Source organism: Nostoc sp. ChiSLP03a, assembly GCF_034531215.2.
Classification (GTDB): domain Bacteria; phylum Cyanobacteriota; class Cyanobacteriia; order Cyanobacteriales; family Nostocaceae; genus Nostoc.
The window spans coordinates 1-113114 of sequence record NZ_JAVRBQ020000155.1; the positions used below are offsets into that span (position 1 = coordinate 1).

A 113114-nucleotide genomic window follows, 5' to 3' on the forward strand; every position below is an offset into this window, starting at 1 on the left:
TCAATAGGTCATCAGTGATAGCATAAATTGTAATTATTTCGTTTAACATTACCCCTCCTAATTTTTCCTCTGGAGGGGATTTTATTGCTTATGCAATGCCACCTGAACACCTGCAAGCATAACTAGCAACTTGGGTTACTATAAAAATTCAAAATAATCTAGAAATTTTACTTAACTTCTGGGAGCAAACATGATAATTAAAACACTTACTAAAGCTAAACATACTCCGATTAAGTCGTAGCGGTCTGGAGTTACCCCGTCTACCTTCCAACCCCAAAGCATTGCCATTGCGATAAACACGCCGCCATAAGCCGCATAGACTCTGCCAAAATTTGTTGGTTGGAGAGTTGCAATAACTCCATAGAAAGCTAAAGCAATTCCTCCCAATATCCCCAACCAGGACGGCTTACCTTCGCGCAACCACAACCAGATTAAGTAGCCGCCCCCAATTTCCAATAAGCCAGCCCACAAAAAATACAGCAGAGACTTAAGCATTTGATCGAGTATTTAACAACATATAAGTCAGTAAAATTACGCTAACGCTTTTAAGTAAACTATTGTCATTAATTAAGGTAAGTTTATTGACCAAATTGGGTATGGGGCATTGGGCATGGAGCATGGAGAAGAGACAAGGTAGACAAGGAAGAGCAGGGAGACTTGGGAGAGACTTGTTCAATAATTCCCCCTTGTCTCCTTGTCCCCTTGTCTCCCTTGTCTTCCCGATCCCACTTGTCCCCTCATTTCCACACTCCCCAGAATGTAGATAAGGCTCAAGGATGAAAGCACCATTACCTGATAACGAAGCCCAGAGAATCGATGCAGTTTTGCAGTATAAGATTCTCGATACGCCATCGGAAGCCACCTTTGACGATCTGACTCGTTTAGCCTCGTATATTTGTCAGACTCCTATTGCCTTAATTAGCTTAATTGATACAAATCGCCAATGGTTCAAGTCAAAAATCGGTTTGGATGTCTCAGAAACGCACCGAGATTTCGCATTCTGTGCCCATGCCATTCTCCAGTCTGATGTTTTGATAGTGCCTGATACAAAAAATGACGAACGGTTTGCAACAAATCCACTGGTGACATCTGACCCAAATATTCGGTTTTATGCTGGTGTACCTTTAACTAACCCTGAAGGATACGCCCTCGGAACGCTGTGTGTAATTGACTACGTACCACGAGAACTTCATCCAAAACAAATAGAGGCATTACAAACTTTAGGTCGTCAAGTCATAAAGCAACTGGAATTGCGCCGAAATTTAGCAAGTTTGGTACTTGCTTCCAAGAAAAGCAACCAGGTACAGAGGGTACGCAAGCAATTTTTCAAAAAGATTGCAGCAAGCTTTGGTTTGTCGTCAATAATTTTAGTTCTGATTGGGGTGGTTTCCGATCAAAATACAAGAGTATTTAGTAATTTTAATCGCAGTATAGTAACAAATACTTATAAAAAACTTAACAGCCAAGAAGAAATACTGTCCCAGGTAAAGGATGCTGAAATTGGGCAACGTAGTTACATCTTCACTGGAGACAAACTTTATCTAAAATCGTATCAAACAGCACTTAGTAACGTCGATCGAGAAATTGCCAAGCTGAAGAATTTCACAACAGCTCAACCGAATCAACAAAAGCAGATGGCAACGCTGGAATTTCTGATAACGGCTAAACTTACTGAACTAAAACAGACTATCGATTTGCGCCAGAATAAGGGATTAGAGGCAGCGTTGCAAGTACTGCTGAAAAACGATCGACAAAATCTCATGGATGATATCCGCAAAGCGCTCGATGAGATAGAAAACGAGGACAGGGGACGAATTAGACAGCAGTCACAAGCAGCAAAGACTTGGACTCGAAACACAATTTTCACATTGGCGATCGCTATTTGTCTAAGTTTTATCGTTCTTGCTGTAGTCTACTACTCGATCTATCGTGAGGTTCTTGAGCGGAAGAAAACAGAAGAAACCTTAAATCAAGAACGCAACTTTATCTCAGCAGTCCTTGATACAGTCGGTGCGTTGGTAATAGTTCTCGATTCTCAAGGGCAAATCGTTCGTTTCAATCAAGCCTGTGAGCAAATAACTGGTTACTCTTTTGATGAGGTGAGGGGTAGGTATAGCTGGAACTTGTTACTACTTCCTGAAGAAGTGGAGCCAGTTAAAGCAGTTTTTGATCGGTTACGATCTGGTCAACTTTCCCATAATTATGAGAATTATTGGGTAATGAAAGATGGTAGTCGGCGACTGATTGCCTGGTCGAATACCATCTTAAAAGACTATCAGGGCTGTGTTGAATACATAGTTGCTACTGGCATTGACATTACCGATGCTAAACGAACACAACAGCATTTGACTGCACAATATGCTGCAACCCGCGTTCTAGCAGAGTCCGCCACAATTAGCGAAGCTACTCACCAAATATTGCAAGGAATCTGTGAGAGTTTGGCATGGGATTTGGGTGAAATTTGGATGGTAGATGAGCAAGCAAATGTGCTGCATTTTGTCGATATCTGGCATAAAGCATCCATTGAAATGCAAGAGTTTGAAATACTGAAGCGGCAAACCACCTTTGCACCCGGAATTGGACTACCTGGAAGGGTTTGGGCTAGTTCTGAATCGGTTTGGATCGCTGATATCGCTAAAGATATTAATTTGCCTAACTTCAAAATAGCTGCTCAAGTAAGACTACATGCAGCTTTTGGTTTTCCGATCCGCAGTGATAACAAAATCCTTGGTGTGATTACCTGCTTTAATCGTGAAATCCAGCCCCTTGACGAAGATTTAGTAAAAACGATGAATTCTATCGGCGAGCAAGTAGGGCAATTTATCCAGCGTAAACAGGCTGAAGAAGAAATACAACGCCAAAATTTGCGATCGCAACTATTTACTGAAATCACCCTGAAGATTCGTCAATCTTTGGACATCGAAGAAATTCTCCAAATCACTGTCGAAGAGGTACAAAAGATTCTCCAGACTGACCGAGTTTTAATCTATCAGCTGATGCCAGAAACTACTGCAAACACCGTTGTTGAAGCAGTAGTTTCTGGCTTACCAGCAATCAAAGAGCAAAATAACGCCGCCCCCTACTTTGAAGCAGAATATCTCCAACAGTACTATCTACAGCAGTACCGTCAAGGCAAGGTTTTCGGACTGGATAACTTGGATCTTTTGGAAGTTGAACAAAGCCATCTGGAATTAATGCAACAGTTTGGGGTCAAAGTTAATTTGGTTGTACCTATTCTTGTTAAAGAAGAACTTAGCGGTTTGTTCATAGTTCATCAGTGTGACGATTCCCACCACTGGTCTAGCTTTGAAACCGATCTTTTGCGGCAAATAGCCGACCAAGTAGGTATTGCTTTGACCCAAGCCCAACTATTAGCAGCCGAAACTCGTCAGCGACAAGAACTTGAAATTGCCCGTCGCCAAGCCGAATTAGCTTCTCAGACGAAAAGTGCCTTTTTGGCAAATATCAGTCATGAAATTCGCACTCCGATGAACGCTGTATTGGGGATGACTAGTTTGGTGTTAGATACTCCTTTAGACGAAGAACAGCGAGATTTTATTGAAATAATTCGCAGTAGTGGAGACGCTCTTTTAAGTTTAATCAACGAGATTTTGGATCTTTCCAAACTTGAGGCTGGAGAGATGGCTCTTGAAACTCTCGATTTTGACCTATCCACTTGTGTAGAAGACGTGGTGGAATTATTGGCTCCTTCAGCCCATAACAAAGGATTAGAAATTGCTGCAATAATTGATCGCAACGTTCCCACTCAACTCAAGGGAGATACTGGTAGGCTGCGGCAAATTTTGATGAACTTAATCAGCAACGCCATCAAATTTACCAGCGCTGGCGAAGTATTAGTGCAAGCCGAATTGCGTACGCTTTCTTTGACTACAGCCACCATCCATTTTGCGATTACAGATACAGGGCTTGGCATTAGCCCTGAAGACCAACGCAAACTCTTTACGCCATTTACACAAGTGGATGCTTCGACCACTCGCAAATATGGTGGTACTGGTTTGGGATTAGCTATCTGTAAACAACTTGTAACTTTGATGGGAGGAGCGATCGGGGTAGAAAGTCAGATGGACAAAGGATCTAAGTTTTGGTTTGAGTTGCTTTTTAACAAACAAGTTGAGCCTGTTGAGCCAAAATGCGAACGCGGACTTTTGCAAAATCGCCGCTTATTGGTAGTGGATAACCACACTACTAATTATAAAATTATCTCCCATCAAGCTACTCATTGGGGAATGGAGGTAGATCGAACTGACAGTATTGCTGCGGCCGTTAAAGTTATTCAGCAAGCTAGCGAGCAGGGGAAATCATATCATGTTGCCTTGGTTGATATGCAAATAGCCCAAACTAATGGTATGACAATCAAAGAACAAATTGCAGCCAATTCTGCAATTGCTAAAATCCCTTTGATTATGCTCGCCTCTACTAATCAACGGGATGAAGTACAACAGGCGCTCAAAATCGGATTTGCTACTTATTTATTCAAACCCATTAAGCCATCACGACTCCTTGATGTCATCATAAATATTTTAGAAACTCAGCCGGAATCAGAACAAGAGTGTAGAGGCAGAAAGCTAGAGGCTACAGAAGAAATTCCCAGTACAGAAACTTCAAGTATTCTTACTTCCTGTCCTCCTAATCCTTCTACTAAATCCAAGTTAAGAATTCTCTTAGCCGAAGATAATTTGGTGAATCAAAAAGTAGCACTAAAGCAACTCCAGAGTTTGGGCTACAAAGCCGATGTCGTTGCTAATGGAAAAGAAGTTTTACAACTCTTAGAAAAAATTCCTTACGATTTGATTTTAATGGATTGCCAAATGCCAATTCTCGATGGTTTGGAAACCACAAAAGAAATTCATCGTTGGCAAGAGGATGCTTTTGCATTGGGTCATCGTCCTGTAGTGATTGCGATGACAGCTAATGTGATGAAAGAAGACGAAGAAACTTGTCTAAATGCCGGAATGGACGACTATTTGAGTAAGCCAGTATTTAAAGAAAAATTGGCACAGACTTTAGAATATTGGACAGGTGCGATCGTTTCCCAGCAAGAGGCAGGTGTGTATGAACAGACACTTTCCACTGACTTAGCAATTGATTGGGAACACTTGCATCAGATATCAGGAAACGATCGAGAATTTGAATTAAATTTATTGCAAATATGCGTTGAAGATATTAAACCCCGTTTAGAGATAATTAAAGCAGCGATCGCAGCTGATGACTTTGGGCAAATAGCACGAGAAACTCATCACCTTAAAGGTGCTAGTGTCAACATTGGAGCCACTGCTATGTACTTAGCAACTGACAAACTAGAACAACTAGCTAGCGATCGAGACCTTAAAGGTACTACTAATTTAATTTTAGAATTAGAAGAATTTGTCAACTGCATTCAATACTTTTTAATTAAAAACAAAGTCGTGAAGGAGGCAGAAGGCAGGAGGCAGGGAGCAGGTGGTCACTAAGCGACTTACCTTGACTCTGCCACTATGCCCAAGCGATCGATAATCTTGTACTTTGATTTGTAATCTGAAATACTCATACTTCAAAAATACAACACGAAAGCGATCGCACCTGCAAAATGTGGGTTTAAAGGCGTTCCCTACCAACACGCACCCAACGGTAGCCGTAGCCTTCAAGTTGTATGCCGCTTTCTGGATGTTCGATCGGCTCATAGGGTTTATCTCCAAGCAAATCAATCCAATGGGATTCGCGATCGCCGCTAAACTTGAGAGTTACTGTACAACCATCTTTTGCCAGATTATGAAGGGCTACAACCGTTCCATCGCGCCACTGATAGTGTAGAGCTAACACTCCTGAGTTATCTGTCTCAATCAGTTCCCAACTTCCCCAACCGAACTCTGGACATTCTTTAAGCATCCGAATTGCTCGTTCCATCCAGTTTAAAAGTGAGTTGGAATCTCTTCTTTGAGCAATGACATTCAGGTGTGGGTAGCCATATTCCCCTTCTTTGATGACGGGGAGAATAAGTCGATCGCTAGGAGCGGTCGAGAACCCTCCATTAGACTCGGCTGACCATTGCATTGGGGTGCGGCTGGCGTCGCGTTGTTTCAAGGATAAGTCGTCTCCCATGCCAATTTCTTCACCCGCCTTCAAGACTGGTGTTCCTGGCATAGTAAACATCAGGCTGTAAGCCAAACGAATCCGACGCTCGTCTCCTTGAACCAAAGGTGGAAAGCGACGCCGAATACCGCGATCGTAAATCCACACCTGCTCTTTATTCTGATGAAATTTGGTCAATATTTCTTCTTGTTCTGATTTTGAGAGCTTGTCTAACGACAATTCATCATGATTGCGGATAAAGTGCGCCCACTGACAAATGTCTGGAATTTCTGGCGGTGCTTTCAACCCTTCTATAAGAGGAGCCGCTGCTTCGCGAGCCAAGGCAAGCATGAGATACTGATTAACGATAAAGCTAAACAACATCTGCAATTTATCGCCATCGTCGAAATATTTCGGTACATCCTCCATTGAGACATTTGCTTCTGCCAGAACGATCGCATCTCCTCGTCGCCAGGAAAGAAAGTTCCGCATCTGTTGCAGATAACGGTAAGGGTCTTTAATATCTGCCTGTTTTTCAATACCCTTTAGCTCAATTAAAAACGGAGCCGCATCAACTCTAAAGCCAGAAATCCCCAGTTGCAGCCAAAATCCCATGATTTTGTCGAATTCTTCGCGGACTTGAGGATTACCAATATTCAAATCTGCTTGATGCTCAAAGAAGCGATGAAAGTAATAGGCTCCGGCTTCCTGATTATATGTCCAAGTACTCTGTTGATAGCCAGGGAAAATAATTCCTGACTCGGCATCAGCCGGTTTTTCCTCTGACCATACATAATAATTCCGGTATTTAGAATGCGGATCTTTGCAAGCAGCTTGAAACCAAGGATGGTCAGTCGAGGTGTGATTAATTACTAAGTCAACAATAACGCGCATACCGCGATCGTTTGCCTGACGGAGAAATTCTACAAAGTCTCCTAATGTTCCCAAACGCGGATCTACACTGTAATAATCCGTAACATCATAGCCGTTATCTCGGTTTGGTGTGGGATAAAATGGCATCAGCCAAATACAGTTAATACCTAAGCCTGCAATATAATCTAGGCGATCGATCAGTCCCTCAAAGTCTCCTATGCCATCGCCGTTACCATCCATAAACGTTTCAACATCGATGCAATAGATGACAGCACTTTTATACCAGAGGTTTAGCATAATACTTACAGCGATCGTTTTCGCCATCGTATCTTTTTTTGGTTTTTCTTAAATATCTGTCGATAGAGTTAGATTTGCTGGCGTTGCTGAATCAAAAGATGATTCTTGTGGGGGAGCCAACAGATCCATCGCGACACTTGACATTATGTAAATTAAGTACTACATTTGTAGTATCAAAGAACAGCCTCCTCAAAAGCATTGCAATAATGCTTTCTTGGGTCTGTAGCTCTAACGGTAGAGTTCCCAGATGTCACTTGTGCCCTAACAGAAAAAGCTTACATACTAGCTCAATAGTAGAGCTATCGTCTCTAAAACGATAAGTTGCAGGTGCGATTCCTGCGGTGTAACCACAGCTTTTTCAACTTGCATGAGGTGTGAGTGTAACTCTCACAGGGAGGGTATCGGTTCAATCCCGATCAGATCCACTAATATCAATTCGTAATTAAAACAAGAGGTGATTGTAATGGTTCATATTCGATTTGAAGGACGTTCTGTTGATGTGCCAAAAACACAATTGGGAATTGCAGCAGGGATGAATGATGTGGCAGTGAAGGAGCGCGTTGCTCGACATTTAGATGTAAATAGCGATCGCCTTTCTGCCTATGTAATCGATCGCCGTCCTAGTGGCGATTTGATCGTCCGCCCGGAAGCTGTCTATGGTTAGATAGAAGTTAAGAGTTAGGAGTTAGAAATTAGGAGTTAGGAGTTAGGAGTTTTGAATAAATTAGTTTCTTTGATCGAACGCTTTTAATTTTTAGCTCTGAACTTATGACCTAGCACTTTTAAAGCAGAAGGTAAGAAATTATAAAACATAAACCTTTGCTTCATTTCTAATTACATAGTTTTATTCTGCGCCCTAACTTGTAAAGCCTACACACACTCCGGCAACGGAATGCAGGTTCAAATCCTGTCGCTCCCTTTGATGGGAGCGTAGCCAAATTGGTATAGGCAATTGTGAAAACTGCTTTGCTAACTTGTGCGGAATTTCAATTATTTGAATTGTATTTATCTATAACATACTACTCAATACGGAGGTGAGTTCAATGATGTTAGCCAACTCATGTTTAATAACAACTCAATTAGTACAACTGCATTTAAACAACGTGAGATATGAGCGAACATCGTTTGAGCGAGATTGTAATTGAGCGTCCTCGGAGTGGGAGGAGAATTAGCCTCAAAAAAGTGACTGGCTTTAAGAAGCAATTATACAAAATCACCCAGGATGCAATTCAGGATGGATTGTTGAATCCCTACTTGATTAAACCAACAAATAAATCTAAGTATCTTTCAGACCATCTCGGCCCTCTGCGTCGGTTTTTGCGATCGCAAGTCGGACAGCCTTGGAATGAAGTTTACAGTCAACTGTGTCAACGACTAGATCCCAGCACAATGGCAGGACAGCATGTTATCGATCATGTGTGGGACTACGTTGAACGGCATGTGGAAATAATTGATGGTGGTTTTTATCGCAAGCCTTACCAAGGGTATCGAACTAAGTTAGATGCAAACCATCGCGATCGCTTCTATATCCATCCTGAAACTGGAATTCTTTGTGCAGCCGAGAAAATACCTCGAAAGCAAAAGCAAAAGCAGGAACAAACTGATATTGTCATCATTGATAATTATCATCAATACCAAAAGCTAAACGAAATTTGGTATTTCATTACCTTTGAAGATTTGCCATCGCCACCCATTCATTATGTGAGGGATGCTGTCAAAGGTATAATTCATCATTCTGTGGCATATACAGATCGAATGATTTACGCTGTTAGTAAAAAGCAGTGTAACAAGAAAGAAATTCGATTTATTTTAAATCAACTTTCTAAAACCTAAAATTTTCACTTCGTGCCCTAACTGAAAAAGCTTACATACTAGCCGAATGGTAAGGCACTTGACTTTTAAGCAAGCAACTACGGGTTCAAATCCCGTGTGTGAATCAACAGCTTTTTCGACTTGCACGAAGCGATTTTATTTCATTTAAATATGGAGGTGAGAACGATGAAAAAGATTAATTCTTTCAACATCGAGCCTGAAGATTTCGATGAATTTGACGATTTCTGCTTTTGAACCATTGAGCAAACGTCGTCGTGGCTACCCATCTGAAAAAGCTGTTAAACGTGGCAATCGCCTTGTTCATGGCGACAAGGAACTAGAAGAAAAGCTTGGTAACAATGACCTTTGTCTTTGTGGTTCTGGTCGCTGCTTTCAAAAAGTGCTGTCGCAATAGCGGCAGATATGATGGCAGCTTACGCAGCTACTACTTTTAGGGAGTAAGAGCAAATTCGATAATTTTCCGCTCATTACCCAGTCCCCAATCCCTAATCCCCAGTCCCTTTTACTTGGCAGTTGTTGCCGCGCCCCGATCGCAGAAGCTTACATAACTCTGCACAAGTTATACACAATGCTTCCACAACTTGCGCGGTGACTTTATCGCCCCGCGTGCAACATCTGCCTCCTGCAATTTCGGATTTTGGGTTGCAATCTAAAATCCAAAATCCAAAATCCAAAATTCTTAGAGGAGGTTCCCATGAATACCGCAGAACGTGACCTGCGTTTGGAAATGCTCAACAGTTTGCTCACAACTCCTCACCGCAAGCTTGAGCAAGTCGCAGAAATTCATCAGTTAATTGTTGAACTCGATCCCATATTCTACGGACACCTGGCAGTTTGGTATCAGCGTCATGGAGATGTCCGCGACCACAAGGAGGTGTTTGTTGCTCATTTGTTAACTAGCAATCTGACTGAACACCGAGATGCTGGATTTATGATGCTACAAGAGTTTCCACCCTATCAAGTGGCTCGTGTGGTGGATTTCATGAAACAGCAGCAGAATAAACTGCCTCGTTCGGCTCGGACTGCGGTACGGCGTTATCTAAAGGTGCGAGAAAGCAATCCGGCTCTGTTCGACCGCGCCGCTTTGCGAGGTCGTAAGGCAATGAAGCACTTATATGCTTCACTGCACATTAAGCCAAATGAACGGGCAAATGCGATTCTATTTGGCGATACTCCTCCAGAGGGTTCCTTGGCAAATGTGCTGAAGCAGCTTGCTAAGGCAGAAAGTGCGGCAGAACAGGCACGGCTGATTGTGGAATTCAAAATTCCCTACACGATCGCAATTGGTGCGATTAAGCAACTCACACCAGTTGTCTTGGTGGCGTTAATCAATAGTATGTCTCCACAGGAAGCGATCAACAACCTCAAGTCTCTCCAGACTAGAGGTGCAATGGATCACCCACAAGTGAAGAAGCTGATTGATTCCAAGCTGGAATCAGCCTCTAAGAGTGGGCGTGTTTCAGCATTCAAAGCACAGATTGCCACAGACGCAGGAGATTTTGACGCAGACACCGTTGCCCAACTGGAAAAGGTGACAAACGAACAAGTGAAACGGCGTGGTGCGATCGCTCGTCCAACTGCTTTATTAGTAGATAAGTCTGGTTCAATGGAAAATGCGATCGCCATCGGTAAGCAACTCGCTGCCTTAATCTCTGGTATCACTAAGGCAGAACTGTTTGTCTACGCCTTTGACACCATTCCTTACGCTGTTACAGCAAAGGGCAAGGAGTTGAGCGACTGGGAACGTGCCTTCCAGCACATCAAAGCAGGCGGTGGTACTAGTATCGGTTGTGCATTGGAAGCAATGCGGAAGAAGAAGCAGGTAGTTGACCAGATAATTTTGGTAACGGATGAGGGCGAAAATGCTGCTCCTTACTTCGGTGAAGTCTACAAGAACTACTGCCGGGAGTTGGCGATAATGCCCAATGTGGTGATTGTCCGTGTGGGTACTCATTACAACTGGGTGGAGAGCCAACTGAAGCAGCAGCAAGCACCTGTAGATACGTTTACTTTTGCGGGTGACTACTACAGTTTGCCGAATATCGTCCCACTCCTAACGCGCCCCTCTCGTCTGGATTTGCTGATGGAGATTTTGGATATGCCGTTGCCTATAAGAGAAGATAAGTAGGGCTAGAATTAAGGTACTGCTCATATATCTTACGAGCAGTATCATTCTAAGGTTGGACAATATGCATGGTAATCAATTAAATAAACAAATTGAGTTTTCTTTTATTCGTGAAATTTCTGATTCATGGGAGCAGGCATTAATTGAGAATAATCTTAAGCAACTTGTTTCTTTATTTAAGAAAGATTTTCAAAATTATTTTCCTACAAAAATTGAATCTAGAATGACCTTTGACTGGATGATGAATCTTAGTGAATCATTCTTAAAGCTCAAAGCGTGTGAAGGTTTTGATAAACATTTAAAAGAATACAAAAATAATGTCACATCTACTAGTTTTGTTACTTTTTTTGCTAGTTTTTTACAAGAAAAAGCTAGTAAGTTAGTTCTTGAACCCAATATTTTAAGTCAAGCTACGTCTCCAGACATATTAATTTCTCTAGGCAACGAAGAGATATATTTTGAATGTAAATTTTTATTTGATAATTCTGAATTTTATCGTTTAAAAGAACATGAAAAAATATGTGAGATAATATCACACTATTTAAGTGAACCTCATCAAGTATCAATAACTTATAAAGAACCTTTATCTGAAATTAATTTACATAAACTAGGTGAATCTTTGAGGGAGTTAGTTCCGTGGGTAACTCAGGATGGAGATATTATTGATAATGATAAACTGAAAGTTAATGTAATAAGACAAGAGCAATTTGGTGATACAAGCTTTTCAATGGTTATGAGATTGATTCAGAAGGATAACTATACAAATGAATTTCATCCTGGTCATGCCTTCTATAAAAATGGATTTACAATAGCTGTTATTGGACCAAAAATAGAAGATTACGGCAAGATACTTATTAACAGAATTAAGAAGAGCAGTTCACAAGCACCGAAAGATACAGCATTTATCTTAGTTATATCTTCAAAGAGTATGTTAGGTGAAAAGAATAAAAATCTGAGATCAATTAAGAAAGAACTTCAACCTAATCAAAATACACGTTTCAGTGGTATTCTGCTAGCAAACTATCATACTAATGGTAAGCAAGTTGATTGGGAATTTGATTATCTGACTAATCCTTATGCAAAACACCCAGTCAAGCATAATATTGCTAGATTGTTCAGCTAGAGCCATTCCTCTACTCCAAAATCCCTATTTTCATCTCTTCCAATTTTATGTAGTATATTGTATTATATTAATATCCTGCGTGCCCCAACTCTTGGAGCCTACATACTAGTACGAGAGGAAAAGTAACACTGTCAAATACAGTGGGCGTGTGTGAACGGGGAGTGCGAAGAACCTGGGAGGTAGGCTTAAAAGTAGCCATCCTTAAAAGAGTGTGTAACAACTCACCAGCGGAGTCCCTCTAGTAGCTGAGAACACGCAATGCTCCACCAACTTGCACGCAGGAATTTTACTACTTTCTAAGTAGGAGGATATTGATTAACAAAATTAAAATTAACTTCAAGTTTTTGACTTTAATATTTCTATAGCTTTAAATCCTCCTATAGTCTGACCTAAAAATATCATGGGAACAATCAAGCTAAACGGTTTACCAGTTTGAATCATATTGAAAATGCCTGTTAACACATTTAGCGACATCAATCCTACTGCAATACCTAGTGCAATTTTTGATTTACGTTGTACAAAAAAACCTAGAACTAAATAGAGTAAGCCAATAAATAAAGAACAAAAAACCAATATTAGATGATCGGGTAATCGACTACCAGCAACAAAGAATATTATGCTTAAAAAAATACTCAAAACTCCAATTGCGTAAACTGCACGGTAAGCAGATGCTAACTTTTTTCGGGACTCTGATATTTGTTGTATTTGGGTAGTCATTATTTTTCTATTTTTTGGGTTTACTGTCCGACAGTTATGTTTTTTTATATACTTTTAGACTGAGAATATCTTGGGTAATTATGCGTAAATAGAGATAATGATGACTGACATCCGTAAGCTAATCAACCAAATTGCGATCGCAGAAGCACAATTGTCTACAACCCAATTCCTTGCGCCCTGTGTCAAAGGTGGACGAGTTCGCACACGGGTAGCCGGGATGATCTACACCTTCAGCCCAAAGCCCAGTAAATTTGAAGGTTGGGGCATTTTTCAGCCTGTAGATGAGAAAACAGCAACAATTGTAGAAGAAGCAGACTTACCCCAAATTGCAGAATACCTGCAACACTTTCCCCAAATACGGCTGCGGTTAGCACATCAACTACAAAAACAAACTTGGTTAGCATACCCCGTGAATGAAGTAGATATGCGTCAACGGTTGAAGGTAGTTAAACCGATCGCAATCCATTTAGTTACCGAGGGTATCGCCTTTGAGCAAATCATTGCCCGATGGAATGGGCATTCATGCTGGTTCGAGGAAGTAGATCGCCGTACCGATCCGGTAATTGTTGAAACTCTGCAATCTGCTGTTAAACAACTCATTCCTGCTGAAGAATTACAGTTTAAAGGTATTACTCCAGAAATCCGTACAGTGTATGAATTAGCAACGCGGCGGATTGAGGGATTTAGTCAACCCCAACAGGATGAAAAGCTATTGAGAAAGGCATTGCAAATGGGTGGCGGTACCTTAAATCAATTCCACGATCGCGGCGACTATTGGACAGTCGATTGGACAACAGCTGATGGTGTTCGCCACAGTAGTGCGATCGCTAAAAATGACTTGACTGTTGTCAGTTCTGGCATTTGCCTAAGTGGACGCGATCGCGATTTTGACTTGCAATCCTTAGTAGGTGTAATGGAACAACAAGAGTAGTCATACCAATAGATTGAACGTCTAAAAACTCACACACTAACTTCTTTCGCAATCCAAAATCTAAAATCTAAAATCTAAAATGGTATGAGTATCTTTTTTCACGAACAGCTTTACCGCAGCAATGCTGTGATGACAAAGCTAAAAAATTATCCTGTTACTATTTGTGGCGCTGGAGCATTAGGAGCTAACATAGCTGAAAACTTAGCTCGGTCTGGTTTTGATAAACTGACAGTGATAGATCGCGATCGCATTGAGGAGCGTAATCTTTCAACTCAGCCTTATTACCGTTCTGATGTGGGAGCGTTCAAGGCGAAAATCTTGGCGAACAATTTATATCGAGCAATTGGTACTAAAGTTGATGCTAAAACAAAAGAGTTGACATCAGCAAATACAAATCAATTACTCCAAGACAGCCAGCTAATTATCGATGTCTTTGACAATAGCGTGGCACGTCAAGCAGTGAAAGATTATGCTGAAAAATTAAGCGTACCCTGCCTTCATGTTGGACTAGCAGCAGATTATGCAGAAGTGATTTGGAATGACGTTTATCGCGTTCCTTCTTTTGTTAATGATGATGTCTGTGATTATCCGTTGGCACGAAACCTGGTGATGTTAACTGTTGCTGTGGCGTGTGAAGCGATCGTTTCATTCGTTGCCACAGCAGAACAGCGTAACTTCAGTATCACTCAGAAGGATCTGACTATTCAATCTCTGTTTTTGTAGATTGCATAGACGTTTGTGATTTTAAGCGTGTTCGCTGTGGGTGTGCCAGATCGTTTAGTAAACTTGCGTTATACCAATTTGAAAAAAGAATGCGACAGATACATACTCCCAAACCTTTATTCTGTCTAGCTTCCCTAATTTTGAATTTTGAATTTTGAATTGGTATTATCTCCCTATTCCCCTATATTCAGCAATTTCGCCATCGCCAACCGTTGCAGTTTACCGGTAGCACCACGAGGTAGCTGCTCTAAAATATGAATTTGCCTGGGAACTTTGAAGTCTGCCAGCATAGTTGCACAGTGAGCTAAAAGTTCTTTTTCGCTAGCTTCTGCTTTCAGAACCACAGCTGCGTGGATATCTTCTCCTAAAGATTTGTGGGGGACGGCAAAAGCTAAGGCTTCAGCGACGGCGGGATGGCGTAGCAAGACATCATCCACTTCTAAAGGAGAAATTTTTTCCCCACCCCGGTTAATCAATTCTTTAATCCGTCCAGTCAAGCGGAGGTAGCCGTCTGCATCAACTGTACCTTGATCCCCTGTACGGAACCAACCGTTCACAAAAGCAGTGGCGTTAGCTTCTGGGTTGTTTTCATAGCCATCTATAACATTGGGTGCTTTGATTACCACCTCGCCCAAGCTTCCCTTAGATAACAAGTTGCCTTCAAAGTCCATAATGCCCACTTCTACGCCAAAGCCATAACCTACAGTACCTGGTTTTCTGACTTTTGGCGGTAGGGGATTGGTGGTCATTAAGTGAGATGCTTCAGTCATGCTGTAAGATTCCACCACAGGAGCATTCAGAGTTGCCTCTAGCTGTTCAATGATAATCGGCGGCAAAGAAGCGCTACTAGAACGAATGAAACGAAAGCGGTTAGCTTTGACAATTTCTGTATTACGGCTAGCGCGCGCCAAAATTGTCTGGTGCATAGTTGGCGCTGCGGAGTACCAGGTGGGTTTGTAGGTATCTACTAGTTTCCAAAACTCCAAGGCATTAAAACCATTGGGACAAATTAATGTACCACCCGAAGCCAGAGTTGCTAGCAAACAGCCCACCAATCCGTGAACATGGAATAGGGGCATTAGGCATATTGTAGTATCAGCTGCTGTGAGTGAGTAAGCACTAATCAGGTTGCCGGCTGAAGCAATTAAGTTGCGATGACGAATCGGCACACGCTTGGGACGACTGGTAGTGCCGCTAGTATGGAGAATCATCGCTATATCATCAGCGTTGGGGGCTGTGGGATTTGCAGATTCTGCTGGTTCTGAACCTGTTTTGACTGATTCAAAGCTTAATGTGCCGTCAGTATTTATCTTGGCATTAATCACCATCATATCGGGTGTGACACTAGCAATGGCTGCTTCTGACCCTTCAGACAACGTAATCAGTGCTTTTGCTTGGGTATCTTGGTAGTAAAAGGCAAATTCTTCTTGTTTGTATTTGGGATTTAAGGGTGCAGCAGTGCCACATAAGGCAGCAGCCAAAAAGGTAATTGCCATTGGTGAACCGTTAGTCATGGCTATGGCAATGCGTTCTCCCCGTTTCAATCCAAAGCTGTTGAGTTGAGATACCAGTGCAATAACATTCTCGCGCAATTGCTTATAGGTTAGCGATCGCCCATCAGGCGTAACTAGGGCTGGATGATCGTCTTCCCCTACTAAAAGCTCAAATAAATTCATTAGTTTTTCTTACTTGTAAATATATGATTTAGCTTAAACAAAAAATTGTTACTTAGCTTTGAGTTATGAGAGAATGCTAGAATGCTGTTATTAACAACAAACTTTTAAATATCCTCATAACAATTTCTCTGACAGAATTTTGTTATGGAGATCATCCTGTAAAATCATAAAAGTGTACATTAAATAAATTTATGGGTCTGCGCTCAAGTAGATAGAGTTATTAGCATTAATTCTCAAGATGCCTTTGGAGTAGTCCTTTGGATCTAACTAGAATAAATTAGTTCAATAGTTTATATAAATAGCCGTGTACTCCATTTTAAAAACATATTAATAGCAATTATGAGTTTCATAAAAATTACTATGTTGGGCGAAAGCTTGGAGCGCCAAGGTGGAATAGTTTCTGTGGAAAAGCTCATTCTTGAAGAAACTACCTCTGATATTCAAATTAAACACATTACAACTTTACCAAATGGTTCTACTGTCTATAAAGTGTTAGTGTTTTTGCAGGCAATAGGTAAGTTATTTTGCAACTTATTAAACCAAAAAACTGACATAATTCACATCCATGTTTCAGATAGAGGTAGCGCTTTTCGTCATTCAATTACTACTCTGATTGGTTGGCTATTTAAAAAGCCAATAATTATTCATACTCATAGTGCTGATTTTCATTTGTTTTACTCTAAACTACCCCAATGGCTTAAGCAGTGGCTAAGTTGGTCGTTTTGTAAATGTACGCGTTTCATCGTTTTATCAGATAGCTGGAAAAAATTCTACATTGAGAATCTTGGCTTGAAATCAGAACAAGTTATTGTTCTGCCTAACCCGGTAAAAATTCCCGCACAAATACCACAGCGAATAGATTCCAAACAGATATTTTTCTTATTTTTAGGGCGTATTGGTGAGCGCAAAGGCACTTTTGATTTAATTAAAGCATTTGCTTCTATGCCTGTTGCTCAACAAAGCCAAGCCAAGTTAGTTATAGCCGGGGATGGAGATGTAGAACAAGCTCGTAGTTTGCTCCCAACTCTAAATCTTATTGACTACATCACTATTCTTGATTGGGTAGATCGAGAAAAACGCGACGATCTTTTCACTAAAGCTGATGTCTTTGTGTTACCTTCCTACAACGAAGGTCTGCCTATGGCACTATTAGAAGCAATGAGTTGGGGTTTGGCAGTTATCACTACCGCAGTAGGAGGAATACCCGAAATAGTTACTCAAAATCAGAATGGTTTATTAGTTAATCCGGGGGATATTCAACAATTGTCAGAGGCAATGCAATCTTTAATTGCAGACGAAAATCTGAGAATATGTTTGGGAAATAATGCACGAGCCAGAGTTCAACACTTGGACATCAACAAATATCTTACATCTTTAAGAGGTATTTATACAGCAGTTATCAATTAATAAGCATCTTGATGAAAGTAGGTTTAACTTACTTACTCTATGTATTAAACACCAAATTCAAAAACGACGTAATTTATTCTGTATCAAGGATAATACGCGTTACCAAGGTAGGAATTTCATTTAAAATTAGGAAAATTTAAGGCAGCGATAAAGGTATTATTATTTTGTTGTTTTGATTCTTCTAAACTTGGTATACTGGCTAATAAGTGAGGGAGAGCAGAAATGAAAAGTTTTCCGGAAGTTCAATTGTTTGATACAAGATTTCATAAAGTTGAAGTACAAGAATTAGTTGATTATTTAATAGAAGCAGCCAAAAATAAAAAAAAGACAGTTGTAGGACATGTGAATATTAGAGCAATGAATTTCGCTTATGAAAAGTCTTGGTATCGAGATTTTTTGAATAAGGCTGATTTAGTATTTTGTGACGGATTTGGTGTAATGGTAGGAGCGAGATTCAATGGTTATTCAATGCAATCTGCACATCGAATGACAGCACCAGATTACATAGAAGATTTAGTATTAAAGTGCGAGCGAGAAAACCTTTCTTTATTTTTGTTAGCTGGAAAACCTGGCGTAGTAGATAAGGCAATTACTAAGTTAGGATCGATTGCGCCTAATTTACGCGTACAGGGACATCATGGTTATTTTGATAAATCAGGAAAAGAGAATGATTTGGTAATAGAAAAAATTAATAAATTTCAACCAGATATTTTATATATTGGTTTTGGTATGCCATTACAGGAACGCTGGATTTTAGATAACTTCAATAAAATTGAAACTACTGTATTTTTACCTTTAGGTGCTTGTCTAGATTTTTATACTGACTCTATATATCGCGGCCCGCGTTGGCTGACTGATAATGGTCTAGAGTGGTTAACACGCTTAATTACTGAACCTACTCGTCTAGCAGACCGTTATATTATAGGCATTCCATTATTTTTCTATCGCGTAGTTAAAAAGCGAATCGCTCAAGGAATGATAACAAATCGCTAAATAAATTTTTCTAAATTTTGCATTTGTTATAACCATGACTGCCCAAAAGAAGCAAATTGTTTCCCCTACCTCTGCTGCCAAGACTAGAATTAGAATTGATGTGACATTCTTCTAGTAGCCAAAGTGCCAGACTCTCTGCCATTAAGCGATCGCTATCTTGCCTTAATCGATGAAATTGTCGAAACCACCCTCAAGGGCAAAATTAGCTCTGTAGAACAGGTGTATCAAATGCTGCTTAAAGGAATTACTTCCGGTACAGGGGAAGTCTTTGAGCTAGCTTTGAGCGATCGCCTGAATTCCCTGCAAAGTCAAGTAGATAACGAAAAAGACGAACTAAAGAAAGCCAAAGCGACTCGCTCTTTAAGAGCCATTAAGACGATTCAAAGCCAATGGCAACGCTGGCAAGAGCAAAACAAAGCAACAGTTGCGATCGCCTCCGCAGTTACAGAAATCACCAGAGCCACCGCCGCCGAGCGTCTAGCGACATTTATCCGAGTTACTGACCCGAATCAGAAGTATCCGCTAAATTTACAACAGTTACAGCAGTTGTCCAAGGCATTGCTGCAATTTGCCCAGGCAGATGCTGATTTACAACAATTTTCCGAAGGGATTACCCGTGGTTTAGCTTCTTGGCAGCGATTGCAAGACAACTTGCTCAGTTGGATGTACGAGCAAAAAGAATCTCTGGGGTTTGGCGGTGTACCGGGAGAACGCGGCCCTTGGGCAAGTTGGGCGAAACAACTCAATAGTGAGTTACCCCAAGCACTGCTTCGCACTTTAGCTAGGGAAGAATCCGCAATTGAGTTTGCCGAACGACAGCGTGGTATTACCCTCAGAGATTGGGTGGAAATGGCATTAATTTTACAGTTCTTGCAACGGGGACTAATTAGCTGGTTTGACCAACAAGCTTACGATATTAAGGCTGGGCCAAAGTTGTCCATTTCCACTTTTTTGACCTTTGCGGTGATTTGGAGTCAATTAGCAAGTGGTTTTAGGAGCATTGGGACAATATACAGCGATGCCTGTTCTCAAATCATGCTCCAGATTTTACGAACCTTTGCCCAGCGTCCGTATTTTCCTTTTTACGGCGGGATTTTTGCCTCTTTTACTGGCACTTATTTACGAGATGCCCTAGATTATTTAGATGAACCGCTGCGACGAGGCGAGGGAACCCAGGAAAAAGCGCGGATTTTGACACTTTTAGGTTATTCTCAGCGTGCTTTAGGACAATACCAGCGCTCAATTGATTTTCATCAGCAAGCGCTAGAGATAGCCAGGAATGCAGGCGATCGCACCTGTGAAATTGCCAATCTCAACCACCTCAGCCGTACTTACGTGCAACAGCAAAATTATGCTGAGGCAATTAATTACAGTCAACGAGCATTAATACTGAGTCGACAAGCAGGCGATCGCACAGGAGAAGCAAACGCGCTGGTAAATTTGGGTTACAGCGAAGTTATGCAAGCTCAGGAATTGGAAAACCTAGAACCCGAAACCTATGAGGCCGCAATTAATTATTTGGAACAAGGTTTAAAATTATCAGAAAAATTAGGCGATCTTCAAAGTAAAGCCTTATGTGTCAGCAGCTTAGGAATTGCCTATCTAGTAATAGGAGAACACCAAACCGCAATTAAATATCTTGAAGATGGCTTTAAAACAGCGCAAGTTTCTGGTGATTTATATCTCCAAGGGCGGAACTTAGCTTATTTAGCAGAAGCTTATTATCATCTGCAAAATTCCGAAAAAACTGTTTATACAGGTTGCTTGGGAATGTATCTTTTAGAGCAAATTGCTTCTAATGAGTGGCGTCAAGCAGCAGGATTACTGACAATTTTACAAGGACAAATCGGGGCAGAAGCTTTCCAAAAGTTCTTACAGCAACATCGCCCGAAAATTATTGCGGTTATCGGTGTAGATGGTTACGATCACATCCCGCAATTGTTAGAAGAATATCAGGGAGATATGTAAGAACCGAAAAAACCAAGCGATCGCTCCACAGCTTAACAAATCGCAACGACCCCAGGCGTTAGGGTAACAACGTCTGTTAGATTTTGCCGCCAAAAACGAGATTTAAGCTGAACATTAATATTTACTCTTACTTTTGTGGTAGCACGATGAATTTGCCTTAACTGCTTTCGTAAGATTTCATGAAGCTTGAGTCTTTTGAGCAGGAACAATATCTTTTGTCGCTAGTTTCAAGGTTGTAGGGATCGTGACGAATGTCTTGCAAGTGTCCTAAAAAAGAAACACTAACCATTCCAGACAACGGCACTATTAAATTGGAGAGCATATTTGCGATCGCTAATCTGAAATAGAGAGGAATCCATCAGTCTTGCAAGTCCTTATTGTCTAACATTTAGAATTAGTTAGCTGATGCGATTGGATATTTAGCTAATTCGTAATTTGTTATTTTCGGCGAAACACCACACCAAATTGTAAAATTAGTGATTTTGAATTAGTTTTAAATAAATTCCCTACTACTTTCATCACGAATTACATTTGGGACGTAGGAACTTGATTACAAATTACGAATTATTTTAAACCCTGTCAAACCCGTTCTTCTATTTGCGTATAATCATAATACCCAAAGATTGCTTCTGGATGACGATAATGTTTAAATTCTATCAAGTTATAGAAGGGATCTTCTAAAAAAAAGGTGTCATGCTCTATAAAAGAATCAGCAAAACGGAGTTCAGGTTTTTGTCTAAAAGAGAGCTTTTGTTGCTCTGCCCTTGAAAGTACTTCTTCCCAATCACTTTTTAAGCTAAAGACAATTCCGCAATGCCTGGGGTATATAGGTTGAGGTACAAGAGTTTCTTTTGTCAAGAAAGCAACAAACTGATGTCCGTGGAGATTAAGAATTAAAAGTTGACGGTTTTCTCGACCAGGAATACAACCCAAACCCTCAACATAGTACGTTTTTGCCAGAGCAAGATCTGTCACAGGAAAGGTAAGATGAAATAAAGTGTTGTTCATTGCTAAAGACTACTTTCAAAAATTAAAGGTAAGGTAATTAATCGCTTGTTTTAAATTCCTAATATTATGCTGAAGTAGCCAACAATATTAGAGGTTGAAATGTACCACTGATATTAATCCCACAGGCAATAATTCAGCTATAACATGAACTATTTTATGATTATCTTATGCAGAGTGCATATTAATTAGTATTTTTCCATCTTTTCTGGAACGCGAAGACTCGAAAGCATTTAAGATGTCTCGAAAGGGGAACGATGAAGTTACAAGTTTTTCAACTCCACAAAGTTTTCCTTTGTGAATCATGGCGATCGTGTTATTAAATATGCCATATCCAGAATGTCCGCGAGAACCTACTATTGTATGTGCCCCACTTACAAGACTATTCAAATCTATAAATGCTTCTGACCCTGCCCTACCTAAATAAATAATTTTTCCTCTTTTAGCAATATTTCTTTCCATCATTGGGATAGTATATTTAGCTGCTCCTGCGGCTTCAACTTGGATATCGGCTCCCCAACCTCCTGTAATTTCTTGAACCATCTCCGAAAAATCATTTGTGGAGGCTATATTGTAAGCGTAATCAGCTCCCATTGATTTAGCAATATTGAGTCTTTATTCAATAGAATCAACTGCTATTACTATTGCTGCGCCAGCTGCTTTAAGTAACATCACAGCACCTAGTCCAATTGCTCCTACACCATAGACTATGGCAAATGCACCGGGTAAGAAACCATTTCCCGATATAAAGATACCGTTATAAGCACAACCGATAGGTTCTATTAAAGTACCTATTTTACAAACCTCTTCAAAGGAATATCTTTCCTGTAAATGATTAAGTTTCCAACAATATTTGGCTTTGAGAGTTATATATTCGGCAAAGCCACCATCTACTGTTAATCCCAACAGTCCTACATTTTCACACTGATTCGGCATTCCTGTGCGGCAAGCTGTACAGTGCCCACACCATAATATGCTTTCTGTAGTTATAATATCACCCTGGCAAAATCCTTTAACTTCATTACCAACTTCAACGATTTCACCTGAAAGTTCATGTCCTAAAACAACGGGTAACTTGGTAGGGCCAGAAAATAGAATATATCCTTGTTTATCTGTCTCATAAACGTGAATATCTGACCCACAGACACCGCAATATTTAACCCTTACTAAAACCTCATCATGCCTAAGAACAGGAAAGCTTTTATCAACAATTTTAAATTGTGGATCTTTCCAAGCAAGGCTCCCCACAACACCTAAGTTTTTGTTAAGGTTTTGTTTCTTTGGTGTCCATGTAGCTTCAGCCAGTAATGCTTTCATTAAATAATTTCCAATTACTTGTAATAAATGATTATCACAAAGGGATTTCTCACCCCCCGCGATGTCTGCAAGCGGATTGTCTTGTTAAAACACTGGAGCAGAATACTATGACAGTAGTTTGCGAACGTACAGAAATATATGTGTTGATTATGACAAGTGCTATGAGAAATTATTGAAGTATGATTTGAATATCATTTTTAGCCCCACCTTCAAGGGCGTTTATAACTGCCTTACGAAGAGCTACAGAACTTTCTGCAATGTTTATGCTGCTTTTTACATCCAAAATAGTCACTTTATTGACAGTTCTTTTTTCTACCGATATATTTATGTCCTTCTTTTGCTCAATGAAAAAATATTAAAAATTAATTCAACGAAAAGCAAGGACAGTTAAGACAATTAAGGAATTTAATAAAAATTTTATAATTCCCCTAATGGGATGTATGAGTGTTGTGAAAGTACGATCGCCTTTTAGTAGGCAGAATAGCAAAAAAAATTGCAATGTTAAGATACTCAAAACCCACATTCCGGCTAAAGCAGATCGTATTTGGGATGGCGTTCCGACCACCATAGGCGATCGCACTGTGCAAAACTGAGTAATATTACCTTTCCTGACTCAAAGAAGTCCTGCTGATTCATATAATCGTTTAAGCATTGCTGAAATCTTTGTACCATAATCTAAATCTGCTGACCATCGCCCTGATAGCTGATCGATTAATGGCGCAATCCCGCGTGTGACAAAACGAAATCTGGGATCTACTACTTCCTGTACCAAAGGTTCTAAACTAGCGTAAGCTTTCAAATGTTGAACGTGCGCCCTAACTCCAATTCTCGCACTTGGGAAAGACGCAGCCTCCGAACCGCCACCGATCGCACCTAAGCCTGCAAAGTTATTTTGCTCAGGTTTAATATCACCACCAAACCGTAAAAATCCCGTTTCTACACACATTTGGCAAAAGGCAATATCATAGTTCACTCCCTCTATACCTGCTTCTTCCCGATAAAGTTTGGGGATATCAGGAAACTTTGTTATAGCATTTTCATTATTATTTCTCAAAAATAATTGTAACTGGACTTCGGAAGTATTACCGTTCGACATTACCCGCGAAAATTGACCGGGGCAAACCATCAAATTCGAGCGCAAGCTAACAGTACGCGTCGCCGCATCCCAATTAACTGCAACATTAAAATCTCGCAGTTCGATTGCTTTGACATAAACTACTTTGTGATAGGTAATGCGATTGACATTAGCCGCTTTTGAAAGGTCAATTCGGAGAAGGTCTACTAAATCAATGGGGATGTAAGCATTCCCATTAACTAAAATTCCTTGCTCAGTGTAACTTTGTCCATTAATATTAATATTAATAGGTGGATAATTTGCTTCAGCTGGAATTCCGGGAGTGGGGTCAATTACACGACTCCAAGTCACCAATCCATCGACAATTCCCAAAGCAAAATCGCGGCGACGAGTTTGCAGCAAAGCCCGATCCTCTGGATTGCTGAGAAACCCCACTTGCATCACCAAAGCTGGCAGCGTTGTCTGACGACAGAATGCTAAACTACCCAATCCACTATCTGTATCTGGCTTGACTCCCCGATTGGGTAATTGGGGTACGCGGCGCAATAACCCCACCAGCAACTGTTCGGCATTACTCCTGCGATCGCTATTATTAGTAATGTAGAAAACGCTAGCCCCACGCACAGAAGGACTGTTAGCCGCATTAGCTGCAATTTCAAGGGCGACATCACCCTGGCGGCCGCGGGAATTGATCCAGGTGATAGTTTGGGCGGCGCTCAAGTCATCAGGAACCGCTAAAATTTCCAAACTACGCGCTCTCAGTTCCGTGACAATCAAATCCCGCAGCAAAATCATTTCTTTTGCTTCACTTGTACCACCTGCGATCGCACCTAGATCTATTCCTCCCGCTTCTTTGCCTCCATGAGCCGCTGATATAAAAATACGCCCCATTTTCAGTATTTCCTCTGATAAAATTAAGTCTAAGCAATTTTATACATCATTCTTGGTCTAGCAACAAGAATATAATAGCTATCAGAAGTCTAAAGTCATTTATCCTTTGTTATTTCTCCAAAGTTAATGGCGAGGGACTGGGGACTAGGGACTAGATGCTGGGTAATAGGTATGGGTAAACATTTCGATCCCCAATGCCCAATTCCCAATTCCCAATTCCCAATCCCCAATCCCCAATCCCCAATAAATTATGCAAATCCCCCGCTTGCACCCAGACACAATTGAGGAAGTTAAACTACGGGCTGATATTGTAGATGTCGTCTCGGAATACGTAGTTTTACGCAAACGAGGAAAGGATTTTGTCGGTTTGTGCCCTTTCCATGATGAGAAATCTCCCAGTTTCACCGTCAGCCAGACCAAGCAAATGTACTATTGCTTCGGCTGTCAAGCTGGGGGAAATGCGATTAAGTTTGTCATGGAGTTGGGAAAGCGTTCTTTTGCTGATGTGGTGCTAGATTTAGCACGGCGTTACCAAGTACCTATACAAACTCTCGAACCCGAACAACGCCAAGAATTACAGCGTCAACTATCTTTGCGCGAGCAGTTATATGAAGTTCTGGCTTCTTCAGCACAGTTTTATCAACACGCCTTGAGACAATCCCAAGGGCAAAAGGCACTTCAATATTTGCAATCTAACCGCCAACTCAAAGAAGAAACTATACAGCAATTTGGTTTAGGTTATGCTCCTGCAGGATGGGAAACTCTCTATCGTTATTTAGTGGATGATAAACATTACCCAGTGCAAATACTGGAAAAAGCGGGATTGATTAAGCCACGCCGGGAAGGTGGTGGGTATTATGATGTATTTCGCGATCGCTTGATGATTCCCATCCGTGATGTCCAAGGGCGCGTTATTGCCTTTGGTGGAAGAACTCTAACTGATGAACAGCCTAAATATTTGAATTCACCCGAAACCGAACTTTTTAGTAAAGGTAAAACCTTATTCGCCCTCGATCGAGCCAAAGATGGTATTTCTAAACTCGATCGAGCCGTGGTGGTGGAGGGATATTTTGATGCGATCGCTCTTCACGCCGCTGGTATTAATAACGCCGTCGCCTCACTCGGTACAGCTTTAAGCTTAGAACAAGTCCGGTTAATATTACGCTACACCGAATCAAAACAATTAGTACTTAACTTTGATGCTGATAAAGCTGGAATCAATGCCGCAGAACGGGCGATTGGTGAAATTGCCGAACTAGCATACAAAGGCGAAGTTCAGCTAAAAATTCTCAATTTACCCGATGGCAAAGATGCTGATGAATATTTGCATAGTCACACTCCAGAAGATTATGGAGAACTGCTAAAAAATGCGCCACTTTGGCTAGACTGGCAGATTCAGCAAATTATTCAAGACCGAGACTTAAAACAGGCTACTGATTTTCAGCAAGTAACTCAGCAAATAGTCAAATTACTTAAAAATATCGCTAACAGCGATACACGCAACTATTACGTTTCTTACTGTGCAGAAATACTCAGTTTAGGAGATACCAGACTTATACCCCTAAGAGTCGAAAATCTGTTAACTCAAATTGCTCCGGCTGCGGCTACATATTCTAAGCCTGTGTCAGCGAAGAAAGCATGGGGAGGTGGCAAATCCCCACTCTCCATTCCCAACTCCTCACTCCCTACAGAACGCAGCCTTTTAGAACACGCAGAGGCATTATTATTGCGAATTTACTTGCATTGTCCCGAACAGCGTCAAATGATTGTTGACGAACTAGAGGAGCGAGATTTGCAATTTAGTCTTTCCCACCACCGATTTTTATGGCAACAGATTTTAGAAGTTTCATCGGGTGATGGAGAGACGGAAAACCTTGCGTCTCTACCAAATTTAATTTCCCGCCTCCAAGATCGGTTCTTAGAATTTGACAGCGAGATCGGGTTAATTTCCCATTTATTTCATGTGGATGAAAAAAACCAAAAAGAAATACTGCGGACTGGGCAAGTAGTTCAAGCTGCGATCGCTTGTATGGATTTAGTGATGCTTGAAAAACGCTATCGTCACTTTTTGGAACTATGGCAACAAACCGATCCAGAAGCGGAACCAGAGCGCTATGAATATTATTATCAGGCTTTCTACACTGAAAAAATCAAGCTTCAACAAATAGACCGACAACGCTTATTTTCCATCACCGAGCTTTTGTAGGCTTGCACTCACGCTCAACCTAAATCTTGATTAGTAGGGGTGCAAGGCCTTTTGCCCCTACTGCTAAAGTGGTTGCATCCCCAGCAAACCTGGTAAATCCAGAGAGGCGAGGTGTTGATAAGCTCGATCTATAACTCGCTTACCTCTAAGAAATCCTGTATTAGCTCCAGGACAAATATACTGGAGAGTGTCTGGTGTAAAACGTTCTAACAATAATCGAAGACTCTGAATTTGCCTTGGCCAGTGAAAGGTTTTAGCTGTCCGTAATGGTACTGCTTGACCGTGCTGGTTAGGGAGTAAATGGCGGCCAGAAAATAATATACCCCCAAGTTCGCTGTAGTAGAGACAAGATGAGCCGGGAGAATGCCCTGGTGTCCAAATTACTTGCATAGCTGCATCAAGAGTAAATTCTTGTCTAAAGGTAGTTACGGTTAAGCCTGGTAATAAATATGCTTCTTGCTCTTGAATCAGCACCTCGCAGCCAAAAGCTTGCTGAAATTCAGCAGTCTTGCCAATAGCACCGCGATGGGTGAGAAATAACCAACGCACGCCTCCATGCGCTGCTAAAAAATCTTGATTTGTTTTTTCTAATGCAGGGCAATCTATGAGGATATTGCATTCATTTCTTACAATAAAATAAGAGGTTCCCCCTAATGTGTCCCGATTGGGTGGAAAGGCAAAAATGCTCTCTTGTGCGAAGTCCGATTGCAGAGAACCTCCGCTGAAAACTTCGTCCGGGAAGACAGCCCGTGGTGGCTTAGTTGTATGACTTGGCTGTTGAGGTAAAGGGCACATAATCAAAGAACCGAAACTGAGGAGTTGTGGACAATCTGGTTACAGTGTGGAAATTCTTAAGATTGAACTGGGAATTGGTAGACTTGTACTAAGCGAACGCGAGTGCGTCTCCAAGAGTTGCCGTTGGCGCAGCCTCTCCAAGAGTTGTATTGGGAACTAGGGACTGGGGAAGATTTGAATGGAGATTGGTACGCCAACCAAATTTTAAAAGAATTTCTTCCCCAGTACCCAGTCCCCAGTACCCAATACCCAATACCCAATACCCAATACCCAATACCCAATACCCAATACCCAATACCCAATACCCAGTCTCCTGTTAACCGTTGTGAAAAAAAATTGAGATTTGAGGTCTGCCTTGTAGTTAATGCTATGGTGCTGAAGCTACTGGTGGGGCGTTTTGTCAAAATTACTGAAGAGAACATGGCATTTTGGTTTCTGTTTATCCTCCTGCTGGGGCTTGCTACTTATCTAATGGTGCAGCGCAGCGTTGCTCTCATTACCCGCACACCAGTATGGTTATTGTGGCTGGTTTTAATGACACCAGCATTTCTGTTGAGTGGATGGACGCTAATCTACGGAGCGAAACAACCTCCACCGCCAGAGCTGATCCTCTGGTCGGTATTTTTCTGCACAGTATTGTACTGGGTGTTGTTTCAATGGGGGCGTCAAGTACCAAGAGATACACAGACCGACGAAGCCCAAACCCCAGCCTCAGAATCACAACCGACTATCCAGCCTACCCCAGAACCAATAGTGCGTCCCATTGAACCAACGGAAGAAACCCAACTACGAAATTGTTTTCCTTGGTCTGTATACTACATTCAAAATATTGAGTATCGACCCCAATCTGTGATTTGCCGGGGTCAGTTGCGAACTAAAGCTAGCAACGCTTACCAGCAGATTAAAACTAATATTGAAGCACAATTTGGCGATCGCTTCTTACTGATCTTTCAAGAAGGCTTCAATGGCAAACCTTTCTTTGTCCTAGTTCCCAATACTCAAGCTGCTGCTAAACAGACAGATACACCACGACGCAACCAGGAACGATTAACTCGGCCAGGATTAGCGCTGATGCTACTAGTAGCTACTTTGATCACTACTACCTTGGTGGGACTGCAAAATGCTGGTGTTACTGTGCCGCCTATCTGGCAAATCGGATCTTTGTTCAAACTTCTATCTAACCCAGATGTCCTATTCAAGGGATTGCCTTATGCTTTAGGACTGATGGCTATTTTGGGCACTCACGAACTTGGGCATTATTTAACAGCTAAATTTTACAAGATTCGCTCGACGTTGCCTTACTTTATTCCCGTACCTTTCTTTTTGGGAACTTTTGGCGCATTTATTCAGATGCGTAGTCCTATTCCCAACCGCAAAGCTTTATTTGATATTAGTATCGCTGGGCCAATTGCAGGTTTTGTTGTCACCTTGCCATTACTAATATGGGGTTTGGCCCATTCTGATATAGTTTCCCTGACTGAAAAAACCCGACTTTTAAATCCCGATGCGCTCAACCCCAAGTATTCAATTTTACTGGCTATACTCTCGAAGTTAGCTTTGGGAAGTCAGTTAACGGCAAAATCAGCCCTCGATCTGCATCCAGTTGCAGTAGCAGGTTTTTTAGGACTAGTTGTCACAGCCTTAAATTTAATGCCTGTGGGACAATTAGATGGAGGTCACATTGTCCATGCGATGTTTGGACAACGAACGGCGATCGTAATTGGTCAAATTGCTCGCGTGTTGTTGCTATTACTTTCTTTAGTTCGGGAAGAATTTTTGGTGTGGGCGATTATCTTATTATTTATGCCGTTGATTGATGAACCTGCGCTGAATGATGTCACTGAATTGGATAACAAACGTGACGTTTGGGGGTTACTGGCAATGGCTTTGTTGATTGTAATTATTCTGCCATTGCCGCAGGCGATCGCTAACTTTTTGCAAATTTAAAAAAGCAGAATCAGGAGTCAGAATTCAGGAGTAAAACAGTCTTTTTACCTGGCTTTGAGGCGAATCGTTGTGTACTTCACTTTCCTTGAAATTGGCTGTATCAGCGATCGCGATCGTTATCTCTCAGCAGTTCATAGATTTATCTATGAGGTTTTCCTCTTGTCCCCTTGTCCTCTTCCATGCTAATTCTGGAGTCCGCCCCTTTAAGCCAATCATCAATTTCAGCATAAATACTTTTAATACAGGTACTCGCTGCAAGAACCATAAACCTAAGCGACGAACCACCACCACAGGGAAGAAATTATTAGAAAACATCCGATCTAACAAATCGGTGAAACCTAAAATTGTCAGATTCTCTAGCTTGCGCCAGCGTTCATAGTCTTTGAGAATCTGAATGTCACCAATATCTTTACCCGCTTTGTGCGCTGCTTGAATTACTTGTGCCAAAGCTGCTGCATCCCGAATACCTAAATTTAAACCTTGTCCGCCGACGGGATGGCAATTGTGCGCCGCATCACCAATTAATGCCAGTCGGGGGAGAACGTAACGATCGCTTTGCATGAGTTGCACTTGAAAAACAAAGCGATCGCCTAGTAATTCCAATTTTCCCATTTGATCGCCATAGCGGCGGCTTAGTTCTGCCAAAAATTGCTCGTCATTTAAAGCACACAAAGCTTTTGCTTCTTCATGGGGCGCTGTCCAGACAATGCGGCAACGGTTCCCCGGTAAAGGTAATATCGCAAAGGGGCCGCTAGACCAAAATCTTTCGTAAGCGGTGTTATTGTGGGGCTTTTCTGGTTTGACAAATGCCACAATGCAAGATTGCCAATATTTCCAACCCGAAGTTTTGATTCCAGCCGCTTGGCGAATTGGCGATCGCGATCCATCTGCGGCGACAACTAATTTGCTCTTGACTGTCTTTAGTCGATCGGCAATTTTAATCTCGATGGTGACTATATTCTGCTGGTATTGCGTATTTACCACTTCCGCCGGACACAAATAAGTCACGTTGGGGCAATTTTGGACGAAATCTTGCAACGGCTGCAACAAAGCTTGGTGTTCCGCCACATAACCCAACTCTGCGGTATTTATATCATCTGTAGTAAATTCCACTACATCGGGATAATCGGCATCCGAAAGACGAACTCGGCAATATTTAGCGATTTGCGGCAGCATTTTGTCCCAAACGCCAATACCTTGATAAATTAGCGACGAAAGCTGATGAACTGCATAAGCTTGTCCCTTGGCTACCGCCACTGATGCTACTTTCGCCTCAATCAGCAAAATACTCAAATCAGAATCTTTTAAAGCAGAGGCTAGAGTTAACCCAATAATCCCACCGCCGACAATTACCAAATCATATTCATATCCTTGCTCATTTGGCGGTGTTAATTGAGGGGAAATTTGCTCAAGCTGCGTTATGGTCATTGTTAAGTTAGATTACAGCATCTTAACTCTTATTTTGACGCGATCGCGCCTTCTTGAGCAAGTTAACAATTCAAAATTAAATAGGACTTACGCACCCAAAAACCTGAAAACTCGATCCCCCCTAACCCCCCGATAAATTGGGGGAAATATAAAAAGCCCCCTTTTTAAGGGGGTTGGGGGATCTCTTATTCATCTGAATTATTTGCTGACTTGATAGACTGGTCTAACCTGACGATAAGTATTAAGTAAGCTGAGAAATTTATGACCATCAAAATTTATCGGGTCAACTTTTTTACCAGAACGGTCTACTAAATGGTGCGTAGTGATGCGATCGTCTGGAACTTGACTTTGAGCAATTAACCAAGCAAGAGAATGATATTGAGCTTCCGTGTAGCCGCTATGGGTTTGTTGGCTGCTACTGTCATAACTATCTGGCGGTGTTTCCAAAGAGACGTGATAAGCAAAATTATTCACCGATGCGGGTAAAGTCGGATTAGTCTGTACAGTTTCCACTCCCTGCGAACCATCAAATACTGAGTTAGCTGCACCAAAAGCCCGCTTGTCTGGCGGTACTAGATAAACCACCGTTCCGTCTAACTTGATTAAGGCGTGGTAACTTGCTTGCACACCTTCATCAGTATGGGCTACTTGAAAGAAATTGATGGCGCTAGAAGCTGAATAACCAGTTTCATGAATAACGATAATTGGTTGGTTGTTGAGAGGAACGCCGTTAACATCTTGGGTATAACGTTCACCATAGTTACTTGGATCGACCGAAGCAACTTGATAATTAGGTCTGTACTGTGCAAAAGCTTGAGTGGTTATGTATCTTGCGACAGGCTGGTTAGTCTTGACTGGGGACTTGATAACATTTTGAAATTTCTTCTCTGGCTCTTTTGCTGATTGGAATTGCGCCTGGGGATATTGACTCAAAGCTGTAACCTGTGGATTGGATGCACGGGAGGTTGTCGGATTGTTGTGTAATTTTGTTGCTCGTCCAATTAGCAGCACTACAATTAAAGTGGCGAACATCAGCCAGATTAGTAGCACCCTAGTCACCCAGTCTGTAAACTTCATTTTTCTTATACCCGTAAAACCGTAGATATTAATTTATAGCTAAACTGGCGTATCCTTTGAAGAGGCGCACTTCCGTAAACCCCTACCGCTTATAGTATCCAAATAATAATCGCTATCATACCTTAATTCTAGTCAAATATACCTTGATAATCCCTGCAATGATGCTGTAAAAAGCTATTTAATTTCAATGCCGTGGGTAGTAAATTCGTGGGTGTGAAAATCTTCATCGTGTAGCGCTCTTGACGATCGCGTAGGCGTAGTTCCAGTACGGTTCGGTTAAAGTTTTCATATTTTGAAGATCCCCCCAACCCCCTTTCAAAAGTTACCGTGTATACACAAGTCCATAAGTCGCAAGTTTCCAGCCGAAAAAGAGAGATTCAAATTGCCTGAAACCGCGAACAAGGGTAGGCATTCCCGGAGGTTTTTGAGAGAGATATCCAGACCATCCACCTAACCGAGCGACGATCCAAGTAGCCCAAGGTAAACAACCTTGTGAATAAGGATTTTGCAGTTTTTGGGAATTTCCTTCCACAGAAGATTGAATCTGGGATAAGCATTGTTGTTGCTGTTGACAAAAGGTAAGCGCGGCAGAGAGCTGAGTATTTTCGCGCCCTTCAACCATTTGTAAGGTTCGCACGGCTACGGACAAAGCCAGGATTGTCAGGCGTTGAATAGCGATCGCAGACTCTAACTAAACGTGAGTTCGATGAACCTCTCCCCAACCTCTCCGAGGCACAGAGGGGCAGAAATATTTTTAGTTGACAACGAAAAAATTAGAGTTTCAAAGCCTCTCTCCCTGTGGGGGAGAGGAATGGAAGTGGGGTTTTTAAAGCCGTCGAACTCACGTTAACTAAGTGGCTTCTAAACCAAGATGGCAGTTTGGAGGTCAAAAAATTTTTAGTGTTGTATTTGAGACTTGTAGATCCCCCTAAATCCCCCTTAAAAAGGGGGACTTTGAGATAAATTCCCCCCTTTTTAAGGGGGGCTAGGGGGGATCGGGCGTAATGTTTAATACTTTTCAGACATCCTCTTAGAAAGCAGAGCTATTTCATTCTATATCTTAGGGATTTTGTCAAGAGTATGAGTCAGAAATTTGCTTGAGTGGAAAAACAAAAACTATCACCTCAACCAGTAAATTTAAGTGCAATCGTCATTTTCCTACCCAATCAGATTTTTTAGTCGCCTGATTTTTTTACTTGAAACGCTTGTAAATCAGCGCCTTTTCGGGAACGAAACAGCCCTGCCTTGGAAAGGGGGGTATTAGATACTTTGGGTAACAAATATAGCTTTCCAAACATCCTCTTAGTAAAAATGGAAACAATTATTATTAGCACTAAATTATTTATTGGAAAAATAACAAAGCGGATTCAACAATAATAGTCAGAAATTAAGGTTGAGATGTAGGGTTTTCCGAGTGTAGTATCTGCTCTTTGCTAGTCAAAAATTAGTATAATCTTAGATAGCAGATTTGGTACTCGTATTTAGTTGAGGTTACAGAATTTTACCATCAAGGGTAAAAGTAATACTTAGCAAAAGTCCGTAAAATTATTGGTAAATAAATATCTCAGTGGATGCTTTGTAATTTGTAGATTCAATTTACTTTGAGATTTAGGTTGAATGCTATATGTGTCATTTAAAAACTGGCTCATCTGTAGCAACTATAGGATATAAATTGTCCAAAACCCAAAATAAATCTAACTTTATTACTTCAATTACATGAAAATTGCAATTTATAACCTGTTAAATTTATAACTCAATAAAGTTAAGGATACTGCAATTTTTTCAAGATTTATTTAGTAGTTTTTTTACTTAACTTCTGCAATCAAAGCCGGGAATTTAAGGTGAACATAGAAAAATTTGTCCAACGTACAGAAATATTGCACAAGCGTTTAGCAGATTTACACCAAACTGCTAGTTTATTACCTTGGATTTCCCCTGATTTGTTGCCGGAAGCTTTTAAGGAACTCCATAACACTTCAAAGGTAGTACAGGTAGCGGCAGAGGAACTTTATCAGCAAAACGAGGAACTAGTAAAAACACGGAATTGGTTAGAAGCAGAGCGCCATTACTACCAAGACTTATTCGAGTTAGCGCCAGACGGCTATTTAGTGACTAATACAGAAGGAATCATCCAAGAAGCTAACCTCACTGTAGCTAAGTTATTGAATGTTTCCAAGCATTTTTTACTGGGCAAACCAATAGTTAACTTTGTCCTTCTAGAAGAACGTCAGCAAGTTCGTAACGAACTAACACAACTATCGCAATCAGACAAAGTTAAAGAGTTATTGGTACGTTTGCAACAACGTTATGGCGAGTTATTTTATGCAGCTTTGACAGTAACAGTTGTCCGCAATCAGCAGGGTAAGGCAATTTCTCTGCGCTGGATGGTGCGTAATATAACCCAGCGTCTGCAATTAGAATCAGCAAAAGTTAAAGACAAGAATGACATTTTCAACAATCGCCCCATACATAAATATGATAAAGGCGAAACTATTCCCCTCAATCCATTAGTAATTTGGTATGTTTCTCAGGGATTGGTGAAACTCAGTACCTACTGTGAAACGGGTGAAGAAGTGCTAATCGGATTGGCAACAGCAGGAATGGTTTTTGGTTCTAGTTTGACATCTTTAAATATTTACCAAGCAACAGCGCTTGCTGATGTTAGCTTAGTGTCAATTTATGCAACAGAAGTATCAGCTTCCACAACACTGAGCCATACACTTCTACCAAAAATTAAGCAGCGGTTACAGCAAACAGAATCTTTTTTAGCAATTTCTGGTAGACGGCGAGTACAAGATCGCCTACAGCATCTATTACAATTTTTGAAACGAGAAATGGGTGAAACTGTACCAGAGGGAACTCGCCTAAATGTTCGCTTTACTCACGAAGATATTGCTAGCGCCTGCTGTACCACTAGAGTCACAATTACACGATTGATGGGGAAATTGCAAGAAGAAGGTATAATCAGTTTCGACTTAAAAAAACATATTATCTTGAGAGATGTTGATTGATTACATTAGACCTGCCTTATTTTCAAGGCAGGTCTATTTTTCTTAAGTAAAGATCAGTTGCCAGCCAATCAGGAAAATTGCTATATCTGCAAAAATATGGCTGATGTATCCAGGCCAAATCGAGCAATAATTTAAGTAGCACCATGACCAAACCGCCCCTGCTAGAAACACTCCCAATGAGCATAATGTTGTCGCACGCCAGTCAAAGTAAGCTGCTAAACCAACAACATGATGAATCGTAAAAAATAGTGCAGACAGTACTACAGCTAAAGGACTTGATACCAAAATTTCACATTCACGATAAACAAACCAACGCCAGACAAATTCCTCAAGTAAAGAGTTAACAAATATCCAATATACTGCACCTACTAAGTAAATTACAAAACTGTTCAATCTAACTTGTGTTGCTCGATCGCGAACATATTCAACATCTATCCATTTTGCGCCCAGCAGCCAATAAACAATCAAAATGATGCCTAACATTAATAGCCCTAATCCGACTCCAGCGAATAAATCGCGTTTTTTAGGATATTCAAATTTGAAATTGTCTTTATCAACAAATAACAACCAAATAATGGGTACTAGCAATAACCAGATTTTAGCTAATAAAGCTACTAAATGTCCTTGGAAGCCAGGGAGTATATATAGCTGAGTTGCAATACCAATGCTCGGAACTGGCACAAGTAACAACAGAGCTAGTAGTGCATTTTGATTTTGATTAGCTTTTAACATGGGATGGTTTTAACTTTTAGACCACATCTATTTTGAAATCCATAGTTTTTATATCAAGTTAGGATGATTACTTGTAATAAAATCTATATTAATCAGGTTGACTATTAATACTGTTGGTTAAGGCAAGAGACGCGATGAATCGCCGTCTCTACAATTGGATAAACGGCGATTTGTGTCTTGATGATGATTTTTCACATCTTTGTGAACCGGATTGAGTTACTATAATTAATTTTTATATGCAAACTATAAAACATGAGTATCATCATCAAATTTGAATAAAGTGACACTTTGTATATTGCCACATAAATTTAACCCTAAAACTTCTATAAATTTGTGTGTAATATTCCTTTGAACGCAGCATTTTGATAATTATTACTGTACCGATATACTTACTTACACATAATTCCAATGCACAGGGTCTTGCAATACTGTCAAGGTTTGGGATTTGAGGCGGACATCATTACCCATTGTACTAAATACAACTTTGCGTAAAATTGTAGCGTTTTTAAACTTACAGAGACGTAATATCAATTCAAAATTCAAAATTCAAAACTTGTATTGAGCGTAGTCGAAGTATTCAAAATTAAGAAAGCCAGACATAACAAAGGTATATCCGTATGTATCTGTCGCATTTTTTTCAAATTGGTGTAACGCTATTCAAACAGGAAATTCAAAATGTACCAAAAATAATGTATATGTGATTGAAGGCGTATTGCTAAAATCGCGATGTCTAGGTTGGGCTACGCCTACGCAACATTAAAAGCGGCTATGCACACACTTGGCAAAAAAACTCTATCATTGGGCTACATCTTAGCACTGGATTTAGGTACAACAGGCAACCGCGCCTTTGTATTTAACGCAGACGGCAAGCTTGTTGGACAGGCATATAAAGAATTAACTCAGTATTATCCTCAGCCAGGATGGTTAGAACATGACCCTCAACAAATCTGGCAGGATACCTGTTGGGTAATGCAAACCGCAATTGCAAATGCCCAGATTGTACCATCAGCGATCGCAGCTTTGGGACTAACTGTACAGCGCGAAACCTGTTTGATTTGGGACAAAACTACTGGTAAACCACTCCATAAAGCGATCGTCTGGCAAGATCGCCGCACTGCTCCCCTTTGCCACCAGTTACAAGAGCAAGGCTACGCTGATGAAATTTACGAGCGCACCGGATTAATCATTGATGCTTACTTTTCTGCTACCAAGCTCAGATGGCTATTAGATAATTGTACTGATATCGATATAAACAATGTCTTAGCAGGTACTATTGATAGCTGGGTGTTGTGGAATCTCACAGGTGGAAAAGTCCATGCTACTGACCACAGCAACGCCAGTCGTACAATGTTGATGAATCTCAAAACCTGTACGTGGGATGAGATTTTACTGGATCTGTTTCAGATTCCGGCTCATATTTTGCCCCAGATTCAGCCGAGTTTGGGAGTATTTGGAGTTACCGATGCGACTTTGTTGGGTGCGAAAATTCCGATCGCGGCCATTTTGGGAGATCAGCAAGCGGCTCTATTTGGTCATGGCTGCGATCGCCCCGGTTTGGTAAAATGCACTTATGGTACTGGTAGCTTTTTAGTAGCTCACACAGACGCTCAAATTGTGCGATCGCACCATCAACTCATTTCGACAGTGGCTTGGACACAAGCAAATACCAGCGATACTTTAAATGTTGGCTATGCCTTAGAAGGCAGTATGTTTACCAGTGGTGCTTGTATTCAATGGTTGCGCGATCGCCTGAAGCTGATTAAAACTGCTGCTGAAACTGAAGCAATGGCCAATCAGGTAAAAGATAATGGCGGAGTCTATTTTGTGCCAGCATTTAGTGGACTGGGCGCACCTTATTGGGATATGAGCGCCAGGGGAGCTTTTTTCGGCATTACCGCCAGTGTACAACCAGAGCATCTAGTTCGCGCCGTGTTGGAAGCGATCGCTTATCAAGTTCTGGAGGTGGTGCAAGCAATTAACGCATCTAGCAGTACTCCAGTTGGGCGATTAACTGTAGATGGTGGTGCTTGCGAGAACAATTTTCTGATGCAGTTCCAGGCTGATGTGCTAGGTATTCCAGTTGAACGTCCAATAATGCGCGATACCACTGTTCAGGGTGCAGCATTTGCGGCAGGTTTAGCTGTAGGATTTTGGGAGAGCTATGAAGCACTGGTGGAACAACGGCAAATTGAGCGGGTGTTTGAGCCGAAGAACAATTTTCCCTTATCCAACTTTGGTACTTGGCAAAAAGCAGTGAAACGTACTCTAGCTTGGGAGGAGTAGCCGAGCCAAAAACGAGTTAAAGCGAAAATTAAGATCGTAAAAGGGAGAAGGCGAAGCAACAAATACTATTACAATCAAGCAAATTGATGGAGTATTGATTTATCATGCCCTACAGTCAATTCACCATTGACCGAGTAAAACAAGATTTTCATCTAAACACAGTGGAAGGAGTTCGCTTTTTCCCAGACTCGATTGAACCCATTACTCCAAGCTTTAGACTGCAAGGTATTTTAGAGGATCTACCGTGGGCGATCGCAGTAGATACAGAAAAAGCTCGTTCAGAGGCGATAATTAATCCTATCTTACTGGAAGTGCGACGCATCTTCAATTCCACAATTAGCGTATTTTCAGGGGAAGAGTTTAACGTCGATCCGAGTATTGGACTCAACGGTGTATGTGACTTCTTACTTTGCCGTTCGCCCGAACAATTAACGGTAGAAGCACCTGCAATTGTCATTGTTGAAGCAAAAAAATCAGATTTAAAATCTGGGTTGGGACAATGCATTGCAGAAATGGTAGCTGCACAGCGATTCAATCAAGCCAGAGAACAAGCCTTAACAGCAGTTTACGGTACTGTAAGCAGTGGAACCCAATGGCGATTTCTGAAACTAGAGGGACAAACAGTCACAATTGATTTAATGGATTATTCTCTTCCTCCTATCGAACCAATTCTGAGCTTTTTGGTGTGGATGGTGAAAGCAGGCTAATTTTATTCAAAAATTGATTGTTAAAATAACTCTTACTTTTATAATTCATTAGACATCTACTGAAAAAATTGAAACCTAGCAGTGCTAAATCTCTACAAAGATTCTGGATAACAGATATTTAATTTCTGGAAATATCTATTTAACAGAAGTCAAGTAAGTATTAATCAGTCAAAATATCACTCACAGATAAAAAACGCATGACTACTAAACCGAAGATTTTCATTGATGGAGAATCGGGAACCACAGGCTTACAAATTTACTCACGCCTCAACCAACGCGATGACATCGAGTTAGTTAGCATTGAAGTATCTAAACGTAAGGATGCAACTGAGCGAACCAAACTAATCAATGCCGTTGATGTTGTCATTCTCTGCTTACCTGATGATGCAGCCCGTGAAGCTGTTAGCTTAGTCAGTAGTAATACAGTTAAGATCCTTGATGCTAGTACTGCCCATCGCACAGCTAAAGACTGGGTATATGGCTTTCCTGAACTAAATCCCGGACAACGAGAGAAAATTGCCAGCGCCCAGTTTGTCAGTAATCCGGGCTGTTATCCCACAGGATTTTTAGCTTGTATCCGTCCGTTGATTGCCAAAGGACTCCTGAACAGTAACTTTCCCATCACCGTTAATGCAGTGTCAGGTTACTCTGGTGGCGGAAAGAATCTGATTAAACAGTATCATAGCTTCCACGAGCAGCAAGCCGGAGCAGAATCACTCTACCCTTATGGCATCTATGGTTTGCAGTTTGGGCATAAGCACGTCAAAGAAATGCATCAGTATTCAGGATTAGCATCACCGCCACTGTTTGTACCCGCAGTGGGAGATTTTGAGCAGGGGATGTTAGTACAAGTACCTTTACCAATGGGAACTTTGGATAATCCACCATCAGGTAAAGTTATCTATGAAGCGATCGCTGACTACTACCAAAGTGAAAAGTTCGTGCAAGTTGCTGCATTCCAAGATTCTACACTGCTCAGAGACGGAACATTTCTGGATGCGATTGCACTGAATAATACCAATATTGTTCAGGTTTTTGTATTCGCCAATGACATCACTAAAGAAGTCTTGCTAGTTGCTCGTCTTGACAATCTGGGTAAAGGCGCATCAGGAGCCGCAGTTCAAAACCTAAACATCATGCTCGGTTTTCCAGAAGAGTTGGGATTGTCATGAAAAAGGGTTAAGGGTGGGGAGCAGGGGAGAAATCAATTCAAAATTCAAAATTCAAAATTCAAACATTGTAGAACTTCTGCCTCCTGCCTCGTCTTTCCCAATGCCCAATGCCCAATGCCCAATGCCCCATGCCCCATGCCCAATCCCCATTATCTTGATTTTTCTTTCAGTTCTTCAAGCAATTGAATTACATTATGCTCAAATGCTTTGTTTCGCTCTTGAACTGATTCAATTGACGGTTTATCAAAAAGATTAACGACATACTTAGCTAGCTGAATACCTAAAGGTCTTAAATGTCCACCTGCTAAAGTTTTCCGAAAATCTTGCGGTGGCTTTTGCAGAATATTAGTAAACCATTCACAGGTTGATTTAGCAATATTGTCTGATTTAAAACAGACTAAACCCATAATATTAAATAGCCCACTATCCTTGATTAAATAATGAGTTTCTTCAACAGTTGGTTTCACACCCCAACCAAGATTATCGATGATATCCGCTAAAAATTGAGGACGAATTGCGCTTCCTGTGTCAGCAATGGCAGGTGCTAAGAGGATAGAAACCTGTCCTTTAATGAAAACACTATTAATTTTGATTTTCCGACCTACATAAGTACAAATTAATTTTTCAACTTCATCCCTTTTTCGCGTTAGTTCATCAAAGAGAATGTTAATGTCTGCAATCACACTTTCTATCTCTGACTCATCGGAAGTATTAGATAACAGGTTCCGAATAAACTGTTCTCTATTTTGAGGTTCTGGAGGTAGAGCAGTAAATCCTTCTAACAGCGAGATATATTTACAGCCAAGGCTATGTCCAATCCAAGAAAAGTTTTTATCATCTAGATAGGCTTCATAATCATATCCTGCAACACTTGCCATTTTCACAAGCTCTGGCAAAATTTCATACTGTTCTCTCATGAGAAAACCAGCTTCTAGATAATGATTAAAAGTAAAATTAAATGGCAAAAGAATAATTGTATATCCCTGCTCAAATAGAGATTGAAGCAGATAACGATAAAAAAGCATAGGGCCAAATGTACCAAAGAAAGCCCCAGCAATAAATTGAATTACCCCTTTAGGCTTTGGATGTAGAGCAACCCAACTGTGAGAAACTGGTTTAAATCTCAGTTTTAGATTCATATTTCCTATGACTTATTTGTAGGTATATGCTGAATCTCCAAACTGAAGTTACTGCTTTTCGGATTATTCAAAAGATATTTTTACAAAACTGCGATCGCCTCTTACCGTACAGCCGGAACTCTCCTAATGTCCTTAATTACACTAGTTATCGATGGTTAAAACTATTTCACCTTGGCACGGAAGCGAACAAAACCATAAGAATTAGCTGGTGTACCAGATCCAGTGGCTGCGGGTAGATTGGGTAAACTTGGGACTGTAGTAATATTGACCACTACTGCTCCATTAGTGTTAGTACCGCAGTATGATGGTGTGGCTGATTCGTTAGCTGTATAAAAACGTCCGCGATCGCTATCTGCTACATTACTCAAATAAACCGTTGGTGTAGTAGAACCAACAGCTAAGGCAATACCTCGATCTGCTGTTGACAAGCCACCATCATTAGGAGTCATGCCATTAAAAGCAGTAGGAATCAAACTAACATTAGTCGGAACTAAGTCACAGAATTTTACATTAGTTGCATTACCAATACCATTGGAAAGAAAATAGATAGTGTATTCCAATTCATCTCCCGGTTTGACAGTGCCAGCATTAATCAATCCTCGCAAGTAACCAACGGGCCATTTAGGATCGCTATCATCAGTCGCATAAGGTTCTGGTACATAGTTACTGGCATTAGTAGCAACGTCACTGCGACCATCAACAATATCAGTTAAATCTTGGTTGTTGAGACGAGTAATGCGTTTAATTAACAGCAATTTAGGATTAGAACTAACAGTATTTACTACTGTAAATAAAGTGGGGTCATCATCTGCCGTACTAGCAGGGTTATTACCGATATTTACACCATTATCAGTAATTTGTAAGAACGAATTACCAAGAGTCGGTGGATTATTAGTAGCGCCAGCAGAGTCTGCATCTGTGAACACTGTACCAACAGTTCCTGTAGGATTATCAGGTGTGTTAAAAGTAGCATTTGCTTGGTTACTAATTGGATTACCGCCATTGGCATTGTTAATTGTGGCAGTGATTTTAATGGTAATCGTATCACCTATACGGAGAATCCCAGAATTTGTCACAGCAACAACACTAGTACCGTTGTAACTGGGATTGAGTGCAATATTATTCCCTGAAGTTGCAGCAGTAATTGCTGCACTCACAAAGGTTAATTGTGAGGGTAATAAGTCGTTAATGACAAAGTTAATTGCATTGCTATTACCTGGATTTAGGTTGGAATAAGTAATGGTATATTCGATGCGATCGCCTACAGTCACAGTTCCACTACTATCATTGTCTGCCAGGAAGCGAACAGATTTAGTTCCGATGATATTTGCTTGAGTGCTAGTAGTAATTACTAAGGGAGTAAGGATTGCTTGACTGGGGAAATATGTCCAAGTATCGATTCCCTTAAAGTCACCATAATTACTACTAAATTCATGCTCTCCCGTCGCACTATTGATCCCTCTAGCAGCATTACGCGGGCTAGTAGCTCCCGTACCATTTAAGTTAATCGCCGTGCCGTTAGCGGTAGTATAATTGTTATCATTGTAATAAATGGTAGTCGCTCCAATCTGCTGGCCATTTTGATCTACAAGGTTAGGAAAAGCAGCGGGAGGGTTTTCCATCGTGATTTTAAACCCCAGCGGATTATTTTCAGCATCCAACATGGGAAAGTGATATTCACCCGATCGTGTTGTGATTATGGCATTGTATGCTGCATTTCCTGGTAGAGGTTGGAGATTTACCCCACTTGCATTCTTCCCATCCCAAAATACCACATTTGATCCGACAGACAGCACATTTTGTATTACTCTATCGCTACTAGGATCAAAAATGCCATCATTGTTGGTATCAATAATTATTTGATAGCTACCAGTTGAGGCAGCATTGAAACTAAAATTGCCTCCCACACCCACAGAAGTTTGGTTCCCACTACCTCCATTACCCCCAGTGAATTTGAATGAAGTCGGTACTGTCGGGATCGTTGCTGCAATAGGAATACTCAAAGAATTGAGAGTTGCCGTGTCGGGTCGATTGAAGAAAACTAGGTGGGTAATGTCTGTTGTAGTATCAGAAACATTTGGATTTTGAACTTGCACATTGCCGGGAAAGATCAAACTATTATTACTAGCACCGCCAGCAGAATGGTAAAGAGTGCTGCTATTTGTTGTGTCAATATATCCCCGGTTATTAGCAAAAAAGATGAAGCCAAAAGGATCGACTCCATTCATGTCAGTTTCGTAACGATACCCATCTTTGGTTTGAATATAAAGCTTGGAGCTGAGTGCTACGGGAGTACCACTACTGGCATTTGCCCCCATATTCATAGCAATATAGTTAGTAAATACTCGCCCTTTTTTGGCAACGCCGTTACTATCTCGAATTGTGATATCCCAAGCAGCTACCCCTGAAAGTTGAGTGTTACCTGTAGGAAATGCCGCCGTTGCAGCTGTTGGCGGCGGATTGCCTGCACCAGCCGTATTCGGAGAATGAAACTCAACTTCGTAAATACCTGTTTCTGTCGCGACGAAAGTACAAGGGGTATAGCCACCAGCATTAGGTAAAGGGCCGGCTGTTTCTTTGGCAACGGTGTCAATAAAACCAAAACCACTCGCTAGAACATCACAAGAGCCATTTTGAGTACCAAAGGGACTGCGGTAAACAATATCTTGTGGATTCGAGAAACTAGCAGTCACACTAGAGCCAAGATTAACTGTTTCTCCTTGCTGAACATAAACTTTGAGTATGGTTTTCCGAACAATACCTGCCAGTAGTAAATCTGACCATTCCAGGTAAGGTCTGTATCCGCCATCAGAAACTAACTCTTTGCTGCCTTCAGCCCAGCTAGGTTGAATACTATTCCCTAAAATATATAAAAAAAAGCCCAGGCTACTGAGCCATAGTTTTTGACGGTTAATTGTTAATCGCTTTTCCATATTTTTTTTTACTGGATTGTCCACAATCAGAGAAAATTTATCATTTTCATCAATATTTATTGTGGCGATCGCTCTTAATTTCTTAAATAAAGATTTCATTATTTAGTTCCAAGAAAAATACATAATATGTAAATAATGATATTGAGTTTATAAATATACAAATACCAGCATGAAAATCGAAACGTTTTTGCACTAAATTCAAAACGGATAAAAATCGTTACGACAATAGTATTCCCACAAGAAAGGGTTAAATTCGTAACAGAGGTTCATTCAACGTCTTTACATCAAATAACCCTTTTATATTTCACGCCTTTGCATCCCCCTGATTGCAGCCTTGAGTTTACCGACCAAAGTTTTCATCGCCGATTCCTGTGGCTGGCGCGCTACAGGTTTTTGTTGTCCAAAGCCGTCAAACAATTCGTTGAGCTTAACCGTAAAGCCTAAATACGCGCCTCCCGCAGAACGTGTGCCAGAAAAATCTCGGTCATCAACTTTCCCAAAGACGTAACCAGCCGAAACGCGCAGGTTAGGCGTGAGGTAGTAGCCTGTTTCCAGAACAAAGCCTGTCTCACTGTAGCTAGACTGACTAATTACACGAGCCTCACCCACCAAATCCCAGCTATATCCCAAACGATAGGTAGCACGTACTTGAGCCAGATTTACTGTGCTAGTACCGGCTAAATCGTTAGCTATGTAAGAGGTACTGTTACGTAACGCATACTTCCCGTAGAATTCCCATTGCCAGTTAGGAGCATAAATCGCCTCTAAAGCAAAAGTATGGTCTTGAGAACCCGTACCACTTCCTAAGAGGATGGTATCAGGGATGGTTGATGGATTTTGGCGATATTCATAACGCAATAAAGCATTAAATTTATCGCTATTGGGGTCGCGGTAGGCTAAACCCAACTTGAGGTTAGCAGTATCTCCCAATCCTGAAAGCTTTTGATTGGAAGAACCGGCTTGTTGATAACGTACCAAAGCTGTGAGAGCCGGAGAAATTTTACCCGCAGCACCTGCGGTAATTACTGTATTACTACCACCAGAAGAGGAACGATGTTCGTAACGGACGCTAGCTTGAAATTGCGGATTATCACTGTATTCCAGCCCTACACTGTAGCTATCGCCACCATCAAATCTGATCGCAGATGCAGCTTGACCAAAGGCGTAGGGTTGGGCATATTGTTGACCTGCCAAAGTGCGTCCGAAGAAGTTGCCAAATACGTGTTCGTAAGCGACGTTCAGCCGCAATCCCGAAGCAATAGTCCAACGGTTATTTATCCCAATTGCGCCTTGGGTAGTCATTTCGTTAGCACCACCCAAAATTGAGTAACGACCAGTCAAGGTAGTATCCGATCCGAGTTTGTGTTCGCCGTTGACACTCAAGCTCGTGATGGAATTACCCGAATATTGACCGCTACTGTAATACTGTTGGGCCAAACTGACGTTGACACCAGGAATTACTGCCCAATTCAACCCCAAAATGGTACGGTCTGGGTAAACAGCATTTTTTTGGGAAGATAAGCTGAGTTCATTTTGGGCTTGGAATGTCAGGTTTTTAGCTAGAGGAACTGAAAAACGCGATCGCAGTTGATCGGAATTACTACTTAGGGTACTGTCGGGGATACGGTCTTCCAGACGACGGTGAATCCAATCGAGATCGATAGTGGCACTACCCAAGCGTTGTTGAATCCCAGCAGAAATCGTCGTCAGTGAATTATCAACCTTACTACCAGGTATCGCCTCAGAACGCGGTGCAAACAGTTCTTCAAAGGTGTCTAGGGGTTGGGGAGCAATCCCAAAATTGTCTTCGTGGTCGTATTGCGCTCTGACGTTGGTAGTTGAGGTGAGTTTAGCTGTAACCTGCGCTCCATAACGGGTTTGTCCTGGGACAAAGCTGATAGTGGCATTATTGGCAAAACCCGTATCAGCAAAGCGATAATAGGCTCGACCTTGAATTCCATTAGCAATCTTTCCTTCAGCTTCTAAACGGTAAGCATCACCTCTGACTTTTCCCACAACATCAGAATCATTCGTGGAATGAGCATATTCTGCAATTAACTTACCGTTGTCACCCAAAGCAATCAGTGCATCTGCGCCGTAGAGTTGAAAGTCGCGCACCCCGTGATTTTCTTGAATGTAAGTTGCTCCTATCCAACTTTCGGAGTTAAGTTTGCGGGAAAGATTATATTGCAAACGACCAGCATAGATGTTCCCATCAGAGTCTTCGCTGTCATATTGATAGCTAACAACAATCCGACGCACCAACACTTGTCCGGTTCGATCGATATCGGTGCGAAGAATCGGTTCGCGGAATAATAAAGTACCGCGATCGTAGTCGATTTCGTAGTCTGGGCCTCGGTTAAGCTGTTTGCGTTCTAATACAGTCCCAGGACGATTGAGTTCTTCTAACTCGATAAAGACATTTTCACTACCTGCTTGTAATAGTCTGCGAGAGAGGAAGTAATAGCCACTAGTACCATCAGGAGCAATAGTATCCCGTTGAAATCCTTCTAAGTGGTCGCCATAGAAACCTGTAATTTGGAGGTTTCCTAAATTGTAATTAGCTTTAAAACCGTGGAGTTGACGAGTGATAGAAGTAAATTGCTGCGATCGCCGCGCAAATTCTTCTGTGTTATAGTCACCCCACATCGCATAATCAGGATCGGAGCCAGGGGTACGGGCTGAACGCTCAAAACGCAAAAATACACTGTCAATGGAAGGAGCGACCACATCAACTTTCGAGCTATCGCCGTAGACAGGATAGTTTTGCTCGCTAAATTGATAAGTTCTAAACAGACGATTATCGCAATTGCAATCTTCATTGAGGTTACGAGAACTGTTGTATGCGCCTGTAAATAACCATTCTCCGATCGCACCAGTGGCAAATATCGCTGAATGAAAATCTAATTGGGTTCCGTTGTTTTTGTCAGGAGGGAGGAAATCACGGAAACTGCCGTAATAATTTGTACCTCTAGCACCCAAACGTAAATCTATGACTCCAGTAACTAAACTCGGACGCAGTGACGTTTCAAATTGTAGTTGGGTGAAGGCTTCTAAATCATTAGCGATCGCGCGAATTGTGACAGTTTCCGCCTTCAGTTGCGATCGCAAAGTCGCTGTAAATTGCCCCGCTTTCGCCTCCACTTGAAATCCCGGTTCATTAGGCTTGAAGTCTTTCCCGACCAACTCCCCAGCAGAGGGTATGAGGGTGACAACAGCATCACGATTCGAGCGATTGCCACTTGCATCGATGAGTTGACCCCGAATTGTCGCCGTAGAACGCCCATCCGCCGGGATACGAGACTCAACTGTTTCTAAAGTTAATTGCTTCGGCGTTCCTCGTACTGCAACTTGCACTGTTACAGGGGGTTCTATTCCTCCAACAACCTGTGCAGAAATGGTGTTTGCACCTTCTTTTAACGATACACCATACCATGTCTGCGTTACCAACTTGGTGGTAGCATCGGTTTCCGTCCGTCCTACTAAAGAAGGGTCTACCAACGCGCCATTGACCCGCAATTCTACTTGACTACCAGCAGGAAACTGCACAATCACCGTGCTAGCTTGGACATCTACAACACTGTCAGCCGTCGGAGTCAGGATTTTGATTGCTGTAGAGATAGGGACAGTGGGGGACACAGGAAGATTTTCATTTACTTCTTGTCCCTTTGTCCCCGCGTTCTCTACTCCAGCAATTTTGCGTAAGCCTCTAGGCAAATCTACAGAAGTTGCTGGTTGAAATGGTTGTATTTCCGTTGGAGAAGCATAAAATAGTGTCTCAGTATCTTTACTTCCGTCGTTCTTGATTCCTACTATTTTGCGTGAGTCACTGGACAAATCAATAGAAGTTTCTGGTTGAAATGGGTATATTTCTGTTTCACTTGGCTGGATATCTGGAATTTCAGGAGCCGATGCTTTATAAGTTGAGGCCAATTCAAGAGGTGGAGAATCTTGCTCGGAACTTCTTAAGAGAGCGGGAGAATTTGAATCTATACTTTTTTCAGCAACTTTATTCCCATCCGTTCGATCTTCAACACCTTTATCGGCTTGCAAATGGGAATCAGGGAAAAGGGGTTTTTCACTAGTAGTCTGCCAAGCCAACAATGATTGGTGAGGACTGGGGAAAGGGGAAGGGGTAAAGGGTAAGGGATTTAAAACCTTTCCCCATTCCCCTTTCCCCTTTACCCCACCAAGTTCACTTGGCGAACTACTAGCGATTTCTGCTTTGACTATTGCAGGGTATAAAACAAGGCAGAGAGCTACTGGCATCGCCCCCATCAATCTCAGGTTAAATGTAGTTAAACAGTGCAGTCTGGGTTTCATTTCTTGACTGACTCCTGAAATGTTGGGGTTACAGCGAAGTTCATGCGTACTAAGCCACCAGGCTCTAAATGCACCAAGCGAGATTGGCTATTTCGTTCGCGGAATTTTTCGTTATGAGCTAGGGTATAACCCGCTACACTGCTAAGGTCTAGTACACCTGTGTGATATCCAGGTAAGACATTAGCTAAAGAGAACAAACCATTAGGATCTGTAGTGATGCGGTTTCCGTCCTCCAGAAAAATCACCGCATTGGCTACTCCAGGTTCACCACGCTGTTGTTCCCCGTCAAAGTTTTTATCAACAAACACGCGACCAATAATCGTGCCACAGTCAGAAACGATTCCTGGACGAATTTTCAATTGGTGGGTTGCTGGACCATCCTTAGTACTAAAACGGTTATCAGCTCGTTGACCATTAACGATCGCAGTGTTACGACCAGTACCACGCAGCGCATCAGCTGTTAGTTGAGCAGCGTAGGCAATATTCAAGACTTTCTCTGGGGGAATTGTTACATCTGTGCGGAATGTCACTGTGTTACCATTGCGTTCTGAAGCGATCGCGACTGGTTGACCATCTAGCTCTCCTTGTACAGATTTCGGTAAAAACTGGAATCCTAAAGGTAGGTTGTCGGTGACAAATATATTATTCAAACCAGCATCAGCAAGATTTTTTACTGACAGGCGATAGATTACCGTATCTCCAGGTTCAGCAGTAGCGCGATCGCCTGTTTTGATAATCTGTAACTGATTGGCTTGACACAAATTTGTAGTGAATTCAAAGGCTAATAAATCCAGTCCTACCGTTTCTGCATTGGGAACTAAAACAACTGTTTGTTCTACTCTGGTTTCACCCGTAATACTGATTGGTTGACCATCTAGAGAACTGGCCACATATCGCACGACATTATTACCTTGTGTACCAGTACTCTCAAGGATTTCAATCTTGACCCGTCGCTGTTTATAGATAGAATTTGGTGGTGGATTAACTACAAAAATGTAGGTTCTACCTGGAGCGGTTTGACCTTTATTCGGATCGAGTAGGAAATTGTAGACACCCGCAGGGTTATTCGTAACGAAGTAGGGATTACTATTTTCAGTATTCGGCGATTTTCCACCAGGAACATTGTTATTAGGAATATCTGGCAACTCTGTTCGAGTCAAAGCAACCAAACTGCCCAATTCTGTCCCCGTTGGATCGCTAGAGTTAGGTTCGTATACCCCAACTGAAAAACCTGTATAGTCAGGTAAAATTGTCCCAGCGCAACCTAAAATCCGTCCTAATGGATCGAGTAAGGGGATAGGACTAAAATTGATTTGCTCAGAAGTTCCTTGATATTGAGAATTGCTAGCAGAATCTGTATAAGTATAAGTAGCTTGATTTATTAATGGCAAAGACGCAACCAGATTGTTAGTCTGTTGCGCGATCGCTGGCATAGATATAGTAGTATGCAAAAAACTTCCCAGAAGAACAGTAGCTGTTAACCGTCGCCACCAGCTACCGCTAGAACTAATTTGCTTTTGGTTTTGAGGATGGCTCACTTAACACATCTCCTATTAAATGTCAAGGTTGTTGTTAATAAAAGCACTTATTTATTTGGGGAAATCCAGTTAAGCTCAAACTCTTTTAAAATTTTGTTTCCAGATGGAATCTAAAAATATTCTTGATTGCGGCTCTTTTCCGAGTTAGCAAGGCGGCGTGTCTTTGCGTCTTAAATCAGCGGACTTGGGTTTGATAAGTTGCCTTGACTGTTGTCTTCGCAGCAAGTGACGGAATCTGCAAACGGATATGAGTGTAAGCAATGGCTGGGGCTGGTTTGGTTTCCACTTTGCCGCCAGGAAGAGTAACTTTAACAGTGGGATTTTCAACAAAGCTACGCCCACCATCAATACTGCAAGTAATTTTAGTATTTTTAGCGACATTAATAGAATTCAGCACGTAGGCCATTCCTTTAGGAATAGGTTGATTAAAAATCAAATTTTTCACTGGGCGTTCGCTCTGATTTTCGCCAATCAAGGTATATCGCAATACATCTCCTGGTCGCACCACAACTTGACCTTTTAAAGGTTCCCATTTCTGGCTTTGCTTACCTTGTCGATCCTGTGCCACTACTTGCTTTTCTGCTTCTAAACGCAATTGAATTTGCCCTTGAGTTCTGATATTCTGAGCAACAGCACTTTCTGAATGCCATACATTTGCGATTCCCGGAATTTGACCGACAAATGGAACTGTGGCAATGAGAGCGAATGCTCCTAAACCTGCAAAAGAAACACGCTTCATATAAATAACCTCAAAAAACTTCCAGAATGTAAATTGTTGACTTATCTTTCCCAGCTTTTGCTAAGAAAAAGTCACTCTCCTATTTGCTTGCTGTTTGGGGTTGAGGATAAGATCAAATACTTCGCAGACTCTTCTGTACCAGAGTCTGCAAACTTCAAAGTCCCCAATCCCAACGAATTAGTTCACCTTGCGTTGGAAGGTAAATGTTCTTTGAATACCCGGTGCGATCGTGCCAGTTACAGTATCTATGTACTTAGCAACATCAGTGTTTGCCGTAGTTCCAGTTTGGTCAATGCCAGAGCTAGTAGCTGGATTACCACTAAAGAATTGGATGGTTGCACTCCCGGAATCCTTAGCTGAACCAACAATGTTGCTAGTATCAATTTGACCGCTAGCATCGTTGTCTAATGCCCAGTTATTGGGGCTTTTCGTACCATCTTCAGTAATCACAACTTTGTTAGCATTCAAAATCACATTCCCAGTTCCAGATTGAGGATCGGAAATATTTGTGTATTGAATTTGGTACTCAATAATGTTTCCTGGTGCAGGCTTTTTCGGATCGATACTGAATGTGCCATCATTCCCCTGGACTACAGGCCCAGTTCCTTGTAAAACTCGTGACATTTTCAGCAGTTTCAGGAAGCCAGTGTACACGCGATCTATGGTAATATTGGATGAATCAAAGGTATTATCATTGCCAGTATCTTTAATTCCATCACCGTTGGTATCTGTCGTATAGTTGTCAATCGAAGCAGTGATAGGTACTGGGAAGCCTTTACTAATATCAGTAGATAACTGCGTGCCTGGAGGTAAATCAACTTCCACACCATAGTTAATACTTGCACCAGGAGCAACATTGGGGATTGTAATTGCTGTACCAGCAGTTAATGCAAACGCTCCATTATTATAGGTATAGACAGCAGACTGACTACCGTAGGTAATAGTCACCTTCGTATTATTCGGTAAATCTCCTGGAATTGCTGGTGGCGTAGGCTCTATCTTCAAAACACCTGAGTCAGTACCACTGTTCTTAACTGTATTGGTGAAGCCAACTGATTGTGGGTCAAGTGTACTACCTGGTGCTGTACCAGCAGGAACGAGAGAAGATTTGTTAGTGAAATCATCGTTGGTTCCACCTGATGGCCCAGTAGCATCCGGCGCATTCTGCGGCCCGTTGAGTAACGCTGAAGCAATAGGCGCTTGCACTGTGAAGACGTTCGCCTCACCACCTGTACCAGTACCAGTGTTGTTATTACCTGTGTCAGTTCCAGTTTCTGGAGATGCTGGAGTGTTAATATAGCCATCATCAACGTTGGCAGGTGGTAGAGTATCGGGAATACCATCACCATTGGTATCTGTACCCGTAGGAGGTGTCATACTACCTGAAGAACCATCATAGTTGCTGGGGTTTTGGTCGCCAGATTCGTCGTATACTGGTAAAGTGCTACTGGGTGTTTGACCAAACAATTGAGCGATATTAGCGACGATTAAGGGTGAAGTTGCTGTTGATTCAACAGCTAGCTGAATCGAGAAGCCATTCACTGTTGTACCAGGAGCAATGGAAGTAATAGTCGCTGGATTATTTATAAAACCAACGCGAGTGACTGAGGCCAAGGGTGGTGCTGTCGTAGTCCAACTAGCAGCATTAGCATTAGTTGTAACTGCGGTAGTTGTATAAACTGTTTGCCAACCAGGAGGTGCAGTTGGTGCTACCGCCAAATCTGTACCTGCAGGAATCGCATCAGAAACCAAGATATAAGTGCCAGCAACACCATTAACATTGATGCTTGTACCCGTCAAAGCTGCTGGTGTAATTCCCTGTCCTGTGGGATCGTTGGACTCAACTCGCAAACTCAAATCGTAGGTCAATTTATCATCTGTAATCGCAGTTGTGCCAGCATTGTTATAGCCACTGCGAATCTTGAGAATGGTGGCTAAAGCATAGGTCTTCACCGTTAAACCAACCTTAATTTGCTCGGTGGCGCTAGCTTCCCGTGTACCATTAACTGGTGTGCCAGATACCTCACCAGCACTACCATCGGGGTTATCTACGGTGAATACGTCACCACCATCAGGACTCCGCAGTTGGTTTTGAGCATCACCAGGAGTATTACCAAGAGTAACGGTAATGACATCATTGGTTTGAGCGCCAGCTTGTACAGTTACTGGCACACGTACTAACACAGTACCGTTAACCGGAACAGAAGGTGTGTCTACACCACCTTGAGGGACGTTTATCCAAGTTTGACCACCATCAGTGCTATATTGCAGGCTATTAGCTGTACCACCATTTGGTAATGTGCCAGAAACTGTACCCGGCCCAGTTGTTGTCGCTTGGTTGGGAATGTGGAATTTGGTGGGGTCATTACCTACATTGGTCAAGGTGTAGGTGTAGATTAGTAAGTCGCCAACTGCAACATTACCGCCATTGTTATCTGTGACTCCAGACCCTGTAACGGTAATTCCAGCAACTTCTGCTACAGTGACAACCACAGTGTTAGAAGTGGCATTTATAGTTGTCCCTGGACTGTTGGGATCTTCGTAGGTTGCTGTTGCAGTGTTACTGATAGATGTACCCGCAGTCGTTCCGTCAGCTAATACGGGTGCAAGAAATTGGAAAAGGCTACCAGTTAATAATGCTGTTGCTACTAGAAATTGATAAAGTTTACGCTGTTTATTTACGGATTGAGTTCGATTTACCATATAAGTAGTTTGTTTGCTGAACTTGTATCTCGGATTTTGAGACAGGATAAAGTTTGGCAATTCCCTTTAAGGAATTACCGATTATGGCTGCCCAAAACGTTGAAGTTTTGGGAATGCATATTTAAGGAGTTAAATTATTGACACTCCTGGGAAATTATATTGAGACAATAACCAGAAATAACTTGTCTAATGGTTTTACGCTTACCCTTGAGAATCAAAGCTGGCAATCGCAAATATGTGTAATTTATTACTGTATTTTGCTTGGTTAGAGATGTAAATAGCAATGTAGCTTTTAAAGCAAAAAAAATCTTCCGTATAAATAAGTAACTTCTTGAGCTATGAGTGAGTGCATCAAAGCTGAAAAACTAACTTTATTTTGGCAACACACATAGCAATTTTAGTGGCTTGATTCAGATGCTAAAAACACTAAAACTTATATATAAAAATGTTTTTGAGTCTTTATTATCAGAAATATATACTGCCCCAGAGAGTCATTTAGATAAAAAAAATTGAAAATTAACTAAGCATTCTAGATCGCTTAAATAGGATAGCAATTTCATAAAATGCAACTTTGTCATAAAAAAATGCAATTTAATCATCACGTTTTTCAGTGTTAATACTGAATAACGGAAGCTATTTTATTTTTTCATAACATGAACAGTATACGTGTAGTTACTAAAAATAGAGATTACTAGTATTAAAGTTTTACAAGAATCCTTACTATTAATACCAAGTATATCCGACATTTTTAGTCGGGTATGTTTGACTGGTATTTTTGCTCGTGTTAGTATCAGGCGACAAGTGACAGCCAAACAGGGAAAGCTAGTTTATGACTCAGGCAATCAAAACCCAAACCCAAACCAGCATTGCTTACTTTCAAGCCTTGAAGTGTAAGGAATGTGGTGCAGAATATGAACTCAAAGCCAGTAATGTTTGTGAGTTATGTTTTGGCCCTTTAGAAGTCAAATATGACTACAACGCCCTACGTCTGACTGTCACTCGTGAAACAATTCAAGCTGGGCCTAATTCAATTTGGCGCTACCGCCCCTTTTTGCCTGTCGCAACTGACAATGTTATAGATGTGGGAACGGGGATGACTCCCCTAGTTCGTTCTCATCGTCTTGCCCGTCGCCTGGGTCTAAATAAGCTTTATATAAAAAATGATGCCGTGAATATGCCCACCCTGAGCTTTAAGGATCGGGTGGTATCAGTCGCTCTATCCAGGGCGCGAGAGTTAGGTTTCACTACTGTTTCTTGCGCTAGCACTGGTAATTTGGCAAATTCTACAGCTGCGATCGCAGCTCATGCCGGTTTAGACTGCTGTGTGTTCATCCCCGCAGATTTAGAAGCTGGTAAAATTCTTGGTAGCTTAATCTACAGTCCCACCCTCATGGCCGTCAAAGGCAACTACGATCAAGTCAATCGTCTCTGTTCGGAAGTTGCTAATACACATGGCTGGGGTTTTGTCAATATTAATCTGCGTCCTTATTACTCTGAAGGTTCTAAGACGCTAGGTTTTGAAGTTGCAGAACAACTAGGTTGGGAATTACCAGATCATGTAGTTGCTCCTTTGGCATCTGGTTCGCTCTTTACAAAAATTTATAAAGGGTTCCAAGAATTTGTTGAAGTTGGTTTAGTAGAAAACAAGAGCGTTCGTTTCAGTGGCGCTCAAGCTGAAGGTTGTTCGCCAATCGCTCAAGCCTTCAAAGAAGGACGCGACTTTATTAAGCCAGTAAAACCGAATACAATTGCGAAATCGTTAGCAATAGGCAATCCAGCAGACGGTATTTATGCTGTGGAGCTAGCTCAGAAAACTGGTGGTAACATTGAATCAGTCAATGATGCCGAAATTATTGATGGCATCAAATTGCTGGCAGAAACCGAAGGCATCTTCACAGAAACGGCTGGTGGTACAACCGTGGCCGTGCTGAAAAAACTGGTAGAAGCTGGCAAAATCGATCCAGATGAAACTACCGTGGTTTACATCACAGGAAATGGTTTGAAAACCCAAGAAGCAGTCCAAGGCTACGTTGGTGAACCCTTGACTATTGATGCGAAACTCGATAGTTTTGAACGTGCGCTAGAGCGATCGCGTACTCTAGATCGCTTGGAATGGCAACAAGTCCTCGTTTAGTTAGGAGTTATGAGTTATGAATTTTTTATTCATGACTCCTAACTCTTAAATTATACTCCTCACTTTTAACTATTCACTTTGTACTTCTATGGCTGTAACAGTTTTAGTTCCTACAACTCTTCAGAATTTGACTAATAATCAAGCTAGTCTAGAATCCAACGGTAGCACCATTGCTGAATTGTTGGACTCCTTAGAACAAAGCTTTCCTGGTATTAAATCTCGGTTGTGCGATGAAGAAGGCAAACTACGTCGATTTGTAAATTTTTACGTTGATAGCGAAGACATTCGCCATTTAGATGGTATTAATACAACTCTTAAAGATGGCGATGAAGTAAGTATTGTCCCAGCTGTCGCTGGTGGTTAATACACAAAACACCAAATAAGGTAGAAGCTTAATTAGACAAAGCTTTGCAAGATTGACTTGTTCCCAGTTCCGGACTGGGAATGCTCGTTAAAAGGGCTGCCGCCTCTCTTACTTGCAGTACAGACAATGCAGCCAGCATTTCCAGGCGATTGTTAGGTGAAAACAAGAATTTCGCCCATATTTTGGCTTATGTTGACACTAATAAGCAATACCGCACAACTTATTTTGTGGGACTGATTTTACTTGACTAACTATACAGCAATGATCTGAAGAAGTCTTTGTTGCCAAGACTCGTTGTTATCAATAGTTAAGATAATCCGTTTGTAGGATTCATCTTGCAATTCAATGGTTAAATAATTTGTTTCTCGATTCACATACCAAAACTCTTTACCTCGGTTAGTGTAATAAGTTCCAGCTTTAATCACTCCAGGAATAAAACTACCAGGGGCACGCAATTCTCGCCAATTACTTTGGGGTTCGGCTGTTGTGACTTGTTCAATATTAGCTAGTGATATTTGCCAAAGCTTATTCAAACGAACGGCTAGCAGTTGCTCTTTAAATGTAAATTCTATCTGCAATTTATCATCAACTATACTTAGGTTCATGATGAACTTTTTCGTCATTAATTTTTGTCTAGTATTACTCACAAAAGTCCAATTATAAACAGTATTTGCTAGGGATTAGCAAGTGCAAAAATTATTCATTATAGTTGTAAAAATACTGATAAAAAATTAGAACTTATGGCAGATTAATTTTCTATTTTAGATATTTGGCGATATCGAAGCGAAATAATATCAAGTTTCAGCATATTTGCAAACATCCTATAGGAAGATGCTCTATGAATATAATCATGAGTCTATTAATTTGGGATGTTGTTATACACTGGATTGATATCGAGATTCGGCGGTGAATCAAACCTTTTTTTATATCTATTGAAAATCAGGTACATAGCATTAAAAAAGATATATTTAAGAGTTGATTAAGACCAATTTATTTAATTTAAGTGCTATCAAAATTTAAGTTCTATAATATTTATCTGCAAGCAGGATTAAAAACTAAAAGTACTTCGCAGAATGCCGATAGTAACTGAGTCACTATCTGGTGTGTTACCAGGCTGGATAAGATGAATTATTCCTGGTGTAATGCTAATATTATCTGTTAATTGAAAACGATAAAATGCCTCAATTTGAGTGGTCGTGCCTGGTTGTCCACCTGCTCGTCCTAAACCTGTATTGATAAAATCAGGGACATTATTTCCTACAGGTAAATCACTACTAGTGATCTTAGGAGGTTGACCGACATAAATTCCTCCTAAATTTCCTTTCTTCAATAAATCAGGGAAATTCATAAACACCATATAATTTGTTGTTTCTACACTTCCCGATTGCCCAGGAATATAAGATTTAGTATAACCACCCCACGCACCTGCGCTAATGCGGGGAGAAATTTGCCAAGTAAGAGTTGCACCTACGGCGTTAGTTTGTAGCGGTGCTGATTTTCCGGTAGTGGTATTAACTGTAGTTAAGCATTCATCACCAACAAAGGTTAGCAAACAACCATCGGAAGCGTAATTGTTAACGTAATATAAACTTAAATCTAGAGTATCGGTTGGTGTCAGCAGTAATTGCACACCTGTTGTAGTGGTTCCATCAAATAAACCACTACCTTTACCGGGATTTCCTGGTTGATAACTAGTATAAATTGCCTGCAAACTAGCGCGTTTAGCAAATTGCCAATCAATAGCTATACCGCCGTGACCATATCCCATATTTAAAATTGGGTTTCTTTGGGCAAAATAAGATAATGGCCCTGTTGCAGCGCTTTCTACCCGATTGGGGCCTCGGAAAGCAGCTGGCATACTTACACCTTCTGTTCCTACCATTACTGCTAATTTATTTGTCACCAGCCAATGAAAATTTAAGTCACTTACTATCAAGCTATTTGTAGGAAATTCGTAACCAAGTAAAACATCATTCCGGGAAACACTATTAGTAAATCTAGGCGCAGTTGTTCCGTTACCATCTAAAAGACCTGTAAACAAATAACTACTGGGAGTAATTTGACTAGTTAAATACAGCTGTGCCAGGGATATAAGATTAATATTTGTCCCGGCATCATCTGTATCCTTTTGTCTATCTCTAGGATTCACATCACCACGATTGTTAGTTCGTCCTTGAATGCCAACTATCAGTAGTCCACTGAGTTTAGTTGTTGTTGAGAATTGGTTGGTTTCAATTTCAGCAGTTTTGGCTTCTAAATTATCGACACGACCCCGCAAAGTTGCTAATTCAGGAGCAAATTCTGACTGTAATTTTTGTAATATTGCTAAATCTTCGCGAGTGACTAAATCGCTGGTGGCTGTAGTGATTAATTCGTTAACTCTATCTAAACAAGCGTTTACACCCGCAGCAAATTCATACCGAGTTAAGGCGCGATTACCGCGATAGCTGCTATCTGGATAGCCGGCTATACAACCATAGCGTTCTACCAAAGATTGCAAGGCTTGGAATGCCCAATCGTTGGGTTGTACGTCCTTGAGTTGAGATACCGATGTAACTTGAGCCATCGGTTCTTCTGGGAGGAGGGGAGATGAGGGAATAATATTATTGTCCTTAACTCCTATCTCCTGAGTAGTTTCTGGATTGATGTACTCTTGTGCTAATGCTTTTTGTGCAACTCCATTTACTCCCGCAATTAGTAACGATGCGAGCATCCAGGTTTTGCGATAACTGCGGCTAATAAGTCTACCTTTCAATTTTTTACACTCTGCTCACATACTTAAGTGAAGAGTGTATTCGCGATCATCTAGGGTTCACATGGGGACATTTACGGATTTTGTCCCAAATTAGACTTAATGCTTCTGGGCAACTTTTGCAAGGGCGAGTATAACAGGGTATTGGGTATTGGGGACTGGTTACTGGGGACTGGGTACTGGGTACTGGGGACTAGGTACTGGGGATTAGGAAAGAGTTTTCTTAATACCCAATCCCTAATCCCCAATCCCCAATCCCTAATCCCCAATCTATGGCAAATCGTTCACGCAAGCTGAAGCCAAAAGCCTCTAAACCGAATCAACCTCGTGCTGGTGCGATGAAACGCGTCGCTAAAAAACCCCAGAAAAAGCTAAAACGAGGAAGTTGGTTGTCATCAATATTAGCGATGCCTACGGCGGCAAGCTACGCAATTATCTTAAGTAGTGCTAGTCTAATTGTGGCTTTTGCCTGGATTAGTGTTCTCTTCATCTTCAATCCAGACGAAGTAAGCTGGCTAAATAAAATTTTACCTGCATGGGCACAAATTCCCCTTGGTAAACACGAACGCCCCCAAACTCTCAAACAAATTCAACTGGATTTGAGTAAAAAAAACCAAATATTTGGGAAAACTCTGCCTTTAAATCAAGATGTGAAAACCTCATTTTTACTACCAGTTTTTCAACAACGTGCTAATTGTCAATCTGATTGTGAAGAACTAGTGGAACTTAGGGTTTACGAGCGATCAGTTGAGTTAGAGTTTAAATCTCAGTCAGAAAATTACTACTATTTAGTGACTCAATTATCTGTAACTGGCCCAGATGAATCCTTTGTGATTTCTTCTTTGCTTGATGGAACTTCAGAACCCCAGGATATCAGTATTCCCCTACCTTTAACTGAAGTGCAACGCTTTGAAGGTAAGACACCATCATCAGGGGTTTGGTTTGATTTGCGGGGTAAACGCCAACAAGCAACTGATACGATCCGCTACGGTTACGTCGTATACTACAATCCAGAACGCACAAACTTACTACAAATGTTGTCTTGGACTAGTCCTAACGGACAATTGCCGAAATGGCAGCAGGTAACTGGTGATGGTACAAAAGAGTTAGTTATCGATCAAACAGTAGGTTTAGAACCGCATTTACAAGTTTACCAAGTCAAACCTCTGAAGTTATTCCTCAAACCAATTCAATTGGAGGCGATTAGCCTCCAATCATCGACCTTCAAGAATTCTGGATACCAAAGTGCCTTGTCAATTGCCCGTAGTGGATTGTGGACACCAGCTTTTGAATGGTTGAAATTCATCAAGAAACAGCGCAAAGGAGTTTTACCAGAAGCGGCGCAAGCACAAATGGATTTGATTCGCTTGCATTCTCAACTTACTAAAATTCAAGCCCAGAAAATTTGGGCAAGTCCTAGTCAAGAAGTGCTGGCAGATTTGATTGATGGTCGCTGGGAGAAAGCTTTACAGGTGTTTGAAGCCTCGCCACATAATGCCCAAGAAATTGCCACTCTACTCAATGCTGATGAAAAACGGTTGTGGAATCGCACAGTGGCAGCGTTGCAGGTGAACCCAAATAGACGAGAGGTGCAAGCTTGGTTCGCGTTGATTTTAGCAGTTCAACGGGGAGAAGGACATGCTAATTCTTGGTTAAAGGCGCAACCAAAAATTACAAAAGAGAATCTTGCTTATATTCAAGGTCTGTTGGCAAAACTCAATGGTAAGGGTACATCACAAATATCCTCGATTCACCCTAGTCAGATTGTTGGTACGGTGCAACCAATCACTCAAGTTACTAACGCCGAATGGCTGCAACCAAATTCCCCAGGAGATTTGAAACTTACGGATAACCAAGTTTGGTATCAGGTGGAGGTAAGTGCATTTAATGATGGGAAACGCTGGCTAAATTTCCCCTTTGAGAATTTTAACCCCCCGAAAACTGACGCCGCCAAATTTTTCTGGAAGACTTTGGGAATCAGTTCTGACCCGGAAATCCAGATTGTAGTCTGGTTGCCAAATGGAGAGCAAAAAATTACTATAGCCGCTATCAAAGCGGTGCAACTACGGGGTAAAATTTTGCGCCTCTTAGCTGCTGGCCCAAAAATTCCAGATAATCCAAACGATGCTCTCCAACCCAAACCTTTAGCTTTGACAAATGCCGCATTGGAATGGGTGCAACCATCTCCCATTACTCTACAGGAACTGCATCAACAAAATCCCCAAGGGGTAAAGGTAATGCTATCGAGTCTGTGGCAATCTTTGCAGCAATCTGGTGAATTTCCGGTTGGTGCTATTCCTAGCTTTGAACAGATGCAGGAAAAATTAGGTGATTGGCCTGTTCAAGTGATTGATTTAACAAATAACGCTCAACCAGAAATAATCCTGACTATCTCACCAGAAGCAATAGCATCCTTGAATCAGGGGACACCTGAACAGAGAAAAAACACAGAGCAGCGCCGCGACCGGACTATAATTTTGTCTGATGTAAATAAAGTTATTTACACTGATTTTACAGAAAATTACTTACAAAGACTCTCTGCGATCGCCAAGCTTTCAGGGGTGCAATCCTTAGCTTTACTGGTAGAAAATGCTCATAACTACAGTTTGAGGCGCTGGTCAGAGAAAAATCAGCGCTTTGAATAACGCACCCCTGACTCAAATTTCCCCTTTACTCAAATTTAAATTAAAGGGGGGAAAAGCGACGCCAGATAGCCCGTCGTAGACATCGCTATCTAATCGCTATCTAGAAGACTGACTTATTCTTCTTTTTGGTTGGTTTCGGCTAAACGTTGGTGCTTCAGACTTTCCAATTGCTGCAACAGAGAGTCTACCTCTGCTTGTAAATGCATCAATTTAGCTTGCTGATCGTCTTGATAATAAGACTTGGTTAACTTATTGACCCAGGCAGTCTGGGACTCGCGATCGGAAACACTAGATAAATAAGTAGGCATTGCTAATTAAATCCACTATTTAACTCACACCATTAGAAATATTATAATAATGCTCTTTTAAGCTTTATTAAATAATTGTATATTTTCAATCAATTACTCTAATGGATTTTGGGTTCAATCATAAAAGACGGTGATTATAATGGCTGTGTTCCAAAAAAACACTGACCCAAGTGTGTAAAGCATCCTTCCACGGGAAGATACTTAAGAATAGTTAATTTATACTCTGTCAATTATGGTTGTACAAACAATTATCGCCGTTTTTGAGGAATTTACGCAAGAAATTATATGTAGACTATATCAAGAATTATCCTAAATCATGAAAAAACGTAGGGCGAAGCACTTGCACTTGGTGCAGTCTCTTGTAGAAAGGGAGGTGGAAGGCTAACATCAAAAAGAGACAGCCTCTTAAGTATTTTCCTATCTTAAGTAAAACACATAGACTAGGAAAATACATAGGCACTACTGAATAAAATGATTCACTAAGCGCGACTTAAACCACGGATAAATAAAATTTTTAGAGAGTTATGACGTAAGTCTAATATAGGAATCAGTTTAATTAATTCGGAGAATTTACTTCTATAGACAGGGAACACAAAATAAGGAATAGGATAAATACGTACTCAGTCTTGTTCAAAAATTAAATAAGAGTCCTATAGATTTACAGATGATTTTTCACCTTGTCAGTCTCCTCGAAGGTAATTTGTTGAACCGAAGGTTGCCGTGGCGGTTTATGATAAATTAACGTTCTAAATAAAAATAGTAAGTGAAACGCCTGCACCACAAATAATATTCTTAACAAGATTCTTTGAGATTAGGGAACTCTGAACAGGCAACTGGTAACGAAAAATCTACTTTTTTCCTCTTTCCCATTTTGCGCTTCCCGATCCCACCCTTTCTAAAATATCCAATCCTTACATTAAGAAATTTTAAATCCCGTGACTTTGAGCCTGTCTGTTGCTACATCTCATCGCCAACCCTGGCCCGGACTGATAGAAGCCTATCGCGAATACTTGCCTGTCAGCGAAAAAACACCGATTGTGACTCTGTTGGAGGGCAACACACCTCTAATACCAGCGCCAGCGATCGCAGAACGCATTGGCAGACAAGTACGGGTTTTTGTAAAATATGATGGTCTCAATCCCACCGGCAGCTTCAAAGACCGGGGGATGACTATGGCAATTTCCAAGGCCAAGGAAGCAGGGGCAAAAGCAGTCATTTGTGCCAGCACGGGCAACACCTCAGCTGCCGCCGCCGCTTATGCCAGACGCGGAGGTATGAATGCCTTTGTACTGATTCCCGACGGTTATGTAGCGCTGGGCAAGTTAGCTCAAGCGTTGTTGTACGGCGCAGAAGTATTGGCAATTAAAGGTAATTTTGACCAAGCGCTAGAAATTGTCCGCGACATGGCCGAAAGCTATCCGATCACTTTGGTGAATTCGGTCAATCCCTACAGGCTAGAAGGACAAAAAACAGGAGCCTTTGAAATTGTCGATGCATTGGGTGACGCACCAGACTGGTTGTGTATTCCCGTGGGAAATGCCGGAAATATCACAGCATATTGGATGGGATTTTGTCAATATCATCAAGCCAGAAAGTGCGATCGCTTACCCCGGATGATGGGATTCCAAGCCGCAGGAGCAGCCCCCTTAGTTCACGGTCAGCCAGTGGCGCATCCCGAAACTTTAGCGACAGCAATTCGGATTGGCAACCCTGCAAGTTGGGAATTAGCGATCGCAGCCCAAACCGCCAGTCAGGGAAATTTCCACGCCGTTACCGATGCCGAAATTCTCGATGCCTATCGACTTTTAGCAGCATCAGAAGGTATCTTCTGCGAACCTGCTAGCGCCGCTTCTGTCGCTGGGTTGTTGCAGGTGAAAGACCAAGTTCCCACAGGGGCGACAGTAATTTGTGTCCTCACAGGCAATGGACTAAAAGACCCAGATACAGCCATTAAACACAATCACAGTCAATTTCAACAAGGTATCGCGGCAGAACTGGGCGCAGTAGCTAAGGCAATGGGATTTTAGGGCATTGGGCATTGGGCATGGGGCATGGGGCATTGGGGATTGGGAGTTAGGAGTTAGGAGTTAGGAGTTAGGAGTTTTGTTTATCTGCTTATCCCCTCACTCCCTCATCTCCCCGCTCCTCTGCTCCCTGCTCCCCTGCTCCTCTGCTCCTCTGCCCCCCTGCCCCCCTGCTCCCTCATCTCCCTGCTCCCCTGCTCCCTGCTCCTGCTCGTTCGCGCGTTAGGCTATCAATAGCATCACCCAATGCAGTAGTAAGACTATTGCGGGTTTGGGCATGATTCTCCTGCTCAGTTTTCAAAGCTTGCAAGAGGCGATCGCGTTCTTTAATTGCGGCGATCAGTTTAGCTTGCAAGTCTTCTACAGATTTTAGCTGTTCTATTTCTTGTTGGATAGCTGCTGGTGTCCCAGCAGCTAGTGTGTCTATTTCAAGACCTTGGAGTTTATGCAGTTCTGCTTTGAGAGAGGCGATCGTCTGTTGGGAAAGTTGAGTATCTGTACGGCGTTGTTCTGCTTCTGTATTGTAAAGCTGACGCCATTTTTGGGCACTTTCCCAAGCTGTATCGCGCTCGTGTTGAAGCTCCACCATCTGCTCTTTGATTACCTGGATTTCTGTCAACCACTGTTGTGTTAAATCTTGATTCATACATTAATAGTCATTAGTCATTGGTGAGCCAGTGCGGTCTTGGGGGTTTCCCCCATGAGCAACTGGTGTTAGCGAAGCGGTAGCGACGTAGGAGCGTCACCCGAAGGGTCAATGGTCATTAGTTAGAAACTCTCGACTCAGTATTCTTGCGGTAGAAAGACAGATGCGATCGCTACGCAAAATTTAGCACAGTAGTTAATAAACCCAACCAGTTTTAACTCTAAATTATGCCAAAGCTTCGTTTTTTTCGCTTCTTTCGCCACCTCAATTGGCGCACGATTAAAAAAACTTTTTCCAGAACAATCGAAAGGCGACTTTTTGGACTCGCCTCGGAAATCGCCTTTAATGCCATGCTATCGCTGTTTCCAGCAATTCTTGCTATCATCACAGCCATTGGCTTATTGGCAGAATCTTTACAAAATACCTTTAAACAACTGGCGGCACAACTAAGTCAAATCTTACCCGAACAAGCCCTGGAGCTAATTCGTGATTTTGCTACCACAGAAATTACTAACTCCAAAAACAGTGGTTTATTTTCTCTAAGCTTTGTATTAGCAATTTGGACTGCTTCTGGGGCGGTGAGTACCGCAATGACAGCCCTCGATCAAATCCATCAAATTCCTTCAGAAAACATTCGTCCTTTTTGGAAAGCCAAGCTTGTCTCTCTGGGATTAACAGTCGGTACTATGTTGCTGTTCATACTAGCCTCTTTCTCAGTGTTTACCAGCGACTGGCTATTGGGAATAGTAGCGCGCGAAAATAGTTCTTTAATCTTTTTGTTGCATCTTTGGCTACTGTTACGCTGGCCTTTAGCTTTAAGTATTGTTGCTGTCGCCTTTGGCTTTGTCTATCGCTATGGCCCAAGCCAGTGGAACTCAGGCACGCCAATGATGCCTGGAGCAATTTTAGCAGCTGTTTTTTGGGCAATGTTGTCTGCCCTATTTCGGCTGTATGTGGCGAATTTTGGCAATTATAATAAAGTATATGGTGCTGTAGGAGCAGTGATAGTTTTAATGCTTTGGCTGTCAATGAGCGCTGCTGTTCTGTTAATCGGCGATCAGTTGAACGTGACTGTCGGCGAAGATATGCGCTTAAAAGCCCAGCCGCAATCGAAAGTGAAATATTAATTCGTAAATCCTTGAGAAAATGATTGCAAAAGCTCAGTAGGGGAGTAAAATATCTAACGATTCAATACAAAGTAAGCGATCGCCTCCATGACTGATTCTCCTCCTCGATTTCCGATGATTGAACCTGATGCCAAAGCACCCACCTTGAAGCGCCTGCGTCAGCTAAGTCGATTGCTGGATAATGTTATTACCATTCCTGGCACAAAGATTGGTTTTGGTTTAGATCCAATTTTAGGACTCATACCGATTGGTGGTGATTTTTTGGGAATAATGTTTTCTAGCTACATTATTCTAGAAGCAGCACGGCTAGGCGTATCTAAAGCAACTCTAGGTAAAATGGTTTTGAATGTAATCATTGATGGCTTGGTAGGTGCTGTCCCAGTTTTGGGAGACTTTTTTGATGTTGCCTGGAGAGCTAACACTAATAATATCAAGCTCTTGGAAGAATACTTAAAGTTTCCTAGCGAGCAAAAGAGTGCAGACAGATGGTTTATCTTTGCCGTTTTGGCTGGATTATTGCTCATCTCCATTGTCTTAGTAGCATTGCCTGTGATCCTAATTAGAATCCTGTGGAACGCCTTTACAGGCGGTTAAATTGTTTATTGATAAAAGAATGAAAGATTGGTGGCAAGCTACTTTTCCCAAAGGGCGGCAAAGTTTAGTTATTAGTGACGCTAAAGGGTATCCTGTACAAATTGCTTATGGCGAAAGAGGAAGAGGGAAACCGCTAATTTTATTACATGGGATGGGGAGTTGGAGCTACAATTGGCGGCACAGCGTAGCAGCATTATCTAAATATTACCGAGTAATTTGTTTTGATGCCAAAGGTTTTGGTTTTTCCGAAAAACCATTGTCTCGAAAAGAACACAACGGTCATCAAGTTATTGAGTTTCAAAGAATTATTCAGGCATTATGTGATGAACCCGCAATTATTGTGGCAGAATCTCTAGGGGGATTAGTTGCCCTTGCTCTTGCTCAAGAAAACCCGCAGTTAATCGGACGGCTTATAGTAGTAAACGTACCTGTTTTTGCCGAACAGCTACCTCATTGGTCTATGTGGTTGCTTGCCCAAATGCCCTTAGAAATAATGCAAACAATTGATTCCTTACGTCTGACATATTTGTTTGCACCTCTATTTAAAGAAGTTATGGCAATAGAAAGACGTAGGGTATTATTCGATCCCTCAATCTTGACACAGGAAGATATCTATTGGATAACTTACCCGTTTACTGAATTGCCTGGTACGATCGCAAAAGTTGCCGAAGAGTTACAAATAGCCGCGCGAGAAATTGAGAATTGGCAAGCAAATAAGCCAAATATGCTTACCAAAATTCAAAATAACCTGAGTGCAATTAAGTGTCCTACATTAGTTTTGTGGGGTGAGCAAGATAGTTGGTTTCCTGCTAGTCATGGGAGAAAATTACATCAACATATCCCTAATTCTAAATTACAGATTTTATCTAATTGCTGTCATGATGCCTCAACTGGGGCTTCTGCGGTGGTAAATAAAGCGATTATTGAGTTTTTACAAGATACTAACTTTTAAAGAAGGATTCAGAAGCCAGAATTCAGAATTCAGTAATATTAATCTGGTGATTCAGACGCTCTCTACTTCGCGCAGCGTGTTGCAGATAGACGATGCGCGTAGCTTGCTTTTGTGCAAGAGTGCTACTGTTGCGCTATATACCAGTTGCACAAAATTCATTCTGACTCCTGAATCCTGACTCCTGAATTCTGTTTTGATAAAAAGAGAGTGGGAGGAAGCATATCAGTCAGCTTTCAAACTCCCACTCTATCATTTGCTGCTGAAGTGAACAGGAATGTATACAGACGTTACCCCTATTAGGGGCTAATGCGTAGTTCAACAACGCCTGCACGCATTTAATATTCCTGTTGCAGCAAATGCCAAACCTGATTATTGAATTTATTTACTGAAATAGATACTCTGCAAATATAGCAACAGCCAACGTGGTTAGGACATTAACAGATGATAAAACTTAGACACAACAAGACTTTTCACCCAATCCCCAGTCACCAGTCCCCAGTTCCTTGCTATAATTGTTAGAGATAGCTTTTTGTTTTTGTAAATCACTTGGTAAACAGTGTTTTACAAAAGAAATTCGCTTAAGTGGTAGTCCCTGATAATCAAACCCTTGAAGTCGTTTATCTTCATACAATTTAACTTGAATAATCAAAAGCTGGTTGCCATTTTGGCAAGTTTTTAAATTTCCTAATTGCTCATATCTAACTTTTGAAAAGCAGTGAAACCGCTATATAGCAAATAAATTATTCGTACATAACAAGATTCCCGACTTCTTAGAGAAAGTCGGGAATCTAAGCCTAGCTAATTGGCAAAAAGTGTTAATTTAACGGGGTTTACTTTACCGTAGTATTAATACTGGCGTAAAATAGCAGACAATGAACTATTTTTACGAAGATCCATCAATTCTGCTAAGGGTTCTGTGCGCGTATCCAAGTGATGCTTGTGTTCTGCTGGGAGAACAGTTACCAGATGCTTTGTTTTAGGTTGCATCTGCATCAGGGGCATTAGTTGTGGCTGTGGCACAAAAATTGGCTGACTCTTGGGAAGATTTGGTTCCAATTTTTGGTAATGCTTGTGTGCCAAGCGTACCTGCTGGCGATTAACCTGTTTTTGAACTTTTTGCGGTTGCTTGGTGCGGTTAAGCATTCGGAAAATCAGCAAAGAACCACCACCACAGCTGAGAACGATCGCAGCAATCACCCATAAAGGTGTAGGATTGCTATTCTCAGAGGGCGGACTGATTGGTTCTTCAACGATAACTGGGATTTTTTCTGGTTCTTCTTGTGGCACGGGGCCAGCATTACCTAAGCTATATAAGGCAAAGGTGCCGCCTCCCAGAAACATGGCTAAACACCCAGTCAACAATAGCCAAGGATGATGTGCAACCAGATATATCAGAACATTCGAGCTGTTTCTTAGTCTCGATTTCCTGTTTGTCAGCTCTGGAGTAGCCCTTTTTAAATGGGTTCGCTCGCGCTGTACACTCTGACTTTTTTCCATGATTACTTTCAGATTTGTACCCCTCTAGTCAATAAATTGTACTGGAGGAGTCAAGCATCAGGTATCCGTAACAAAATTTAGATTTAAGTAGCTTTTTTGTAAGACATAAGCTACCAAATCTGGCTAAATTTTGCCAAAGTTCTGTATTTATTGTGGCTTTTTACCGTAATAATCAGAAATCAGTTTGCTTATTTATTCTGTCAGCTAGGAGAATGCCTTTCAAGAGCAAGTTGAATTAACCGATCGACTAATTCTGGAAAAGAGACTCCACTATGGGCCCAGAGTTGGGGATACATACTTGTCGCAGTAAAGCCTGGTAACGTATTGATTTCGTTAATAAATACTTCTTGTGTTGCTTCCACATAGAAAAAATCTACCCTTGCCAACCCAGCAGCGTCAACAGCGGCAAAAGCTTGCAAAGCCATATCTTGAATTTGACGAGCGATCGCCTCTGGAAGCTGGGCGGGGATCAGTAAATCTGCCCGACCCTCAGTATATTTAGTTTCATAATCATAAAAATCGCTGTCATAAGTAATCTCTCCAATGACAGAGGCTTGGGGTTGGTCGTTACCTAAAACGGCGCACTCAACTTCTCTAGCGACTACTCCAGCTTCTACAACTAGTCGGCGATCGTAACTGGCAGCACTATCTAAAGCAGCTTCTAATTCTGGGCGCGATCGCACTTTGGCAATACCCACCGATGAACCCAAATTAGCTGGCTTGACAAAAGCTGGATAACCTAATGTTGCCTCAATTTCATCACACAGTTTCGGAAATACGCAAGGATTAGACCAAACCTGCGATCTAGTTACCGCCTTGTATTTTACCTGGGGTAATCCCGCTTGCTCAAAGGCCATTTTCATAGCAATTTTATCCATTCCCATAGCCGAACCTAACACCCCAGAACCGACGAAGGGGACTTGCATCAAAGTCAGTAACCCTTGAATCGTTCCATCTTCACCGTTGGGGCCGTGGAGAATGGGAAACCAAACATCCACTTGGGCAACTTGAGAGGGAGATTGCCAATTGCTCAGAGTTTGGGCTTGAGGGTTGGATATCAGGTTTCCAACAGATGTTGATTCTGCCGATTCCAGTAGCGGAGTGCCGGTTGCTAAAACCTTTTCGGGTGCTTCTCCTGCCAGCCAGCGGCCATCTTTTTGGATGTAAAAAGGCAATATTTCGTACTTACTAGCATTTTCCCCGGCACTCAAGGCGTTAGCGATCGCCCCTGCTGATTTGATCGAAACTTCATGTTCTCCCGAACGACCGCCAAACAGTAACCCCACCCGCAGCTTAGTCATTTTCGGCTCCTCCACACTTCTCAAGCAGATAGCGTATCACAACCTACAAAAATTGCCATATTTTTCTAGATTATTTTATTGCCCGTTCAAAGCCTGACTAGAGAAAACTCTACTATTTGAGGTGTCAAACTAACCATTGAGGAGTTAGTCAGCGATCGCCCTTATGTCAGATGGGCGGGAAGCTACTACACTTTTGTAAGTGATTAGGCTAAGGGATGCATCAATTTTTCGCAAATCCACACGAAAATAAGATTTTTTTTGCTTAAATTCTGCATTGTAGAAGCTATATTCTTGCCTACGAGTTCTACCTACACAAGAAGCATAATTACTGCGTAAAGGTGAAACAAATTCTACAAACTGCTTATTATTAGATGAAACTAATTTAGTTTCATCTGCAAACTCTCTGGTATTTGCTACTACCGTGTGTTCAGCACCGCCTTCATAAGGGAGAATAAACCACCACAATCCAATTGTTTGAGGACATGTACCACTGCTACGCTGTACATTCAGTGTTACATGAGGGGCAGAAATAGGCTCTGACCTTGGCTGTGGCTGTGCTTTCGCTGTAGCAGCTATGGTTCCTGCCACAATTAAGGGGAATAAAATAGTACCAAAGGCTGCCAATTGGATCAAACTTTTCATAATTTAAATCTCTTCAATTTTCAGGTATCCAAATAACATCGACTTTCAAAAATTTGTAAAAGTGCCATCTTATTAAAAACAACAGGAGGCAGGAGGAGAGAAGTAAAAGAAACAAATTAATAACAGAAAGCAAAACTAAAACATTTAATCCTCTTTCTGCCTTCTGACTTGTCTCTGACATTCTCCACGATCTGCCCCCTGCCCAATTAAAACAATCGTGTTGTCAGCTACAGTAATATTCCAGGAAAATGGGCAACAATCAATATTGATAACTAACTAGAAATGCAGCCCTACCTGTAAAAGATGCTGCCGTTTCATGAAACCCAGAATTATTGTTTGTGGCTTAGGACGTACCGGATATAAAACCTTTCGTCTGCTGAGACATCAGGGAGCCTTCGTTGTTGGCATTCATCACCAATCTATCCCTGGCGAAACCGCAGGAGATGTGATTGTTGGAGATTTACAAGCAGCTTCTACCTTGACAGCAGCGGGAATTCAACAGGCACACACTTTAGTCATCGCTGGATCTAAAGATGCTCTGAATTTATCTATTATGATGCAAGCGCGGGTGCTGAATCCCCAGATTCGGATTATCAACCGTTTTTATAATACAAATTTAGGAGAGCGCCTAGATCAAAGTTTGCCAGACCATTTGAGTATGAGTGTTGTCGGATTAGCAGCACCCGTATTCACCTTTGCAGCGCTGGGAAACCGAGCGATCGGACAAATTAAATTATTTCAGCAAACTTGGCCAATTCACGAAGAATACATCGATCAAAACCACTTCTGGAAAGGTCGAAAGCTGAGTGAATTGTGGTCAGATCGATCGCGGATGCTAATTTATTACTTACCAGTCAAAGGTGAGATGGATTTGGTATCAGCTGTCATAGCTGGCCAAGAGATTCAAGTAGGCGATCGCATAATTATTGGTACACAACCCCGCATCCGTTCTCCCCGAAGATCGTTGATTAGAAAACTGCTAAAAGTTATGACTAATCTGAGGCAGTTTCAGGAACACGGGCGATCGGTAGTGGTGGGTGCTATTGCACTATTGACGGTTATTGCGATCGCTACGTTTACCTATATGTCGGCTGAGTTGAGCTTGTCTCCTGTGGATGCTCTATATTTTTCTGTAGGCATGATTACCGGAGCCGGTGGCAATGACAAAGTAGTAGAAAATGCTCCTAACAGTATTAAGTTATTTACTGTTATTATGATGCTGGTTGGAGCAGTGGTGATTGGTATTTGGTATGCCATGCTCACCGATTTTGTCTTAGGAAGCCGCTTTAAGCAATTTTGGGATGCAGCCCGAATTCCCCAGCGATCGCACTACATTGTCTGTGGCTTGAGTGGTATTGGGGTGAGAATTGTTCAGCAACTCCACGCCAGTGGACATGAAGTTGTCGTCGTTGAACCCGACTCCAACAGTAAATATATCAACACCGCCCGCGAACTCGGTATCCCTGTGATTCAGGGTGATGCCAGCTTCCGCACAATACTCAAAGCTAGCAATATAAACTCTGCCGCCGCAGTGATTACTGTTACTAGCAATGATGCTACCAATTTGGAAATTGCCCTCAAAGCCAAAGGTTTGGCACCCAGTATTCCGGTGATTGTTCATTATGGCGATCCTGATTTTGCTGGCATAGCCCAACAGCTATTTGGCTTCGATGCAGTGCTGAGTCCGGCTGAATTAGCAGCGCCAGCTTTTGCTGCTGCTGCGCTAGGGGGACGTATCCTGGGCAATGGCATCACAGCCGATAGTCTTTGGGTAGCTTTTGCCACTGTCATTACAGCTTCACACATCTTTTGCGGTCAGTGGGTGAAAGATGTAGCAATGTCTGCTGACTGTGTACCTTTGTACGTAGAAACAAACCACCAAACTCTTCACGGCTGGGATTTATTAGAAACTAATCTCAGTGATGGTGACGTTTTATATATGACAATGCCAGCGACGCGGCTATATCAATTGTGGCGGGGCGAGCAAGTTTGTGAAGCACACGCTTAAATAATTCGTTATTGGGCATTGGGGAGGCAGTGCGGTCTTGGGGTCTCCTCAAGTGGAGCAACTGCCGTCATTGGGAATGAAGAAGAGACAAGGTAGACAAGGAAGAGGGGGGAGACAAGGGAGAGACTTATTCAATAATTCCCCCTTGTCCCCCTTGTCCCTACCTCCTGCTCCCATTTATTTGTTAACTACTCGTTGTTGGTATTCCTGCTCAGTAATCATATCAAGAGTGTTCTCTAGACGATCTACAAATACAATACCGTCGAGATGATCGTACTCGTGTTGAAAAATCCGAGCGATAAAATCGGTTAATTCTTGTTTTTGTAAATTGCCTTCAGAGTCAGTGTATTCGACTTCAATAGATTTATACCGAGGAACTAACCCCCGAATTCCTGGAACACTTAAACAACCTTCCCAATCTTTGACAACTTCAGTTGAATGAGCAATGATTTTGGGATTAATCATGGCAGTAGGTTCCATTTCTGGCGCATTGGGATACCTAGCATTAGGACGGGAAGCCACAATAAATAAACGATAAGATTGTGCTACTTGAGGCGCAGCAATTCCCACGCCGTTAGCCTTGGCAACAGTGGCGATTAAATCTTCAATTAATTTTTGAATCTGCTCATCTTGAATATTTTCAACCCAAGCAGCTTTTTGGCGCAATGTTGGATTGCCTAATTGAATTATTGGCGCTAATTCAGTCATGATAAAAATCCTTTTAGGAATGGGGCATTGGGCATTGGGCATGGGGCATTGGGGAAGTATAGTATGTCAGTTGTTTTTCAAATGACAAATGACTAATGACAAATGACTAATGACAAATGACTAACTTCATCCTTCACGTCTGACTGGCAAAGGAGCAGGTTGAACTCCTACTTGGACAATTTGCCCATTGCGTTCCACTTCTATGGGTAATTTAGTACCGATTTTGCTCTTTTCTACTAGCTTTTGTACTTCTTCAATTTTAGTAACAGGCTGGCTGTTAATGCTTTTAATCACATCACCGACTCGTAAACCAGCCACAGATGCAGGCGATCGCGGCACAATCTCAACTAGCAAAACGCCTTCATCTGCTGTCAGATTTAAGCGATCGCCTGCGACATTTTTGATTCTTTCTTTATTTTCTGGTGTCAATGTCACCATCTGCACACCCAAATAAGGATGATCCACTTTGCCTTTAGCGATTAATTCTTGGGCTATCCTTTGCACGGTGTTAATGGGTATAGCAAATCCCAAGCCTTGAGCGCCTCGAATAATCGCTGTATTCATTGCAATCACTTGACCGCGAGCATTGAGCAATGGTCCACCGGAATTACCAGGGTTAATTGCAGCATCCGTTTGGATGTAATCAACCCGCTTGTCACTTGCACCGATATCGCTACTAGAACGCCCTGTAGCACTAATAATTCCAGATGTGACGGTATTATTCAACCCTAATGGATTACCAATGGCAATTACAGCTTCTCCTGGTTGTAAGGCATCGGAGTTACCCACAGCTAGAGTTGGCAGATTATTCGCATTAATTTTGATCGTTGCCACATCTGTTACTGGGTCTTCACCCAAAACTTTCCCATCAAAAGTCCGGCCATCTTTGAGTATAACAGTCACTCTATCAGCACCATCTACCACATGGGCATTGGTAACAATTTGACCGGAAGAATTAATAATAAATCCAGAGCCACTACCGCGTTCTACGCGTTGTCTAGGCTGTGGCGCTCCTTCTCCAAAAAACCGCCGGAAAAATGGATCGTTGTTAAATTCGTCTGGTACGCGAGAAGTAATTGTTCGGGAAGAATCAATCCGAACTACCGCAGGCCCCACCTGTTGCACTACTTTCACTACAAAATTAGGATCTCCAGACGAAGAGAAAATCGGTGGGGGGACAATTACCGGATTAGGTTGTGTTGTGTTTTGGGCTTGAGTATCGCTTTGCTGATTATCAACAGTCCTAGCAGGTAAAAGAGAGCAGCTCCCCAGGAACACCACTGCTACCCCGTATGAGAGCATCCACAACCTCTGGGGTAAACCCCTGGTTTCAATCTTTTTGGGTGCTGAGTGATGGTTTGTTATCTTCATGTGTCGTTGCTTCTCCGTGTCAATGAGAGTGCTGAGTTAAAAGTGCAAAGTGCTGAGTTAAAACCGCTCATTAGGGACGATGCATATATTGGGTACAAAAGCTGTGAGAAATTTTATTTTACTCACCACTTAGCACTCAGCACTCGGTTTGGTCAGTGGGTGTTAGGATCTTGCCTACTGGGTAGATCCCAAAATGGTTACAACTTAAAAGCTTATTTTAGGTCTAGCGTGTCTCAATGCTAAATTAGTGCTTTCTCTTCTATTGTGACGATTAGCAGCAAAGGTGGTGGATAATGGAAATTCCCATAGAAAGTCTGTGGAGTCAGGTACTAGAGCGCCTAAAGCTTGAACTATCCCGACCTACCTTTGAAACTTGGATCAAAACTGCTAGTGCAGAGCGATTAGAAAATAATTGTTTGGTTATCCGCACTCCTAACCCATTTGCTCGTAATTGGTTACAGAAGTATTACATCAATACGATTGCTCATGTAGTCCAAGATATTCTCGGTCATCCCGTAGGAATTTACATTACTGTTGCTCAAGGCGATCAAGTTTCTCATTTTAGTGAACGAGAGGTTGCTTGGGAATCACCAAATTCCAGCAGTATTTCTGAAGCTGTTCCTAATCACAATCATCAAACTACCGACTTAAACTCTAAATATGTCTTTTCGCGGTTTGTAGTTGGTGCTAACAATCGTATGGCTCATGCTGCTTCTTTAGCAGTTGCAGAATCTCCAGGGAAAGAGTTTAATCCTTTGTTTTTATGCGGTGGTGTTGGCTTGGGTAAAACTCATCTGATGCAAGCTATTGGTCATTATCGCTATGCAATTTTTCCTAATTGTAAAATATTTTATGTTTCTACTGAGCAATTTACTAATGATTTAATTACAGCTATCCGTAAGGATAGTATGCAAAGTTTCCGAGAGCATTACCGAGCGGCTGATGTTTTATTAGTTGATGATATTCAGTTTCTGGAAGGAAAGGAATATACCCAAGAGGAATTTTTCTATACTTTTAATACTTTACATGAAGCTGGTAAACAAGTTGTCATTGCTTCCGATCGTCCGCCCAACCAGATTCCTAGCTTGCAAGAACGTCTTTGTTCTCGGTTTTCTATGGGTTTAATTGCAGATATCCAAAAGCCCGATTTAGAAACGAGAATGGCAATTTTACAGAAAAAAGCTGAGGATGAAAATATTAGTCTTCCCCGCGATGTAATTGAGTATATTGCTTCTAACTATACTTCTAATATTCGAGAATTAGAAGGAGCTTTAATTCGGGCGGTAGCTTATATTTCTATTTGGGGTTTACCGATGACGGTGGAAAATATCACGCCAGTTTTAGAACCGCCTAACGAAAAAATGGCAGCTACCCCAGAAGCAATTTTAAAGGTGGTGGCGGATAATTTTGATGTTTCAATAGATGACCTCAAAGGTAACTCGCGACGAAGAGAGATTAGCTGGGCGCGTCAATTAGGAATGTATCTCATGCGCCAACACACAACCTTGAGTTTGCCGAGAATAGGCGAGGAGTTTGGTGGTAAAGACCATACAACGGTAATCTATAGTTGCGATAAAATTACCCAACTCCAGGAGAGCGATCGCACCTTAGTACAAACTCTACGTGAATTGAGCGATCGCATCAATATGACTAGCCGTTCTCAAAAACCATCTTGAAGATGTATTGTAAGTTTTCCACAAGCAGCAGTCTGAATTATGAGCTTTGACGGCTGAAGAATTAGTCAAGAATATTAAGTAACGTCTAAAAATGGATTAAATTTAACTTCAATTGTGGAAAAAACTGGGGAAAACTTGATATTCTACAGTCAAAACTTAATTAAGTATAATTACCTTGTGGAAAAACTCAAGTACTTTTCCACAAGTTTTCCACAAGCTAAACTTGCCTAATATCATAATCGGATTGAACACAAGAGCAAGTTTCAGATTCTCTAGTGGAAGAAGTGTTAGACTTCTTGCTATTCATAAAAGGTAGACAGGATCAGAAAAATTCTACATCTGATAGTGAGCAAAGCCAGCCATCTGAGCAAAGCATTCTAGAGCGTATGGGAGGAATTCCCCAACATTTGCTTAATGTTGGTAATTTATCAGACCGAGATGTTTGGAGAGCGGTTATTGCATCGCGGATAAAGCAGAGCCACCAACAGGAATCATGACCTATTATCCTACGATTTAAGTAGATACAGGTTTGTTAGTTGCTTTTTACGACTCAGCAGACTCACATCACGATCGGGTGGTTGAGTTTTTTGCTGGATGTACCAGTCGATTGGTAACAAGTGAAGGTTGTGTCACTGAAGTGATGTGGCTATTAGCCTTTGACTGGCAGGTGCAAAACGAGTTTCTGTCCCACCTAGCAAATCGCATCTACGAGTGTGAATCGCTTACGTCTCAAGATTTTGCTCGGATTGCTGAACTGAATGCCCAGTATGCTGATTTGCCAGGAGATTTTTCGGATTTATCCCTTGTGGTAATTTCTGAACGCCTGAATGTCGCTGCAATCGCCACACTGGATAAAGATTTTAATATTTATCGGCGCTATCGTAACCAACCGTTTAAACGAGTTTTTTACCCTTAAGCAACTTCATCAGCTATGCCTACGCCTACACGCTAATCAAACAAATAGCGATCGCCTATAAACATAAGGATGTTAGGATATCTTTCACAAGCTGTATCTGACTTATGAAATTAGTTTGCTCCCAAAGCGATCTCAGTACAAACCTCTCACTCGTTAGTCGTGCAGTACCTTCACGACCAACTCATCCAGTACTTGCCAATGTGCTGTTACAAGCGGATGCCCAAACTAACCAAGTAAGCTTAACAGCCTTCGATCTCAGCTTGGGAATCCGCACCAGCTTTAACGCAGAGGTATGGGAAAGTGGGGCGATCGCACTTCCTGCTAAGTTACTTGTAGACATCACCTCTCGTCTTCCAGAAGGCGAAATCACTTTAGACGATGAATCAGCCTTGACAGGTGCAACATCTGGTGGAGAAGGTTTAATTGTCACACTCACACCCAAGAGTGGACATTACCAAGTCCGAGCAATGGGGCCGGAAGAATTTCCCGAACTGCCTGTAATTGAAAATACAGAAGTAATTCATCTCACCACCACCGCATTAATTGAAGGATTACGCGGTTCATTGTTTGCTACCAGTGCTGATGAAACCAAGCAAGTACTCACTGGCGTGCATTTAACAGTTAAACAAGACACCCTAGAATTTGCAGCTACAGACGGACATCGCCTCGCAGTCGTAGAAACTAGCAACGAGCGTCCTTTAGGCGGAACTAGTCAAGTAGAAGTGACAGTACCAGCTAGAGCATTACGCGAACTTCAACGAATGTTAGCTCATAGCGCCTCATCAGATGAACCTGTAGCTTTATATTTCGATCGAGGTCAAGTTGTATTTGCATGGCAAAATCAACGCTTGACTAGTCGCACATTAGAAGGACAATATCCTGCTTATCGACAATTAATTCCCCGCCAATTTGAGCGACAAGTAACAATCGAACGGCGACAATTTGTCAGCACTTTGGAGCGGATTGCTGTGTTAGCCGATCAGAAAAATAATATTGTTAAACTCAGTATTGATAGCGAAGCCCAAGAAATTACCTTATCTTGTGAAGCTCAAGATGTAGGCAGTGGTAGAGAGCCGATGCCCGCCCAAATTTCTGGTGAAAATATCGAGATTGCCTTTAATATTAAATATTTGATGGAAGGCTTGAAAGAGTTACCATCTTCAGAAATTCAAATGCATTTAAATCAAAGCCTAACTCCAGTGATTTTTACACCATTGGGAGGTTTGAAAATGACCTATTTAGCTATGCCGGTGCAACTTAGAAGTTAGAAGTTATTAAGGAAGGCAGGAAGCAGATAGCGTCGGCGGCAAGCGAGTCCACGATCGTCGGGCAGTTTTTGCTGGAAGAAAACTGCCCGGTAGTTGAGCGACTTGCCCTGACTTGTAGTGAGTTTCGACTACGCAGTAGTTGAGCGCAGTCGAAACTCTGTACAAATGACCAATGACCAATGACAAATGACAAATAACTAATGACGAATTTGTTTAATCGGAATTTCAATCCAAAATTCTGTACCTAACCCCGGTTGAGAATGACATTTAAAAACACCACCGTGTTTATCTACAACAATCTGATAACTAATTGATAATCCCAAACCAGTGCCTTTTCCCACTGGCTTAGTTGTGAAAAAGGGATCGCAGATTCTTGCTCTGAGAGCTTCGGGTATTCCTGGCCCATTGTCTGCAATCCGAACTACTACACTCTTGATATTGCCTTCAAGTTCTCCAAAAGCAGTACGGATAGTAATTTGGCTGCTATGAGGTTTTGATTGAGATTCTGTGTAATCTTCTAAAGCATCGATCGCATTGCTTAAAACATTCATGAATACTTGATTTAGCGGCCCGGCATAGCACTCTACTAAAGGAAGGTTGCTGTATTCTTTGACTAATTTAATCGTCGGACTTTCTGGTTTTGCTTTCAAGCGATGCTGCAAAATTAGCAAGGTACTATCAATACCCTCATGAATATCAACTGGTTTTTTTTCTGCTTCGTCAAGGCGAGAGAAATTCCGTAAACTCAATACAATCTGCCGGATGCGATCGACCCCAATTTTCATGGAAGATAGAGTTTTAGGCAAATCCTCGATGATAAATTCTAAGTCGATCTCAAAGGCGCGATCGCGAATTTCAGGACTAGGGTTGGGAGTATTTTGCAAATAGAGGTCTAGGATACTGAGTAAATCTTGGGTGTAATCGTTGACATGATTAATGTTGCCATAAATGAAGTTCACGGGGTTATTAATTTCGTGAGCCACACCCGCTACCAATTGCCCTAGTGAGGACATTTTTTCAGTTTGGATCAGTTGGGTTTGAGTTTGCTGTAAATCATGCAAAGCTTGAGCTAGCTTTTGCGTCTGCTCTTTGGTTTGATGATGTAATTGGGCTTGTTGGAGTGCAACCCCAAGCTGATTGGCAATTTGAGTAATAAATTTAATTTCTGAAGCTTCCCAATGACGGGGTGCAGAATTCTGGTAAGCTGCTAACAAGCCCCATAGCTGTTGCCCGATAAATATAGGTGCGATCGCATAAGCTCTTGCTTGAATTTGCTCTAAAGCCGTAACATGGCATTGAGAGTGGCCAACTTCATAGATGTCATCGACTACAAAGGTTTCATTGTGACGATATCGCCCACCTTGGGTTTCTTGTAAATAGCTATCTTGCCAAATTGTATTTGTATCAGAATTTACTAACTTTAACCAGTTATCGCCCACAAACTCGGCAATATATTCACCACTCCAATCAGCCTGGAAACGGTAGACTGCAACTCGATCCGCTTGTAATGATTTACAAATTTCTTGAGTAGTTGCCTGAAAAATTGCATCTAGATCGAGAGATTCTCTAACTTTCGCCACAACTTCAAACAATACCCGTTGTTGTTCTGCTGCTTGTTGCAAATCTAATGTCTGTTGTCGTGTCTGAGATAGTAAATCAGCTTGCTGGAGTGCTACCCCCATTTGGGCGGCAATCTGACTGAGAAAGTTAACTTCAGAAGTTTTCCATTGCCGAGGGCCAGTGTGTTGATAAGTTGCCAGCAAACCCCAAAGTTTTTGTCCAACAAAAATTGGCGCAAGCACAAAAGCGTAAATTTGAAACTGCTCTAGATTGTCGAGATGACACTGAGTAAACCCCATTTTGTAGATGTCATCGACTGCAAATGTTTCATTATTGCGGTAGCGTCCTCCTTGTGTGTCTTGTAAGTAGGTGTCATTCCAAATTGTGTTAATACCTAGTTCAGATTCATTCGACCAGTATGGACTCGCAGCCTCAAAATCTCCGACAAATTCACCACCCCAATTAGCATCAAAACGATAAACAGAAACGCGATCGGCTTTGATTAATTGACAAACTTCTTTAGTTGTGGTTTGAAAAATCGTATTTGTGTCTAAAGATTCTCGAATTTCGGCAATAACTTTAAACACAGCTTGTTGTTGTTCAGTTGTCCGTTGTAACTCAGCTGTGCGCCTTCTAACTTGTTTTTCTAAATTTTCATTGAAGACTTGGACTTGTTGGTATAATTCATATTGCTGAATTGCAGAAGCGAAGTGTTTACTGAGGTTTCTAGCCAGTTCAATCTCTTCAATTGTCCATTTTTGAGCTTGTGCTTGTTTAGATTCGCGCCAAACCTCAAAGGATCGCCGGGGATACTGTTGCCTTTGATCGCCCTCATGCTGTCCCGCCCATAAAGTTTCTGTATCTATCTCGTTGCGGAAAATACTTAAGTAGCCCAACAGCTGCTGACGATACTGGAGTGGAATCATCAATATGCTGCGAATTTTAGTTGGTTGAAAAGCAACTTGCAAACTTCGCAAGCCAGGAGTGTTATATATATCTGAAATTGCCCAAACATCGTAGTTAGTAGACTTGTAGTGTTCCTGCCAGATACTATACTGTTCGATTAGTGGATATATAGTTTGTTCTGGCATTACAGGTTGCTCTCCACAGATATAAAGCTTTATACAAGTATTTCCTGGTATTAAGCATTCTGTTAAGCTGGTGACGTTGCCATTATGGAAATCAAGAGCTTCATTTCTAATACAAAGCCTGCCACCAACACCATTAAAGGCAGCAACAGCTGCTTCTAGGGCTGGCTGTAAGACAATCGTCGGCAGTGAATGTAATAAGGTAGCAATGCGGTTAACGATCGCTTCTCGTTCGGCTGTTTTGCGAACTTGAGTGTGAAGGGTACTTTGAGCGATCGCTATTGACAGCTGCTCGACTACCATTTGTATGGCTTCTAGCTCATATTCTGAAATCAAACGCGCTTGGGAATTATGAGACACCAGCAGCCCCCAAAGTCGATCTTGATAGAGAATAGGTGCTACTACAGAGGATTTTACCCCCATTGCCGTCAAATATTCAATATGGCAAGGGTCTACAGGGCGGTAACGGATCTCCTCTAAGATATCTCCATTATCCAAATCACGCAGGTGAATTTGACCAATCTCTTTAGTTTCAACATTCACAACAGAACGCACCCGTGATTTGATAAATAGTTCGCGGGCATAAGATGGAATGTCATCGTAGGGAAAATTTAGTCCTAGTAGCGACGGCAAACAATTTTTATTAATCGATTCAGCAATTACTTGACCACTACCATCAGGATGAAATTTGTAAATCATCACTCGATCGGTTTTTAATAGCGATCGCACTTCTGTCGTTGTTACTGTTATAATTTCTTCTAACTCTAAGCTGCGTCGAATACGGTTTGTAATGCGGCGCAGAAAACTTTCTTCATCGCGACATAAGGGTAAATCTTGTTCGGGATTGGAGGTCATTGTTATAGCAAAATAAATTAATAATTTGAAAAGTGGCATAATTAAATCTAAAGACATTGTGAAAGTTATTCGATCAATTTGTCTTCAGTAAAACTACGGTCAAATCATTAATAAAAATATTTTTTTCGCTTTGATTAAAATTCACCAAAAAATCATAAAAACAGACGCTAAAAAGATTGCGTCTGTACTAGCTACAAGATAAAATTCTTGCTTTTTAGTTTTAAGTTTTTGTTGACAAAGTAAAGTTCAACAAAATTAAACTCTTGTATTGTCAACAAAGCGGATTTTTAGATAGTCATTTTCCATCTTTGCTCCGCCTGGTTGTAGTGCTGCTAAGGCTTGTGGCAAAACTAAGTTACGACGATGGTTGCCAATAGTAATGTTTAATTCGTCTCCAGTTTTACTTAGTTGAACTTGGTCTTTAGGAATACCAGGTAAGTAAAGTTCTAAGCTGTATTGGTTTTCCTCTTGCACTACTCTAAGAGTTGTTTCTTTGTAATAAACCTGAGTTGGATCTTCATCTTTATAAAGAGTTTCTTTCAGGCGTTCTAATGCAGCCAATCCACACATTTCCTCAGAAAATAGGGGAACTTCTTTCACAGGCAAAGGGTGAAAATCATCATGAATTTCTCGGCGATATTGCTCCTGACTTTCTTTCCAACGTTGAAAAAATGGGTCTTGGACTTCATTTGGAATAATCCGATTCGCCACGACTAAATCTGTTGCAACGTTATATAAACTCAGATAAGCATGGGCCCGGAGAGACTCTTTAATCACCATTTTTTCGGGATTAGTGACAAGACGAACTGAGGTTTGAGTATTATCTGTTAATACTTTTTCCAGAGCTTCAATTTGTTCATAAAACTCATAAGGTGCATCCATCACTTCTTTATCAGGTAGCGAAAAACCGGCAATTGGTCTAAACAAAGGTTCAACCAGGGGTCGAAGTGTTACCGAGATGTTTTGAAATGGTTTGTAAAAACGACGCATATACCAGCCACCGACTTCCGGTAAACTCAGCAAACGCAATGCTGTGCCAGTGGGGGCTGAGTCGATAATTAAGACATCAAACTCACCTTCATCGTAATGGCGTTTCATCCTTACCAAGCCAAAAATTTCATCCATGCCTGGTAAAATTGCTAATTCCTCCGCCTGTACGCCATCTAAGCCCCTTGCCTGTAAAACTTGGGTAATATAACGTTTCACAGCACCCCAGTTTCCCTCCAGTTCTTGCAGTGCATCAAGTTCAGCACCCCAGAGATTTGGGCGAATTTTTCGGGGTGTATGTCCCAGTTCCATATCAAAACTGTCTGCGAGGGAGTGAGCGGGATCTGTACTTAAAACCAACGTCTGATAGCCCAGTTCCGCACTACGGAGTCCAGTTGCAGCAGCGACGGAAGTTTTGCCCACGCCGCCTTTACCAGTCATCAAAATTACACGCATATAAACAAAAAACCTATGCTTTGAGAGTTTATTTTTCAGAAAATGCTCAGTTAATGCTCAAATACCATAGCTTAAGTAATTAAACGCCAATAACAAGTATAAATAAATACTTATAATTGATGCTCAATAAATGCTCGCACACTTTTAACCTCAAAAAAACTCCAAGTAATACTTTAAGTCTAACTCACTCCCTACCAGACAAGGGTTACAGCCGTTTTATTCCTCTTCCTTCCTCGATCTGATTGAGTGCGATCGCAGGGAAGGCTATAAGTGAAGTAACGTAGCTAGTTTTATATCCAGCGTTACCAGTTGCTTTTAAACCATAACGACGGCAGAAATCACGTAACTCTTGAATAGTTTTGCTTTCAAGTTCCGAACGTGTGAGTATTTAGCCTAACTCATCGGTTGGGTTTTGCTGCAATAACTGGTCAAGCTTAGTTTCTAGTGCTGAGAGTTTTTTAAGAATTGTGGGGCGATCGCCATCAATAGAAATTAGTAAATTGGTTATTCTCTCTTGTATATTCGTTAATTGTGCGACTGCATTCTGAATTTGGAGCATTCCTTCTCGAAGTTCTTGGCGTTCTTGTCGTGCTTCTGCCATTTCATCTAACATAGCTTGGACTGTTTTAGCATTACTCTCAATTAGATGTTTGAGTTCTTTATCAGTCATTGCGATCGCGCTTTGCAGTTGAGTTTATTATTAACTCTAAAGTATTGAGTGATTTTGTTTCAATCCCCAATAGGGCAGTTGTGCTACTATGCACTATGGTTGAATTATCTAAAAACTGCGATCAGGGCTATTTACTAGCAATTAGATTTTTTATTCTCATAGCAAATATCTATACCTCTAGACACTAGTCGTTACAAGGCTTGAGTGTTGCTTTTTGTGTGCTAACACCAATTTGAAAAATGATTGCGACAGATGGATTCATACCAAGCCAGACGCACCAAGGCAATTCCCAATCCAAAATCTAAAATCTAGAATCTAAAATGGTATAACTTTGGGTAATTTTTAGTACTACAAAAAGTGAAGTGTTCTTGTTGCACTTGAGATAACCGGCTGCTGCGGTTATCAAGCCCTCATCCCACTCCACAAGATTGGATAATTTATTTGTTGGAAATTCCTAATTCACAGTCCCAAGCACATTTTGCTGTAGAGGAACGCCACTAAAAGCAATTTCCTCAACATTCAAGACATTCAAGGTGAACTCATCACGCTTAATGGTGTAATTGTTGGGGCTGCCTGTACCTGTAATAATGTAATCACTTTTGAGATCGGACAGAATTAGCTTATCCGATCCCGATCCACCATCGATCGTGGCATTACCGTAACCAACATCAAATATGTCATTTCCACTTCCACCCTTAATCAAGACATCGGCAATAGCGCCCCCTTGATCGGAAACAGTATTACCGTTAGCATCAATTCGACGAGCTTTGAAGTAATCGTTACCATTTCCGCCATCAATGGTGCCACCTTGAATGCCAATGCTGGTGCCATAGCCAGTAAGGATATCAGCTCCTGACCCTTGATAAATAATGCCATCAGTATTAAGAATACCTGTGCCTTGACTAATGCCAGTGCCAATAAGGGTATCATTGCCATCGCCTAAATTGATTGTGCCACTGTTAATAATGCCTATACCTACACCAGGTGCAAGCTCCACTGGGCCTTGCCCAAAAGGGTCATCAGCGTAGAACCCTGCACCGCCTGTGCCTGTGCCAGAGAGATAGTCGTTTCCCTGCCCAACAGCGATCGTGCTACCCTTGCTGTTGGAGATGCCTACACCCCTACCCGCATCGTACGATCTAAAAGGTTCTTCCATTGCATCACTGCCCTTGCCGATACCAACAATAGAGTCGTTTCCTTTCTCTCCACTAATGTTGCTACCACCACTGTTGAAGATACCTGTACCTTCTCCTCCAGTACTACTAATTCCACCAGTTCCAGTTCCCTTGATGGAATCGTTCCCTTCTCCTCCATTAATGTTGCTGCTCTGACTGTTAGAGATTCCTATAGCATTCCCCTGAAATACTCCAATTCCAGTTCCCTCAATAGAATCATCCCCAAATCCTCCATCAATGCGGCTCTTCTGAGTGTTTTGGATACCTATTCCACCATTTCCGTCACCTCCCGTTCCGGTTCCCTCGATCAAATCTTTTCCGTCTTCTCCATTAATGTAACCACCCTGAGTGTTAGAGATTCCTGTACCAGGTTGAAAGTTTCTATACCCGGAACCACCACTGCCTGTGCCAGAGATGGTATCGTCTCCAGTCCCTGCATTGATGATGCCACTGTTAGCAATGCCTGTGCCTGTGCCACCAGCGTCAGTGTCGTCGCCGCCAGTGCCACTACCCTCGATAGTATCGTTACCTGCTTGAGTATCGATGACTCCGTTTTTTAGAACCTCAATTCCAATTGCTGGGATTGCATTATCCTCTTGTCCCACCACTAAATCGGAACCAGAAGTGCCTATGAATGGGGGTAAAGAAACAATTAGTCTGGACATAATATAATTTTCCGCAATTGTGTGTGTTGAAGTTTTAACCTGTGAAAGTCTTGCTCTTTGAAGAAGAATTTTCTAAGTTTATAAGCAGTAGTTTCTAAACAAGGGTTAGGCAATAACAGATCGAGTAAACGACAATTCATCTTCATCAAGCTAGTACCTGTTTACTCTACTTTGGACGCACAAGTTTTATGCAGAGTCAGCCAATTTTTTATAAAAGTTCATAGTCTGCCAAAATTAGAAGAATTACGGGTAGCGAAAAAATCAAAGACCCAAATCAAATTAGTTAGCCAACCGTAGTTGTTCGCTCTCCCCCATCAAAAAATGATTAAGAGGCAACGGGGATGGAAGAGTAAGTTCATCAACTAAAGCAACTTTGGACAATTTAGGCAATATAATTGCAAAATAACTTATGGAGTTTTAGGTTAGGTAAAATTTGCAATCTCTTGGGAAAAAATTTCATCCACTTATCAATAGTCAGAACTATTTCCAAAAAAATCCTGTCTAAAAATAAGTTATACTTCAAAGATTTCAGGGAAGATGAGCAATACCAAGATAGTATATGTATGTTTATTCCTTTTTCTGATAATTGTCTTGTTTAATATGTTAGCAAGGCAAATCCAGAGAAATTCTTTACCCGTAGCTGAACAACAGGCAATCAGAGTTTTATTTATTGGCAACAGCTATACATATTTCAACGATCTTCCTTGGTTGACACAACAGTTAGCTGCCTCAGCGAAAGAAACTAAAAAGTTAGAAACTGAAATGGTTGTGATTGGTGGAGCGACACTTCAAAACCACTGGAAACGTGGTAAAGCACTCAGGCTTTTGAAAGCGAAACGCTGGGATTACGTAGTACTACAAGAGCAAAGTACTTTACCAATGACCAATCCCCAGGAAATGTACAAGTACGCTACTCTGTTTGATGCCGAAATTAAACGAGTTAATTCCCAAACACTATTTTACTTAACTTGGGCAAAGCAAAATCAACCAGAAACGCAACAGATATTGACTGATGCTTATATGAACATTGCTCAAGAACTGAAAGCTAAAGTTGCACCTGTGGGAATAGCTTGGCAAAAAATTCAGGAAGCGAATCTGAAATTAAACCTTTACAGTTCGGATCGAAGCCACCCTAGTCCGATTGGATCGTATGTAGCAGCGTGTGTATTCTATACAACACTTTATGGTAATAGTCCTGTAGGCTTGACTCGTCGTATATATAGTAGCGACTCTAGTACGCCACAAGAAAACAATAGAATTGAGTTAGAAAGTTTAAGTGAAACAGATGCCGAAATGATTCAACAATTAGTTGAGTACATCTTCAGAAAGAATTCAGAAGTCAGTATTTAGGAGTCAGAATCAATTAACGGAAATTAAAAGTAAAAATACTGCTACACATAAAGAAATTTAGAATGGTAGGTTTGGTTGAGTGACAAAGAATCCCAAAAAAGCCTTGATAATTTTGGGTTCTGATAAACTTGATGCTATGTTTTATTAAGACTCTCTAAGTTACATTGCGTTTGGACATAATTGCATTTTGCTGAGAGAGGGCAATCATTACAAAAAGAATTTTTTGCCCTGCAAACCATCAATAATTTAAATTGCTGGTGATTATTAATACAGTTGATGATCGGGGCTGTTCCTACAACTGCGGCTTTACATAACTGTTAGTTTTTTTTGGAAGCTGGGTAGTATAAATTACCGAAAAAACTAATTTGGCATATAGTGATGTTCAAAACTAAATTATCGCAATTCCGTGCTTCACCAGAATTTTATACCTCAAAGTTAATGCCTCGCCATGTTGGGGCGATCACAGCTTTAATTTTAATTAGCTTACTGAGTTCATTGAGTGGTACACCATTTGACCATAACATCTCTAACGGCTGGGAAGCCTTTGTCTGGGGATTGGCAGATCCAGTAATTAGTTTAAATTGTTTAGTTGGTATTGTTGCGATTGGCTTACTCTCATCTGTGTTTGTTCGTGGCGCTGCGATCGCTGGATGTTTTGTCTTGGCAACAGTTTTAGGCATTGTAATTCATATATTTCAGCTAGATTTACCAGGCACAGAAATAGCGTTCGCTGAAAGCGTTGGCGCAGCCATCGCCATTTCTACGATCGTTTTTGGTACTATGCTGATGATGCCAAATCAGTTAAACTTTCTGGTGCTTGCTCTGGTGGGCATCAGTGCTGGTTTATTTCAGGGTTACGCTAATGCTGAATCTATTGTTAGTGCAGGAACAATATCAGTAGTTGCCTATATACTAGGTATCGCCTTAACTCTGTTTGCCGTTGCCATGAGTGCTAGAGAAATTGGTGTTGGGATGGGTATGGGAGAGATAAACCGAATTTTACCCTGGAAAATCAGCCTTGCTGGTTTCGCTTTGTGTGCGATCGGTATCGTGTTTTTGAGCAACTCGCTTATTTAAAATTTAAATCAGATATTTCAATTCAGTGGAATACATTCATTCGTGGGGGCGTACACCTAGCTGTGCGCCCCCACTGCGTTTTCAGACTGGATCGAGCTTTCTAGTGAATGTGTTGATGCACCTCTGCGCTAATCTAGAGGCTATATATAAATAAAAAGTTATGACACCTGAAGAAATTGCGGCTACGCTTACAGAATTATTTGACACATCGGCTGTTACTACGACTGCTCCTGGATCGTGGCAAGTAGACACTCCTACTTTTCGGCTGTTGGTGCTGCTTTCCGAAGATAATACTTGGCTGCGAGTTTTACTGCCTATTCTGCCCATCCAAGAAGCCCAACCATTTTTAGAACAGTTCCTAGAAGCCAACTTTGATGACACTCAAGAAGTACGTTACGCTTTGTATGAAAGAGTAATTTGGGGGGTATTTCAACATCACAGCAAAACTTTAGTGAGTGCAGATTTATCCAATGCAATCAACCGACTTTTATCTCTCCATCAGGCTAGATTAGATAATGTCTTTAATCAACTAGTTGAAAGCCGCATCCGGCAAATTATTCAAGCAGCAAAACAGCAAGGACAATCTCTGCAAGCTACTATGCAAAGCTTAGAACGCTTTTACGCCGAAGGAATGATGGGCGAAATAAATCAAACTTCACAAGGACAAGAAGAAGTCTTAACTGCTTGGCGGCGTCAGTTAGAACGATTATGGAATGAGGGTTAATTTCAGTTTTTCAGTTTTCATATTCAACCAATTTACAGATATATTTATCTATCATGAATCTCGTTGAAATCCTCAAAGAAGACTATCAAAGATTCCCAGTCAATCAAACTTACAGCATTTATGCCCCAGAGGTTTATTTTCAAGACCCGATGAATAAATTCCGTGGTGTTAAACGTTACAAAGCAATGATTAATTTTATCGAAACTTGGTTTTTAAATCCCAAGATGGACTTACATAATATTCAACGTTTAGGAGACACAATCAAAACTGAGTGGACACTTAGTTGGAATACTCCTCTCCCCTGGAAACCACGGATCTCTATTCCTGGTTGGAGTGAATTAGGTCTTAACTCTGATGGTTTGATTATTTCCCATATCGATTATTGGAACTGTTCCCGCTTAGATGTGGTAAAACAGCATTTTTCCTCTTGAAAAAGTGGATGATTCAAATAATATAATTACCATCAAAATCTTCATGGTTTGTAGTGAGGACTTTAGTCCTCTCTGACGAAAGCTACGCGAACAAAATTAGGACTGAATTCTTACTATTACACTAGATGTAATAACAAAAGTCATTAATTATGATGACGGCTACCAAAAACCCTAACATTTCTGTTGAATTAACTATACATACTAAAGCAGAGGAATTTTATGTGCAAACATAATTGGTATAAGATACTTTCCCTATTTATAAGAGGTTAATCACTACCCAATTTCTTGATAAAATCTTCATGTTCAGCAGACTGCAAACCTGCTTGTAAAACCTTCAACACAACCTGCATATTACCTGCTAATAACTCCGTCGCCGCTAACCACAAGCCTGGAAATACCCAACTTCGCAAAATACCTTCATTGTCAGGTACTAATTCTAGATATTCACCCTGTTCCAGAGAAAACCAAGTCAATTTTTGGTCTAAAACTTGCCAAACAATATATTCTTTGACACCGTTGCGACGATAAGCCTGTTTTTTGCTATGAAGATCGATAGTCGCACTACTAGCAGCAATTTCCACAACTAACTCTGGCGCACCTTCAATATAATCATCTTCACTCAGCCGCGTTTGACCACCTGCTTCCGGTTCAATCAACAGAACAACATCGGGTTGAGGTTCGTTATCTAAGTCTAAGCGGACGGTAGGTTCAACTCCCAACGCTACACCAGGAGTCGCAGCTTCGTAAGTAACTAACCAACCAATAATCCAACCATGCGGTTGACCGTGACTTCGGAAACGCAGAGCAGCAGGCATAATATAGACAATCCCTTCGATTAATTCAGCTTTTTTCAGGTTAGGGGTGGCATTGTAGCGACGCTCAAATTCGTAGCGGGTGAGTTTGTCGCCATTTTCCAGAGGAGGAATTGTCCAAGGCTGGGAGGATGTTTTCACCATAATTGTTGTGAAAATGAACTTGTGTACATCTTAGCGAATTAGGTAAAAACGCTGCCGACTAGGGAATGAGAGTTAACAATTCAAAATTCAAAATTCAAAATTCAAAATTAAAGACATTTTCAGACGGGGATTTAAACGCCTTGATTGTACGATCAATAAACAAATTTACCGGAACATTAAGATTTTTTTACAAACCCAACAGAAATGTTGTTGAAATTGATAGCTGTATCCCAAGCAGTAAAAAGGTTCCAGCCATATCGCCTCACCTAAAACCCGCAACAAACCTTATTTTTTTTCAGCCAGCAGGTTTGAGAAAATCAGAAACGATTTAATAATCAAGCACTTATAAGTAAATGGGCTGAATTCAAAGATAATACCTCTCTCCAAACCTCTCCCCTTCCCTGCTAAGGGCACGCTGGGCGATGCCTACGGTGGTAAACTACGCACGAAGGGGTTGGTGGTAAGCTCTCATCTTATTTTTTTACGCCCACTTACTTAGTTATTTGAGTTTAAAAGGGAGACACAAACATGAAATTGGCTTACTGGATGTATGCTGGTCCAGCCCACATCGGCACTCTGCGAATCGCTAGCTCTTTTAAAAATGTTCATGCGATCATGCACGCCCCACTTGGCGATGACTACTTTAACGTCATGCGCTCTATGCTATCGCGGGAGAGGGATTTTACTCCGGTGACAACCAGTGTCGTCGATCGCAACGTTTTAGCACGCGGTTCCCAAGAAAAGGTGGTAGATAACATTACCCGCAAGGATGCTGAGGAACACCCAGATTTGATTGTGTTAACTCCCACCTGCACCTCCAGCATTTTGCAAGAGGATCTGCACAACTTTGTCGAACGGGCGCAGTTGGAAGCGAAAGGAGATGTCATGCTGGCGGATGTGAACCACTACCGCTATAACGAACTGCAAGCCGCCGATCGCACTTTGGATCAAATTGTCCAATACTACATTGAAAAAGCCCGGAAGCGGGGCGAATTGGCAGAGAGCAAAACAGCAAAGCCCTCGGTGAACATTATCGGTACTACTACCCTTGGTTTCCACAACAATCACGACTGCACCGAACTGAAACGGCTGATGGCTGACTTGGGAATTGAGGTAAATACCTTAATTCCCGAAGGTGCTTCGGTGAATGACTTGAAAAAGATGTCCCAAGCCTGGTTTAACCTAGTGCCTTACCGCGAACTTGGTTTGACTACAGCTCGTTACTTGGAAGAACAATTTGGCACACCTTATATAGACATTACTCCAATGGGCGTAGTGGAAACTGCCCGTTGTATTCGCAAGATTCAGCAGGTAATTAACGCTCAAGGCGCAGAAGTTGACTATGAAGACTTCATCAATGAGCAAACCCTCCATGTCTCTCAGGCTGCTTGGTTCTCCCGTTCGATTGACTGTCAAAACTTGACTGGCAAAAAAGCTGTGGTTTTTGGTGACAACACCCACGCCGCCGCCATTACCAAGATTCTGGCGCGAGAAATGGGAATTCATGTTGTTTGGGCTGGAACCTACTGTAAATATGATGCAGATTGGTTCCGCGAACAGGTTAGTGAATATTGCGATGAGGTGCTGATTACAGACGATCATGGTGTAATTGGGGATGCGATCGCTCGTGTCGAACCCTCTGCTATTTTCGGCACGCAAATGGAACGCCACGTTGGTAAGCGCTTGGATATTCCTTGTGGCGTAATTGCTGCACCAATCCACGTCCAAAACTTCCCCATTGGTTACAAACCATTTATGGGTTACGAAGGCACGAATCAAATTACAGATTTGATCTACAATTCCTTCACTTTGGGAATGGAAGATCACCTGTTAGAAATCTTCGGCGGTCACGATACCAAAGAAGTTATTACTAGAGGAATTTCTGCCGATTCTGATTTAAATTGGACAAAAGATGGTCAAGCAGAATTGAATAAGATTCCGGGATTTGTGCGCGGGAAAGTGAAGCGAAATACTGAAAAATTTGCGCGCGATCGCGGTTTCAAAGAAATCAACGCTGAGGTATTGTATGCTGCGAAGGAAGCTGTTGGAGCTTAGTTTAGAGTTGAATTGATAAGATTGAGGGGTGAGGAGTTATATGTACTCTTTACCCTAATCTTTTTTATTTTAGTTATGAAATATGAGAAAGATTAAAGTGAACTAACCGAAATTTCCCAAAGTAATAAGTATGAATTACTCAGAACTATTAGAGATTTTTAAGTTATCTCTCATTCTAACTAATCAAGTTTTTAATTTTTTGAATAAGACTTATGAAAAATTAGATGATAAAAATAAATTAAGGCATCATATTTTATATAGAATGAAGTCTACCAGCACAACTATTTTTCGCATTTTAAATCAAAATATTAACAACCCAAATCTTGTTGATTTTTCATCGATAGCAATTTTAACAAGAAGCATAATTGAGTGTTACAAAACGTTTTATTATTTAACATCTGCTGATATTAATGAGTCAGAGTTTCAATTTAGATTTCTCATGTTTGAAATACATGATATTTTGGAAAGACAAGAAATGATTAGGCGATTAAAAGCGACTGATTTAAAACAGGTAGGAGAACAAACGGACTTAAAAGAGCTAGGAGAACAATTAGATGAATTAAAAAACAAAATTCATAAAAATGAATATTATAAACAAATAGAATTACAAAATGAAAAATATAAAAATCTTCTTAAGGATGGAAAATGTAAAGATTTATTTTCTGAGGATTTCGATAAAGCTGTGAGCAAGGCTAATGGATGCTTTATAAACCATTATGATGTACTTTTAAGCAGATTAGTAAAAATTAATCCTGTATGTGAGCAGAATAAAGAAAAGATTAATAAAAGATACAGCTTTTTATACAAGTATCTATCCAACTTTGTCCATATAAGTCCCTATTCCATTTCTCAACCTTCAAATCCTATTGCAATAGATGATCTAGAAAAAATTATTCTTACGATTACATTTTATTTGAATATTGCAAATGAAGACATATTAGATGAGTTTCCAGAGCTAGAAGAAGAGATACAAGTGCAAACAAATTACCCTGATATATTTAAAGGATTAGAGAAATTTATTCAATTTTTGAAATGTGAGATAAACTAACCTTGGCTTAGAGTGAAAGATATAAGGATAATCTGTTGTTTTGACAGTAAATGAAGAAAAGGTAATAGCAATCGCGCTTCCAACCAGTCAAGCTATTATGTACTGTAAAGCCTACAGTATTAGGAAATCTCCCACCATGTCCAAGCAAACAAACTTGACTGATGCTCGTAATACCAATTTTTTATAAAGCTGCATAGAATTCGATCCCCCCTAACCCCCCTTTTTAAGGGGGGAACCGGAAAAACATCTATCAAAGTCCCCCTTTTCAAGGGGGATTTAGGGGGATCAAGATATGTGCAACTTCACATTAAATTGGTATAACAACCTAGCTGAACTCTGCAATCAAGTAATTGCAGATAGAGAAGTGGTAATTATAACGCGACAAGAAGGCGAAAACGTCGCCCTAATTGCTGTTGATGAACTAGATAGCTTACTAGAAACATCTAATTTACTTCGTTCATCTAAAAATGCAGTCTGTCTGTTAACTGCTTTGGAAAGAGCAAAAGCTAGAACTTTAAAACCTCAGAATATTAACGAACTAAGTCAGGAGTTGGGAATTAACGAATAAGGATGAAACCCAGCCCCAAGAAAATAAACTTTTAGATTCTATATTTCATCCAGAATTTAGTTAATAAATACCTAAACTTAATATCCATCTATCGCAAAAACTTAGTGCGATCGCTTGTATTTTTCTCGCAATTATAGCAAGTAATCATAACCGTCCACACCAATAAATTTAATAATGTTAGTTCGGTTTTGTAACAAGACTGAAAAGTTTCTTGCTTTTCAGTCTGTGAGAATTTCTTGCACCGTTGGGTTAACTGAAGCTTAATTTAGTGTTTGTTTTTGGACTCGTTCCCATTCTCCTTGAATAGTTTGTAATGCCTTCAAGGTGCGATTTAAACGAGCTTTCTTTAACTCAGGAGTCTCTTTTTGGAATAAACTCGGAGAATTTATTACTTTATGTAGTTCAGATTGGGTGGAATGCAAGCGATCGCTCAAACAGCGTTCAAAGATTTCACCATTATCACTACTCACATTTTCTACTAATTGACGATATATATAGTCTTTAGAACTGATTTTATCTTTGAGGTCAGTATTAACAATTTCCTCAATTAACTTGTGGTAGCAGTCAGATAGTGCGGTTAGCATAGGTTCTGCTGCTAGATTATTTGTTTCAGAAGTAGATGGATCGGATATTTCTTCTTTAGTTGGCGTTACGAAAGTTTCCTCAGAAGTAGGGGATTCTTCTTTAGTGGGTGTTGGTAAAGTTTTTCGAGAATTTGTAGGTGAAGAATTTGCTTTATAATTAGATAAATAATAATCTGCTAAAGAGCCGCAGAGAAATTCTTCACGAAAGCGGTTTATTTTGGCACGTGACTGGATTTTGTGGTAACGACGTTTCTGATACCATAAACCAGAAACTAGTAAGCCTGCGATCGCTCCTATACCAACTCCTGCTATTGCAACCTTAGCATCTTCTAAAGCTTGATTTTGTTGCCCAGATTCAACAGTCGGATTGGAAGATGTACTTTCAGCAATAGCATAGTTACTCACTGAACTTAGCTGCACGCTAGTGGCAATCGCCGCAGCCGACAGTATCAATCTAAATACTAACTTTGATTTCCACATAATTTTACAGTTTAAAAATATGTTGTCTATTTCTAGAGACTAACCGCGTCCCCAAAGAGTGAATAGTTAACAATCAAACTAACTAGATATCTCTTTTATCAAGGAAGTTCCATTCCACTCATATAAAAAATAAACTTTTTCAACAGTAGTTTCCACAATATTTTCTTATTTTTTAACATTATTTGCGCGTTTATGAATCTTGACAAAGCCATAGATTAATACCATTTCTCAAAGTATCTGTATGAGGTATTTCGGAAAATGGTTGTGATTTATAGCGCATTGCATAATCAAGCAGCATTGAGTTCGGTAGGCAATAGTCGAGGATGTGCGATCGCTGCTAGGCTGTCTCTTGATATCGCATGTTGCTGGGCATAAAGTCTATAATGACATTAAATTGCAGGTGCTATAGCAGAATTTGGCATAAATAGCACCAGTACCTCATCGGTAGTGTAGTGTTAGCGATCGTCATCGCCCATTGTAGACATCGCCTCTTGGATTTGGAAGATATGAGCCAATAAAATGTAAACTTTCAAAGACTTGCACCAAGTTTCTAACTACCTTGCTCTTTAATTTCTTTGTGTGTAGTTCTATTTATAGAATAGGTGCTTCCCCGAAAGCTCAACTTATGAGTTGCTTGTGGTGTAATGATTCCAGTCGATTGGATATTAGGATCGGCGCCAACAACATAAGTACATCCCCGAAAGCTCAACTTATGGGTTACTGATGCTGTGGTTTCCCCATCTAATTTGGGGTTGAGGTCATGACGATAGGAAGCTCCACGGTAGATTAAGTGATAATCTGGTTCTGATTTGAGTACTGGCTGTTGTGTAGATTGTGTTTCTCTGCTGACTATTTTGTTTGTATAATACTCATAGCTTGCACTGATAAGAATAAGAATTAATAGTAGAAGTAAAATCTGCCAAGGAGCTAACATTAAACCCAAAATCAGGCTGATAGCTGCAAATACAGTCACTAAATGTGAGATTTCATTATTTCTATTTTTGAATAAAAAATAGCCAGTGATGAAACAAGCACACGGAAAAATGAAAAAGTACAAAGCCATATTTCCTACATTCGCAACTAAAAGCAAAGGGTTTATAAAGCAGATTGAACTTATTTTAAAAGTTGTTGTTTATTTTACCTCCAATCAGCTTGAGAAGTTACCGTACTACTGGAGTAAAAGTTTTACGTTGAAGTATCTGTATTAGCTGCGATCGCAAAGAAAAATTAATACTCAAGACTATCTCAAACCTTTGGAGCAGAGTTCAAGGGCTATGTAGAATGAGCGTTTTGTATTTATTCAGAGAGGTTACAGGCGTGATATAGAGTGGATGCTCAGTGTAAAGCTTTTGCTGAAGTATATGAAGATATTACCTTATAGCGATGTTATAGGGCGATCGCATTCCTTAACGCAGAAATTTACTGATAAATAAAAATTAAAAGCGAACAAATATCACAATACAAAATTATTACTTCGGGGATCTAATAGGCAGAATAACCCACTACAGTTCTAACCGATGTGTCTCCGGGAACGAAGTAACAAAAGCATCATCAAAGCATCGCAATCTCGCGTATTAAAAAAAAGCAGATGCATGTTACTGTTTTAATCTCATTGTCTTCCCTTCGCGCCTTTCCCTATGCATCTGCACTATTTACACCCCCAACACCTTGAAGAATTAGTCAAGAGTAGTGGTATAGACTTACACTTAGTGCATCTCAATTTTAGGTCGCTCCAAGGTGTAACAGCTTATGAGTACCTGTTAATTTCTGAGCTACTCCCCCGCACCAATACCGGAATGGTAAAAAGTAGTTGGTTGCAGCGTTACGCTCACATTACAGAAGGTGGTTGGTGGTGTTCGGGACTAGACCCTCTAAATAATTGGCAAATGATGGAATGGGGATGCTTTAAGCCAAACCAACCCCGACAAAATCACAATGGCAAGTCCATCAAATACGAGCATCCCCCTAGCACGCCAACGCGAGTGTTTTGTTTGCGGGTAACGTTGCAAGTGTGGCAGCAAGTCGCTGGGCGTTACAATCTGGTCATGCCTGATAATATCACCATTACTCCTGATGGTGAGGCTGAAGGCTTTTGGCAATGGGTGATGCAACAGAACATTCCCCTTATCATCTGCGAGGGTGTAAAGAAAGCAGCCACATTGTTGACGCAAGGATATGTAGCCATTGCCATTCCCGGAATTACTAGTGGTTATCGGGTTGTGAAAGATGAATTTGGTAAAGTTACCCGTCGTCAGCTAATTCCTGATTTAGCCGCGTTTGCGATTACAAAGCGCAGCTTTTACATTTGCTTTGATTTTGAAACTCAACCCAAAACAATTGCTGCTGTAAATAATGCTATTTCTCAACTTGGCTGTTTATTTCAGCAAAAAAATTGTCCTGTAAAAGTCATCGAACTTCCAGGAATAGAAAAAGGGGTTGATGAGTTTATTGTTGCTAAGGGTGCAAATAGTTTTGAGAGAGTTTATCGCCAAAGTGTTGATTTAGAAATTTATCTTGCTCAAACCAAACCCCACACCGAGTTAAGTATTCCTGCTGCACTTACCTTTAACCGTCCTTATATAGGTGAAATACCTTTCCCTACCTCCGGGTTAGTAGGAGTCAAATCAGCGAAAGGAACGGGGAAAACTACGGCATTGCAAGGCGTTGTTCAACAAGCAAAAAGTCGAAATCAACCCGTTTTGTTAATTACTCACAGAATCTTACTTGGACGATTCTTGTGTGAAAAGATTGGTATTCAATGGGGAACACATAAAGAAGATGGAAAGAAAAATATTAATAAAACACTTAGCCCCGCTCCTCCTATCCTACGCTCTCTATTCCCTCAGCAATCTCTTGGTTTGTGCGTTGATTCGATTTGGAAACTTAATCCAGAACATTGGCAAGGAGCAATAATAATTCTAGATGAAGTGGAGCAATCTTTATGGCATCTTTTAAAGAGTAATACTTGTAAGCACAAACGTGTAAAAATATTAAAAATATTCCAGCAACTAATAGAGACAGTTTTAACAAGTGGAGGGTTAGTAATTGCTCAAGATGCTGATTTGTCAAATGTTTCACTAGAATATTTGCAGGGATTGGCAAGAATTAAATTAACACCTTGGGTAGTCCTCAATCAGTGGAAGCCTCAACAAGGTTGGGACGTAACTTTTTATGATTCACCAAACCCAACACCGCTAATTCACCAATTAGAATTAGATTTACTTGCTGGACGTAAATGTTATGTTACTACCGATAGTCGCGCTGGGCGTTATAGTTGTGAAACAATTGAACGTTATTTGCAAGAAAGACTACAAAAATTACGGCGGCAATTTCCTAAAACTCTGGTAGTTAGTAGTCACACTACAAATACACCTGGTCATGCAGCAGTTGATTTTATCGCAGCGATTAATCAAAAAATATCGGAATATGACGGCGTTTTTGTTACTCCTAGTCTCGGTACGGGAATTAGTATTGATGTCCAACATTTCGACCGTGTTTATGGCATTTTTCAAGGGGTAATTCCTGACTCGGAAGCAAGACAAGCGCTAGCAAGAGTCCGGGATGATGTACCGCGTGTTGTCTGGTGTGCTAAACGAGGTATAGGTTTAATTGGTAGTGGTAGTACAAATTATCGCTTGCTATCTGATTGGTATCAAGAAAATCAAAAAGAAAACTTAGCTTTGCTGAGTCCTCTACATAAAATAGATGTGGATTTGCCCTTAGTTTACGATCCAATTCATTTACGAACTTGGGCAAAGTTATCTGCAAGAGTAAATGCTTCTATTCGCCTCTATCGGCAATCGATGCAAGATAATTTAATTGCTGATGGGCATCAAATTCAGGTGCGGAGTAATGCAGTTCACAATAATATTATTCGAGATTTACGTCTGGCCTTTTTGGCAACCGATGTCGATGATTTAGCTACCCGCAAAAGGTTAATTTTAGAAATTGTTAAAGTTCAAAAAGATTGGGCACAAAGTCGTCAAAAAGCTAAAGAAATTAAACGTAAAATTAAAGAAATTAAGCAGCAAAACCAACTATCAGTAGCAACTGCTGTCGCCAATGCTAAAGATATCGATTATGTAGAATATGAGCAGATGTTAGTTAAGCATTCTCTAACGGATGGAGAACGCAACCAAATTAACAAATATATTCTCAGGCAAAAGTATGGTGTAGAAATTACTCCTTGGCTGAAATTGCAAGATGAACACGGATATTATCGTCAGTTGTTAATCCACTATTATTTAACTCACGAGAGCGAGTATTTTCACGTTAGGGATGAACAAGAATGGCATCAGCAATTATGTTGGGGTGAAGGAAAAGTTTTTCTCCCAGATTTAAAAACTTATACGCTTAAAGTTGAAGCTATGAGAGCTTTAGGAATGCTTCAGTTTCTCGAAGAAAAACGCGAATTTACTGAGAACGATACAGATTTAATATTGCTGAAAAATATTGTTTTACAGCATAGTAAGCATATTAAAAGAGCGCTTGGTATTAATTTAGTCGGCGAGAAAGAAAAAGTTTCAGCCATAAAAATACTTGGTCGACTACTAAATCTATTAGGTTTGAAGCTAAAACTAGTGAATCAGGTTTATCAAATTGATTTAGAAACACTATATGATGGCAGAGAGAAAATATTTGCTGTTTGGCATCAACGAGATGAGTTGATGCTGGCTCATGTTAAGAGTGTTGGTTATGAATTGCCTGATTATTCTTCTGATTGGAAGTTTGAAATTATGCAAACGAAGTCTGAAAAGTCCAACCAGATGGTGTCTATGCCTACTCTTCCGTTATCAACGATATAGTAATACCAATTGAGTTATGAGAAAATACGGAACCCCAAAAACTCTAAGATAAACGAGTTGAGTAAATTCTGAATAATAAACAAGGTGAAATGGAGCCAACGCCAGAGCAGTTGAAATCCTTCTATCGAATGTCAGTAAGGATGACCAATTTGCTGTGACCAATAAATCTGATGCGAATGGACGAAAGGACAAAACGCATAGTAATGTTGGTTGGAGAGACAATAGAGATAGAGATTTATCCTAACGGGGAGGTGGTTACAAAATGACACAGCCCAATTTTGCAAATATGACGGATGCTGAATTACGAGCTTATGTATTGCAAAACCCTGAAAAGACTGAAGCTTTTCATGCGTATGTTGACCGTTTGCACGCGGCTAATCCAAATCCAAGACTAATGTCGATTGAAGAGGCTGAAGCTGAATTGGAAAGAAGAGTTAATCAGGGTCAAAAATAGTAAGTAAATTAAGAGTGCTGGGTGAAAATCTAGCGCTCTTTATAAAGCCAAAAAATTATTATATGAATGCGGAAGATTTTTTTAACCAAGGATTAAACCAAAATTTGCAAGGAGATTATCAAGCAGCGATCGCAGCTTACACCCAAGCAATCAAGTTAAATCCTGATTATGCCGAAGCTTACCATAATCTAGGGCTGATTTTAAGCGGTCAACTCAAAGATTATCGCAATGCGATCGCTAACTTCAATCGCGCCATCGAAATTAATCCTAATTTTGCCATAGCCTTTTACAACCGCGCTAATGCTCGTTACTTTTTAGCCGATTATCAAGGCGCGATCGCCGATCATAACGTCGCATTACAAATCGATCCCAATCTGGCGCAATCTTACCACAGCCGCGGCAATGCCTACTTTGCTTTGGAAAACTACGATAAAGCGATCGCAGATTATATCCAAACAATCGAAATGAGTACCCAATTAGCTGATAATATCAATATTGATATTGCCAATGCTTATCATAATCGCGGCGTAACTCGTTTTGAACGTGGCGATCGTCAAGGAGCCATCGCAGATTTTCAGCAAGCTTTACAATGGCATCCCCATTTTGCCGCAGCTTACAGCAATCGCGGTAACATCCACCATATTTTAGGCAATTATCAAGAAGCGATCGCTGACCATAACCAAGCATTAAAATTAGATCCTAACTTGGCAGAGGCATATCATAACCGAGGTAATGCCTACTACGCTTTAGCAGATTATCAAAGTGCGATCGCTAATTTCAACCAGGCTCTAAAAATCAACCCCAGCTTTGCCGGAGCGTACTATAATCGGGGTTTAGTGCTTGCTCACCTCAAAAACTATCATGAAGCAATTGAAGATTTTAACCAAGCATTAAAGCTGAATCCTGATGATGTGCAAGCTTATTGTGAGCGAGGTCTGGTTCGTAGTATTCTTGAAGACTATCAAGGTGCGATCGCAGATTATGACCAAGCATTACAAGAAAATCCGACTCTAGCTTTAGTATATGGCTTTCGCGCAAATGCTCGTCGGCGATTAGGAGATTATCAAGGTGCAATTGAAGATAGCAATCGCCTATTACAACTCAATCCTAATTTAGCAGAAGGATATTGCGATCGGGCGGCGGCTCGTCGTTCTATAGGAGATTATAAAGGCGCTATTAAAGATTACGATCGAGCATTGCAAATTAATGATAATTTAGCCGCAGCTTATTATGGTCGGAGTATTGCTCGTGAAGCCCTGCACGATTTACAGGGTGCAATTGATGATAACACTCAAGCCATAGAGCTTGTTCCTGACTTTTCTCAAGCGTATTGCAATCGGGGAAATGCTCGTCGTCTTTTAGGAGATGAACAAGGAGCGATCGCAGATTATAACCAAGCATTAAAAATTAATCCTGATTTAATTGAAGCATATTACAACCGAGGTTCCACTCATTATGCTTTAGAAGCTTATGAAAGTGCGATCGCAGATTACACCCAAGCTTTGCAATTTAATCCCCAATCTGCTGCATTTTACAGCGATCGCGCTAATGCTCGCTATGCCCTAGAAGATTATCAAGAAGCAATAGAAGATTACAGTCGAGCGATCGCGATCGACCCCAGCTTTGCCGAAGACTGGTACAATCGGGGTCGTAGTCGTTCTTTGTTGGGAGACTTACAAGGAGCGCTTGCAGACTTAAATCAAGCTTTACAGCGTCAGCCTAATTGGGCTTCAGCTTACATTCTGCGGGCAGATGTCTACCAAAATTTGGGAGACTATCAAGGAGCAATTAGAGATTTTCAGAAATCCGCAGACTTGTATTATCAAGAAGGGAATATCCAGTATTACCAACAAATTGTTGAGCTTATTGAACAGCTTAGATGAGGGGATTTGTCATTTGTCATTGGAAAGAGGCAGAGGGGAAAGAGGTAATTTTATTCTCCCTCTAGCCCCTTGCTTCTTACCCACTTTCTACTCTTTTGTTTCTTCAAAGCGAAAGCGTTCCATAAAGCGGCGGTCAATCCAATCTTTGTAATGCCACAAGAGTTTGTGGGGTGGTAAAGTGAAGATGCCTCGTGTTGCGATCGCTCGTTTGTCTCCTGTACCAATTAAACTCAAATATTGTTTCTGTGGCTTATAAGGTTTGAGCGACTTGCCTAATAAAATTCGCTGTAAATTCTCAAACAAAGGTTTACCTTGTCTAACAGCAAATACCCCAGCTTTCGGACGCGGATGATTTACCATTGTGGCAATGTCACCAGATGCAAATACCTGCGGGTGCGTATGAGATTGCAACGTGTCTTCTACCAAAATAAAACCTTGCTCATCAGTTCCTAGTCCAGCATTTTTTAACCATTCGGGTGCTGAAGCTTGTGTTACCCAAAAAATCTTATTGCACTCTACTATCAAACCAGATTCACATTTAATTTCAAATATTTCTTTAGCTTTATTCTGGGTTTTAGGTGCAATTTTACACACAGTTTCTCCCAGATGTAACTTAATCCCTCGATCAGTTAAAATTTGCTGAAGTTGATGCCGTACTGATTGATGATAATTGGGCATCAGTTCTTGTCCACGCTGGAATAAATGAATTTCTAGGTTTTGAATAGGTTGTTGAGTTTCATCCAAAATCCGATGTAAACGAGATTGCATCGATAGCGCTAATTCTACACCGCCAGCGCCACCACCTACGATCGCAATGCTAATTGGTTCTTGAGGATTTTTACCTACAGCTTCAATTAGTTCATACCAATGCTCTAATAACTGCGATACTGGTTTAGCTGCGATCGCATATTCTGCCGCACCTGATACAGACAGTATGGCTGGAGTGCTGCCAATATCAATAGACAGCACATCAAAATCTACCGCAAGTCCGTTATCACAAAGAACTTTGTTGTTTTTTAAGTCAAGGGCAACTACTGTGTCAATATACAATTGTACTTGAGCAAAGTTCGCCAAGGGTTGCAAGTCAATATGGCATTCATTGTGGCTATAAAATCCGGCAATATGTCCTGGTAACATCCCAGAGTAGGCTGTCTCTGATGCTGTGGTAATCAGTATCAAACGTACTCCTGTTAACGGTTTGATACCGAACATATTTATAACAATAGCATGGCTGTGACCGCCACCAATTAACACCAAATTTTTAACTGTTGATTGTATATTTTGCTGAGGTTTAATAGTCATTTTTAGTTAATCAATGATTATAAACAAATCAAAAATATCATAATAAGAGTTAATTTTCCATAAAACTAAAAATTTGTGAATACAACTGATTATTGGGAATGCCTACTTAATCAAAAGTTATGTTTTCCATTTTTTTAGTTTCTTGAAAAAGAATTTATAAGTCATAATTCAAGATTTAAAAAAATTAAGTATTTAAATTTATTTACATTATTTATCAATGTTTTTAATCCTATGAAAAATATTTTATCAAGAAGTCACATCCAACTATCCCAAATCTTTCTGCGGATACCTGTTTTTCAGAAACAAGTTAAACAAAATCAGCATCAGTCGCTAAAACGACGCTTCAGAATAGCAAGCGAACAGCTAGAAAATAACACTCCAGAAATCAGTCTAGCTGTAATTAATGATTTAGAACAAATTGCTTATAGCTATCCACAGTACCATTGGACGATCCTAGATATTCTTACTAGTTTTGTCCGAAAAAATGCTCCTTATATGCCCCAAAAGGAAATAACCAGCCACCTGTCAACAAAAATTCGTTTAGATATTCAAGCTGCGCTGACTGTTATCGCCAGAAGAGATGCAAACAAAGACCCAGTAAATGAGCAACTTGATTTGAGCTTCACGGATCTCAGAGGAGCAAACTTGAAAGGAGCAAATCTACAACAGATAAATTTCTATCAAGCAAATCTAGCTGGGGCTAATCTTAGAGAAGCAAATCTAGCGGGGGCAATACTTAGTGCAGCTAATCTACAAGGAGCTAATTTATATCTAGCGAACTTAGAAGGAGCAATCCTCAGTGCAGCTAATCTAGAGAAAGCTAATCTTTCTGAAGCTAACCTGCATCGTGCCAGTTTATATCTAGCTAGCTTGCATGGAGCAATTCTCCATAACACCATACTTGATGAAGCAAACCTCAGAGAAACCAAATTTTCTGAGTAATATCATATCCGCTTAATTGCTGATTGAAAAAATTTTCCCTATTCTTTAGTAGAGACGCAATTAATCGCGTCTTTTCTCATTCTCTATTTTCAGCGTAATTCGTAATTTTTGTAGCGCAAGTGTTTCTTGATGTGTGACGTAAAATTATATTAGATATAATTCCCTAGTTCAATAAGTGCTTTGACACCTATTATAAATTTCTGCTAAATGCTATACTATTTTTCCTCAACATCTAAGTAATAATTCTAGGTTGTAAGGAAAATTTTTACCATGTCTTCTAAAAAGACAGACGCTCTTTTGAATTGGTTGATAACTTTAACAGCGATATTTGGCTGCTCGTTGACTGTAATTTTCTTTGCTTTGTCCAATATTAAAGAATTGTCAATTCCAGAAAAAATCCAGTATAGAAACCAAGCCTTAACAACTACTGCAATAGTTTTTCTGGCATCGGCAGCAATGTTTAATACTTATTATGCAGCAAGGCGTGCCCAAGCGATGCAGAAAAGTGCGATCGCATCTGAGAAAAACTTAGAAATTGGCTTGCAAAATGCCAAACTAAATCAAGATAGATTGATTGCAGAGCGCTTTATGGGCGCAATTGCCCAGCTTGGCCATGAAAAGGTGGAAACTCGAACAGGTGCAATTTATGCTTTAGAAAGGGTTGCTCAGGATTTTCCTCAAGAACACTGGACAATTATGGAAATTCTCACTGCCTTTGTGCGAGAGAATGCACCCATCCAGCATCTAAAAGGCGAGCAACAAAAGCCGGAATATCAAGGAACAATTTACTCAAGTCGGCGTAAAAGTGGGTCGCGTCCAACGCCGCAGTTGGAGCAAAATCTCTATGAAGAATTCCCCAAAATACGCACCGATATTCAAGCAGCCCTGACTGTTATCGGTAGGCGTAATTTACTCGAAGACCCAAAAGATCAAAAACTTGATTTACGTAACACCGATATTAGACAAGCAGACCTATTAAAAACCAACCTGCAACAAGCAGACCTGCGTGGGGCTGACTTGAGTGGGGCTGACTTACGTGGGGCTGACTTGAGTGGATGTGACCTTACTGGCGCTAAACTCATTAGGTCGATTCTTTATGAAACCAAGTTACTAAAAGCTAGTTTATATGGAGCCAACCTTTGTTGGGCTAACCTAAATCGCACTAACCTCTCTGGAGCTAACCTGCGTTCAGCTAACCTCTCCGGTGCAAGTCTGCGTGCAGCTAATTTACAGGGGGCGAACCTTTATAAAGCTAACTTGCAACAAGCGACCTTAAAAGTCGCTAACCTCTCTGGAGCAAAGTTGTTTTTAGCTAACTTGCAAGGAGCAAAATTGGGTAAAGCCAACTTGCAGCAAACGGGTTTGATTGGTGCTAACCTCTGTGGAGCGAACTTAAATGGAGCTAACCTTTCTGGAGCTAATTTGAATGCAGCCAAACTCCACCAAACAGAAGTCTATTTTGCCAATCTCTCAGAAGCTAGCTTAACGGAAGCTGACTTATATCAGGCTAATCTAATTGGAGCAAACCTGTATAGGGCAACCTTTTATCAAGCTAACCTGACTCAGGCAAACCTCATGGGAGCTAACTTTTCACAAGCTAACCTCAATGATGTCAAACTGGAAGGGACTATTTTGACAGGAGCAAAAAACTTAGAGTTGCATCAGATTAGAGAGGCAGTTGGCGATCGCACCACTCGCCTACCTGATTATATCGAAGCACCCGCACATTGGCGGCAATCGGGTTAAGCGATCGCAGCATCATTATTTATTTGGGCGTATTCTACCGTTTTAAATTAGTGCTATTTTTTTTACCAAAAGTCTCCGTAAATATTAGGGAGATGAAAAAGATGAAAGCTATATCTAATAACAAGACAGACATACCGAGAAATTTGTTTATAATTCTAATTTTTAGTAGATCGAATTAAACTCATTCTTCTGGCGATCGCACAACCATCCTACCGAAAAATCTTCAACTACCTGAATATTGGAAAGCTCAAGTTTCACCCTTAGATACTGAAACTTGAACCTCTGAGCTTCATCGCCGAACCTTTGAGCTTCATCGCCGAACCTTTGAGCTTCATCGCCGAACCTTTGAGCTTCATCGCCGAACCTCTGAACTTCATCGCCGAACCTCTGAGCTTCATCGCCGAACCTTTGAGCTTCACCGTTGAGCCTTTGAGCTTCATCGTTGAACCTTTGAGCTGGATCGCCGAACCTCTGAGCTTCATCGTTGAGCCTTTGATCTCAAACGGTTCGGTTAGAGACAAAAACAGAGAAAATATTCCTTGAGTAAGAGACAATAAATAAGACATCTGTCCTACGCTAATTATCCTATGGGGGAGGATAAAACACAGAGATGTCTCTAACAAAGCAGCTGGAAATTTTAGATTTAATTCGGGAACTTCGTCAGCAGCTTAATCTTTCTCAGAAACAGTTTGCTGCTAAAGTAGGAGTTTCCTTCAAAACAGTCAACCGTTGGGAGAATGGGCATACAGCTCCTTCACGCATAGCGCTAAAACTAATAGAAAAAATGTTACGGAAGATGGGTGAACCTGGCAAAAGACTGCTAACTCAATATTTTCCAGAAACAGAGTAGGGTTATGAGTCGTAAGGCAAGGGCATCTGAATCGCAAATAATCTTTACTGGCACTAGAGACAAGGGCGCATTCATTCGGGAGAAACTGCTGCACTATGGTATTGCTTCCCTATCCGTTGCCTTAGCACTATGGGCAACTCTGCTACTCAATCCATATCTCACTTCAACGCCTGCGGCACTGTTTTTTGCTGCGGTGATGGTGAGTGCTTGGTATGGTGGCTTGGGGCCAGGGTTACTTGCTACCCTTTTGTCTACTTTTGCAGTCAATTACTTCTTTTTTAAGCCACTCCACGGGCAGAACATTACAAATCTGAATATTGTAGTTCCCTTGGTAGTGTTCATGCTGACAGCAGGGTTAATCAGCTGGCTGAACGAATCACGCCGCACAGCTCAACGGCAAGCAGAGACGAGCCTGAAGTCACTACGCGAAAGTGAGGCACGGTTTAGTCGCTTAACCGAGTCCAATATTATTGGGATGATTGTGGTTAATCTCAACGGCTTAATCGTTGAAGCCAATGATGCCTTTCTCAAAATGCTCAATTATACACACGAGGATTTGCGCTCTGGTCGAATCCGCTGGGGCGAGATCGTTCCACTCGAATATATTGAGGTCAGCGAGCAAGCGATTCAAGAACTGACAATGGCTGGGAGTTGTAAGCCCTTTGAGCAGGAATACATCCGCAAAGACGGCTCTTTAGTTCCCGTTCTAGTTGGTTTTGCTAAACAGGGAGATCGGACAATCATTGGTTTTGTACTTGACTTAAGCGAACGCAAACAAGCCCAAGCAGAAGCCCAGGATCGCTCCCGCCAAGCAGAAGAAGCCCAAAGCATTTTACAAATGCTCCTAGAACACGTCCCAGAGGGAATTACGATCGCTGGCGGCCCCCCTGATTTCCCAATCATCGCTAACAGCAAACTCGCGCAAAAACTTTTAGGCAGACCAAATGAATCTCTCGTTGGTATGTCTTCTGAATCTTATGTTCAGCTTTACAGTCTGTTCTTGGCTGATGGTGTAACGCCCCTCACCTTAGAGCAACTACCTTTATACCGTGCAACGCGCTATGGTGAAATCATCCGCGATGAAGAATGCATCATTGAACGTCCAGATGGTACTACAATTACAGCGATCGCCAATGTCGTACCAATTCGAGATTCCCAAGGTGAGATTATTGGTGCAATAGATTGCTGGCGCGATATCACCAACCGTAAGCTCACAGAAGAAGCACTGCGGCAACGAGAAACAGAACTTCGTTTAATTACAGATACGCTGCCAGTTCTGATTACCTTTGTAGATTCAGAACAACGCTACCGCTTCAATAACCGAGCATATCAAGATTGGTTTGGGCATCCGGCGGCAGAAGTTTATGGAAAGCATCTTTGGGAAGTTGTGGGCGAACCCGCCTATCAAGCAGTTCGTCACTATGTAGAACAGGTACTCTCAGGGGAGCAGGTAACATTTGAAAGTCAAATGCCTTATAAAGATGGTGGTACACGCTACATTAATGCTATTTTTGTTCCCCAGGTTAATAAACAGGGAACAGTTGAAGGGTATGTGGCATTGATCGCTGACATCAGCGAACGGCAAGCTGCGCTACGCGAACGCGACCAAGCAGAAGCGGCGTTGCGCGAAAGTGAAGCCCGCTTTCGCCAAATGGCAGACACTGCTCCCGTACTGATTTGGATGTCCGGCACTGACAAACTTTGTAACTACTTTAATAAACCCTGGCTAGATTTTACCGGGCGGACTCTGGAGCAAGAGATGGGCAAAGGGTGGACTGAAGGCATTCATCCTGATGATTTTCAGCGTTGCTTAGATACATACACCCATGCTTTTGATGCCCGACAAAATTTTCAAATCGAATATCGCCTCAGACATTGTAATGGCCAATATCGTTGGGTTTTTGATACTGGTGTGCCTCGGTTTGCCCCAACCGGGGAATTTCTTGGCTATATCGGCTCCTGTGTTGATATCCACGATCGCAAGTTGGCAGAAGAAGCGCTACGTGACAGCGAGGAGCGATACCGAATTTTAACAGAAGTCTCACCGCAGGCCATTTGGATGGGCAGTAGCGATGGTGGTATTACCTATTGCAATCAACACTGGTTAGATTTCACCGGACTGACAATGGAGCAGACTACAGGCTATGGCTGGATTTATGTCATTCACCCCGATGACCGCGATCGCGTCTTTAAAAGTTCGATGCAGGCTGTTGCTAACGGCACCAACTACGAAATAGAAATTCGCTTTCGTCAAGTTTCTGATGGTAGCTATCGTTGGCATATTGTCCGGGGTTTACCATTTCGAGATCCAAGCGGACAGATTATCAAATGGGTAGGCATCGCCAGCGACATTCACGATCGCAAAGTTGCCGAAGCCTCCCTGCAACAACTCAACGAAATGCTAGAGCAACGAATTCAAGAGCGCACTGCCCAACTCGAAGCCTCTAATAAAGAACTCGAATCCTTCTCTTACTCAGTTTCTCACGACTTGCGGGCACCACTGCGCCACATCGCCGGATTTGTCGAATTGCTTCAGAAGCGCCAGAGCTCAACAAGCTTAGATCAAACAAGTCAGCGCTATTTGAAAATAATTGCCGATACTGCCAAACAGGCAGGAATACTGATCGATGAGTTGCTGACATTTTCTCGGATGGGGCGCACCGAAATGCGCTACATCAACTTGAATATGCAGGAATTGGTACATGAGGTAAAACGCGATTTAATTGCAGAAACTTCAGGACGCACAATCCATTGGCACATAGAGCCACTGCCAGAAGCGCAAGGCGATCCCTCCATGCTGCGACTGGTGCTTCGCAACTTGATAGGCAATGCCGTAAAATATAGCCAGACTCGAAACCCAGCAGAAATTACTGTTGGCAGTATTGACAATAAAAACGAAGTTATCTTTTCTGTACAAGATAACGGCGTAGGCTTTAATATGCAATATGTCCACAAGCTATTCGGAGTATTTCAACGCCTGCATAGCGACCCACAATTTGAAGGCACTGGTGTTGGATTGGCAAACGTGCAACGCATTATTCATCGGCATAATGGTCGAGTTTGGGCAGAGGCTGTAGTTGACAGTGGCGCCACTTTTTATTTCTCGCTGCCTAAATTGTCCAAAGAGGAGAGTGAATGAAAGAACTGAAGCGAATTTTGCTAATTGAAGACAGTGCCAACGATGCCGAGTTAATCCTAGCCGCCTTGTCAGAAAACCATCTCGCCAATGAAGTAGTGGTGGTACGTGATGGCGAAGAAGCATTAGATTATCTTTATCGCCGGGGATTGTTCCGGTTGCGAATGGAAGGGTATCCTGTTGTAGTGTTGCTCGATTTGAAACTGCCTAAAGTTGATGGACTAGAAGTGCTGGCGCAACTCAAATCTGACCCAGTAATGCGAGTAATTCCAGTGGTGGTACTGACTTCTTCCCGCGAAGAGCCTGACCTAGTTCGCTGCTACGAGTTAGGGGTGAATGCTTATATTGTCAAACCAGTAGATTACCGTGATTTTGCCGATTCTATTAAAGGTGTTGGCTTGTTTTGGGCAGTGATCAATCAGCCTCCAGTTGGGGCTTTACCTCCAGCACCTCATCCACAAAAGGAGAGCAACTGATGAATGTTCTCCGTTTTCTCCTTTTGGAAGACAGCCTGTTAGATGCAGAGCTTGCTCAAATGATATTAACCGAAGGGGGAATTAATTGCGAACTGATCAGAGTCGAAACCGGTGCTGATTTCCTAGCTGCCTTGGAAACAGACGCTTTCGATTTAATTCTTGCCGATTATGCCTTGCCCTCTTTTGATGGAATTTCTGCCTTGGAAATTGCCCGCAACCGTTGTCCTGAGATTCCTTTTATCTTTGTCTCTGCCGTACTGGGTGAAGAATTAGCGATCGAAGCTTTGAAGAACGGTGCAACCGATTATGTATTAAAGCAACGACTAGGGCGGTTAGTTCCCTCGGTGCAACGCGCATTGCGGGAAGCTAAGGAGCGGCGTCAGCGCAAGCAAGCAGAGGAGTCTTTACAGAAGAGTGAAGCCAAGTATCGCCGAATTGTTGATACCTCTTATGAGGGAATCTGGATGATTGACTCCCAAACCCGAACAGAGTTTGTGAATCAGCGGATATCTCAGATGTTGGGTTATCCGGCAGCAGAAATACTCGGTCGTTCTATATTTGATTTTATGGATCTGGCTGATGAGATCGCAGATGAAGCAAAACTGGAGTGGTTCAAAGGAGAAGAGAGCGATCTTAAAGAAGGGCGATTGCTTTGCCAAGATGGTTCGTACATCTGGACACTGATTTCTGCCAGAGCGATTTTGAACGAACGAGGTGAGTGCTTGGGTGCGATCGCCATGCTAACTGATATCACCGATCGCAAACGCAGCGAATCAGAACGCGATCGCCTTTTGCAACTTGAGCAAAGAGCCAGGGAGGAAGCTGAGGCTGCTAACCGCATAAAAGATGAGTTTCTGGCAGTACTTTCCCATGAATTGCGATCGCCCTTGAATCCAATTCTCGGTTGGGCAAAACTGTTGCAGAGCCGGAAATTTGATGAGGCAGGACTCAACAAAGCACTGAAAACTATTGAGCGCAATGCCAAATTACAAGCTCAACTAATTGAAGACTTATTAGATGTTTCTCGCATCCTCCAAGGCAAACTCAGCCTCAACACGATCCCAGTCGATCTGGTATCCACCATTGAAGCCGCAATGGAAACAGTGCATTTAGCAGTAGAGGCTAAAAATATTGAGATTGAGACGATGCTCGATCCAAATGTGGGGAAAGTTTTGGGCGATCCAGCCCGCTTACAGCAAGTTTTCTGGAATCTTCTCTCGAATGCCGTCAAGTTTACTGAGACTGAGGGAAAAGTAAATGTGCAATTGCAGCGCATCGACGCTCAAGCGCAGATTACCATCAGCGATACAGGTAAGGGCATTCACCCTGACTTTTTACCTCATGTATTTGACTATTTCCGTCAGGGTGACAGTACAACAACTAGAAGGTTTGGTGGATTAGGGTTAGGTTTAGCGATCGCTCGTCACTTGATCGAAATGCACGGAGGAACGATTGGGGCGGAAAGTCCTGGCGAGGACAAAGGAGCGATTTTTACAGTTAAGTTGCCGCTAATCAAAAATAGTGCAACGATCGAGGATGACACAAATACTGATTTCTCAACTGCCGCTTTTTCCTCCTCTCCCCTGATGGGTTTACAAGTGCTGGTTGTGGATGACAATGATGATACCCGCGACTTTTTCAGTTTTGTGCTGCAACAGTTTGGCGCGATCGTCACCGCAGTAGCATCAGGAGATGAAGCATTACAAGCGCTAACTCAGTCAAAGCCAGATATCTTACTCAGCGATATTGGAATGCCAGAGATGAACGGCTATATGTTGATGCAACAGGTGCGGACTTTGGAAGCAAAAGTCGGAGGAAAAAAGATGCCTGCGATCGCTCTGACCGCTTATGCAGGCGAAATCAATCAGCAATACGCATTAAGAGCAGGATTTCAACAGCACATCGTTAAGCCTGTAGCACCAGAGGAATTGCTCGTGGCGATTTCTAACTTAGTCCAATCTACTTATACCAATTCTCTATGAAGATGCATAGAATAAAGCTTCATGGAACAGAGCTTCAAGGATAAAATCATAACAGGTCAAACAGGAGATTAACTCGGAAGACATTTGAGCTAACTCATGTTTAATCCGTTGGCGCAATTC

84 protein-coding genes and 1 tRNA gene are annotated in these 113114 nt (G+C 41.4%); 48 read left to right on the forward strand and 37 right to left on the reverse strand.

The genetic code is table 11. The features are described from left to right. Nucleotides 1-171: 171 nt before the first annotated feature. Nucleotides 172-495, reverse strand: coding sequence for a YnfA family protein (locus RMY32_RS26215; RefSeq protein WP_322670163.1), 324 nt, complete (start codon nt 493-495; stop codon nt 172-174). Nucleotides 496-776: 281 nt separating this feature from the next. On the opposite strand from RMY32_RS26215, the gene RMY32_RS26220 reads away from it, so the two are divergent. Further along, nucleotides 777-5471 carry a GAF domain-containing protein gene (locus RMY32_RS26220; protein ID WP_322709385.1) on the forward strand — a complete coding sequence of 1565 codons (4695 nt, stop codon included), beginning with the start codon at nt 777-779 and terminating at the stop codon, nt 5469-5471. A 124-nt stretch (nt 5472-5595) separates the two neighbouring features. Here the strand turns inward: RMY32_RS26220 and RMY32_RS26225 are convergent, their stop codons facing one another. Further along, entirely contained in the window at nt 5596-7266 is a 1671-nt protein-coding gene (locus RMY32_RS26225; protein ID WP_322709386.1) for an alpha-amylase family protein, read from the reverse strand. Between the two features lie 436 nt (nt 7267-7702). Here RMY32_RS26225 and RMY32_RS26230 point away from each other — a divergent pair, with 436 nt between their 5' ends. The 6 genes from RMY32_RS26230 to RMY32_RS26255 all read left to right on the forward strand — a co-directional run bounded on the left by RMY32_RS26230 (nt 7703) and on the right by RMY32_RS26255 (nt 12320). Then, nucleotides 7703-7903, forward strand: a complete 201-nt coding sequence (locus RMY32_RS26230; RefSeq protein WP_012407952.1) for a hypothetical protein — start codon at nt 7703-7705, stop codon at nt 7901-7903. Between the two features lie 446 nt (nt 7904-8349). Next, nucleotides 8350-9072 carry a hypothetical protein gene (locus RMY32_RS26235; protein WP_322709387.1) on the forward strand — a complete coding sequence of 241 codons (723 nt, stop codon included), beginning with the start codon at nt 8350-8352 and terminating at the stop codon, nt 9070-9072. Between the two features lie 32 nt (nt 9073-9104). Then, a tRNA-Lys gene (locus tag RMY32_RS26240) sits at nt 9105-9173 on the forward strand. 107 nt (nt 9174-9280) lie between these two features. After that, nucleotides 9281-9466 carry a hypothetical protein gene (locus RMY32_RS26245; protein WP_322709388.1) on the forward strand — a complete coding sequence of 62 codons (186 nt, stop codon included), beginning with the start codon at nt 9281-9283 and terminating at the stop codon, nt 9464-9466. Between the two features lie 300 nt (nt 9467-9766). Continuing rightward, a complete protein-coding gene (locus tag RMY32_RS26250; protein ID WP_322709389.1) occupies nt 9767-11200 on the forward strand; it encodes a vWA domain-containing protein in 1434 nt (477 codons plus the stop codon). Nucleotides 11201-11261: 61 nt separating this feature from the next. After that, nucleotides 11262-12320 carry a hypothetical protein gene (locus RMY32_RS26255; RefSeq protein ID WP_322709390.1) on the forward strand — a complete coding sequence of 353 codons (1059 nt, stop codon included), beginning with the start codon at nt 11262-11264 and terminating at the stop codon, nt 12318-12320. A 336-nt stretch (nt 12321-12656) separates the two neighbouring features. On the opposite strand, the gene RMY32_RS26260 is transcribed toward RMY32_RS26255, so the two are convergent. After that, complete coding sequence (locus RMY32_RS26260; RefSeq protein WP_322709391.1) at nt 12657-13037, reverse strand: hypothetical protein; 381 nt, start codon at nt 13035-13037, stop codon at nt 12657-12659. Between the two features lie 100 nt (nt 13038-13137). Between RMY32_RS26260 and RMY32_RS26265 the strand changes: the two genes are divergently transcribed. Both RMY32_RS26265 and RMY32_RS26270 read left to right on the forward strand, forming a co-directional pair. Beyond that, nucleotides 13138-13968 carry a hypothetical protein gene (locus RMY32_RS26265; protein ID WP_322709471.1) on the forward strand — a complete coding sequence of 277 codons (831 nt, stop codon included), beginning with the start codon at nt 13138-13140 and terminating at the stop codon, nt 13966-13968. Between the two features lie 84 nt (nt 13969-14052). Then, nucleotides 14053-14691: a HesA/MoeB/ThiF family protein gene (locus RMY32_RS26270; RefSeq protein ID WP_322709392.1), complete on the forward strand. Its 639-nt coding sequence runs from the start codon at nt 14053-14055 to the stop codon at nt 14689-14691. Nucleotides 14692-14864: 173 nt separating this feature from the next. Here RMY32_RS26270 and RMY32_RS26275 read toward each other — a convergent pair whose 3' ends face one another. Beyond that, complete coding sequence (locus RMY32_RS26275; RefSeq protein WP_322709393.1) at nt 14865-16367, reverse strand: acyl--CoA ligase; 1503 nt, start codon at nt 16365-16367, stop codon at nt 14865-14867. Between the two features lie 339 nt (nt 16368-16706). Between RMY32_RS26275 and RMY32_RS26280 the strand changes: the two genes are divergently transcribed. The 3 genes from RMY32_RS26280 (at nt 16707) to RMY32_RS26290 (ending at nt 20735) form a co-directional block, all read left to right on the forward strand. Further along, complete coding sequence (locus RMY32_RS26280; protein WP_322709394.1) at nt 16707-17774, forward strand: glycosyltransferase family 4 protein; 1068 nt, start codon at nt 16707-16709, stop codon at nt 17772-17774. A gap of 222 nt (nt 17775-17996) precedes the next feature. Continuing rightward, complete coding sequence (locus tag RMY32_RS26285; RefSeq protein WP_322709395.1) at nt 17997-18767, forward strand: WecB/TagA/CpsF family glycosyltransferase; 771 nt, start codon at nt 17997-17999, stop codon at nt 18765-18767. Between the two features lie 123 nt (nt 18768-18890). Then, a complete protein-coding gene (locus RMY32_RS26290) occupies nt 18891-20735 on the forward strand; it encodes a tetratricopeptide repeat protein (RefSeq protein WP_322709396.1) in 1845 nt (614 codons plus the stop codon). A 579-nt stretch (nt 20736-21314) separates the two neighbouring features. Here RMY32_RS26290 and RMY32_RS26295 read toward each other — a convergent pair. The 3 genes from RMY32_RS26295 to RMY32_RS26305 form a co-directional block, all read right to left on the reverse strand. Continuing rightward, a complete protein-coding gene (locus RMY32_RS26295) occupies nt 21315-21743 on the reverse strand; it encodes a VOC family protein (RefSeq protein ID WP_322709397.1) in 429 nt (142 codons plus the stop codon). Nucleotides 21744-21908: 165 nt separating this feature from the next. Beyond that, nucleotides 21909-22346 (reverse strand): zinc-binding dehydrogenase, encoded by a 438-nt coding sequence (locus RMY32_RS26300; RefSeq protein WP_322709472.1) that lies wholly within the window; start codon nt 22344-22346, stop codon nt 21909-21911. Between the two features lie 9 nt (nt 22347-22355). Next, a complete protein-coding gene (locus RMY32_RS26305) occupies nt 22356-23057 on the reverse strand; it encodes an alcohol dehydrogenase catalytic domain-containing protein (protein WP_322709398.1) in 702 nt (233 codons plus the stop codon). 440 nt (nt 23058-23497) lie between these two features. Here RMY32_RS26305 and RMY32_RS26310 point away from each other — a divergent pair, with 440 nt between their 5' ends. Next, nucleotides 23498-23650, forward strand: coding sequence for a hypothetical protein (locus RMY32_RS26310; protein WP_322709399.1), 153 nt, complete (start codon nt 23498-23500; stop codon nt 23648-23650). 20 nt (nt 23651-23670) lie between these two features. On the opposite strand, the gene RMY32_RS26315 is transcribed toward RMY32_RS26310, so the two are convergent. Continuing rightward, nucleotides 23671-25023, reverse strand: a complete 1353-nt coding sequence (locus RMY32_RS26315) for an N-acetylmuramoyl-L-alanine amidase (protein WP_322709400.1) — start codon at nt 25021-25023, stop codon at nt 23671-23673. Between the two features lie 250 nt (nt 25024-25273). Between RMY32_RS26315 and dnaG the strand changes: the two genes are divergently transcribed. Further along, a complete protein-coding gene (gene dnaG, locus RMY32_RS26320) occupies nt 25274-27229 on the forward strand; it encodes a DNA primase (RefSeq protein ID WP_322709401.1) in 1956 nt (651 codons plus the stop codon). Nucleotides 27230-27292: 63 nt separating this feature from the next. Here dnaG and RMY32_RS26325 read toward each other — a convergent pair whose 3' ends face one another. After that, nucleotides 27293-28024: an MBL fold metallo-hydrolase gene (locus RMY32_RS26325; RefSeq protein WP_322709402.1), complete on the reverse strand. Its 732-nt coding sequence runs from the start codon at nt 28022-28024 to the stop codon at nt 27293-27295. A gap of 420 nt (nt 28025-28444) precedes the next feature. On the opposite strand from RMY32_RS26325, the gene RMY32_RS26330 reads away from it, so the two are divergent. Then, on the forward strand, nt 28445-29971 hold the full coding sequence (locus RMY32_RS26330; protein WP_322709474.1) for a site-2 protease family protein: 1527 nt from the start codon (nt 28445-28447) through the stop codon (nt 29969-29971). 123 nt (nt 29972-30094) lie between these two features. On the opposite strand, the gene RMY32_RS26335 is transcribed toward RMY32_RS26330, so the two are convergent. The 3 genes from RMY32_RS26335 to RMY32_RS26345 all read right to left on the reverse strand — a co-directional run bounded on the left by RMY32_RS26335 (nt 30095) and on the right by RMY32_RS26345 (nt 33098). Beyond that, nucleotides 30095-31399, reverse strand: a complete 1305-nt coding sequence (locus tag RMY32_RS26335) for an FAD-dependent hydroxylase (protein WP_322709403.1) — start codon at nt 31397-31399, stop codon at nt 30095-30097. 198 nt (nt 31400-31597) lie between these two features. Continuing rightward, the gene (locus tag RMY32_RS26340) at nt 31598-32476 is read right to left on the reverse strand and encodes a peptidoglycan recognition family protein (RefSeq protein WP_322709404.1); all 879 of its coding nucleotides are present in this window, start codon (nt 32474-32476) and stop codon (nt 31598-31600) included. Between the two features lie 322 nt (nt 32477-32798). After that, nucleotides 32799-33098: a hypothetical protein gene (locus RMY32_RS26345; RefSeq protein WP_322709405.1), complete on the reverse strand. Its 300-nt coding sequence runs from the start codon at nt 33096-33098 to the stop codon at nt 32799-32801. Nucleotides 33099-34317: 1219 nt separating this feature from the next. On the opposite strand from RMY32_RS26345, the gene RMY32_RS26350 reads away from it, so the two are divergent. Next, on the forward strand, nt 34318-35487 hold the full coding sequence (locus tag RMY32_RS26350; RefSeq protein WP_322709406.1) for a PAS domain S-box protein: 1170 nt from the start codon (nt 34318-34320) through the stop codon (nt 35485-35487). 42 nt (nt 35488-35529) lie between these two features. Here RMY32_RS26350 and RMY32_RS26355 read toward each other — a convergent pair whose 3' ends face one another. After that, nucleotides 35530-36219: a type II CAAX endopeptidase family protein gene (locus RMY32_RS26355; protein ID WP_322709407.1), complete on the reverse strand. Its 690-nt coding sequence runs from the start codon at nt 36217-36219 to the stop codon at nt 35530-35532. A 768-nt stretch (nt 36220-36987) separates the two neighbouring features. On the opposite strand from RMY32_RS26355, the gene glpK reads away from it, so the two are divergent. From glpK to argC, 3 genes are all read left to right on the forward strand, one after another. Beyond that, a complete protein-coding gene (gene glpK, locus RMY32_RS26360) occupies nt 36988-38502 on the forward strand; it encodes a glycerol kinase GlpK (protein WP_322709476.1) in 1515 nt (504 codons plus the stop codon). A 104-nt stretch (nt 38503-38606) separates the two neighbouring features. Next, nucleotides 38607-39209: a hypothetical protein gene (locus tag RMY32_RS26365; protein ID WP_322709408.1), complete on the forward strand. Its 603-nt coding sequence runs from the start codon at nt 38607-38609 to the stop codon at nt 39207-39209. Nucleotides 39210-39406: 197 nt separating this feature from the next. Beyond that, the gene (argC, locus tag RMY32_RS26370) at nt 39407-40381 is read left to right on the forward strand and encodes an N-acetyl-gamma-glutamyl-phosphate reductase (protein ID WP_322709409.1); all 975 of its coding nucleotides are present in this window, start codon (nt 39407-39409) and stop codon (nt 40379-40381) included. Between the two features lie 149 nt (nt 40382-40530). Here argC and RMY32_RS26375 read toward each other — a convergent pair whose 3' ends face one another. The 6 genes from RMY32_RS26375 to RMY32_RS26400 form a co-directional block, all read right to left on the reverse strand. Continuing rightward, nucleotides 40531-41520 carry a DUF1350 family protein gene (locus tag RMY32_RS26375; protein ID WP_322709410.1) on the reverse strand — a complete coding sequence of 330 codons (990 nt, stop codon included), beginning with the start codon at nt 41518-41520 and terminating at the stop codon, nt 40531-40533. A 161-nt stretch (nt 41521-41681) separates the two neighbouring features. Beyond that, nucleotides 41682-44552 carry an isopeptide-forming domain-containing fimbrial protein gene (locus RMY32_RS26380; RefSeq protein ID WP_322709411.1) on the reverse strand — a complete coding sequence of 957 codons (2871 nt, stop codon included), beginning with the start codon at nt 44550-44552 and terminating at the stop codon, nt 41682-41684. A gap of 198 nt (nt 44553-44750) precedes the next feature. After that, nucleotides 44751-48776: a TonB-dependent receptor gene (locus tag RMY32_RS26385; protein WP_322709412.1), complete on the reverse strand. Its 4026-nt coding sequence runs from the start codon at nt 48774-48776 to the stop codon at nt 44751-44753. Then, a complete protein-coding gene (locus RMY32_RS26390) occupies nt 48773-50209 on the reverse strand; it encodes a hypothetical protein (RefSeq protein ID WP_322709477.1) in 1437 nt (478 codons plus the stop codon). The genes RMY32_RS26385 and RMY32_RS26390 overlap by 4 nt, the downstream gene beginning before the upstream one ends. 280 nt (nt 50210-50489) lie before the next feature. Continuing rightward, complete coding sequence (locus RMY32_RS26395; RefSeq protein WP_322709413.1) at nt 50490-51053, reverse strand: hypothetical protein; 564 nt, start codon at nt 51051-51053, stop codon at nt 50490-50492. A 177-nt stretch (nt 51054-51230) separates the two neighbouring features. After that, nucleotides 51231-53756, reverse strand: coding sequence for a hypothetical protein (locus tag RMY32_RS26400; protein WP_322709414.1), 2526 nt, complete (start codon nt 53754-53756; stop codon nt 51231-51233). A gap of 829 nt (nt 53757-54585) precedes the next feature. On the opposite strand from RMY32_RS26400, the gene thrC (RMY32_RS26405) reads away from it, so the two are divergent. Both thrC (RMY32_RS26405) and RMY32_RS26410 read left to right on the forward strand, forming a co-directional pair. Continuing rightward, a complete protein-coding gene (gene thrC, locus RMY32_RS26405) occupies nt 54586-55890 on the forward strand; it encodes a threonine synthase (RefSeq protein WP_322709416.1) in 1305 nt (434 codons plus the stop codon). Between the two features lie 88 nt (nt 55891-55978). Continuing rightward, nucleotides 55979-56254, forward strand: a complete 276-nt coding sequence (locus tag RMY32_RS26410) for a ubiquitin-like small modifier protein 1 (protein ID WP_322692526.1) — start codon at nt 55979-55981, stop codon at nt 56252-56254. A gap of 251 nt (nt 56255-56505) precedes the next feature. On the opposite strand, the gene RMY32_RS26415 is transcribed toward RMY32_RS26410, so the two are convergent. Then, entirely contained in the window at nt 56506-56859 is a 354-nt protein-coding gene (locus RMY32_RS26415; RefSeq protein WP_322709417.1) for a hypothetical protein, read from the reverse strand. A gap of 443 nt (nt 56860-57302) precedes the next feature. Beyond that, nucleotides 57303-58967 (reverse strand): iron uptake porin, encoded by a 1665-nt coding sequence (locus tag RMY32_RS26420; RefSeq protein WP_322709478.1) that lies wholly within the window; start codon nt 58965-58967, stop codon nt 57303-57305. A gap of 311 nt (nt 58968-59278) precedes the next feature. Between RMY32_RS26420 and RMY32_RS26425 the strand changes: the two genes are divergently transcribed. Next, complete coding sequence (locus tag RMY32_RS26425) at nt 59279-61651, forward strand: hypothetical protein (RefSeq protein WP_322709419.1); 2373 nt, start codon at nt 59279-59281, stop codon at nt 61649-61651. A 113-nt stretch (nt 61652-61764) separates the two neighbouring features. On the opposite strand, the gene RMY32_RS26430 is transcribed toward RMY32_RS26425, so the two are convergent. Further along, nucleotides 61765-61959 carry a hypothetical protein gene (locus tag RMY32_RS26430; protein WP_322709421.1) on the reverse strand — a complete coding sequence of 65 codons (195 nt, stop codon included), beginning with the start codon at nt 61957-61959 and terminating at the stop codon, nt 61765-61767. Nucleotides 61960-62894: 935 nt separating this feature from the next. On the opposite strand from RMY32_RS26430, the gene thrC (RMY32_RS26435) reads away from it, so the two are divergent. Next, the gene (gene thrC / locus RMY32_RS26435; protein ID WP_322709422.1) at nt 62895-63986 is read left to right on the forward strand and encodes a threonine synthase; all 1092 of its coding nucleotides are present in this window, start codon (nt 62895-62897) and stop codon (nt 63984-63986) included. Nucleotides 63987-64161: 175 nt separating this feature from the next. On the opposite strand, the gene RMY32_RS26440 is transcribed toward thrC (RMY32_RS26435), so the two are convergent. Beyond that, on the reverse strand, nt 64162-64629 hold the full coding sequence (locus RMY32_RS26440) for a hypothetical protein (RefSeq protein WP_322709424.1): 468 nt from the start codon (nt 64627-64629) through the stop codon (nt 64162-64164). Between the two features lie 227 nt (nt 64630-64856). On the opposite strand from RMY32_RS26440, the gene RMY32_RS26445 reads away from it, so the two are divergent. The 3 genes from RMY32_RS26445 (at nt 64857) to RMY32_RS26455 (ending at nt 67302) form a co-directional block, all read left to right on the forward strand. Further along, entirely contained in the window at nt 64857-65756 is a 900-nt protein-coding gene (locus RMY32_RS26445) for a YihY/virulence factor BrkB family protein (RefSeq protein WP_322709426.1), read from the forward strand. An 87-nt stretch (nt 65757-65843) separates the two neighbouring features. Beyond that, nucleotides 65844-66350 carry a DUF4112 domain-containing protein gene (locus RMY32_RS26450; RefSeq protein ID WP_322709427.1) on the forward strand — a complete coding sequence of 169 codons (507 nt, stop codon included), beginning with the start codon at nt 65844-65846 and terminating at the stop codon, nt 66348-66350. Between the two features lie 19 nt (nt 66351-66369). Beyond that, on the forward strand, nt 66370-67302 hold the full coding sequence (locus RMY32_RS26455; protein WP_322709428.1) for an alpha/beta hydrolase: 933 nt from the start codon (nt 66370-66372) through the stop codon (nt 67300-67302). 846 nt (nt 67303-68148) lie between these two features. Here the strand turns inward: RMY32_RS26455 and RMY32_RS26460 are convergent. The 3 genes from RMY32_RS26460 to RMY32_RS26470 form a co-directional block, all read right to left on the reverse strand. Then, the gene (locus RMY32_RS26460; RefSeq protein ID WP_409884039.1) at nt 68149-68643 is read right to left on the reverse strand and encodes a hypothetical protein; all 495 of its coding nucleotides are present in this window, start codon (nt 68641-68643) and stop codon (nt 68149-68151) included. A gap of 356 nt (nt 68644-68999) precedes the next feature. After that, complete coding sequence (locus RMY32_RS26465; RefSeq protein WP_322709431.1) at nt 69000-70100, reverse strand: D-alanine--D-alanine ligase family protein; 1101 nt, start codon at nt 70098-70100, stop codon at nt 69000-69002. 144 nt (nt 70101-70244) lie between these two features. Continuing rightward, nucleotides 70245-70742, reverse strand: coding sequence for a hypothetical protein (locus RMY32_RS26470; protein ID WP_322709432.1), 498 nt, complete (start codon nt 70740-70742; stop codon nt 70245-70247). Between the two features lie 316 nt (nt 70743-71058). Between RMY32_RS26470 and RMY32_RS26475 the strand changes: the two genes are divergently transcribed. Then, the gene (locus tag RMY32_RS26475; protein ID WP_322709434.1) at nt 71059-72750 is read left to right on the forward strand and encodes an NAD-binding protein; all 1692 of its coding nucleotides are present in this window, start codon (nt 71059-71061) and stop codon (nt 72748-72750) included. A gap of 177 nt (nt 72751-72927) precedes the next feature. Here the strand turns inward: RMY32_RS26475 and def are convergent, their stop codons facing one another. Both def and RMY32_RS26485 read right to left on the reverse strand, forming a co-directional pair. Further along, nucleotides 72928-73458 carry a peptide deformylase gene (gene def / locus RMY32_RS26480; protein WP_322704675.1) on the reverse strand — a complete coding sequence of 177 codons (531 nt, stop codon included), beginning with the start codon at nt 73456-73458 and terminating at the stop codon, nt 72928-72930. A gap of 126 nt (nt 73459-73584) precedes the next feature. Further along, on the reverse strand, nt 73585-74829 hold the full coding sequence (locus RMY32_RS26485; RefSeq protein WP_322709436.1) for an HhoA/HhoB/HtrA family serine endopeptidase: 1245 nt from the start codon (nt 74827-74829) through the stop codon (nt 73585-73587). Nucleotides 74830-75122: 293 nt separating this feature from the next. Between RMY32_RS26485 and dnaA the strand changes: the two genes are divergently transcribed. From dnaA to dnaN, 4 genes are all read left to right on the forward strand, one after another. Then, nucleotides 75123-76505, forward strand: coding sequence for a chromosomal replication initiator protein DnaA (gene dnaA, locus RMY32_RS26490; RefSeq protein WP_322709437.1), 1383 nt, complete (start codon nt 75123-75125; stop codon nt 76503-76505). Nucleotides 76506-76780: 275 nt separating this feature from the next. Next, nucleotides 76781-77002, forward strand: a complete 222-nt coding sequence (locus RMY32_RS26495; protein ID WP_322709439.1) for a hypothetical protein — start codon at nt 76781-76783, stop codon at nt 77000-77002. A 32-nt stretch (nt 77003-77034) separates the two neighbouring features. Continuing rightward, the gene (locus RMY32_RS26500; RefSeq protein ID WP_322709441.1) at nt 77035-77421 is read left to right on the forward strand and encodes a PIN domain-containing protein; all 387 of its coding nucleotides are present in this window, start codon (nt 77035-77037) and stop codon (nt 77419-77421) included. A gap of 104 nt (nt 77422-77525) precedes the next feature. Next, complete coding sequence (gene dnaN / locus RMY32_RS26505; RefSeq protein ID WP_322704682.1) at nt 77526-78689, forward strand: DNA polymerase III subunit beta; 1164 nt, start codon at nt 77526-77528, stop codon at nt 78687-78689. A 197-nt stretch (nt 78690-78886) separates the two neighbouring features. On the opposite strand, the gene RMY32_RS26510 is transcribed toward dnaN, so the two are convergent. The 4 genes from RMY32_RS26510 to RMY32_RS26525 form a co-directional block, all read right to left on the reverse strand. Then, nucleotides 78887-82192, reverse strand: a complete 3306-nt coding sequence (locus RMY32_RS26510) for a GAF domain-containing protein (RefSeq protein WP_322709443.1) — start codon at nt 82190-82192, stop codon at nt 78887-78889. A gap of 255 nt (nt 82193-82447) precedes the next feature. Continuing rightward, nucleotides 82448-83635: a TRC40/GET3/ArsA family transport-energizing ATPase gene (locus RMY32_RS26515; RefSeq protein ID WP_322709444.1), complete on the reverse strand. Its 1188-nt coding sequence runs from the start codon at nt 83633-83635 to the stop codon at nt 82448-82450. A 388-nt stretch (nt 83636-84023) separates the two neighbouring features. Continuing rightward, entirely contained in the window at nt 84024-84305 is a 282-nt protein-coding gene (locus RMY32_RS26520) for a hypothetical protein (protein WP_094350381.1), read from the reverse strand. 454 nt (nt 84306-84759) lie between these two features. Next, the gene (locus RMY32_RS26525; RefSeq protein ID WP_322709445.1) at nt 84760-86145 is read right to left on the reverse strand and encodes a calcium-binding protein; all 1386 of its coding nucleotides are present in this window, start codon (nt 86143-86145) and stop codon (nt 84760-84762) included. Nucleotides 86146-86745: 600 nt separating this feature from the next. On the opposite strand from RMY32_RS26525, the gene RMY32_RS26530 reads away from it, so the two are divergent. The 4 genes from RMY32_RS26530 (at nt 86746) to RMY32_RS26545 (ending at nt 89727) form a co-directional block, all read left to right on the forward strand. Next, a complete protein-coding gene (locus tag RMY32_RS26530; protein WP_322709447.1) occupies nt 86746-87495 on the forward strand; it encodes an SGNH/GDSL hydrolase family protein in 750 nt (249 codons plus the stop codon). Nucleotides 87496-87873: 378 nt separating this feature from the next. Continuing rightward, complete coding sequence (locus tag RMY32_RS26535; protein ID WP_322709448.1) at nt 87874-88572, forward strand: HupE/UreJ family protein; 699 nt, start codon at nt 87874-87876, stop codon at nt 88570-88572. A 160-nt stretch (nt 88573-88732) separates the two neighbouring features. After that, the gene (locus RMY32_RS26540; RefSeq protein ID WP_322709450.1) at nt 88733-89296 is read left to right on the forward strand and encodes a hypothetical protein; all 564 of its coding nucleotides are present in this window, start codon (nt 88733-88735) and stop codon (nt 89294-89296) included. Between the two features lie 53 nt (nt 89297-89349). After that, the gene (locus RMY32_RS26545; RefSeq protein ID WP_322687975.1) at nt 89350-89727 is read left to right on the forward strand and encodes a DUF2358 domain-containing protein; all 378 of its coding nucleotides are present in this window, start codon (nt 89350-89352) and stop codon (nt 89725-89727) included. Between the two features lie 266 nt (nt 89728-89993). Here the strand turns inward: RMY32_RS26545 and RMY32_RS26550 are convergent, their stop codons facing one another. Continuing rightward, nucleotides 89994-90683 (reverse strand): Uma2 family endonuclease, encoded by a 690-nt coding sequence (locus RMY32_RS26550; RefSeq protein ID WP_322709452.1) that lies wholly within the window; start codon nt 90681-90683, stop codon nt 89994-89996. 528 nt (nt 90684-91211) lie between these two features. Here RMY32_RS26550 and bchB point away from each other — a divergent pair. The 3 genes from bchB (at nt 91212) to RMY32_RS26565 (ending at nt 94354) form a co-directional block, all read left to right on the forward strand. Continuing rightward, complete coding sequence (bchB, locus tag RMY32_RS26555; RefSeq protein ID WP_322709454.1) at nt 91212-92738, forward strand: ferredoxin:protochlorophyllide reductase (ATP-dependent) subunit B; 1527 nt, start codon at nt 91212-91214, stop codon at nt 92736-92738. Nucleotides 92739-92868: 130 nt separating this feature from the next. Beyond that, nucleotides 92869-93786 carry a DUF5677 domain-containing protein gene (locus RMY32_RS26560; RefSeq protein WP_322709455.1) on the forward strand — a complete coding sequence of 306 codons (918 nt, stop codon included), beginning with the start codon at nt 92869-92871 and terminating at the stop codon, nt 93784-93786. A 292-nt stretch (nt 93787-94078) separates the two neighbouring features. Then, the gene (locus RMY32_RS26565) at nt 94079-94354 is read left to right on the forward strand and encodes a type II toxin-antitoxin system Phd/YefM family antitoxin (protein WP_322709457.1); all 276 of its coding nucleotides are present in this window, start codon (nt 94079-94081) and stop codon (nt 94352-94354) included. Between the two features lie 260 nt (nt 94355-94614). Here RMY32_RS26565 and RMY32_RS26570 read toward each other — a convergent pair whose 3' ends face one another. Both RMY32_RS26570 and RMY32_RS26575 read right to left on the reverse strand, forming a co-directional pair. Further along, nucleotides 94615-95418, reverse strand: coding sequence for a hypothetical protein (locus RMY32_RS26570; protein ID WP_322709458.1), 804 nt, complete (start codon nt 95416-95418; stop codon nt 94615-94617). Nucleotides 95419-95968: 550 nt separating this feature from the next. Next, nucleotides 95969-96391 (reverse strand): hypothetical protein, encoded by a 423-nt coding sequence (locus tag RMY32_RS26575; RefSeq protein WP_322709459.1) that lies wholly within the window; start codon nt 96389-96391, stop codon nt 95969-95971. Between the two features lie 664 nt (nt 96392-97055). On the opposite strand from RMY32_RS26575, the gene RMY32_RS26580 reads away from it, so the two are divergent. From RMY32_RS26580 to RMY32_RS26595, 4 genes are all read left to right on the forward strand, one after another. Next, nucleotides 97056-100223 (forward strand): plasmid replication protein, CyRepA1 family, encoded by a 3168-nt coding sequence (locus RMY32_RS26580; RefSeq protein WP_322709460.1) that lies wholly within the window; start codon nt 97056-97058, stop codon nt 100221-100223. Nucleotides 100224-100393: 170 nt separating this feature from the next. After that, the gene (locus tag RMY32_RS26585) at nt 100394-100489 is read left to right on the forward strand and encodes a DUF6888 family protein (protein WP_409884050.1); all 96 of its coding nucleotides are present in this window, start codon (nt 100394-100396) and stop codon (nt 100487-100489) included. Next, complete coding sequence (locus RMY32_RS26590) at nt 100486-100677, forward strand: DUF6887 family protein (RefSeq protein WP_322709461.1); 192 nt, start codon at nt 100486-100488, stop codon at nt 100675-100677. Before RMY32_RS26585 ends, RMY32_RS26590 begins: the two co-directional genes overlap by 4 nt. 62 nt (nt 100678-100739) lie before the next feature. After that, nucleotides 100740-102560, forward strand: coding sequence for a tetratricopeptide repeat protein (locus tag RMY32_RS26595; RefSeq protein WP_322709462.1), 1821 nt, complete (start codon nt 100740-100742; stop codon nt 102558-102560). Between the two features lie 87 nt (nt 102561-102647). Here the strand turns inward: RMY32_RS26595 and RMY32_RS26600 are convergent, their stop codons facing one another. Then, a complete protein-coding gene (locus RMY32_RS26600; RefSeq protein WP_322709464.1) occupies nt 102648-103862 on the reverse strand; it encodes an FAD-dependent oxidoreductase in 1215 nt (404 codons plus the stop codon). A 231-nt stretch (nt 103863-104093) separates the two neighbouring features. Here RMY32_RS26600 and RMY32_RS26605 point away from each other — a divergent pair, with 231 nt between their 5' ends. Both RMY32_RS26605 and RMY32_RS26610 read left to right on the forward strand, forming a co-directional pair. Next, nucleotides 104094-104804, forward strand: a complete 711-nt coding sequence (locus RMY32_RS26605; RefSeq protein WP_322709465.1) for a pentapeptide repeat-containing protein — start codon at nt 104094-104096, stop codon at nt 104802-104804. A gap of 270 nt (nt 104805-105074) precedes the next feature. Further along, entirely contained in the window at nt 105075-106550 is a 1476-nt protein-coding gene (locus tag RMY32_RS26610) for a pentapeptide repeat-containing protein (RefSeq protein ID WP_322709466.1), read from the forward strand. Nucleotides 106551-106810: 260 nt separating this feature from the next. On the opposite strand, the gene RMY32_RS26615 is transcribed toward RMY32_RS26610, so the two are convergent. Continuing rightward, nucleotides 106811-107116 carry a hypothetical protein gene (locus RMY32_RS26615; protein WP_322709467.1) on the reverse strand — a complete coding sequence of 102 codons (306 nt, stop codon included), beginning with the start codon at nt 107114-107116 and terminating at the stop codon, nt 106811-106813. Nucleotides 107117-107160: 44 nt separating this feature from the next. Here RMY32_RS26615 and RMY32_RS26620 point away from each other — a divergent pair, with 44 nt between their 5' ends. From RMY32_RS26620 to RMY32_RS26635, 4 genes are read left to right on the forward strand one after another with little or no spacing between them, the layout of a single operon-like run. Then, a complete protein-coding gene (locus RMY32_RS26620) occupies nt 107161-107400 on the forward strand; it encodes a helix-turn-helix transcriptional regulator (protein ID WP_322709468.1) in 240 nt (79 codons plus the stop codon). 4 nt (nt 107401-107404) lie between these two features. Further along, nucleotides 107405-110539: a PAS domain S-box protein gene (locus tag RMY32_RS26625; protein WP_322709469.1), complete on the forward strand. Its 3135-nt coding sequence runs from the start codon at nt 107405-107407 to the stop codon at nt 110537-110539. After that, nucleotides 110536-111012 carry a response regulator gene (locus RMY32_RS26630; RefSeq protein ID WP_322692564.1) on the forward strand — a complete coding sequence of 159 codons (477 nt, stop codon included), beginning with the start codon at nt 110536-110538 and terminating at the stop codon, nt 111010-111012. Before RMY32_RS26625 ends, RMY32_RS26630 begins: the two co-directional genes overlap by 4 nt. Further along, nucleotides 111012-112994, forward strand: a complete 1983-nt coding sequence (locus RMY32_RS26635; protein WP_322709470.1) for a response regulator — start codon at nt 111012-111014, stop codon at nt 112992-112994. The genes RMY32_RS26630 and RMY32_RS26635 overlap by 1 nt, the downstream gene beginning before the upstream one ends. The last annotated feature ends 120 nt before the right edge of the window (nt 112995-113114 follow it).

Excerpts from the sequence above, each read along its gene's own strand:
- RMY32_RS26215 (WP_322670163.1), bottom strand. The coding sequence starts at position 495 with ATGCTTAAGTCTCTGCTGTATTTTTTGTGGGCTGGCTTATTGGAAATT.
- RMY32_RS26220 (WP_322709385.1), top strand. The coding sequence starts at position 777 with ATGAAAGCACCATTACCTGATAACGAAGCCCAGAGAATCGATGCAGTT.
- RMY32_RS26225 (WP_322709386.1), bottom strand. The coding sequence starts at position 7,266 with ATGGCGAAAACGATCGCTGTAAGTATTATGCTAAACCTCTGGTATAAA.
- RMY32_RS26230 (WP_012407952.1), top strand. The coding sequence starts at position 7,703 with ATGGTTCATATTCGATTTGAAGGACGTTCTGTTGATGTGCCAAAAACA.
- RMY32_RS26235 (WP_322709387.1), top strand. The coding sequence starts at position 8,350 with ATGAGCGAACATCGTTTGAGCGAGATTGTAATTGAGCGTCCTCGGAGT.
- RMY32_RS26245 (WP_322709388.1), top strand. The coding sequence starts at position 9,281 with ATGAATTTGACGATTTCTGCTTTTGAACCATTGAGCAAACGTCGTCGT.
- RMY32_RS26250 (WP_322709389.1), top strand. The coding sequence starts at position 9,767 with ATGAATACCGCAGAACGTGACCTGCGTTTGGAAATGCTCAACAGTTTG.
- RMY32_RS26255 (WP_322709390.1), top strand. The coding sequence starts at position 11,262 with ATGCATGGTAATCAATTAAATAAACAAATTGAGTTTTCTTTTATTCGT.
- RMY32_RS26260 (WP_322709391.1), bottom strand. The coding sequence starts at position 13,037 with ATGACTACCCAAATACAACAAATATCAGAGTCCCGAAAAAAGTTAGCA.
- RMY32_RS26265 (WP_322709471.1), top strand. The coding sequence starts at position 13,138 with ATGACTGACATCCGTAAGCTAATCAACCAAATTGCGATCGCAGAAGCA.
- RMY32_RS26270 (WP_322709392.1), top strand. The coding sequence starts at position 14,053 with ATGAGTATCTTTTTTCACGAACAGCTTTACCGCAGCAATGCTGTGATG.
- RMY32_RS26275 (WP_322709393.1), bottom strand. The coding sequence starts at position 16,367 with ATGAATTTATTTGAGCTTTTAGTAGGGGAAGACGATCATCCAGCCCTA.
- RMY32_RS26280 (WP_322709394.1), top strand. The coding sequence starts at position 16,707 with ATGAGTTTCATAAAAATTACTATGTTGGGCGAAAGCTTGGAGCGCCAA.
- RMY32_RS26285 (WP_322709395.1), top strand. The coding sequence starts at position 17,997 with ATGAAAAGTTTTCCGGAAGTTCAATTGTTTGATACAAGATTTCATAAA.
- RMY32_RS26295 (WP_322709397.1), bottom strand. The coding sequence starts at position 21,743 with ATGAACAACACTTTATTTCATCTTACCTTTCCTGTGACAGATCTTGCT.
- RMY32_RS26305 (WP_322709398.1), bottom strand. The coding sequence starts at position 23,057 with ATGAAAGCATTACTGGCTGAAGCTACATGGACACCAAAGAAACAAAAC.
- RMY32_RS26310 (WP_322709399.1), top strand. The coding sequence starts at position 23,498 with ATGAGTGTTGTGAAAGTACGATCGCCTTTTAGTAGGCAGAATAGCAAA.
- RMY32_RS26315 (WP_322709400.1), bottom strand. The coding sequence starts at position 25,023 with ATGGGGCGTATTTTTATATCAGCGGCTCATGGAGGCAAAGAAGCGGGA.
- dnaG (WP_322709401.1), top strand. The coding sequence starts at position 25,274 with ATGCAAATCCCCCGCTTGCACCCAGACACAATTGAGGAAGTTAAACTA.
- RMY32_RS26325 (WP_322709402.1), bottom strand. The coding sequence starts at position 28,024 with ATGTGCCCTTTACCTCAACAGCCAAGTCATACAACTAAGCCACCACGG.
- RMY32_RS26330 (WP_322709474.1), top strand. The coding sequence starts at position 28,445 with ATGGCATTTTGGTTTCTGTTTATCCTCCTGCTGGGGCTTGCTACTTAT.
- RMY32_RS26335 (WP_322709403.1), bottom strand. The coding sequence starts at position 31,399 with ATGACCATAACGCAGCTTGAGCAAATTTCCCCTCAATTAACACCGCCA.
- RMY32_RS26340 (WP_322709404.1), bottom strand. The coding sequence starts at position 32,476 with ATGAAGTTTACAGACTGGGTGACTAGGGTGCTACTAATCTGGCTGATG.
- RMY32_RS26345 (WP_322709405.1), bottom strand. The coding sequence starts at position 33,098 with ATGGTTGAAGGGCGCGAAAATACTCAGCTCTCTGCCGCGCTTACCTTT.
- RMY32_RS26355 (WP_322709407.1), bottom strand. The coding sequence starts at position 36,219 with ATGTTAAAAGCTAATCAAAATCAAAATGCACTACTAGCTCTGTTGTTA.
- glpK (WP_322709476.1), top strand. The coding sequence starts at position 36,988 with ATGCACACACTTGGCAAAAAAACTCTATCATTGGGCTACATCTTAGCA.
- RMY32_RS26365 (WP_322709408.1), top strand. The coding sequence starts at position 38,607 with ATGCCCTACAGTCAATTCACCATTGACCGAGTAAAACAAGATTTTCAT.
- argC (WP_322709409.1), top strand. The coding sequence starts at position 39,407 with ATGACTACTAAACCGAAGATTTTCATTGATGGAGAATCGGGAACCACA.
- RMY32_RS26375 (WP_322709410.1), bottom strand. The coding sequence starts at position 41,520 with ATGAATCTAAAACTGAGATTTAAACCAGTTTCTCACAGTTGGGTTGCT.
- RMY32_RS26380 (WP_322709411.1), bottom strand. The coding sequence starts at position 44,552 with ATGAAATCTTTATTTAAGAAATTAAGAGCGATCGCCACAATAAATATT.
- RMY32_RS26385 (WP_322709412.1), bottom strand. The coding sequence starts at position 48,776 with ATGAAACCCAGACTGCACTGTTTAACTACATTTAACCTGAGATTGATG.
- RMY32_RS26390 (WP_322709477.1), bottom strand. The coding sequence starts at position 50,209 with ATGCCAGCGATCGCGCAACAGACTAACAATCTGGTTGCGTCTTTGCCA.
- RMY32_RS26395 (WP_322709413.1), bottom strand. The coding sequence starts at position 51,053 with ATGAAGCGTGTTTCTTTTGCAGGTTTAGGAGCATTCGCTCTCATTGCC.
- RMY32_RS26400 (WP_322709414.1), bottom strand. The coding sequence starts at position 53,756 with ATGGTAAATCGAACTCAATCCGTAAATAAACAGCGTAAACTTTATCAA.
- thrC (WP_322709416.1), top strand. The coding sequence starts at position 54,586 with ATGACTCAGGCAATCAAAACCCAAACCCAAACCAGCATTGCTTACTTT.
- RMY32_RS26410 (WP_322692526.1), top strand. The coding sequence starts at position 55,979 with ATGGCTGTAACAGTTTTAGTTCCTACAACTCTTCAGAATTTGACTAAT.
- RMY32_RS26415 (WP_322709417.1), bottom strand. The coding sequence starts at position 56,859 with ATGAACCTAAGTATAGTTGATGATAAATTGCAGATAGAATTTACATTT.
- RMY32_RS26420 (WP_322709478.1), bottom strand. The coding sequence starts at position 58,967 with ATGCTCGCATCGTTACTAATTGCGGGAGTAAATGGAGTTGCACAAAAA.
- RMY32_RS26425 (WP_322709419.1), top strand. The coding sequence starts at position 59,279 with ATGGCAAATCGTTCACGCAAGCTGAAGCCAAAAGCCTCTAAACCGAAT.
- RMY32_RS26430 (WP_322709421.1), bottom strand. The coding sequence starts at position 61,959 with ATGCCTACTTATTTATCTAGTGTTTCCGATCGCGAGTCCCAGACTGCC.
- RMY32_RS26440 (WP_322709424.1), bottom strand. The coding sequence starts at position 64,629 with ATGAATCAAGATTTAACACAACAGTGGTTGACAGAAATCCAGGTAATC.
- RMY32_RS26445 (WP_322709426.1), top strand. The coding sequence starts at position 64,857 with ATGCCAAAGCTTCGTTTTTTTCGCTTCTTTCGCCACCTCAATTGGCGC.
- RMY32_RS26450 (WP_322709427.1), top strand. The coding sequence starts at position 65,844 with ATGACTGATTCTCCTCCTCGATTTCCGATGATTGAACCTGATGCCAAA.
- RMY32_RS26455 (WP_322709428.1), top strand. The coding sequence starts at position 66,370 with ATGAAAGATTGGTGGCAAGCTACTTTTCCCAAAGGGCGGCAAAGTTTA.
- RMY32_RS26460 (WP_409884039.1), bottom strand. The coding sequence starts at position 68,643 with ATGTTTCTGGGAGGCGGCACCTTTGCCTTATATAGCTTAGGTAATGCT.
- RMY32_RS26465 (WP_322709431.1), bottom strand. The coding sequence starts at position 70,100 with ATGACTAAGCTGCGGGTGGGGTTACTGTTTGGCGGTCGTTCGGGAGAA.
- RMY32_RS26470 (WP_322709432.1), bottom strand. The coding sequence starts at position 70,742 with ATGAAAAGTTTGATCCAATTGGCAGCCTTTGGTACTATTTTATTCCCC.
- RMY32_RS26475 (WP_322709434.1), top strand. The coding sequence starts at position 71,059 with ATGAAACCCAGAATTATTGTTTGTGGCTTAGGACGTACCGGATATAAA.
- def (WP_322704675.1), bottom strand. The coding sequence starts at position 73,458 with ATGACTGAATTAGCGCCAATAATTCAATTAGGCAATCCAACATTGCGC.
- RMY32_RS26485 (WP_322709436.1), bottom strand. The coding sequence starts at position 74,829 with ATGAAGATAACAAACCATCACTCAGCACCCAAAAAGATTGAAACCAGG.
- dnaA (WP_322709437.1), top strand. The coding sequence starts at position 75,123 with ATGGAAATTCCCATAGAAAGTCTGTGGAGTCAGGTACTAGAGCGCCTA.
- dnaN (WP_322704682.1), top strand. The coding sequence starts at position 77,526 with ATGAAATTAGTTTGCTCCCAAAGCGATCTCAGTACAAACCTCTCACTC.
- RMY32_RS26510 (WP_322709443.1), bottom strand. The coding sequence starts at position 82,192 with ATGACCTCCAATCCCGAACAAGATTTACCCTTATGTCGCGATGAAGAA.
- RMY32_RS26515 (WP_322709444.1), bottom strand. The coding sequence starts at position 83,635 with ATGCGTGTAATTTTGATGACTGGTAAAGGCGGCGTGGGCAAAACTTCC.
- RMY32_RS26520 (WP_094350381.1), bottom strand. The coding sequence starts at position 84,305 with ATGACTGATAAAGAACTCAAACATCTAATTGAGAGTAATGCTAAAACA.
- RMY32_RS26525 (WP_322709445.1), bottom strand. The coding sequence starts at position 86,145 with ATGTCCAGACTAATTGTTTCTTTACCCCCATTCATAGGCACTTCTGGT.
- RMY32_RS26530 (WP_322709447.1), top strand. The coding sequence starts at position 86,746 with ATGTTAGCAAGGCAAATCCAGAGAAATTCTTTACCCGTAGCTGAACAA.
- RMY32_RS26535 (WP_322709448.1), top strand. The coding sequence starts at position 87,874 with ATGTTCAAAACTAAATTATCGCAATTCCGTGCTTCACCAGAATTTTAT.
- RMY32_RS26540 (WP_322709450.1), top strand. The coding sequence starts at position 88,733 with ATGACACCTGAAGAAATTGCGGCTACGCTTACAGAATTATTTGACACA.
- RMY32_RS26545 (WP_322687975.1), top strand. The coding sequence starts at position 89,350 with ATGAATCTCGTTGAAATCCTCAAAGAAGACTATCAAAGATTCCCAGTC.
- RMY32_RS26550 (WP_322709452.1), bottom strand. The coding sequence starts at position 90,683 with ATGGTGAAAACATCCTCCCAGCCTTGGACAATTCCTCCTCTGGAAAAT.
- bchB (WP_322709454.1), top strand. The coding sequence starts at position 91,212 with ATGAAATTGGCTTACTGGATGTATGCTGGTCCAGCCCACATCGGCACT.
- RMY32_RS26560 (WP_322709455.1), top strand. The coding sequence starts at position 92,869 with ATGAATTACTCAGAACTATTAGAGATTTTTAAGTTATCTCTCATTCTA.
- RMY32_RS26565 (WP_322709457.1), top strand. The coding sequence starts at position 94,079 with ATGTGCAACTTCACATTAAATTGGTATAACAACCTAGCTGAACTCTGC.
- RMY32_RS26570 (WP_322709458.1), bottom strand. The coding sequence starts at position 95,418 with ATGTGGAAATCAAAGTTAGTATTTAGATTGATACTGTCGGCTGCGGCG.
- RMY32_RS26580 (WP_322709460.1), top strand. The coding sequence starts at position 97,056 with ATGCATCTGCACTATTTACACCCCCAACACCTTGAAGAATTAGTCAAG.
- RMY32_RS26585 (WP_409884050.1), top strand. The coding sequence starts at position 100,394 with ATGCGAATGGACGAAAGGACAAAACGCATAGTAATGTTGGTTGGAGAG.
- RMY32_RS26590 (WP_322709461.1), top strand. The coding sequence starts at position 100,486 with ATGACACAGCCCAATTTTGCAAATATGACGGATGCTGAATTACGAGCT.
- RMY32_RS26595 (WP_322709462.1), top strand. The coding sequence starts at position 100,740 with ATGAATGCGGAAGATTTTTTTAACCAAGGATTAAACCAAAATTTGCAA.
- RMY32_RS26600 (WP_322709464.1), bottom strand. The coding sequence starts at position 103,862 with ATGACTATTAAACCTCAGCAAAATATACAATCAACAGTTAAAAATTTG.
- RMY32_RS26605 (WP_322709465.1), top strand. The coding sequence starts at position 104,094 with ATGAAAAATATTTTATCAAGAAGTCACATCCAACTATCCCAAATCTTT.
- RMY32_RS26610 (WP_322709466.1), top strand. The coding sequence starts at position 105,075 with ATGTCTTCTAAAAAGACAGACGCTCTTTTGAATTGGTTGATAACTTTA.
- RMY32_RS26615 (WP_322709467.1), bottom strand. The coding sequence starts at position 107,116 with ATGTCTTATTTATTGTCTCTTACTCAAGGAATATTTTCTCTGTTTTTG.
- RMY32_RS26620 (WP_322709468.1), top strand. The coding sequence starts at position 107,161 with ATGTCTCTAACAAAGCAGCTGGAAATTTTAGATTTAATTCGGGAACTT.
- RMY32_RS26625 (WP_322709469.1), top strand. The coding sequence starts at position 107,405 with ATGAGTCGTAAGGCAAGGGCATCTGAATCGCAAATAATCTTTACTGGC.
- RMY32_RS26630 (WP_322692564.1), top strand. The coding sequence starts at position 110,536 with ATGAAAGAACTGAAGCGAATTTTGCTAATTGAAGACAGTGCCAACGAT.
- RMY32_RS26635 (WP_322709470.1), top strand. The coding sequence starts at position 111,012 with ATGAATGTTCTCCGTTTTCTCCTTTTGGAAGACAGCCTGTTAGATGCA.